Raw genomic sequence first — 115,343 nt, forward strand, 5'->3', positions numbered from 1 at the left:
CGATGAACTGCGCGATGCGCAGTTCATCGACCCCGGGTCCAGCGCTTGCGCTGGTCCGGGTCCAGGGGTGGACAACCCCTGGTCGGGTCCGGGGTGAAACCCCGGCGCTACGCCGTGGCCCAGAGGCCCCTCCCCGCGCGGGAGAGGGGCCCGGGATCGCGATCTAGAACCCGGCGCGCCGCGAGCGCAGGCGCCGCGCAAAGGCCGCAAGGCCAAGCGCAAGGCCGAGCACGCCTGCCGAGCCCGCGTCGCCACGCGTGCTGCTGCCTGCCGCACGGCAATCGCAGCCGCTGTCGTCCGGGGGAAGGCCGCCGCCCGCGCCGGCCGAGCCACCCGCGCCCGCGCCGCCCGCGCCGCCGGCACCACCCGCGCCGCCGTCACCACCGGCGCCACCGCCGCCGCCTGCGCCGCCCTCGCCCGTCTCGCAGACGCCCGCCTCGCACCTGCCGTCGGTGCAAGCCGTGCCGTCAGGCACCGTGCCGTCGTCTGGGCAATCGTTCGTCGCGCCGTCGCAGAGCTCCGAAAGGTCGCATTCCCCCGCCGCCGGCCGGCATTCCGTGCCCGCCACGGCGAGCGCGTCGGCCGGACAATCCACAGCCTGTCCGTCGCAGCTCTCCGCCACGTCGCAAAGGCCGATTGCCGCGCGGCACACGGTGCCGGCGCTCGACACCACGTCCGCCGGGCAATCGTTCGCCGCGCCGTCGCACGTCTCCACCGCGTCGCAACCGCCCGCCGCGGCTCGGCACTCGGTGCCCGCCGCGACCTTCGCATCCGCAGGGCAAGCGCCGTTCACGCCGTCGCAGCTCTCCGCCGCGTCGCAAGCGCCCGCCGCGGCACGGCACGCGGTGCCCGCCGGGACGAGGTTGTCGCCGGGGCAGAGCGGCGTGAACCCGTCGCAGATCTCGTCGACGTCGCACGCGCCCACGGCCGCGCGGCAAACGAAACCGCCCGCGGCGACCGCGTCCGCAGGGCAAGCGTTGCCTGCGCCGTCACAGGTCTCGGCCGGATCGCAGCCGCCGATCGAGGCGCGGCACTCGGCGCCCGCCGCGACCTTCGCGTCCGCGGGGCAAGCGGTGCTCGTCCCGTCGCACGCCTCGGCCACGTCGCACGCGCCGCCTGCCATGCGGCACTCGGTGCCGGCCGGGGTCGGCGTGCAGGTGCCCACCGCGCCCGCGAGGTTGCAGGCCTGGCAATCGCCCGCCGCGCTGCCGCCGCAGGCCGTGTTGCAGCAGACGCCGTCGGCGCAGAAACCGCTCGCGCAGTCCTTTCCGGCCTGGCATGCCTGCCCGTTGTCGAGCTTGTTCTGCGGCGTGAACAGGTACGCGGCGCCGCTGCTCGCGGCCGCGCCGGTGTGCGCCACGGCGCCGACGATCGCCCACGAGCCGCTCACGCCGACGGAGTGACCGAACTGATCGCCGAGCCCGGAGTCCGCGCCCGTGAGCTTCTTCTCCTGGGCCCACGTGCCCGCGTTCCGCAGGAACACGTACGCCGAGCCGGTCGATTGCGGTTCGTCGTAACGCGCGCCGATGACTGCCGTGTCCCCGACGATCGACACGGAATGGCCGAACTGATCCCCGCCGTCGCCATCCGCCGCGAGGATCTGCGCCTGCTGCGCCCAGACGCCTGCGTTCCGCGTGTACGCGTACACCTTGCCTTGCGAGGCGACGGCGAGCGGCGCGGCGATGAGCGCGGTGTCGCCCGAGACCGCGACGGAGTAGCCGAACCAATCGTTCGGCTTGCCGTCGGGCGGGGCGAGCTTCGCTTGTTGCGCCCACACGCCCGCGGTCCGGAAAAACACGAACGCCGAACCCGACACCGAGCCATTGTCGTCATCGCCGTACGCGCCGACGACGATGGTATCGCCCGAGACCGCGACGGCCGTGCCGAACTCGTCCTGCCCCGCGGCCGCCGCGCCTGCCGTGAGCTTGGCGCCTTGCAGCGCGAACGTGGTCGCGCCCTTCACGTAGACGTAGGCGGATCCGGCGTCGACGTTGGCGCCGTTGTCGTCGAACGGCGCGCCGACCACGAGCGTCGTGCCCGAGATGGCGACGGACGAGCCGAACCGATCGCTTGCGGCCGCGTCGTTCGCGGTGATCTTCTGGAGCTGCGTGAAATTCGAGCCGAAGGCCGTTCGCTGGAAGACGAAAACCGCGCCGCGGCTGGCGTTGTCGATCGGGGCGCCAACCGCGATGATGTTGCCGGAGATGGCCACCGTGCGGCCGAACCGATCGCCTGCCGTGAGCGTGGCGTCGCCCGAGAGGAGCCTTTGCGTCTGCGTCCAGGTGTTGTTCCCGGCGTTCCGGAGGAACACGTATGCCGAGCCCGCGTCCGCGCCCTTGGCGGCGTCGTCGTCGTCCGGCGCGCCCACGACGGCCGTGTCCCCGTCGATCGCCGCGGCATAACCGAACGCGTCGTCCGCCGCGCCGTCGTTCGCCAGGAGCTTCTGCGACTCGGCCCATACGATGGGATCGACCACGATCGGATAGACCGCGCCCGTGTCGTCGACGTGAATGGCGAGCCGGCCCTCTTCGGCCGAAAGGAACGACGGGAGCACGCGGCCGTTCGCGTCCGTGACGTAAAGGTCGGTGTAGCGGAGGATCACCTCGCCGGCCTCGTCACGCAGGAGCGCCGCGTCCGCCTCGGCCGTGAGCTCAGGCAGGAGCCCCTCGGCGCGCATCGAAAGCGTGACCGTTCCGCCGCCCGCCTCGCGGCACGCGGGCCGCTTCGCGAGATCGAAGCCCTGCTCCAGGCCGAGCGGGCCATTCAAATACCACTCCACGACGTCGCCGCGGCGATATTCGGCGCGATTGCCACGCGCCTCGGGCGAAGCCTCGGCAGCCGGCTCGAGGTCGCCGTCGCAGCCCACGGCGTCGAGCGAAAGCTCGAACGGGCGATCGGCGCGCACGTCGACGGCGACCCGCACGCCCGCCGGGGAGAGCTCCGCGGAGAGGCCCTGCGCCGGGTTCCTGGCGGAAATCGTGCCTTTGTCGCCGCGCTCCAGGCGATACGCGGGCGAGGCATCCTTTTGCACCGCCGCCACGTAGGCCGCGCGCAGCCCCGCGTGATCCACCGCTTCCCCTACCGGGGGCGTTTTCGCCTGCGCCGAAAGGGAAGCGTCCCCCGATTGCGGACCCCTGTCGTCCGCCCCGCACGCTGCCGCGAGCGAGACCGGAAGAGCAAACCACCATCGCTTCGCTGCCAACATTCTTCACCCCGTATCGTGAAGGGAAAAAGCTACACTCTGGACGAGCGGCCATGTTACCAAAGCCGTACGTGCAGAGCGACGCCTTACGGCGGAAGCACGTCCGCTTCGCCTCCGCGTGTGTGCCGGGACCGCGTTGGGAGGGTCACGAAAAAGCGACCATGCGAGCTGCCTGGCCCGTTGATGTAGCGGCGTGAGCGACTATGCTGCGCCGCCATGTCGGAATTTTTGGCGGACAAGAAGCGCACGCACTCTTGCAACGCGCTGCGTGCGAGCGACGTCGGCAAGGACGTCGTGCTGATGGGCTGGGTGGCGCATCGCCGGGACCACGGCGGCCGGGTGTTCATCGATCTGCGGGATCGCGAGGGCCTGACGCAGGTGGTCTTCGGGCCGGAGATCGGGAAGGAAGCGCACGAGCTCGCCAGCGAGCTGCGCTCGGAGTACTGCATCGGCATCGCCGGCAAGGTGGTGACGCGCGTCTCGTCGGGTGGGCAGCCCAATCCGAAGCTCGCGACCGGCGAGGTCGAGGTGAATGCCGAGACGCTCCACATCTTCTCGCGGTCGGAGACGCCGCCGTTCCTCATCGAGGACGAGATCGACACGCGCGAAGAAATCCGGCTGAAGCACCGCTACCTGGATCTGCGCAGGCCCGCGCTGCAGCGAAACTTCCTGGTGCGCTCGAAGCTCTACCGCGCCGCGCGTGATTACTTCCACGGCGAGGGCTTCACCGAGCTCGAGACGCCGTTCATGGTGAAGTACACCCCCGGCGGCGCGCGAAACTTCCTCGTCCCCTCGCGCCTCAATCCGGGGAACTTCTATGCGCTCGCCGAGTCGCCGCAGATCTTCAAGCAGCTCTTCATGGTCGCCGGCTTCGAGCGATATTTCCAGATCGTGCGTTGCTTCCGCGACGAGGACCTCCGGCTCGATCGCCAGCCCGAGTTCACGCAGGTCGACGTGGAGATGTCCTTCATCACCGAGGAGGACATTTACGCAACGATGGAGGGCCTCATCGCCCGCGCCTGGAAGGACGTGCTCGACGTGGACCTGCCGCGCCCGTTCCTGCGGATGAGCTACCGCGAGGCGATGCTCAAATATGGCTCCGACAAGCCCGACCTGCGCTTCGGGCTCGAGCTCGCCGATCTGACGGAGGTGCTCCGTCCGCTCGAAGGAGGCGGCGTGCCGCTCTTCAAGGGCGCGCTCGAGCAGAAGGGAATCATCAAGGGACTCCGGATCCCGGCAAAGGAAGCCGCGTCGCTGTCGCGCACGGAGGCCGACAAGCTGGAAGAGTTCGTGAAGGGATTCGGCGCGCGCGGCCTCGCGCGGGCGCGGGTCGGCGAAGGCGGCGAGTGGACGCAGTCGCCGCTCAGCAAGACCGTGACGCCCGAGGCGCGGGCCGCAGTGAACGCAGCGCTCGGCGCCGGCCCCGGCGATCTGCTGTTCTTCCAGTTCGGCTCGTTCAAGCTCGTGAACGCAGTGCTCGGCGGCCTGCGCCTGCACCTCGGGCACAAGCTCGGGCTCGTGCCCGAAGGCCAGTGGCGTTTCCTCTGGGTCACCGATTTCCCGATGTTCGAGCAGGCCGAAAGCGGGCAATGGGTCGCCGCACATCACCCGTTCACGTCGCCGAAGCCGGAGCACGTGCAATACCTCGGCACCGACAACGGTCGCGTGGAGGCGCGCGCCTACGACCTCGTGCTGAACGGCAACGAAATCGCAGGCGGCTCGATCCGTATCCACCAGCGCGAGGTGCAAGCCAAGGTCTTCGCCGCACTCGGCCTCTCCGAGGACGATTTCCGCGCAAAGTTCGGCTTCCTCCTCGACGCATTCCGCTACGGCCCGCCCCCGCACGGCGGCATCGCCTTCGGTCTCGACCGTCTGACGATGCTCCTCTGCAACGCAGGGAGCCTGCGCGACGTCATCGCCTTCCCGAAGACGCAAAAAGGGACGGATCTCATGACGGACGCCCCCACCGGCGTCGCCCCCGAGCAGCTCGACGAGCTCGGCGTGCAGCTCAAGAAGGTCTGAGGCAAGGGCGGAGGCGGGGCGTCGCCCCGCACCCCAGAAGGGGGCTCCCCGCCCCCTTCACCCCGGGCCAGGCACGGCCTGGACCGAAGGCGGATCAACCGCGCGATGCGCGGTTGATTCGACGGATCCGTCAGCGTCTCCGCTCAAGGCTCCACGGAGACGTCGAGCCTCGCTTCGAGCGATTGCATATCGAAGTAAGCTGGATTGTTCGGTTTCATCGTGACGGAAAGGATCGTCGCCGTGAACCGAAGCTGCCCCGCCTTCACCGAACGCTCGGCGCATCTATCCATTTCGCTCGCGTCGAGCTCGATCACGCTCTCCACGAGCGCCGAGTGAGGGTCGTGCACGTCCTCGAGCCCCGCGATCAAGATCTGCACGCCCGGCGCATACGAATGACCCTCCGCCCCATTGTATGCCTGCCCTGTCCAGCCGAAGAAGTAGGCATATCCAACAGGATGGCCGTCGATGGACTCGATCGTCGCCGTGACGCCCGTGCAACAAAATGGACCGATCGAATCATTGTTGTTGGGTGTCGCTTCATCGGGCAGCAGGAACGTCGACTGGACGAGCGACGGGTCCAGCCCGTCCGGACCAGGGCAAGCATCGAGCTCCTCGCTCTCGCAACCGAAGGTCAACACCGCCAAACCAACCCAAAGCCACTTTGCAAAGCGCATGGCCAGCGCGTATGCACGGCGGATGCCAGCCGATGTACTGCGCGATCCCAGGAGGGAGAACACGCGCAGAACCACGAACAGGTGACAACGTGGCATTTATCACCCCCAAATGCGCCAGGTTGTCTCGGCCGCAGGGGTAGAGCGCGGGCCGATTCAGCCACTTGGCGCGGCTCACCCCATGGAACAGTGGAATGCTCCAGGCCTTCGACGGCACAATCTCCCGGATCGCATCGAATACCCGCTCCCGCCACCGTCCCCGCTTCTGCTCCATTGTTTCCACGCCCGACAGCGCGTTGCCGACGTCCGTTTTTCTTGCTCGAATGAACACGTCGTGAACGACTCGACAATCGACCCAGCGGCTCGAAGGAGATGGGCACTGGGCGCTCTGCGGACGAGGCCGCGCATCGTGGCTCGGCCTCACAGGAGACGTCCAGCATGCGAAGAAAACCGGGAGGCTGCCGATATGAATACCATCTCGAAGCTCGGAACGCTGCTGCTCGCGCTGTCTGCCTTGATGGCCATGGGCACGGGCTGCGCTGCGGGGGCTTCCGAAGCCAACACCGACGACGATATCGAAAGCGCCGAGGACGCAACCGTCGCGGACGCAGACGAATTGTCCACGACGGAAGATGCCGCGGCCCTCTCGACCGGGTGGGGGCCCGGCAGATATTACGGCGGCGGCTCTTGTGGAGCACCGTGCGGCGCGTACGGGTACCGGGGCGCTTGCTCCCGCGGCTTCGCGGACGACTTCGACGTGTACCGCGGCCCTGGCGGCGGGTACGGCGTCGTCGGCCCCCGCGGAAACGTCGGCTTCGTCGGCCCCGGCGGCGGGTACGGCATCGCCGGCCCGGGCGGCGCGATCGGCGTCGGCCCCCGCGGAAACGTCGGCTTCGTCGGCCCCGGCGGGAACGCCGCCATCTACTAATCGTGCACGAGCGCCATCGCGCGTCGTGCCAAACCAGCGATGATGGCTGAGCACGTCATCGCTCCTCCGTGGCGGCCGCCACTTTTTCGCAATGGCGGCCGCCACCCCTGGCGGGAAAGGGCTGCGAACGTTCTTCGACGCGCCGCGTCCCGATTCGCGTTTTTGCCGACCAAACGGCTTGACCGCTGGAGCGCCGAAAGTAGCCTCTCGACAGGAAGGAGATCGCATGAGCGCACGACGGCCGAGCCGGCTGCACCACACGGCATACGTCTCGAAGGATCTCGAGAAGACGCGAGCATTCTACGAGGAGATCATCGGGCTACCTCTGGTCGCCACATGGTGCGAAGCCGACGAGCTCTTCGGCGAGGTGCGGACCTATTGCCACTGTTTCTTCGGCCTCGAGGACGGGAGCGCGCTCGCGTTCTTCCAGTTCGCCAGTGACCGCGATCAGAATCTCTTTGGTCCGCCGATGCCAGCGTCGCCGTTCCACCACATCGCGCTGACGGTCGACGCCGAGACGCAGCGCGCGATCGAGTCGCGCATCGAGAAGGCAGGCTATCGCGCGCCAGACACGTACGTGCTCGAGCACGGGTACTGCCGGTCGGTCTACGTGAAAGACCCGAATGACATGATCGTCGAGCTCACGTGCGACGCCCCGAAGGCGGTGACGCCGGACGTCGAGGAGGCGCGGCGCAAGGAAGCGCATCGCGAGCTTGCCCGCTGGCTTTCCGGCGACCACACCTCGAACAACAGCTACCGGTGATGTCGGGTTGAGGCGCGCGACGCTCACGTTCGACAACGGGCCCGACCGTGCAATCACACCGGCGGTGCTCGACATCTTGCGGCGAAGGAACGTCCCGGCGCACTTCTTCGTCCTCGGCAAGCATCTCGCGGAGCCCGAAGGCCGCGCGCTCGTCGCCCGCGCGGTCGCCGAAGCACATTGCGTCGGCAATCACTCGTTCACCCACGAGATTCCGCTCGGCGACGATCCGCGGCCCGACGCCGTCGCCGCGGAGATCGCCGCGACCGACGCGCGCCTCAAGTCGCTCGTCCCTGGCCCCAAGCGCTTTCGGCCGTTTGGCGGCGGGGGCATCCTCGGGCCGCATCTGCTCAGCCGCGCGGCCGTCACTCACCTCGTCGAGCAGGGATACTCCTGCGTCCTCTGGACCTCCGTCCCGCGCGACTGGGTCGACCCGAATGGCTGGGTGGCGCGCGCGCTCGCGGATTGCCTTGCCCAGCCGCACGCGGTCGTCGTCCTGCACGACATCCCGGATGCATGTCTCGCGGGGCTCGAAGGCTTCCTCGACGCTGCGGAGCGCGAGGGGATCGAGCTCGTCACCGACCTTCCGCTCTCCGTCACGCCGATCCTCGACGGCAAGATCGTCGGCGATCTCGACGCCATCGTCGCAAAATGAATTGACCGCAGCAGGCGATGGCTTAGAGCATCGAGCAGCGAACGGTTCGATGCTCCTGGAGGTAGACCTTGAAGCTGTCGTCGCTCTCCGCAAACGAAAAACCCTTCATCGGTGTACGCCGCGCGGACGGGATCGTAAACGTGAATGCTGCCATCCCGGGACTGCCGACCGACGTGGGCGCGCTCCTCCAGTCGCCCGCCTACGACGCGCAGCAGCTTGCGGACGTCGTCGAGCGAACGGCGGTGAGCTCGCTCCTCCGCGACGACGAGGTCCGGTTTCGTCCGGTCATCCCGGCGCCGGGCAAGCTGCTCTGCCTCGGGCTCAACTATGTCGATCACGCGGCGGAGAGCGCTCACCGTGCGCCGGAGTACCCGGTCGTCTTCGGGCGTTATCCGACGAGCCTCGTCGGTCATGGGGAGCCGCTCGTGCTGCCGTCGGTCTCGACGCACTTCGATTACGAGGCCGAGCTCGGCGTCGTGATCGGAAAGACCTGCCGCAAGGTTTCTCGCGAGCAGGCGCTCGAGCACGTCGCCGGGTATACCTTGCTGAACGACGGCTCGATTCGCGACTATCAAATGCGCACGCACCAGTGGACGATCGGAAAAAACGTCGATGCTACCGGCGCGCTCGGTCCCGAGCTCGTCACCGCCGACGAGCTGCCTGCGGGCGCAAAGGGCCTCGTGCTTCGCGGCATTCTCAACGGAACGATCATGCAGGAGGCGAACACCTCGGACATGATCTTCGGCGTCGCCGACGCAATCGCGATCCTGTCCGAAGTGATGACGCTCGAGGTCGGCGACATGATTGCGACTGGCACGCCCGGGGGCGTCGGCTTCGTGCGCAACCCTCCGGTTTTCATGAAGCCGGGAGACGTGTTCGAAGTCCAGGTCGAGCGAGTCGGTACGCTGCGCAATCACGTCGTCGCCGAAGGACCGGGGCCGTTGAAGGGATCGGCGCTCTAGGAACCGGAGCGCCACCCACCTCCGAGTGCTTGGTAGAGATTGACCACGGCCAGCCATTGCCGCTTCCTCGTCTCGATCAGCTCCATTTGCGCGTCCAGAGAATCCCGCCGGGTCAGCAGGACTTCCATATAGTCAGCTCGAGCAGATTGAAAAAGAACCGTGGAAACTTCACTCGACCGGGTGAGTGCCTCCACCTGCTGCGACTGGAGCTCATAAACTTTTTCAAGGTTTTCGATCCGCGCCAGTTGATTCACGACGTCGGTGAACGCTTGCAGGAGCGTCCTCTCGTAGTTGAACACCGCCTGAAGCTGCCGGGCGTTCGCCGAGCGATACTGGGCCTCGATCGCTTGTCGGTTCAGGAGCGGCGCCGCAAGATTCCCCGCCAGGTTGTAGATGATCGAGTCCGGCGTCACGACGAGGTGCTTGGCGTTGAAGGACCTGTAACCGACCGCGGCATCGATACTGAGCGAAGGGTAGAACTCCACCTTCGCCACCTTCACGTCCAGCTTCGTGGCCGAAAGCTCCAGCTCGGCTTGCCTGATGTCCGGGCGGTTCTTCAGCAGATCGGAAGGAAGTCCCGACGTCACCTTCGGCAGAGGATCCTTGAGCTTCTGAACGTTTCGGCTCACGGTCTGCGGGTAGCGACCGACCAGGAAGTTGATCCTGTTCTCGGTCTGAATTTTCTCCTGCTCGAGGCCGTAGAGGCGGCTCTTGTTCTTCAACACCTCTGCTTCGAACCTCTGAACCGCGAGCTCCGTTACCCGGGCAGCCTGCTTCTCGAGCTTGATGATCTCCAGCGCGTCCCCCAGGATTTCGACGTTCCGTTTCATGACGTCGAGTTGGCTGTCGATGGCGACCAGCTCGAAATAAGATCTGGCGATTTCGGCGACGATCTGCGTCACCATGAAATTCCGGCCTTCGATGGTCGCGAGGTAGCGGAGGTCGGCCGATTTCGTGGCGTTCCGCAGTTTCCCCCAGACGTCGACCTCCCACGAGCCCCATAGTCCGAACGTGAAGTCCCCCAGATTCTGCGGCAATCCGTGGCTTTCGTCGCTGACGCCCTGGCTCGTGTTTTTTCCCACTCTTTCGACGCCGACACCAGCCCCGACGCCGACCTTCGGGAGGTAATCGCCTTGCCTCGCCGACACTTCATTGCGGGCGATGATGATCTCTTGCAGCTGGATGTTCAGCTCCTGGTTTTTCTTGAGCGCCGTTTCGATGAGCGCCCGGAGCTCGGCGTCGTCGAAGAATTCACGCCACACCGTCTGCGTCGCTCTCGCGGGCGGAGGCGATGCGTTCGAGGTGTTGCTCGAACGCCCGAAGCTCTGCGGAATCGCCTTGCTCGGCTCCCTGGGCTCGTTTCCTTCCAGAGAAGGGATGCAGCCCGTCGCGAAGAAGCAGATGCACGCCAGCGTGGCGACCGACGGTGACAACCCTTTCCTAGACATAGTGGCTCACATTCTCGGTCAAGGGTTCGTCTTCTTCGGCCTGGATCAGACTCCTACGTTCCGCGAGTGTCCCGAAGATGAAGTAGAGACCCGGCACGATGACCACGCCGAATACGGTGCCGAAGAGCATTCCACCGAGCGCCGACGCGCCGATGGTGCGGTTGCCGATGGCGCCCGGCCCCGTCGCGATGACGAGGGGAATCAGGCCCGCGATGAAGGCAAAGGATGTCATCAAGATGGGGCGGAAGCGTGCCTTCGCTCCCTGAATGGCCGCCTCCATCACCGACGCTCCCTTGTGGTGTGCCTGGACGGCAAACTCGACGATGAGGACTGCGTTCTTGCCGAGGAGGCCCACCAGCATGACGAGCCCAACTTGAGCGTAAATATCGTTCGCCAGGCCGAGGAGCTTCAGCATCAGGAAGGAGCCAAACACGCCGACGGGTAACGAGCAGATGACCGCGAGCGGGAGGAGGAAGCTCTCGTATTGGGCAGCGAGCACCAGGTACAGGAATGCGAGAACGACCAGGAAGATGTAGACGGCCTCGTTCCCACGCTTCGCCTCGTCGTAGGAGAGGCCTTCCCACGCGATGTCGTAGCCGCGTGGCAACGTCTTCGCGGCGACCTCACGGACGGCCGCAATCGCATCTCCGCTCGTGTACCCCTTTGCCGGGCCGCCGCGGATCGCCGCGGAGTTGTACATGTTGAACCGCGTGATCTCGTTTGGTCCCTGCGTCTTCTTCAGCTTCATGAACGCCGAGTACGGCACCATCTCTCCCTTGTCGTTCTTGACGTACAAGCTCATGACGTCCGAGGGGAATCGCCGGTATTCCGGCGCCGCCTGGGTGTACACCTTGAAGAAGTTGCCGAAGCGGATGAAGCCCTGCTCGTAGGTGCTGCCGATGAGGATGTTGAGGTTATCCATGGCGTTCTTGATCGAGACGCCCTTTTGCATCGCCAGCTCGTTGTCGATCTCCAGCTCGTACTGCGGATAGTTCGCTGCGAAGAAGCTGAATAGCCCGGTCAGCTCCTTCCGCTTTCCGAGGTTATCCATGAATTCTTTCTGGACACGATCGAAATCCTGGTAATCCGTCTCGTTGTTCTTGTCCAAGAGGCGGAGCGAGAAGCCGCTCGCGGCGCCGTAGCCCGGGACGGCCGGCGGCTCGAAGAATTCGACGATCGCGCCGATGTCCTTCGCCTTCTGCTCCAGCTCTTCGATGATCTGGGTGACGGTGCGCGTGCGCTCGGACCACGGCTTGAGGTTGATGAGGCAGGTGCCCGCGTTCGAGCCGCGTCCCTCGGTCAGGATCTCGTAGCCGGCGAGGGAGGAGACCGAGGCGACGCCGTCCACGCTCTTTGCAATGACCTGCAGCTCTCGCGAGACGTCATTCGTTCGCTCGAGGGTCGTGCCCGGGGGCGTCTGGATGATCGCGTAGATCTGCCCCTGGTCCTCGTTGGGCACGAATCCGGCAGGAAGGACCCGGCTGAGCTGCAGGACACCAAAGCCGAAAGCGAACAGGATGCCAAAGGTGACGACCCTTCGATGGACCACCTTCCGGAGGAAGCGGACGTAGACGTTGGTCCCGGCATCGAAGGTGCGATTGAACGCATCGAGGAAGATGCCAATCGACGTCCGCTTCTTCGGATGACCGTGCGTATTTTTCAGGATCATCGCGCAGAGGACGGGCGTCAGGGTCAGCGCGACGATGCCGGAGAGCACGATGGATGAGGCCATCGTGATCGCGAATTGACGGTAGAAGATGCCCACCGGTCCGGTCATGAAGGCCACGGGCACGAAGACCGCGGTCATCATCAGGGTGATCGCGATGACGGCGCCACTGATCTCGCCGAGGACCTTCTTGACGGCGCTGTACGGCGACAAACCCTCCTCTGCCATCTTCACGTGGACCGCCTCGACAACGACGATCGCGTCGTCGACGACGACGCCGATCGCGAGGACGAGCGCGAAGAGCGTGATCAGGTTGATGCTGATCCCGAACATCTGCATGAAGACGAAGGCGCCGATGAGCGAGACGGGAACGGCCAAGGTCGGGATCAGCGTCGAGCGCCAATCACCGAGGAAGACGAACACGACGAGCGATACGAGGATGAAAGCCTCGGCGAGCGTGTGGAGGACCTTCTCCATCGACGCATCGAGGAAGCTCGAGACGTCATAGTTGATCTCGTAGTTCATCCCGGCAGGGAACGAGGTCTTCTTGAGCTCCGCAAGCTTCTCCTTGACGTTTTCGATGACCTCGCTCGCATTGCTCCCGTAGGTCTGCTTCAGCACGATCGCTGCGGAAGGGTGACCGTCGAGATTGGAATAGATATCGAAAAACTCGCTCCCGAGCTCGACCCTCGCAATGTCTTTGAGGCGGAGCTGTTCGCCGTTTTCATTCGCCCGGATGATGATCTTCTCGTATTGCTCGGGCTTGTTGAACCTGCCCTCGTAGACGAGAACGTATTCGAGCGACTGCGCCTTCACGCCGGTGGCCTGCCCGAGACGTCCTGGCGACCCGATCACGCTTTGCTCGCTGATCGCCTTCATCACGTCCTCGGTCGAGACGTTGTACGCCCGCATCTTGTCCGGATTGAGCCAGACGCGCATGGCATACTGCCGTGAGCCGAGGATTCGGGTCTGCGCGATCCCGTCGACCCGGCTCAGCTCGGGGAGGAGGTTCGCATTGGCAAAGTTGTAGAGAAACTTTTCATCGGCCGTCTTCTCCTCGCTATAGAGGTTCACGTACATGAGCATGCTGGGCTGCACGCGATTCATGACGACGCCTTCCAGCTGAACGAGCGTCGGAAGTCGGCTGATGACCTGATCGATCCGGTTTTTGACGTTGACGACGGCCTCGTTCGGGTCGGCGTCCAGCTTGAATACGACCTGGATCGTCGCCTCGCCGGCGCTCGTGGAGTCGGAGATCATGTACATCATGCCCGGAACGCCATTGATGGCGCGCTCCAGGGTGATGATCGAGGACTGGACCAGGACGTCCGCGCTCGCTCCCGGGAACGTGAGCGAGACCATGACACGAGGCGGCGAGATCTCGGGAAACTGCGAGACCGGGCGCGATCGCATGGCGAGTATGCCCAGGAACACGAGCACGATCGACAGGACCATCGCCATGACCGGGCGATGGATGAACTTGGAAGTCATGCTCATTCCGCAGGCACCTCCAAATGCGCGAACACGTCGGAAGGTTCCTTGTAATCGACCTCGATCTTGGCGCCGTCCCTGACCTTGCGCAGGCCTTCCACGAGGATCTTGTCGTGTTCTTCGAGGCCGCTCGCGACCGCGAAGACATGCGGCATCTCCGCGGCGATGGTGATGGGGCGCGAGTGGACGACGTTCTTTTCGTCGATGACGAAGACGAACTTCTTGTCCAGCACGTCGAAGGTCGCCTTCTGCGGAATGAGCAAGGCGTTCTTGAGCGGCACCTCCATCAAGATCTTCCCCGTCTCGCCGTGCCTCAGCAGCCCCTTGGGATTGGGAAACGTGGCCCTGAACGCGAGATTGCCGGTCTCGTTGTTGAAATCGGCCTCGATCGTTTCCACCGTGCCGGGTTGATCGAAGAGTTCGCCATCCGCCATCTGGAGTTTCACCGTGGTGGTCTTCTGATCTCCCGGCTGAGATTCGTATTTGAGGTACTCCACCTCGCTGACGTTGAAGTACACCCAGACCTTGCTGTTGTCGGAGAGCGTCGTGAGCAGGTCCCCCTCGTCGACCAGGCTGCCCATCCGCACCTGAAAGCGCCCCACGAGGCCGTCGAACGGCGCCCGTATCTCGGTCATCGATTTGTGCGTCGCCGCGAGTGCCACTTCGGCCTTCGCCTTGCTGAATTTCGCCTTGGCCAGGGCGAGTTCGTTGGGGGACACGACGTTCTTGTCGGCGAGGAGTTTCGTATTTTTGAGCTCGATCTCCGAGAGTTGCGCTTCCGCGTTGGCCTTCTGCACCTCGGCCTGGTAAATCATGGGCATGATTTGAAACATCTTCGCGCCCTTCGCGACCTGATGGCCTTCGTCAATGAAGGTCCCTTGCAGGTAGCCCTTTTCGAGGGCACGCAGCTCGATGTGCTGGATCGCGCGGATTTGTGCGACGTAGTCCCTGGTGAGCTCGGTGTCCTTCCGAAGAGGACTCGTCACGAGAAACTTACCTTGCTCCAGGGGTTCTTGATGTTCGTGGTGGCACCCCACCACCGAAAAGGCGGCTAGCAAGATGAAGAGGGTGGGGGATCGGTTCATCGCAGATGAGTCGGCATGACGGTCCCCGCGGTTCCATCCAAGCGTGAAAAAAGTTTCTTATGTATCCGTTTACAGCAAATTTGCTCTTCCGAAAAAATGTAACTTGAGCCACACAGAGAAGGGATCCTTTCGGCTCTCGTTTTGACACCGATGCTCGGTTCATGCCGGTCCAGGTCTCCTCCCTGCCTGGGACCGTTTGTCCTGGACGCCGGGGCGCGCGGTCGAGGCACGAATGAAGTGAGCGTGCAATAAAAGACGAGCGAATGCATTTCGCGCGGTATCCGGCGGCGCGGCCTCCCTGCCCCGCTTCCGCGCGCCCCCCACCTCCGCGCACACATCCACCTCCGCACACGCTCCGACACCACGCGTCAGGGGCGGTCGGTCGTTTTCGTGCCGCAGTTCGCCAAAAGATTGGCCTCCAAACGATCAACGGCGATGCTGGGGTGCTCGCTCTTTCCGCCCCGCCGTATCGGCGAGGCACATCGGAGGAACGTATGCAACCGTATCTTGCCGCATTCCCGACACGATCTGCCATCGATATGAAATCTGGCGTCGCCCGCATCCTCGGCGCCCTCGCGCTCGGTGGACTCCTCGGCGCGCTCCCGGCTTGTAGCTCGGGCCCGCCCGCCTCCGCGTCACCGCCCACCGCGCCCGCGCGCGCCTCCGCCCCCGTGGACCTCGACTCCATCGTCCGCGCCGTGCGCCTCGCTTATCGGGCCTCCGGCGACCACTTCGTGGGGGGCGGCCAGGCTTATGAGGTCGTGTATCACGCGGGCGCGTTCGACGTCACGCCCCGGCCCGACGATCGCAGCTCGGCGTCCGCAGCACGATTCCGCACGGTGGACATCACGCGTGGCGGGGCGCACCTCGATGGCGCGCCGAGCCCGCGCGTCGCCGCGGACGGCCACCTCTCCATCGCCCGGGGCGCGGTGGAGGAGCACCTGCGCAATGCGGAAGGCGGCGTCGAGCTCTCGTACTCCTTCGGCGAGCGGCCGACTGGCGCGGGGGATCTCGTCGTCCGGATCGAGGTCTCGGGCATGGCGCCCTCCGGCGAGACCTCCTCGGGCCACCATTTCGTGGATCCGGGGACGAACCTCGGCGTGAGGTTTGGCAAGGCCACCTGGATCGACGCGCGGGGAGTGAAGACCGACGTGCCCGCGCGGGTCGCGAGCGGATCCATCGAGCTCACCGTGCCTGCGGGCGCAATCGATGCGTCGGCGTATCCCGCGGTGCTCGACCCGATCATTTCGCCCGAGGTGGGAATGGATGCGCCGCTCGTCGTCCAGCCGGCCAGCCTGCAGGAGGAGCCGGCGATCGCGTATGGCGGCGGGCAATACCTCGTGGCCTGGCGGGATCGACGCTCGTACATCGACAACATCTATGCCACGCGCGTGCAGCCGGACGGCACGGCGCTCGACGCGTACGGCATCCATATCGCGGAGGGCATCACCCCGGCCGTGGCCTCCGACGGCCAGGACTTCCTGGTCACGTACAAATCCTCGAACAACATCTACGCCACGCGCGTGACCAGCGCCGGCCAGGTGGACGGGGGCGAAATCACGATCAGCGCGGGACTCCGATCGGAGTCGAACCCGGACGTCGCCTTCGACGGGACGAACTACGTGCTCGTCTGGGACGACACGCGCAACCACCCGAACAACGTCTTCACCGACGTATACCGCGCCCGCTTGACCCCGGCGGGCGTGCTGCTCGACCCGAACGGCGTGCTCACGGCCACCGAGGTCGTGAATTACTCGGCGGGCGGGCACAAGCCCGCCATCGCTTCGAATGGCCAGGGCTCGCTCATCGTCTGGCACGACGGCAGGGTCTTCGGCAAGCGCATCGATCCGCAGGGCAACCAGCTCGACACCACGCCCTTCCACGTGAGCCCAGAGCTCGTGGGCGATGACCGCGACGACGGCGCGGCGATCGCTTTCCTCGACGGGGCCTACATGGTGGTTTGGGGGCGCGGCGTCGGCTATCCCCAATCGGTGGTCGCAGCCCGCGTGGACCCGAATGGCACGGTGCTCGATCCCGCAGGGGTCGTCGTCACGCAGACGGCCGATCCGGATACGTATTTCACCGATGTCGACGTGGGCTCCGACGGGCAGGACGCGGTGGTGCTCTTCACGCGGGGCATTCACGAGCAGAGCTGGGGCACGTATCGCGTGCGCCTCGATTCGCAGGCCGCGGTGCTCGACGCGACGCCCGTGGCGCTCGCCCCGAACAGCCAGGGCCACGCGATCACCGTGGCCCCCGCGCCGTCGCTCGCGGTGTATTCGGACGACAGCACCTCGGACGAGGCCGCGCAGGATACGTTCCTGGCCGGCACGCGCCTCGCGCCGGGCGGCGCCGCCCTCGATACGCCGGGGATCTTGCTATCGAAAAGCGCCAATGCGCAATTCTCCCCCGCCGCCTCGTTCGACGGGACGAACTTCCTCGTGGTCTGGGCCGATCACCGCAGTTACGATGCGTCGAACGCCTTCCTGGACATCTGGGGCGCGCGCGTGAGCCCCGCCGGCGTCCTCCTCGACCCGAGCGGGATCCCGATCCGTGCCGGGGGGCGCTGGGATTTCGCCCCGCGGGTCGTCTTCGACGGGACGAACCACGTGATCGCCGCGTGGAGGACCGGCAGCCTGCCGCTCGAAGGCGATCCGGGCTATGACGCGGAGATCGTGCGGGTGAGCCCCGCGGGCACGGTGCTGGGCGTCACCGCCTTTCCGGGGGAGATCGGGACGTCAAGCAACGAGCCCATCGCGATCGCTTCGAACGGCGCGGAGACGCTCCTCGTGAACGACCATTTCGACGGCGTCCAGATCGCGCGCGTGAACACGGCGGGGACGCTCGCCGCGCCGCCGACGATGGCCGTCGAGATCTTCGATAACTGGTTCGGCCTCCAGACCGCGGTCTCGCACGGCGGCGCCGGCTACCTCCTGGCGTTCCGGGACAAGTCGAACGGCAATGACCTCATGGCATCGCGGCTCGACGCGATGGGTAATCTCCTCGATCCGAGCTTCCTGCAGATCTCGGATCCGAGCATCCTCGTCGGACGGCCGGCGATCGCGTCGAACGACACGATGCACCTCCTCGTCTGGCCCGAGCCGACCCTCCAGGGCCCCCCCGGCTCCACCCTGCGCGCGGCGCGCGTGGACGCGAATGGAATGGTACTGGATCCCGGCGGCTTCGAGCTCGCCGTCGTGCCGGGCCTGCCATACGACTCGCCCTGCGCGTCCTTCTTCGTGACCGATTATTACGGCCCCTGCCCTGCCGTCGCGTACGACGGCAAGAACTTCGTGGTCGTCTGGCGGTCACCGCCGTCGGACGCGTCGGCCGAGAACCCCGTGAATCTCGTCGGGGCGCGGGTGGCGACGGACGGCACCATCCTCGAGACGTTCCCGGTCTCGTCCGAGCCCACGGGGGAGGGCCCGCCCTCGCTCGTCTCGCGAGGGAATGGCAAGACGCTGGTCACGTACGCGCGGTTCGTCGGGGAAATGCCTTACGCGGCGAGCCGGGTGCAGGCGCGGCTCTTGCGGGTGCCGCAGGCACTGGGCGAGGCGTGCGACGTGAACGAGGACTGTGACTCGGGCGCATGCGACGCGGGCGTCTGCGTGACGCCGGGCTCCGGCGTCGGCGGGGCCGGCGGCGAAGGCGGCAGCGCGGGCGCAGGCGGGGTCGGCGGCAGCGGTGGAGCCGGCGGCGCGGGCGGCAATGGTGGCGCTGGCAGCAATGGTGGCGCGGGCGGCAATGGCGGCGCTGGCGGCAATGGTGGAGCCGGCGGCAATGGTGGCGCAGGCGGCGCGGGCGGCAGCGACGGTGGTGACCCCGGCTGCGGCTGCCACACGCCCGGCTCTTCCACCGAAAATGCCGGCTCCCTCGTGGTCCTCGCGATGGGCGCGCTGTTCGCCGCGGGCCGGCGCCGGAACCGCGCGAAGGGCTAATCCCGACTCCTTCACCTTTCCAGATGCGGCGAGCCCCACGCCTCGGGTAGGATCTCCCCCTCTACCCCGAGCCTGGAGCTTGCCGCATGCGTCGTCCCCTCACCCTCGCCGCCATCGCGATCCCCCTCGCCGCCGCCTTCTTCGCTGCCTGCGGCGGATCGGGCAATGAAACCACCCAGGGCGCCGGCGCCGCGAGCAGCAGCGGATCGGGCGGCACCGGCGGCGCGGGCAGCGGCGGCGAGGGCCTCGGCGGCGACATATTCGGCGACGGCGGCGTGGGCCAGCTCGTGTCGATCGACATCACGCCGAAGGACCTCGTGATCGAGGTCGTCAATGGGCAAATCCCGCCGCCCATCACCTACAAGGCGACCGGCATCACGAGCACGGGCAGCGTGGTCGACGTGATCGGTTCGTGGACGTACGATCGCGGCGACATCGGCAGCATCGTCCCGGCGAACGGCGCGTTCACCGCGAGCGGCCTGCTCGGCGGCACGGGCAACGTGACGTTCGAGGCCGACGGCGTGAAAGGCTCGACCACGGCCACCGTAAAACTCCGCTACCTCGACGATTCGCAGATGATCGATCCGAACGTCAAGGCCCAGTTCCCCACGGCCGTCGAGCCGGATCCGGCCCTCACGCTCCTGTATCCGTACGACAAGACGGTTTTCCCCCGCGGCCTGCTCGGGCCCACGATCCAGTGGAATGGCGGAAACGCGAGCGACATCTATCACATTCACGTCAAGAGCCCCGCCTTCGAATACGAGACCTGGCGCGCGGTGCCGCCGCCCTCGCGCTTCGATTTCCCCAAGCTGCCCGACGACATCTGGCGCAAGCTCACCGACTCCACGAGCGGCGACGTGCAGGTCGACATCGCGCGCTTCGACGGGACGAAGGCCTACCTCGCGAAGACGCAGAGCTGGAAGATCGCCCCGGCAAACCTCGCCGGCACCATTTATTACTGGGAGGTCAACACGGGCAGCGTCGTGCGCATCAAGCCGGGCGATCTCGGGCCCGAAGCGTTCCTCACGCCGCCTCCGGGCATCGGCTGCGTGGCCTGCCACAGCGTCTCGAAGGACGGCACGCGGCTCGTGGCCTCGTTCCACGGCGGCTACAGCCCCTGGGGCACGTTCGATACGGCCACGGGCACGTCGCTCTTCAACACGAATGCCTCGTCCGGCTTCCAGGCCATCTCGCCGAACGGCTCGCACGTGCTCTGGCGGCACTGGAACGACGCTGCCTTCAATTCGACGGGCTTCCTCTCGCTCAGCACGTACAACAGCGACGTCGAGCTCGCCCAGCTCAATCCGGGCGGCGGTTTCCCCTCGCACCCGGCCTGGTCGGGCGACGGGCAGAAGATCGCCTTCAGCATGCGCACGGATGGCAATGGGCTCGATTTCACCCAGTCGACACTCTGGGTGACGGACGTGAACCTCGCGGTCCCGTCCTTCTCGAATACGAAGCAGATCGTGACGAACGACGCCGGCAGGCCCACCGTCACGTTCCCGACCTTCAGCCCCGACTCGAAATGGATCGCGTTCGAGCGCTCGACGATGGCACGCTCGCGCGGCGCACTGGCCGAGATCTGGCTGACGAACACGGACGGCTCGGTGGTCATCCCGCTCGACAGCACGAACGGCGTGGGCCACATCGAGGCCGAGCAGACGACGGCGAACTACGAGCCGACGTTCAATCCGTTCTCGCTGGGGGGCTATTTCTGGCTCGTCATCGTGTCCGAGCGCAAGTACGGCAACACCCTCACCGACACGAACCCGAACACGCGGCGCAAGCAGCTCTGGGTGACGGCGATCGACGCGAACCCGGTGGCCGGCCAGGATCCGAGCCACCCGGCGTTCTGGCTGCCCGGCCAGGGCCTCGACAACCAGAACATGCGCGGCGAATGGGCGAAGTCGCCCTGCAAGCAGCTCGGCGAGGGCTGCAACGCCGGATTCGATTGCTGCGACGGCTTCTGCAAGCCCGACGCGCAGACCGGCGCGCTCGTTTGTTCCGACCAGGCGCAGGGCTGCTCGAAGCTCGGCGAGGCCTGCATGACGGTCGCGAATTGCTGCGACCCGGACGCGAAATGCATTGGCGGCTTCTGCGCGTCCGACGGGCCGAAGTGAAAGCGCGACCGAGCGAGCTCCCGGTTGCAGCCGGTCCCGCAAGGGAGTAATGTCGGGCAGGCGAGTGAAAACGGCCACCCTCCGACGTCGACGGTCCCCCCGAGGATCCCGCGCCTTGCGGATCCTGTTCGTGGTCGTCCGTCTGTTCGTGGCCCTCACCGCCTTCCAGATGACGGGGCTGCCACATTTCGCCGTGGACGCCGTGGCCGCCATCCAGGGCGTCGAGGCGAGCGACCACCGGGACGACGACTGCCCGAACGAGAAAGACGGGCGCGAGTGCCCGCCGGGCTGCCCCGACTGCCACTGCACGCACCCGATGGGCGCGCTTCCGCTGCTCCCGTCACCCTTCCTGCTCGAGCTCCCGAGCGGCGCGGAGATCGCACTCGCGCCGTACGAAGCGTTCGCGCCCCCAAGGCCCGACCCCGCGGCCGTCTACCGGCCTCCCAGACAGCCCCGCGCCTGATTCCGTGAACCCGTAAACGCGGAGGCGGAGGCGTGCGTTTGCCTTTCGAGGCGCGCCGCCTGCCCGCCCTCTCCCGGGAACCGTCGCGCGCGCCGTTTTGCGCGCGAGACGGAGGAGTTTGGCTCGTGAAACGGATACGCTTCATCGCGGTCGCCGCCGTGGCGGCCGCCCATTTGTGTCATGCCTTGGAAGCACACGCGGGGGCGCCTGTGTGTGCGACGACGATCAACCGCACCAACCTGATTCCGTGCGCGCTCGAAGGAAGCCTCACCGCGAAGGCGGAGCGCCAGGGCCTCGAAGCCGTGAAGGGCCGGCAAGAGGCCGCGAGTCCCGTCTTGCCCTCGAATCCCGTGCTGGCCTTGTCGGGCGCACGGCGGGAAGCCGCCGGCCAGGGGCCCGTCCTCAACTGGTACGCCACGATCTCGCAGGAGATCGAGATTGCAGGGCAACGCGGGGCGAGAAAACGCGCGGCCGATGCCGAGAGGGAAGCCCAGGAGAAGGCCGTCGCCGTGACGGATCGCGAGGTCGCCGCCGCGGCGTGGCGAGCTTATTTCGAGGCACTCGCGGCCCGCGAAGAGGTGCGCCTCTTTTCGCTCCTCGAATCCCTCACGACGAAGGTCGCGACGGCGACGCGCGCCGCGGCGGACAAGGGCCTCGTCTCCGGGATCGACGCGGACGTGGCCGAGATGGCGCATGCACGCGTCGTTCAGGATCGAATCGGCGCGGCGCGGCGCGTAGAGCAGGCCAAAGCGACGCTCCTCCACGCGATGGGCCACGATCCGCGCGGCGAGGTGGCCATCGAGGGCGAGCTCGTGCCTATCGCGGGGGTCGAGGCGTTCGCGGCGAAACAAGACGGGCACGCCATCGACGAGCGGCCCGAGGTCCAGGCCCTCGAAGCCTCGGGGCGCGCCCACGAGGCGCGGGCGTCGATGTACCGGCGCGCCCGGATCCCGAACCCGACGCTCTCGGTGTTCGCGCAGAACGACGGCTTCAACGAGCGCGTCTTCGGCGTGGGTTTGTCGATGCCGATCCCGCTGCCGCAGCCCGTGGGCCGCACCTACGCCGGCGAGATTGCCGAATCCGAGGCGCTGTCCCGGCGCGCTCAAACCGAAGCCGAGCGAACACGTCGCGCGCTCCGGCTCGACCTCGCGCATGCGCTCTCGGCGTACGCTGCCCTGCGCGCGCAAAACGAGCTCTACACCGCCGAGCGGCTGGGCCGCGCCGAGCAGAGCCTCCGCGCGATCGCGCAGGAGATCGAGGCCGGTCGCCTCGGGACCCGCGAGGCGATGACGTCGCAACAAGCCCTCCTGGAGATGCTGCGCGCGGGCTTCGAGACCCGGAAAAACCTCGCGCTCGGCTCCGTCGATCTCGCGCTGGCCTCCGGCTATCCGCTCGAACGAGGGACGCCATGAAAAAGGGACTTTTCTTCTTTCTTGGACTCTCGCTGCTGTTTGGCGCTTCGGGCTGCGAAAAACGCGCGGCGAACGAGGACCACGAAAAGCACGGGCACGCGAAGGAGGCGCCCACGGCGAAAGCAGGCGAGCACGACGAGCACGGCGAGCACGAGGAGCTCCCGCGACGCGTGACGTTGTCGCCCGCGGTGATCACGGACGCCCGCATTCGCACGGCGCCCGTCCGCACGGGAACGTTGGCGATCACGATCGCGCTGCCCGGCGCGATTGCCGCGGATCCGGATCGCTCGGCGCGCATTTCTTCGCCGGCGGAGGGAAAACTCGAGGAAGTGCATTTCAAGGAGGGCGCGACCGTCAAAAAAGGCGACGTCCTCGCGGTGGTGCGGGTCCCCGAGCTCGGCAAGGTGCGCGGCGCGCAAGCGGCGGCCCTGGCCAAGGCCAAAGCGGCGCGCGAGAACGCGGCGCGGTTGAAGGCGCTCCTGGACAAACGGCTCACCTCGGAGCAAGCGGTCCTCGACGCGGAAGCCGAGGCCCGCGCGCTCTCGGTCGAAGCCGCGGCGCTCGGCGAACAGCTTATGGCCATGGGCGCGGGAGCCCAACGAGGCGCACCGTTTTTGCTCACGCTTCGGGCGCCGATCGACGGCACGATCCTCACGCGCGACGCCGTCGTCGGCCAGCCGGTGACCGCCGAGCACGTCCTCGGGAGTATCGCGGATCTACGCGAAGTATGGTTTCTGGGCCGCGTCTTCGAAAAAGACCTCGGGCGGCTGCGCGTCGGGGCCGGGGCCGAGGTAGAGCTCAATGCCTACCCGACCACGCGTTTCTCGGGCTCACTCGAATACATCGGCCAGCAAATCGATCCCGTCGCGCGGACCGTGACGGCGCGAATCCATCTCCAGAACCGCGACGACATGCTGCGGATCGGACTCTTCGGCACGGCCTATGTCGCGACCGGGGGCGACCAGGCCCGCGAGCCGCGCCTGCTCGTGCCGCGATCGGCCGTCACCGAGATCGGCCAGAAAGCCGTGGTCTTCGTAAAACTCCCCGAGGAAGGGGCGTTCGAGATGCACGACGTCGTGCTCGGGGACTCCGCGCTCGGGACGGTCGAAGTGCTCTCCGGCCTCGGCGAAGGCGAAGAGGTCGTCGTCGAGGGCGTATTCACGCTGAAGAGCGCGGTCCTGAAGGGCACGATCGACGAGGAGGGGCACCATTGATGGCCTTCCTCTCTGCGATCGTCGCGTGGTCGCTCAAGAACCGCGCGGTCGTCGTCGCCGCCACGATCCTGTTTGCCTTGTTCGGCATTCGCTCCGCCACCCAATTGCCGATCGACGCCGTTCCCGACGTCACCAACGTGCAGGTGCAGGTGATCACGACGGCCCCCGCGCTCTCGCCGGTCGAGGTCGAGCAATACGTCTCGGTCCCGGTCGAGCGGGCCATGGCGGGCATCCCGAACACGACCGAGATCCGTTCGATCTCCAAGTATGGTTTGTCCGTGGTGACGGTCGTCTTCCGCGACGGCACGGACATCTACTTCGCGCGGCAGCTCGTGAACGAGCGCATGCGCGAGGCGCAGGAGGCCGTCCCCGCACAATACGGCATGCCCGAGATGGGGCCCATCAGCAGCGGCCTCGGCGAGATCTACCAGTTCGCCGTTCGTAACGACAAACTCACGTTGATGCAGCTCGAAGAGCTGCTCGACTGGCAGATCGCGCCCGCGCTCCGCACGGTGCCGGGGATCGTCGAGGTGAACAGCTTCGGCGGCGAGGACAAACAATACCAGATCGTCCTCGACCCGAAGCGGCTCCAGGCGGCCGGGATCTCGGTCGCGCAGGTGATCGAGGCGCTCGAAAAGTCGAACGCCAACGCGGGCGGCGGGTACATCGAGCACAACCGCGAGCAGTTCGTCATCGGCTCGGATGGGCTCGTGAAAAACCTCGATGATCTGCGCCGCGTCGTCATCGGCGCGACGTCGGACGGCGTGCCCGTCACGATGGACACCGTGGCCGACGTGCAATTCGGTCCGCGCCTGCGCAGGGGCGCGGCGTCAAAGAATGGCGAGGGCGAGGTGGTCGTCGGCGTCGCCATGATGCTGATGGGCGAGAACTCCCGCACGGTCACGCAGGCCGTCAAGCAGCGGCTCGCGGAGATCGGGCCGTCGCTCCCCGAGGGCACGCGGATCGAGCCATTCTACGACCGATCCGTGCTCGTGAATCGCACGATCCGGACCGTGGCGACGAACCTCGTCGAGGGCGCGCTCCTGGTCATCGGCATCCTGTTTTTCCTGCTCGGGGATCTCCGGGCGGGCCTCGTCGTGGCCCTGGTCATCCCCCTGTCGATGCTCTTCGCGATCACCGTCATGAACGCGGCGGGTTTGTCGGGGAATCTGATGAGCCTCGGCGCGATCGATCTCGGGCTCATCGTCGACGGAGCCGTGATCATCGTGGAGAACGCCGTCCGGCGTCTGGCGAATCGGCAATCGGAGCTCGGACGTGTGCTTTCCGTCGAGGAGCGGGTGGATACGGTCCGCGAGGCCACGCTCGAAGTGCGCTCGGCCAGCGTGTTCGGCGAGGCGATCATCGCCATCGTGTACCTGCCGATCCTGGCGCTCACGGGGATCGAGGGAAAGCTGTTCCATCCGATGGCGATCACCGTCCTCTGCGCCTTGCTCGGGGCATTTCTCCTCTCGCTCACGTTCGTGCCCGTGCTCGCGAGTTATTTCATTCGCCCTGCGAAGGTCGAGCACGAGACGTGGCTCTTGCGGAAAGCACACGCGCTCTACGTTCCGCTTTTGCGGCGCGCGATGCGGCGTCGATGGATCCCCTTGACGGCCGGCGTGCTCGCGCTTTCGGCGGCGGCCGCGGTGTTCACGCGGGTCGGCGCCGAGTTCGTGCCGCAGCTCGACGAGGGAGATCTCCTCGTGGAAGCGCGGCGTTTGCCCGGGATCGCGCTCAGCGAGTCGGTCTCGACGGATCTTCGGTTGCAGAAAGCCATCAAAGAGGTCCCGGAGGTCGAATATGTCGTGAGCCGAACCGGGGCGCCGGAACTCGCGACCGATCCGATGGGTGTCGAGCAATCCGACGTGTATGTGGGCCTCAAGCCACGCGGTACGTGGAGGCCTGGCATTGCCAAGGAGGACATCGCCAAGGAGATCGCGGAAGCCGTCGAGCACAAGGTGCCCGAGGTGGCGGGCGGCGTCTCGCAGCCCATTCAAATGCGCACGAACGAGCTCGTGGCGGGCGTGCGATCGGACGTGGCCGTCCTTTTGTACGGGCCGGACCTCGACAAACTCCGCGACCACGGAGACCGCGTCGCCGAGATCGTCCGCGCAATCCCGGGCGCGGAGGACGTGCGGGTGGAGCAGGTTGCAGGCCTCTCGTACCTGCGGGTCATTCCCGATCGCGGAAAACTCGCGCGGTATGGCCTGACGGTGGCCGACGTGAACCAGATCGTCGAGACGATGGCCGTCGGCCACTCGACGGGCGAAGTGATGGAGGGAGAGCGTCGCTTCGGAATCGTGGTGAAGACCGGTCACGGCTTCACGGGCGAGCTCGACGCGCTGCGCGCGCTGCCCCTGCGATCGGTCAGCGGGCAGATCGTGCCGCTCGGAGACGTCGCCGAGCTGAAATTCCTCACGGGGCCGGCGCAAGTGAGCCGCGAGAATCAATCGCGGCGCCTGACCGTGGAGTTCAACGTGCGAGGTCGAGACCTGCTCTCCGTCGTCGCGGAGGCGCAGGCAGCTGTGGAGCGAGGCGCGCGGCTGCCGACAGGTTATCGCGCCGTTTGGGGCGGACAGTTCGAGCATTACGAGGAGGCGAAGGCGCGGCTTTTGATCGTCGTGCCACTCGCGCTCGCGCTCATTCTGTTCCTGCTCTGGTTCGCGTTCCGCTCCACGCGGACCGCGTTGTTGATTTTCCTCGGCGTGCCGTTCGCCACCGTCGGCGGCATCTTCGCCCTGTGGCTCCGCGGGATCCCATTCTCGATCTCGGCCGGCGTGGGGTTCATCGCGCTGTTCGGCGTGGCCGTGCTGAACGGCCTCGTCCTCGTGTCATTCGCGCGGCACCTCGAGGAGAGAGGCGCGGGCCACGCGGAGGCCATCGAGAAAGCCGCGGAGATGCGCCTGCGTCCCGTGCTCATGACGGCCCTCGTCGCGTCACTCGGGTTCGTGCCGATGGCGATCTCGACGGCGCCCGGCAGCGAGGTGCAGCGGCCCCTCGCGACCGTGGTGATCGGCGGGCTCTTGACGGCGACGTTGCTCACGCTCCTCGTGCTGCCCGTCGTGTACGCGTGGCTCGGACGGGAGCGCGCGCGGCCCTGACCGACCCAGGCACGCTTCGCCCGCGCGGGAACCCGCGGAAAATCACCACGAACATGCTACGGTCGGGTCCCATGGCGCAACCCTTCGACGCGGAGCTCGAAGAGCTCGTCAGCAAGTTCTCCCGCGATTTGGCCGACCAGATCCGCGCGCTCATCCTCCGTCGACTGGGGATCGAGCGCGCGCCCCAGACGCGCCCCGCTCCCCGGGCAACGGCGGTGAGGTCCGCGCCGGCCTCGGCGCCCGCCGCGCCCGCCTCCTCCCGCACGAAGCGCGCGCCGAGCCGCGCCCCCGCCACGGTCCGCGCCCCCGTCTCCGAGCGCAGGCACGCATCCCGCCCGACGACCGAGGAGCGCGCCGCGGCCCTCGAGCGCATCGTCCGCATCGTGGGCAACGGCAACGGCCTCAGCGTCGGCGAGATCGAGCGGCAATCCGGCTTCACCCGCGGAGCCGTCGGCTCCGCGCTGAAGACGCTGAAGGATCAGGGACGCATCTTCATGGGCGGCACGAAGCGCTTCGCCCGCTACGCGACCACCCAGGCAGCCGCCGATCAGGCCAGCCTCGAAGCCCGACGCGGCGCCGCGGCTTGACCCCCGGATGACCTGGCTCGACGCCCTGCTCCTCGGCGCGCTCGAGGGCCTCACCGAGTTCCTGCCCGTCTCGTCGACCGGACACCTCATCCTGCTCGGCGCCCTCCTCGGCAAACACGACGAGGTCGCAAAGACACTGGACGTGGTGATCCAGCTCGGCGCCGTGGTCGCGGTCGTCGTGTATTACCGCGCCCGCCTCGCCGCGCTCGTCCGCGGCTGCCTGCGCAAAGACCCCGCGAGCCTGCGCCTGCTCGCGGCGCTCGCCGTGGCCTTCCTCCCGGCCGCGCTCGTGGGCTTTCTGCTGCACGGCTTCATCAAGGAGCGCCTCTTCGGCCCCGGGCCCGTGGGGCTCGCGCTCATCGTCGGCGGCATCGTGATGACCGGCGTCGACGCCTGGCGGCGCAGGAGAACCGCGGACGCGGGCGCGGACGACGACGCGGAGCTCGGCTCCATCACGCTCGGCCGCGCCGCGGTGATCGGCCTCTTTCAGTGCTTCGCGCTCTGGCCCGGGGCGTCGCGCTCCATGACCACGATTGTCGGCGGCCAGCTCGCCGGGCTCCGCACCAAGGCCGCGGCCGACTTCTCGTTCCTGCTCGCCATCCCCACGCTCGGCGCGGCGACCGTGTACGACCTCGCCAAGGGCGGCGCGGCGCTCCTCGCGTCCCCCTCCGGCCCGCTCTCGCTCGCCGTGGGCCTCGCCGCCTCGTTCGTCGTCGCGTGGCTCGTGATCGCTGCATTCCTGCGGTACCTCACGCGCTTCGGCCTCGCGCCGTTCGGCCTCTACCGCATCGTCCTCGGGGCGCTCGTCCTCTGGATCGCGCGGGCTTGAGCCGAACGAAAGAGCGCTTCATTTCAAGATCACGAGTCGATAGAGTGCGCGCCTCATGAAGAGGTCCCTGCTCCGCCGGACGAGCGCCGGTTCCTCGCTCGTCGCGCTCGCCGCGCTCGCGGCCGCCGCCTGCTCGTCCACGCCGCCGCCCCCGCCCAAGCCCATCGCCAAGCCGACGCCGCCCCTGATGGTGGCCGCGCCGGCGCCCCTGCCGCCGTCGCGCTGGGCGTCCGCGGGCGGCGCGACCGAGGTGGGTCCGAAGCTCGACGCGGGCATGCTCGTCCTCGTCGGCGGGCGCCGCGCGATCGTGGGCAAGGACGGCTCCGTGAAGGCCGAGACCGCGCCCTCGCCCGAGCCGCTCGAAGAGGTGGTCGAGGTCCCGATGCCGAACGGCGGCCGGCGCCTCGTGGCGCGGGGTCATCGCGGGATCTACCGGCTCGACGACCCGCTCGGCGCCCCGAAGCCCCTCGCCCAGTCGGAGCAGGACATCCGCGGGATCGGCGCGTACATGGGCCTCGTCGCGGTGTGGACCTTCGGCGCCGACATGCCTCGTTTCGTCGACGTGGAGACGGGGCGCCTCAAGCCCGTGACCACGCTGCCGCCCCTGCCGCTGCGCTCGGTCGCGTTCCGCGACGCCAAGGAAGGCGCGGGCCTCTTCGACGGCGTGGGGCTCGCGGTCACGGCCGACGGGGGCGCGACGTGGAAGCGCGTGACCGAGGACGTGAAGGGCGACGCGCTCCGCGTGTTCGAGCTCGCGGTGCGGGACGGCATGATCCGCGCGTTCGTGTACGACGAGGGTCGCGACGCGCCGATCGACGTGGCGCAGGCGCGTCTCGGGCGGCTCGCGGATCACACGCCCAAGGACGACGATCCGGCGCTCGTGAAGTGGATCCGCGCGACGCACCGCGATCCCCTGGCCGCCGCGGCCGCGTCGGGCGTGTTCTTGCCCGACGGCAGCGCGATCGTGGCGAGCCACGGCATGGTCGCGCGCGTCGACACGAAGACCGGCATGGTCACGGCCGCCGCGGAGTTCGCGCGTGGCGACGGGCTCGGCGCCTGTGGCATGAGCCGCGCCGGCAAGAACGCGTGGATGGCCTGCTCGCTCAGCGAGGACATGGGCGGCGATCGGTACGATCCGTTCGGCGTGATGCGCGTCTCGCTCGAAGGCAGCAGCTTGAAGCCGGAGCGCCCCGCGCTCATCCGCAGCGGCGAGGCCGAGCTCCGTACCTCGCCGAGCGGCGGCGTGCTTTTGCTCGGCCCCTGCAGCTCCGACGACGACGGCGAAGTCTGCGCGCGCCAGCCCGACGGCCGCTGGCTGACGATGCGCGGCGAGATCGACCTCTTCCCGCGCGGCGCCGGCCCGCTCTCCGACGGCCGCATCGCGTTCGTGCGCAACCTCTGGGAGGGCGACGTGCCCGAGTCCGAGCGCCGCGACGACGAGGAAGCGGCGCGCGAGGAGGAGGAGGAAGAGAGCGAGGGGTCGCGTGAGGGCGAGGGCGAGGGCGATCACGAAGACAAACCCGTCCCCGAGCACAAGCGCGTCTACGTCGCCGCGCTCGGCGAGGGCGGCAAGGAGGAGCGCATCGCCACGCTCGATTTCCGGCCGATCGGCGAGCTCCGCGTGATCAGCGCGATCGAGGAGGACGACGAGCACACGCTCTCCTTCGTGATGGCCGACGACGACGGCGTCTACGCGGTCTCGCAGCCGACGGGCTCGGGCAAGGAGGCGCGCAAGCCGCACCGGATCCAGGGCGCGTCGAGCGCGCGTATCCGCGGCGGGCGCGGCATCGCGGTCGGCGACGACGCGATCAGCGCGTCGAGCGACGGCGGCAGGACGTGGCAGAGCGTGCCGCTGCCCGAGAGCGTGCGCGCATCGCTCTCCGACGTGACGGGCCTGCTCGACGATCCCACCGTGTTCAGCACGTCCGAGGTCGGCATGATGCTCGACCGGCACGTGCGGATCGGCTGGGGCACCGAGGAGCCGCGCGAGGATCGCGCCGAGGCTCCGTTCGACGTGACGATCCCGCGCGCCGAGACGAGCTACGGCGCGGGCGCGGAGCGCGTGCTCGCGTGCAATACCGAGGGCCCGGTCCAGGCCACGGCGCCGCTCACGAGCTCGAGCTTCATCGTGCAGCTCCTCGGCAAGAAGGGCGCGCCGCCCAAGGGTACGCGCAGGGCGCAGAGGGCGGCCCCCACGGCGCGCAACGGGCTCATGGACGTGATCGCGCTCCTGGAGGAAGAGGGACCGGACAAACCCGGCTCGGAGCCGGCGAAGTGGACGCTCTCGTGGCACGACGCAGCCGAGCTCGGCGGCAAGGTGCGCTCATGGAGCGGCCCGCCGCCCAAGGGTACGGGCTGGGGCACGGAGCTCCGCGCGGCGGCGGGCTCGGGCGCGCGGGCGCTCTTCACGCTGCGCGTGGGCAGCTCGAAGAACGTGCTCGTCCGCACGAAGGCCGGCGGCGGCGTGGAGACGGCCGAGGTCGGCTTCGACCTTTTGCCGTCGAACGAGGTCGTGTTCGGCGCGGACAAGGGCGAGCCGATCGCGTGGATGCGCGACACGGCGCTCGTCGTGTGGATCTCGGGCGAGGCGCCGCGGATCATCGGTCACGTGGCGGCGCGGAGCTCGCGCACGCTCGGCGAGCCGACGAAGGACGGCGTCCCGGTCCTTTTGAGCTCGTACGACTGGAGCGCGATGCGGGTCTTCCCGATCCCGCCGCCCGAGAAGAAGGGCGCCCCCGCGCCGCTGCCGCTCGCGCCGACGCTCGAGGGCTGGGCGACCGTGCCGAACATCCGCAACCAGATCGGCAAGCTCGCGCCGTGCGCGGCGAAGCCCAAGGCAGGCGTGCGGTTCTTCGTGACGCGCGGGTATGCCCGGGCTCTGGTGGACGGGGCAAACGGCTCGCTCGCCTCGGCGCTCTACGACGTGCGCCTCGCGGGCAACGACGCCTGCATCGCGCAGGTGTCCACGCTCTACGCGCCGGATCGAGCCTCGGTGCGGCCTCCTCCGCCGCCGACGACCGGCAAGGGCGCGGTGCCCGCGAAGAAGGGCCCGATCACGTTCGTGCGGGCGGATTTCCTGGGCAAGAAGGCCGAAGGCGGCGATCGCGGTCTGCCCGCAAAGGACCAGGTCTTCAAGCTCTCCTGCACGCTCGAAGATCGGAAATGAGGAAAGGCCGGCCGGTTTTGGGTCTCCGTGGTACGGAAGGCCCGTCCTCCAACGAAGGTGTTCGTCATGTCTGATCGACATCCCCACCATCCCCACGAGCCGCCGCGCGCCGTCCGGGACCTGAGCGACGGCGTCGAGGACCAGCTCGTACCGATCACGGCGCTGGATCCGCTGCAGATCAAGAGCTTCGACGATCTCGTCACGGCCATGGGCCGCACAGCCTTCAGCGGCCGCTCGCTCGGCGAGGCATGTGACGTGCTGACGGAGATGACGCTCGATCCAGAGTGCCTGATCGTCGCGACGTTCTCCGGCGCAATGACGGTCGCGAAGATGGGTCTCGTCATCGTCCGCATGATCGAAGCCGGGATGATCCACGCGATCATCTCCACAGGCGCGCTCATGGCGCACGGGCTCAGCGAGGCCGTGGGGCTCACGCACTACAAGGCGAACCCGAACGTGCCAGACGAGGTGCTCTTCCAGAAGGGCTACAACCGCGTCTACGACACGCTCGAGATGGAGAAGAACCTCAACACGATCGACGAGTTCGTCCGGGCAGAGCTCGACAAGCTCGACCCGAACGTGCCGTGGTCGAGCGAGATGATCTGTCGCCAGCTCGGCAAGGCGCTCGCAGAGATGGGCGACTCACCGGGCATCCTGCGCAGCGCCTATCTGCACAACGTGCCCGTGTACGTTCCGGCCTTCACGGACAGCGAGATGGGCCTCGACGTGGCGGTATGGAAGCTCCGGCAGATCCACGCCCAGCACGGGAACGACCCGAACTTCGATCCGTTCAAGCACGCGGCCCCGCCAGCATACAACCCGTTCCTCGATCTGCTGAGCTACGCGAAGCTCATCGGAACGAAGAAGAAGCTCGGCATCTTCACGATCGGCGGCGGCGTGCCGCGCAACTGGGCGCAGCAGGTCGGGCCATTCTACGACATCGTAGGCCACCGGCTCGGCGTGGAAGTAGAGCACCCGCGCTTCCAGTACGGCGTGCGCATCTGCCCCGAGCCCGTGCACTGGGGCGGGCTGTCGGGCTGCACCTACTCGGAGGGCGTGAGCTGGGGCAAGTTCGTCCCGCCGAACGAGGGCGGCCGCTACGCCGAGGTATACGCGGACGCGACCGTCGCATGGCCGCTCATCGTACGCGCGGTGCTCGAGCGGCTGGAGAAGCGCCGGGCCCACGCCGAGGCGGCCAAGTAGGACCTCCTCATCATAAGCCGCTGCGCTGGGGCGTTGCCCCAGGCCCCACCAGGGGCTCTCCGCCCCTGGACCTGGACCAGCGCAAGCGCTGGACCCGGGGTCGATGAACTGCGCAATGCGCAGTTCATCGAACAGGCCGAGGCAAGACCACGAGCGACCCTGCCAACCAAGAACGCCGCGACCGGCAACGCTGTCGCTGGTCTTGCCACCGGCCCGTGGAAGAACAGCGCACCGCGCAGTTCTTCCAACACGAGTCCAGGGCTTGCCCGGGGTCGGGGCGAGGGGCGAACAGCCCCCGCGGGGGCCGGGGCCGCGCCCCGGCGCGGCGGCCCAAGCTAGGGTGTGAGTTTCCCGCGCGGATCTTTCCGCCGCGCCCACTCGCACATCACCATGCCCGCGGCGATCGCCACCGGGTAGGAGTGGTTGATCCCGTACATTGGAATCGCGAGGATTTGGCTGCACGCGCTGAGCAGCGTGTCCGAGAGCCCGTCGTTCTCGCTGCCGAACAGGAACACGAGACCGTCCGGCATCTCCGCTTCCCAGAGCGTCGTGCGCGCGTGATCCCGCTCGACGCCGATCAGCGGGCGACCACGCACGGCTTCGAGAAAGGCCTGCTCGTCGGGGCACTCGACGATCGTCTCGTACTTCGCCATCCCCATCGCGGCGCGCTCGTACCAGGGCTCCGTGCCCACGAGAAAGATCTCGCGGACCAGAAACGAGTGCGCTGTGCGGATGATCGCCCCGATGTTGAACGGGTTTTTCGCGCGGCAGACGGCGATCGAGAACGGGTGACGGATGGGCGCGAGCTCGTCGCGGATCTCCTCGGTCGACAGGTGGAACGCAGGGACCTTCACGGCTCAGTCGACTTGCCCGAACTCGGCGAATGTCGGGTAGATGGGCCCCTCGCGCAAGGTCACGCTCGCCGTCGCCCCGTCTGCGTGCCGCAGCACCACGGGCAGGCCGTCCGAGGGGATCGAGTTGAACGCGCTCCGCACCGCGTTGCTGCTCATCGTCTTCACGTCCTTGCCGTTGATCTGCACGACCTCGTCGCCTGGCTGCGCGCCCGCGCGCTCGGCTGGGCTGCCGCCGATCATGCGCGTGAGAAAGCACGTATCCGTGCGCAGCTCGAACCAGAGCCCGAGCCCGTACATCGCGTGCGCGCGCTCGTAGGCGAGGACGACCTCGCCGGCGCCCGGCACGTCGAGCCGGATGCGATCGCCGAGCACGAGGTCCTCGGTCGGGCGGAAATCCTTCACCCCGATCGGCTTGTCCGTGACGGTGTTCGCGTCCCAGATCTCCACGCGCATCTTGTCTGCGGACGAGACCTGGAAGTTGCCGCGCGGCGAATCGTCCCAGCTCGGCTCGAGTGTCTCGTTCTTCGGGTTCGTCCGCAGAACCTCTTGATCGTTGATGTAGAGCTTGGCGTAGGGATCCGGCAGCTTGCCGATGGCTTGCTTCCAGGTCCTGCCGTCGCGCATCGAGTCCTTGATCGTCCCGGAGACGAGGCGGATCCAGCGCAGATCGTCGGGCGGCGGCGGATCGAGCGCCTGCTCTGCGGTGATCTTGCGGATGTTGGTCCCGATCTCGGGATACAGCGCGACGCATCCGGCCTGGAGCGTCGCGGCGGCGAGGGCGCTCGCGAGCACGAGCGCGGAGGCGAGTCTTTTCGTGTTCATCGCGGAGGGGAAATTCGAGCCGGCGTCACGGAAGCGTCCCGGGCACCCTGGCCAAGGACGAAGCTCCTGTCTATCAGAGATCGAAGGGCGCTGCGGGAGCCGCCCGATGGCGGCGCCCTGCCTCTCCCCATGGCGTTCGGGCTTGCAGCCCGAATGCCGGCCGGCAAGCGAAGCTGTGACTTGCCCGGACGCCTCCGTTTCATCACAAAAAGGGAGCAGGCTCCGTCCATCCCCACGTTCTCACCGCGCCGCGGAGAGGGAAGGGAACACCATGGCTCGTCTCGTCGGCTTCGTCGGCAACCGTCCGGACCTCGGGGCACGAGTCCTCGAGCTCGAAGCGCGCCACCTCGTGGTGCACAAGCAGCCCGATCGCATCCCGGGCTGGGGTGTCGGCTTCTACCAGGGTGGCGAGATCCTCTTGAAACGCCGCCCCATCGACGATCGTCCCCAGATCAACGTCGCCGAGATGACCCATGGCCTGCGCGCCGACACGTTGATCGCGCACGTGCGGCTCGGGACCGTCGGCGGCTCGCGCACGGAGAACACGCATCCGTTCCGCTACCGGCAGTGGCTCTTCGCGCACACCGGCACGATCGAGGCGTTCTCCACGCTGCGCGGCCGCCTCTCGGACTCGCTCCCGCAGTTCCTCCAGCGCGACGTTCGGGGCGAGACGGACAGCGAGCTACTCTTTCACCTGTTCCTCTCCTTCCTCCACGACGCCGGCGTCCTCGAGCGTCAGGACGTACCGCCGGAGGCGGCGCGCAGCGCGCTTCGTTCGAGCATCGCGCTCGTCGACGGGCTCTCGGCCGAGGAGGGCAAGGGCCCGAGCCGCATGAACCTGCTCGTCGCGGCCCCCGATTACGTCATCGCCATGCACGGGGGCGGCCGCATGGTTCGCCGCGTTTTCCAGGGCGCCTCGGACCTCGAGCGGATCCTCGGCGACGGCGGCCTCGGACGCATGCGCCTGCCCGACTTCGCTTCGTGCCGCCTCTCGATCCTCGCCTCCGACTTCGACGACGACCGGACGCCGCCCGGATGGACGGCCGTCCAGGACCGTGCGATCGTCACGCTCACCCGCACGGATGAGCCTCTCGTCGAGCCGATCTGACTTGCCAAAAAGCACGCGCGCCACCGCGGCGGCATGCGCGCTCCTGTTCGTGGGCCTCCTCGGCTGTGGAGGCGCGGGGACGCCTCTGTTCGCCACGACCTCGGAGCTGCCCGAACAATCCCGCAGACCGGACGGCGTCGCGGTGGATCCGGCGAGCGCGCCGCCACGAGCCAGGGACGTCGCGAACGCGGGGGCGGGGCTCGTCACACTGCGCACGCCGCTCGGAACGGAGGCCGTTCTTACGACGGTGAACGGTTTTTTCCGGGCGATCGTGAACGAGGACATGGAGGCGCTCGAAGCGCTCTTCACGCGGGACGCTCTGTCGATCAGCACGACGTACGGCCCGAACAGCAGCGCGCCCTCGGCGCCGCTCTTCTGGACGCAGCGCATGCGCCGGCTCGACTACACGAAGCTCGCGGGCGAGGTCGTCTTCCGCGAGGCCGAGCTCGAGGTGTACCGCGCCGAGGATGCGCTCACGTCCTCGCCACACCCGGCGATCCGCGTCGAGGCGCTCTCGGCAGGGGACGTCGTGGTGCGCGTGCCGATCGCAGCATCCCGCGCGGGATCGGATCGGCTGCTCGGCGACGAGGTCGTGCTCTGGCTGCGCCGCGAGGGCGAGCGCTACCGGATCTACCGGATCGTCGAAGATTTCCAGATGCCTTGAGAACCTGGCGCCTGGTTTGCCCGACCTCGCTCGGGTGGCCACAATGCCTACCATGAGTCGCCTCAAGGTCGCGTTCGTGGCGTCGGGCGGGGCCGTACGAGGTCTCGCCCACCTCGGGGTCCTCAAGGCCTGCGAGGAGCTCGGGGTCTTGCCGGAGATCTTCGTCGGCACGAGCTCCGGCGCGCTCGTCTCCGCGACATATGGCCAGGACATCCCGCTCGATGTCCTGCTCGACGCGTACCGCCTCCCGTGGCGCCGCCGTCACCGGGGCCCTCGGCTCTTCCCGTCGACGTTCATCGGCCTACCGAGGCCGCGGGAGCTCCTCGATCCGGGCCACCTCGTCTCGGGGATCTTCTCGGCGGACCGGCTGGAAAACTACCTCTCGAGCTTTTTGCCCATCAACGATTTCCGCAAGCTCCCGAACGCCGTGTTCGTGACCGCCGTGGACATCGACTCGGGCGAACGCGTGGTGTTCGGACCGGGCTACGACGAGACGACGCCGATCAGCCGAGCGGTCGCGGCAAGCTGCTGCGTGCCCGGGATCTTCCGCCCGTTCCGCATCGGCAACCGGTACTTCGTGAACGGCGAGGTCGCACGCACGCTCTCGGCGGACATCGCGATCGCGGCGGGGGCGGACGTCGTGATCATCTCGAACGTGTACAAGCCGGAGCGCGTGCGCGAAGGGCGGCGCAGCCTGGCGCGGCGCGGCCCCTTCCCCGTCCTGCGCCAATCACTCAGCGTGCTGCTCACGGAGAAGGAGCGGCAGGGCGTGGAGCTTTACGGAAAACTCCACCCGCACGTCACATTTCTCGACATCGCACCAGAGCTCGGTCCATTCAGCTACCTGAACCGCTTCGCAGTGCGCTCACTCGTGCTGCGGGGATATCGGCAGGCACTCAGGGTGCTGGCCGATGCGAAGGAGAAGGGCCTGTTCGACCGGACGAACAAGCTCGCGCGTCCGTTGAACTGAGCCTTGAGGCCGCTGCGCCGGGGCGCTGCCCCGGGCCCCGCGGGGGCTGTTCGCCCCTCGACCCGAACCAGGGCAAGCCCTGGACCGGTGGTGGAAGAACTGCGCTCCGCGCAGTTCTTCCAACGGGCCGGTTGAACCGCGTCGCCAGTCGAAAGGGCAGCGCGGCTGTCTTGGTTGGCAAGGTGGTTGGCAGTCTTGCCTCGGCCTGTTCGATGAACTGCGCATCGCGCAGTTCATCGACCCCGGGTCCAGCGCTTGCGCTGGTCCGGGTCCAGGGGCGGATAGCCCCGGTGGGGTCTGGGGCAAAGCCCCAGCGAGGCGCCTTCTTAGGGGCACGATGGTCCCCGCGCGCGTTATTTCCTCGGCTCCCACGCCGCGACCGCCGCGCGCCACGCCTCCGCGTCGCGCAGCGGCGATTTGTTCGTGAGCTCCGCCTGCATCTGGATCTGCATGAGCTGCTCGTCCGTCGCGTACGCGAGGTGCACGACGCTCGTCTGCTCGGTGAGGTTCCGGCACCAGACACACGTCCCCTGCACCCACACGCGCTCGGACTCGATGAGCACCTGCACCTTGCCCATCGAGCCTTCGAGCTTCTGCGCGCCCTCCGGCAAGCCCGTGTGTCGACCCACGGTCACGATGCCGACGTGACCATCCTTCCCGCATCCAGCATACGGGGCCGCGTAGTCCGTCTTCTGGTCCGGCGGAGGGCAAGGCTTTCCGAGCTGCGCGAACTCCTGAGGCAGAGGCGCAAGGGCGTTCGGCGTCTCGGCGGGCGGCTCGGGGCGAATGGAGCCGTCGTCCGCCGACGCGCAGGAGAGGGAGAAACCAGCGAGGAAGAGGGTCGCAACAAGGAAGGCGCGCATGCACCTCCCTAGCACGCGAGGTGGGTCACGGACAGGGCATGTACACGGACGCGCTCGCGTTCGAGGTGACGTAGACGCGCATGTACGTGCCGTGCACGTGGACGCTGCTGACCTCGATCTTGTGGACCTGGGCCTTCATGCAGCCCTGGCCGCTCGCGAACGAGATGTCGTTCGAGAGCTTGTCGCGCACCGACTTGAGCCGCTCGCCGATGTCGAGCCGGAGCGCATCCCGCGCCTGATCGCGGATCTTGTCGGCATCCATGGAGGCCTTGAGCTTGAAGAGGAAGCTCTTCGTCTCGATCGTCGGCTCGAGGTCCGGGATGCGGAGCTCGTTGTCCACGACCGTCGGGTGGCCCGTCATGAAGAGGTCACCGTCGAGGTCCAAGCTGACGGGGTTGTCGACATGCCCCGCGATGTGGAGCTTCAAGACGAGCTGATCCTTCGCGGCGTAGATCTCGGGCTTCTCCATGTAGAGCTTCGGGTGCTCCTTCGAGAAGAAGAACTTGCCGTCGGTGAAGACGAGGCCCATCGCCTTCGCAAGCTCGTCATACTTGGCAACGATCGGCACGGTGACGGAGAACGGGCCCGGCTGGAGCGTGGCCACGTTGGCAAGCGGCGGGAGCTTGGCGTCAGGATTCGGTGGCTGGCAGGGGATCGTGACCGAAGGCGCAACGACGAGCGCAAGGTCCTTCTCGAACCCACCCGCAAGGACCGTCGGCCCCGCCTCGACGGAGACGACCTGGAGCGCCGCGCAGCCGTTCGCATTCCCAAGCGGGAGCTCGATGGGTCGCGCAAGGCGGCCATGAGCCTCGGCAAGCGTCGGATAAAGGTCGTACTCGAACGCCTCGAGCTTTTCCTTCACCGCCGACTTGACCTTGCCAAGGATGTCCGCCGCCGCATCCGCAGCCTTGATGACGCGGTCATCGCTCTTCACGTTGACCTCGAGCGATTGCAGCTTCGCCTTGTACTCACTCGTGACGACAGGCTCGGCAAGGATCGAGAACTCGAGCGGGACGTCGAGGCTGCCAATGGGCATGTCGGCGTTCGCATCGACATGCAGGTCGAGCGCGATGCGGCCCTGGTTGAAGCGGACCGCGATGGCCCCACGCGTCCAGGTGTACTTGCGCTCGTTGCCAAGCATCGGGAACGTGCCATCCCCCGTGCGCGGGACAGCCGTCTCGAGCTCACGCTGGAGCGCAGCCCCCGTGATCGTCGCATGCACGACGACACGCGAAGGAACCGGATCAGAGACAGGCTCGCCAGGCGTAGCCGGCGGCCGAGGCGGATACACCGGCGTGCCCGCACCGCACCCAGCAGAGACAACAACAGCGGCGAGGAGGACGGCGATCGAGGTTCGCGACATGCGTGCCAAAAAAGACGGACAGGCGGCGCGTGTCAACGGGTCTCATGTGGAAGGCGCCTCGCCGGGGCGCCGCCCCGGGCCCCGCGGGGGCTATCCGCCCCTCGACCCGGACCAGGGCAAGCCCTGGACCTCTGGGCATCGACTGCGCTTCGCGCAGTCGATGCGGGGGAAATTTTTGTAGCTGTCCGCCCCCCTTTGCAGGGCAAGCCCTGGACCGATCGGGGAAGAACTGCGCGATGCGCAGTTCTTCCCACAGGCCGGTGGCAAGACCGGGGACAGTGTTGCCAGTCACGGCGGTCTTGGCTGGCAGGGTCGTCGTTGGTCTTGACCTGACCTGTTCGATGAACTGCGCATCGCGCAGTTCATCGACCCTGGGTCCAGCGCTTGCGCTGGTCCGGGTGCAGGGGCGGATAGCCCCTGCTGGGGCCTGGGGCAACGCCCCAGCGCAACGCCCCCCGTCAAGATTGCCCCGCCAAACGATTAAGGCGGGTGTAATTTTCTTCGCGCGAAGGGCGTTGCGGAGGCGGGGCTTGGCTTGGTAGGGTCGAGACATGGCGGGCGCGGAGAAAGCCTTCACGTGGCTCTTCGGCGCGGGGGAGCGCCAGGGTGGGTACCCGGAGACGTTCGACGACGAGCTCGCTTTTCAGTCGTGGAAGATCTTGCGCGTCTCGGGGCTCATCTGCGCGCTTGCTTGGCTGCCGTATCTGCGGCTCGACGCGGCGCTCCATCCTGAGCTCCCGTCGCTCTTGCTCCTTCGCTTGAGCCTCACCTTTGCGGGTGCGTTGACGATCGCCTTCTCGTTCTTCCCTTCGGCGCCGCGCCACGCGAGTCGCGCTCTCTTCGCGCTCTGCGTGTGCCTCGAGTGCGCGACGGGGCTCATCACGGGGCTCACCAGCGGCAAAGGCCCTTATCTCGGCGGGTTCATGTTCGTGCTCATGCTCGCGCCGCTCGCGCCCGTCCGGCGGCGGTACGCGTGGGGCATGCTCGGCGCGGCGATCCTCGTCTTCTGGGTGACGGGCATGCTCGCGGGCATGGGCTTCGAGGGGCCCGAGCGCAACTATGCGCTCCAGGACCTCAGCGCTGCGGCGCTCGTCTCCGGCGTCTTCGTGCACCTGAGTGACCGGCTGCGGCAGCAGGGCTGGGCCAAGGGGAGCACGGTCCAGCGCCAGTCCGAGGAGATCGCGCGGGACAAGGCGAAGATTGACTCGCTCCTCTGCAACATCCTGCCTTCGCCGATCGCTTCCGAGCTCACGCGCGAGGGCTCGGTCAAGCCTGTGTTCCACGAGGAGGCGACCATCGTATTCGCTGATTTCGTGGGCTTCACGGCGAAGGCTGCGACCATGCCGCCCGAGGCGCTCGTCGCCATGCTCGATGCCTACTTTTGCCGCTTCGATGCGATCGCGGATCGCTCGGGGGTGGAGAAGTTGAAGACCATCGGCGATGCGTACATGGTGGCGGCGGGGCTGCCTTCGCCGACGCGGACGCATGCCGTGGATGCTTGCCTCTTTGCGCTTCGGATCCGGCGCGACGTGGAGGGGCATGAGGCGCACTTCCAGGGCGTGCGCATCGGCGTGCACTCGGGGCCGCTCATGGCGGGCATGGTCGGTGCGAAGAAGTTCGCCTATGACGTCTGGGGCGACACGGTGAACACGGCGAGCCGCATGGAGTCGTCGGGGGAGCTTTGGCGCATCAACGTCTCGCGCACGACGTACGAGCGGGTGAAGGACTTCTTCGAGCTCTCGGCGCGCGGGGCGGTGTCGGTGAAGGGCAAGGGCGAGCTCGACATGTATTTCCTGGAGCGCATCTTGCCGGCGCTCAGCCAGGACGAACGGGGCGTCGAGCCGAACGAGGTGTTCTGGGAGCGCTACCGCGCGCTGCAATCGAATGTGCTTGTCTCGGAGGGCGATCCCCGGAAGGATGAGCCCCGCGCACGATGACGACCGAAGTCGAGGATGGGCCCGCGATCCCCAAGGCTGCCCCTGCCCAGGCAGCCGCCAGGTACCCGAAGTCGATCCCGTCCATCATCGGGAATGAGGCGTGCGAGCGCTTCAGCTTCTACGGGATGCGGAACATCCTCACGGATTTCCTGATCGGGTATCTCCTGCTCGGCCTCGTCGAGAAGGACCGGGCCGGGGCCGCGAAGGAGGTCTTCCACGTCTTCGTGATGGGCGTTTATTTCTTCCCGCTGCTCGGCGGGTGGATCTCGGATCGCTTCCTCGGCAAGTATCGCACGATATTCTGGCTCTCCCTGCTCTACTGCGTGGGGCACGGCTGCCTCGCCGTCTTCGAGGCGAACAAGACCGGGTTTTACGCGGGCCTCTTCCTGATCGCGCTCGGCTCGGGCGGCATCAAGCCGTGCGTGTCGTCGTTCGTCGGCGACCAGTTCGACCAGACGAACAAGCACCTCGCGCGTGGGGTGTTCGAGGCGTTCTACTGGGTGATCAACTTCGGCTCGTTTTTCGCGTCGCAGCTCATGCCGCGGGCGCTCAAGCACTGGGGGCCGAGCATCGCGTTCGGGATCCCGGGCATCTTGATGTTCATCGCGACGCTCATCTTCTGGATGGGGCGCAAGACGTACGTGGTGGTCCCCCCCTCCCCCGCCGATCCCCATTCCTTCGGCAGCATCGCGTGGACGGCGCTGCAAAAGGGCCGCGGGGCGGGGCGCGTGCTCGCGGGCCTCGGCTTGCTCGGGTTCGTTGGTTCTTTTTTCCTGATCCCGACGCTCGGGTTCGTCGCGTCGTTTTGCCTCGCGATCGTGGCCTTCCTCGTGTTCGCGGGCCCGGGCGTGCTGCTCTCGCTCGAAGCGGCGCGCGGCGTGCACCCGGACGAGGACGTCGAGGGCGTGCGATCGGTGCTGAAGGTGCTCGTGGTGTTCGCCCTCGTCACGCCGTTCTGGTCGCTCTTCGATCAGAAAGCCTCGACGTGGATCATCCAGGGCAAGGCCATGGTGCTGCCCGGGTGGAGCATCCTGGAGACGGCCTCGCAGATGCAGGCGATCAATCCGCTGCTCGTGATGCTGCTCATTCCCTTCAACAATGCCGTCACGTATCCGCTGCTCCGGAAGATCGGCCTCGACCCGACGCCGCTCCGGCGCATGACGGCGGGCATCGCGATCGCGGGCGTGTCGTGGATCGTGATCGGCGTGATCCAGCGCTGGATCGACGCGGGCGAGCAGGTCTCGATCCTCTGGCAGCTCCTGCCGTACACGATTCTGACGCTCGGCGAGGTTCTGGTCTCGACGACGGGCCTCGAATTCGCCTACAGCCAGGCGCCGGCGAAGATGAAGGGCACGCTGATGAGCTTCTGGTCGCTGTCGGTCACGGTCGGCGGGCTCTGGGTGCTGATCGTGAACGCGGGTATGAAAAACGAGCGTCTGACGAGCGCCATCACGGCGCAGACGGGCCTATCGACGACCGCGTTCCAGATGTTCTTCTTCGCGGGCTTCGCGTTCCTCTTCGCGCTTGCGTTCGGCGCGTACGCGACGCGGTACAAGAGCGTGGAGCATTATCGGAAGGCGTGAGGCTTCACGGCGGCAGCATGTGATAGATGAATGCGGTGCTGTTCCCGTCTCTCCATCGCTTGAAGGACACGCCGCCGCTGTCGCTGGAGCTGAACTGCCACCCCTTGCTGGGCGCCCAGAACTTCAAATACTCGATCACCTCATGGGGGACGGCCGTGGCCCCCGTCGTGTCCCCGGGCGCGGGCGACCCCCACCAGGCCCCGCGGTTCTTCGAGGTACCGTCCCAGGTCGCGAACTGCGTGTTCATGTCGGCATAGACCTGCCGCGCCAGGCGCTCCGCCGGTGACACGTATCGCCTGGGCCTGACGCCCTGCGCCTGAAACTGCTGCCACGCATGAGCCGCGGCCTGATGGGTCACGGTGCCGTTGCGCATCCCATAGACCCTGTTCTCGAGCGTGAAGAACGCGTTCAACCAGTCCTGATCGAGCTTCCCGTGCGTGTTCTCGCGCCACGCCATCCGCGCGTCGTACGCGTCCAGGTACCCCTCCATGAGCTCGTCCTGGGTCGGCAGCGCCATCATGGGCTGCACGGGCCCGGCCTCGCGTGCCCGCGGCGCTCCGACCGTGGCCGGATGCGGGGGACGGGCCGAGGAGGGCCGGGCCGAGGAGGGCTGCACGGAACGGCTGGGAGAGACCGTCGCCGCGTGCGGAGGCCGCGACGGCGCCTTCGGCTGCACGGAACGGCTGGGAGAGACCGTCGCCGCGTGCGGAGGCCGCGACGGCGAGGCGATGCCTCGGGCCAACTTGGGGGGAGCCATGGCAATGAATGCTACCCACGCCGCAGGGCGCGCCGCCAATTTCCGACCGATGCGTCGCACCAGGGCACGGCACGGCGCCGGCCCCCCCCGCGCTACCCCGCTGCCACCACCGCCGGTTCCCCCTCGCCCTCCGTGCGCTCGACATCCGCAAGCAAAAAGATCCGGCGATCGATCGCGGGACGTAACACGGCGAGGCGCGGGTCCCCGTCGACGTGCGCGAGCAGCGCGCGAGCGGCGTCGCGGTATTCGTCGAGCGTGAGATCACCCCGACAGACGAGAAGTCGCAGCAGAATGGCGGCCTCGGAGGCGACGTCGGCGAGGTTGTAGCGGCGCACGGCGTCGCGGCCCTCGGGGCCCTTCGCCCAGAGGCCCTCGACGTCGGAGCCGTCGACGCCGACTTTGCCCGGCCAGCCGCAGAGGCACGCGAACGAGGCCATGCGCGCGGCGCGGCCGGCGCCACGAAAGCTCACGGCGTCTTGCAGGTCGACGTGCTTGTTCCCGCGGTAGCGATCCTCGAAATCGCGATCCCAGAGCCACGGAGCCACGATGCCGTGGCGCACCGAGCGCGCAATGACGAGCGGCAGATCGAAGCCGCGGCCATTCCACGAGACGAGCACCGGGCGGCGCTCACCCACCATGCCGACGAAATCACGCAGGATGGCCGCCTCGTCGCCGCCCTCGGGGCCGCCGAGGAGCCGCGGGGGCTGCACGCGGACGTGGCCGCTCTCCACGACGAGCGCGAGGAGCGCGCCCGAGACGATGGCGAGGTGCGGCACGGCCGGGACGCGGTCCGGATCCGCGCCCTCGGGGAGGGGGTTGTCCTTGTCGAGGATCGCCTCGAAATCGAACACGACATACGCGGTCATGCCTGGAAGCCCCCGCGCTCCTCGGTGATCATCCGGACGATCTGCTCGAGATCCCGCGTCTCCTCCTCCCAGTACGCCTCGGTGCCGAAATGAGGGAACGTGCGCGGGAAGATGGGATCGTGAAAGCGGCGCGCGATCCAGGCCGCATAATGGACGCGGCGCAGGCCACGCAGGGGCGTCGCGAGGCGAAGGCTCTTTCGATCGAAGGCGCGAAGGGCCTCGTACCCTTCGAGGAAGCTCTCCAGCGCGATCCGCGCCTCGACGCCCTCGCCCGGCAGGAGGAGCCATAGATCCTGCACGGCCGGGCCCACGACCATGTCGTCGAAATCGACGACCGAGAGCACGCCGTCCCGCAGGAGCAGGTTGCCGAGGTGCAGATCGCCGTGAATGCGGTGGACGGGCGTGCCTTCGAGGCCCTCGTCGACGAAGTCCGCAATCGCGCGCGCGGCGCGCTCGTAGCGCGGGAGGAGGCGCGCAGGAATGCTTCCCTTGTCGCGGAGGAACGCGACGTTTTGCCGAACGAACGCGTCCGCATCGAGGCGGACGCGGTGCGCGGCGGGGCGCCCGGCGCCGACGTTGTGGATACGCGCGGCGAGCATGCCGAGGCGCTCGAGGAGGTCTGCATCGGGCTCGTCCGGCGCGCGGCCGCCCACACGCGGGAAGAGGCAATACGAGATGCCGTCGATCGTGCCGAGGGTGCCGCCGCCGCGGAGCGTTCGAGGGAGACAAACCGGGACCTCGGCCTCGGCGAGGTCGGCGAGGAAGAGGTGCTCTTCGAGGATCTGCTCGGGGCTCCAGCGACCCGGGCGGTAGAACTTGGCGACGAGTCGGGAGCGATCTTCGAGCTCGACCTCGTAGACGCGGTTCTCGAACGAGTTCAGCGGGTAGCAGAGGGGATTGACGGGAAACCCCGCGTCCTCGACGGCTTCGAGGACCTTGTGCGGGGTGAGCGAGAGGAAGAGGTCGGTCGTGTTCATGCGCGTCTCTTCGGGCGGGCCCGGAGCGCATGGGTGATACCATCACGGAGGGTGCCGCGCGTGGTCAGGCTGCCGAGATCGGCACCGAGATCGACGAGCGTGCGGGCGATCGAGGGCTGGATTCCCGTGATGACGACCTCGGCGCCAAGGAGGCGGATGGCCTGCGCGACCCGGACGAGCGCCTCGACGACCGACGCGTCCGCCTCGGGAACGCCCGTGACGTCCACGATGGCGACGCGCGCGCCCTGGGCGACCACACCCGCGGCGATGGTCTCCACGATGCCCGCGGCGCGGTCACCCGTGATGCGGCCGATGAGCGGCGCGACGAGGATGCCCTCGCCGATGGGGATGAGAGGCGTGGAGAGCGCGCGGAGGGTCGCTTCCTGGGCCTCGATGAGGCGCGCCTGAGCCTCGTTCTGCCGCTGTACTTCGTCCGCGTGCCTGCGCGCCGTGACGTCGACGACCGCGATCTGCGTGGCGTTCTCCCCCTCGAAGACGACAGGCCGCGCGGCGACGTCCGTGTAGATGATGGTGCCGTCCGCGTGGAGGTACCGCTCTTCGATCGGCGGGAGCGAGACGCGGCCCTCGCGGCTCTGTTGCAGGCGCGCGCGGAGGAGCTCGTGATCCTCGGGGTGCACGATGCGCATGACGTTCATCCCGACGAGCTCGTCGCGCGGTACGCCGAGGAGCCGCGACAGGGCCTCGTTGACCCAGAGGAACACGCCGCCCTTGTGCACGGCGAGCGGGAGCGGGGCGAGCTCGGTGAGGCCGCGCCAGCGCTCCTCGCTCTCGCGCAAGGCGCGCGTCGCATCCATCTCGGCCGAGATGTCCTGCGCGACCGCGAGGAACTGCAGGTTCTCGCCGCGCTCGTCGCGCAGGGCCACGCTGGAGAGGCGGACGTCCAAGGGATCGCCGTTCTTTCGGATGAACTGGTAGCGGACGTTCTCGACGTGCCCCGCTGCGCGCAGCTTCGGGATGTTCACCTCGACGGCGGTCTTGCGCGACGCCTCGGTGAGGAAATCGATGGAGTGGCGGCCGAGTACCTCGTCGCGGGTGTAGCCGAGCACGTCGAGCCAGTGATCACTCACGGCCGTGATGCGGCCCTCGCGGTCGATGGAGTGCATGATCGCAGGGGTGCGCTGGTAGAGGCGCTGGTATCGCTCTTCGAGGGCCTCGAAGGCGCGGCGCTCGGTGTCGCGGCGCTTCTCGTAGACAGCGACGGCCGTGCGCACGAGCTCGTCGGCGACCTGTTCGGCACGCTCGATGACCTGCCCTGCGAGCTCAGCCGTGGACAGGATGCGCAGGGCGCCGCGGGCCATGGCGCGGCGGCCGATGGAGATCCCGTGGAGGACCTCGAGGAGCGACGCGCCTTGCTCTTGCCTGCGCGTGAAGATCTCGATCCCGAAGGTGCGCAGCGCCTCGGGGTTCACCTCGTCGAGGGCATCGAGGTAAAGGTCGATCAAGCGGGCGGACATGGCGACCTGCGCGCTTCGCGGGAACTCGCGGTAAAACGGGGCCACCTCGAGGATCTCGACGATCAAGGTCTCGATGAGGTTCTCCCGCTCGGGGAGAAGCGCCGCCTTGAGCGCACTCGTATCCATGACTTCGGCTTTAGCATGCTGCCGCCGCGCCGGGCGATCCGGCCTTGCAGCCGGCTGCCGAGGCAGGTAGCCCTTGCAACATGAGCGAAGCGAACCCGAGCGGCCGAGCGGCCGGACACAGCCACGGACAGGGCAGCGAGGAACTCCCGGTCATCGATGTGAGCGAGCGCGGAGCCCCGCGTGACGGGAAGCCGCAGACGCAGGATCGGCGGCTGTTCATGCAGCTCTTGGTATTCCAGGCCGAAGCCTCGAACGCAGAGGGCGTGACGCGCAAGGCGCGCTCGATCCGCTCGGCCATCGCGAGCAAGGGTGTCGGGGTCGTGGTCTACGAGGACGTGAACGATCCCTCGAGCATCGGTCTGCTCACGTGGGGCGAAGATCCCGCGGTCTTCGTGGAGGTGGTCCGCCCGGCGATCCTCGACGAGGGCTCCGCGCCGCGTCTGCACCTTCGGCCCGACATGACCATGCTCGGGCGTACCTATTCGACGGGCTACGAGCAAGATCTCGAATTCTGGCTGCTCCGGCGGCCAGCGGAGACGGTGGCAAACCCGGCATGGCCGTGGGCAGTGTGGTACCCGCTGCGCCGGAGCGGGGCATTCGCGAAGCTCGAGCCGCGAGAGCAGGGCTCGATCCTGCGCGAGCACGGGACGATCGGGAAGGCCTACGGAGCAAAGGACCTGGCGCACGACATCCGGCTCGCATGTCACGGGCTCGACGCGCGAGACAACGAATTCGTGATCGGTCTCGTGGGCAAGGAGCTGCACCCGCTGTCGCACATCGTGCAAGCGATGCGCAAGACGCGACAAACGAGCGAGTTCATCAGCCAGATGGGGCCGTTCTTCGTGGGACGGGTTCTCGGCTGAAGCGTTTTCGCTGGGGCGTTGCCCCAGGCCCCACCAGGGGCTGTCCGCCCCTGGACCCGGACCAGCGCAAGCGCTGGACTCGGGGTCGATGAACTGCGCGATGCGCAGTTCATCGAACAGGCCGAGGCAAGACCGGCGACGACCCTGCCAATCAAGACAGCCGCGCTGCCATTTCGACTGGCAACGCCCGTGCCTGTGGGAAGAACTGCGCATCGCGCAGTTCTTCCCCTGAAGGTCCAGGGCTTGCCCTGGTCCGGGTCGAGGGGCGGATAGCCCCCGCGGGGTCCGGGGCAGCGCCCCGGCGCGACGCCGCCTTCAGTACGACACGTCCATCTCGAGGATGACCGTCTGGATGCCCTCGATCACGCCGTCGCGGCGGGTCGGGTAGACGGTCACGGATGCGCGCTTGTTCGACACGAGGTCGACGAGCGTCGAGATGTAGCCTGATTGCAGCGGGGAGTACCAGGGAATGGCCCACGCTGGGATGCCTCGCTGCACGAACGTGATCGTGCCCGGCGAGAACGAGTTCGCCTCCCATTCGCCGAAATCGTAATATCGCTGGGCGATGAGCCGGAAGCGCGAGGGGAAATCGTCGATCGAACGGCCCTGGATGAACGAGCGATATGCGTGCTCGGCGTCGTACTTGGCCTGCGCCCGACCCTGGCCCTGCGCGAAGATGTCGAGCTGGACGTTCGCGAGCGACGCGCACCCGGCGCTCGCCGCGACGAGCGGGAAGAAATCGTAGAAGCTCGACGCGAGGAATGGCTGCCCGAGGTATTCGCGCAGCACCGGATCGCGGAACGTATTCGTGAGCGACTGCATCCCGCCGTCGAGACGCGTCGAGACATAATGGAGCATGCCCTTGTAGGCGATGCCCTTCACCCGGAACTGGCTCCGGCCTGCTGGGCGCGGCAGACGTTCGAACCAGCGGCGATCACTCGCCGGGGAGACACTCGCCGGCGGGAGATCGACCATGCGGCTCGATCGAGGCTCGGGCGGCGGCGACGAGGGGCGCTGGCTCGAGGATTCGGAGAGCTCGCGGAACGACGAGAGGCCCGGCATCGTGGCCGCCATGCCGAGCGTCGGATCCGACGAGGGTGGCGACGAGGGCGGGATCGAGGGGAAGATCTCGGCAAACGCGCGCGAGCGAATCGAGGGCGGCGGGGGCTCGACGCTCTTCATGCTGGAGACGGCGTCGAGCGCGGTGGCGACCGCGGCGCCGTCCGAGGGGCGCGCGCCTGGCTCCTTGGCGAGCATGCGGCCGACGAGCGCGTCGAGGGCCTCGGGGACGTCGTGGCGCATCGTGCGCAGACGCGGAGCCTCCTCCGCGAGCAGCTTCGTGATGATCGCCATCGGGTGCGGGCCGTGGAAAGGAGGTTGGCCTGCCAAACATTCGTAGAGCAGGCAGCCGAGCGAGAAGACGTCGGCGCGGGCGTCGACGTACCGTTTGTCGCCGCGCGCCTGCTCGGGCGCCATGTAGCCTGGGGTGCCGAGGACGTTGCCGGTGCGGGTGAGTCCGCTCGACGCGTCGTCGAGGCGGGCGATGCCGAAATCGAGGAGGCGGACCTTTTCGATTGTGCTGTCGACGAGGAAGACGTTGCTCGGCTTGACATCGCGGTGGACGATGCCGCGCGTGTGGGCGGCGCCGAGGGCCACGGCGATGCGTCGCGCGAGATCGATGCACTCTTCGAGGCGCAAAGGCTCGCGGGTGAGGCGCCGATCGAGGCTCTCGCCTTCGAGCCACTCCATCACGAGGTAAGGTTCGCCGTCGGGCGAGATGCCGTGCGTCACGTAGCGGACGACGTGCGGGTGCTCGAGCCCTGCGAGAGCCTTGGCCTCCTTGAGGAAGCGGGCCTGCGAGGTCATGTCGGGCGCGTGGAGAACCTTGATCGCGACGAGCTTCGTCGTCTGTCGATCGAGTGCTCGATACACGGACCCCATGCCGCCGACGCCGGCGCGCTCCAGAATGGCGAAGCGTCCGTCAACGACGTCTCCCGTGCGCATGGGACCGGATGATGCCCGAAGGACATCCGCGGCATCAAGGTGCTCGTGCGCTTGTTCAGGCGACCCGGATCACCTCGCCCGGCTTCTGGGTCGGCGCGGGCGGATCCCGGATGACGGGCGGCTCGGGCGGCGGCTCGCCGGGGACGGGGCTCGGAGGCGGCGGATCCTCGATCGGTCCCTTGCGGATGCGGGGATCCTCGACGGGGGGTGCTTCGGGCCGCTCCGGTTGCGTGGGAGGGGATTTTTCCTCCGTTCGGGTCGTCTCGATGGGTCGCGGGATGGTCATGCTCCGACGAACGCAAGCGTGGTGCCCGGGGCGCGTGTGCGTCCTCCGTTGGGCGCTTTACCGGGATGATAACGACGGGTATCCTGGCAGGCATGGACCTCGAACGGATGCTGGAGAACTGCCGGCGTGACCAGTGGCATGTCGGCGACCTCGACTGGAGTCGGAAGCCGCGGAGCATGTCGCGGGAGGACGAGATCGCGATCGTGCAGCTCTTCACGGACATGTCGGGGATCGAGCGGCTCGCGGGCGCGCTCTTCCGCGAGCAGGAGCGGCGCGTGGAGGATCCGACGCTGAAGGCGATCTTCCGGAGCTTCGTCGTCGACGAGGTCCGGCACGCGCACGCGGCGCAGATGCTCGCCGATTTTTATGACGTCCATCATTACAAGATGTATCGGCAGAGCCCGAGCCTGACGGCGTTCGCCCCGCATTTCGTGGACGCGATCCATTACCTGAGCGACGACGTGGCGAACGCGTACATCGTGTGCGGGGAGCTCATCCTGGACATCGCGCTGCTCCGGTCGATCAACGACTACGTGCACGACGAGATGAGCCAGGAGGCGATGACGCTCATCAACCGGGACGAGTCGCGCCACATCGCGATCGACTATCACATGGCCGAGTATTACGGCTCCGAGGCCTACGAGCGGCGGATGGCCGAGCGGCAGACGAAGCTCTCGGTCGCGGAGCGGGCGCGGGGCGCGAAGGCGTTCGTGTACATGCTGCATTACGGGCATCCGTTCATCCGCGACGTCTTCCTCGACCCGATGAACTTCGTCGATCCCGAGGGCAAACGGCTGCGGGACGCGTTCAAGCGGATGCAGCTCCTCGGGCGGAAGGAGGAGACGTCGCGGCGGCCGTTCACGCGGTTCTTGCGGCTCCTGCAGGACGGGGTCGATCACCCGATCACGGGCCGGCTGCTCGGCGATCTGCTCGGCCGCGTCGGAGGCGTGGGCAAGGAGTTCATGGCCCGGCAATACGACGACTCCGAGCTCACGCGGGCCCGGCGCATGTCGTACGAGGAGATGGCGAAGGAGGCTCTCTCCGCGAAGGAGAACTAGCGCTTTCCGCGGGTCGCGCCGCGGCCGAGCGCGAGGGCGATGCCGCCCCGGAGGGTGCTCCGGGTGCGCATGCGTCCGAGTTCGGCGCCGATCTCGACGAGGGTGCGGGCCATCGCCGGCTGAATGCCGGTCAAGACGACCTCGGCCCCGAGCAGCTCGACGGCGCGCGCGGCTTGCACGAGGGTGCTCGCGACCTGCTCGTCGACGACGGGCACGCCGGTGACGTCGAGGATGACGATCGACGCCTGATTCTGCACGATGCCGTGGAGCAACGTCTCGAGCACCTGCTCGGCGCGACGGGCGTCGATGTGGCCGATGAGCGGCATCACCACGACGCCCTCGGCGATCGGCAGGAGCGGCGTCGAGAGGGCGCGGAGCGTGGCCTCCTGCAGGCCGAGCATTTCCTCCTGGAGCTTTCGCGCGCGGGCCTCGGCCTCTTTTTGTGTCGTCACGTCGACCGAGATGCTGCACACGGCGACGGGTTTGCCCTCGGCGTCCCGGAGGGGGAATTTCGTGGTCACGTAGGCGACGATGCCGCCTTCGAGGGGCATCACATCCTCGCGCGTGAGGGGCTCCCCGGTCCGGAGCACGAGGGCGTCGGAGGCGCTGTAGCTCTCCGCGATCTCGGACGGGAAAAGCTCGGCGTCGGTCTTGCCGAGCAGGCCTTCACGGTTCATCTGGACGAACTGCTCGACCTGACTGTTGACGAGCATGTAGCGGCCCGCGAGATCCTTCACGTACACGAGCGACGGCGCGTTCTCGATGATGCCGAGCAGGAACTGCTGGCTCGCCTCCAGCGCGCGTTGCGCCCGGATCCGCTCGGTCACGTCGAGGTTCACGGACACCACGTACCGCTTGCCGGCGACGTCGACGGGCGCGTACGAGGTCTCCGACCAGAGCTCCCGATCCTCGGCGTTATCGAATCCCACCTCCGCCGTGTTGAACGAAGTGGGCGGCATGACCGAGGCCTCCCCGCGCGTGGCCCTTTCGAGGTGCGCGGCATATCCCCGGGCCACGGCATCGGGATCTTTGAGCAGGTTGTGTTTGCCGATGACGAGCTCGCGGTCGGGGATGGCGCAGAACTCTCGGTTTTTGCGATTGATATCGAAGACCAAGCCCTCGACGTCGTGCACGACGGCCGGGACGGGGATGCATTCGAACACGGCCTGATAAAGGTCCGCGCGGTGGTTCGCGGCCGCGAGGGCCTCTTCGAGCTCGGCCACGCGCGCGCGGAGCCGGTCGGACTCTGCCTGCAATCCCTGGAATTCTTGCACGTTCATGTCCACCCCCCAACGTGGCGCCCGTATCTCCAGGCACGAGGGGCCACCCAGGACGGGCAGGCCACGTCGCACCGAGGATACGAGTCGCCGCAGGACCTTCCCTTACTTATAACGCTGCGCGGTGTCCGTACAGAGAGCCGAATGGCAAAAGCGGCGTCAATTCAATGGCGCTTTGGTCGTTCGACGGCGAACCAATCGCGCCATGACGAACCCAAGGAGGGAGGCGAGGAGCGGCATCGAGCCCGATTTTCCAATCAGGCCGAATGCGACGCAAAGCAGGACGAGGCGGAGGACGAAGATGACCGTGGGGCGCGCGCGCTCCCCCGTCTCGCGGTGAATGCGCTCGCCCTCGGCGATGGCCTTCGCATGCGCCCAGCCGAGCGCGAATCCGAGGGCGAGGAAGAGGAGCACGCGAAGGACGAGGTTCGTCACGGGGCCTCCGTTTTCGACATCGCGGCGCCGAACGCGACCTTGCCGCCCACGATGACGCGGTCGATCTTCGCGGCGAGGAGCGATCGATCCGCGGCGAGGGCGCCGGAAAAGAGGGTCAGATCAGCGATGTAGCCGGGCGCGATGCGGCCGTGGCTGGCCTCGGTGAAGGAGGCATACGCCGGGCCCGTGGTGAAGGCGGCGAGCGCCTCGTCGAGGGTAATGCGCTGCTCGGGCATGAAGCCACCCGGCGGGGCGCCCGAGGGATCCTGGCGGCTCACGGCGGCCCAGAGGCCGAGGAGGGGCGAGGGCTCCTCGACGGGGAAATCCGAGCCGAAGACGAGGCGCGCGCCGGCGTCGAGGAGCGAACGCCAGGCATACGCGCCGCGCAGGCGCTCAGGGCCGAGGCGCGCGGGGGCCCAGGGCATGTCGCTCGTTGCGTGGGTCGGCTGCATGGAGGCGAGGACGCCGAGCGCGGCGAACCGGGGAATGTCCTCGGGCGCGAGGACCTGGGCATGCTCGACACGAAAACGAAGCGCGCGCGCCCGGCCTTCGCCGAGCGCGGCGAAGGCGTCGAGCACGTCGCGGTTGGCGCGGTCGCCGATGGCGTGCACGGCGAGCTGGAATCCCGCGTCGGCGATGAGGCGCGCCGCGTCGGTGAGTTTTTTTCGGTCTGCAATCGAGAGCCCCGTGCTCTTCGGCTCGTCGGCGTAGGGCGCGAGCAAAGCGGCGCCGCGGGAGCCGAGCGCGCCGTCGGCGAAGAGTTTTACCCCGCGCAGGACGAACATGGCGGTGCCCTGCGGGTCGACGTCGGGCTTTCGTTGCGACAATGCGGGGAGGTTCGAGCCGCCGGCGAGATAGGCGTACACGCGGATCGGGAGCCGGCCCTCGGCCGCGAGCTTGCGATACACGGCGACGGTCGCGTCATTGATGCCCATCTCGTGCACGCCCGTGAGCCCGAGCGAGAGAGCGCGCTCGGACGCGCGCAGGATGCGGCGCTCGATCACCTCGGGCGGCTCGCCGGGGATCTTCGCCGTGACGAGGTCCATTGCATTGTCGATGAAGACGCCGGTGGGCGCGCCCGTGGCATCCCGGAGGATACGGCCGCCCGCGGGATCGGCGGTCTTCGCGTCGACGCCGGCGAGACGGAGGGCGGCCGCGTTCGCCCAGAGCGCGTGCCCGTCGATGCGTTCGAGGGCGACCGGGTGATCGGGCGCGGCCACGTCGAGGGGCGCGTGTGTGGGGAACGTGGCGGGGGTGAAGAGGTTTTGATCCCAGCCGCGGCCGGTGATCCATTCGCCCGGCGCGCGCCCTTTCGCCTCGGCGGCGACGAGCTGCGCGACGTCCTCGGGGCTCTTCTTGCCGCGGACGTCGAGGCTCTCGAGGGCGACGCCGAGGCCGTGGAGATGGCAATGGCCGTCGACGAGGCCGGGGATCACGGCGCGCCCGGAGAGCCGCTCCACGCGGGTCTCCGGGCCGACGAACGCGCCGACCTCGGCGTCCGTGCCGACCGCGACGATGCGATCGCCGCGCACGGCGATGGCGGTCGCCTGGGGGCGGGCCGGATCCAGCGTGCGGACGGCGCCGCCCAGAAGGACGAAATCCGCGGGGTTTTGTGATTGCGGGGATGGCGTAGGAGCTGCGCCACAGCCGAGGGCCAGGGGCGCGAGGGTCGCCGCGAGGAGGGCGCTTCGGAACATCGCGCCCATTCTAGCAGCAGCGAGGGCGCGGGGGCGTCACGTGGGGACTTTGGTATTCAGCTTGTCGACGGCGTGCACGGGGGCGTCATTTCCCGCCATGAGGTGTGCGATCGCGCCGAGAACGAGGCGGTGCTTCTCCAGCGTGCCCTTGCCCGCGAAGACCTTGCTCGTGACGGAGATCTCGAAATGCCCTCCCCCACCCTGCACCTCCACCACGGCGTCGCTGATCTTTTCCTTGATGGCTTGCTCGATCGCCGCAGGGATCGAGCCCTGGAACGTGGTCATGTGGTACGACACGCGCGATTCCTCCCGAAATTCGTCAATACCGCGGAACCGAGGTGTCGACAACGACCGACCAGGCGTCGATGCCCCCCTCGAGATTGTACACCTTGGAAAAACCTCGCCCCACGAACGCCTCGGCCGCCGAGCGGCTGCGACCGCCGTGGTGGCAATGGAAGACGATCGGCGTGTCCTTGGGCAGCGCTTCGAGCCGCTCGAGCTCGGCCTGATCGAGGAGCTTCGCCTGCGCGATCCGCGCAATGGCGCGCTCCTTGTCGGTGCGCACGTCGATGAGCTCGAACGTCTCGCCCGCGTCGAGCATCTCCTTCAGCTTCTTCACGGAGAGCTGCCGGACGCGCGGGGGCTCGTTCGGGTTCTCGATCTTGAAGCCGGCGCCCTCGGGGCCGTCCACGAAATCGATGGAGACACCGTCCGCCCGGCGCGCGCTCCCCTTGTCGACGAGCACCGTGATGCCGCCCGCGTCGACCTCGATGTCGCCCTCGGCGCGCGGCCCGAAATAAAGCCCATACTCGAAGCGCGGGCTCACCTCGAAGCGGAGGAGCTCGCCCGGCGCCTCCTTCGCCGCCTCGTCGAATGCGCGCTTGGCCGACGCGCTGAGCGTGATCTTCAGCGCCTTCGCCTCGCCACCCGCCCCGGCGGCGCCGAGCTTCTGCGCGAGCTCGCCGCTCTCGCGCATCTCCCGCACGATGTCGGCCCCGCCGACGAACTCGCCGTCGATGTAGAGCTGCGGGATCGTGGGCCAACTCGCGTAGGCCTTGATGCCCTCGCGAATCTCGGGATCTTCGAGGACGTTCACCGTCGTGTAGCTGGGAAGCACCTCGTCCAGGATCTGCACGACGGAGCTGGAGAACCCACATTGGGGAAACCGGCGTGAGCCCTTCATGAAGAGCACGACCCGGTCGGACCGAACGAGCGCCTCGATACGCTGCTTGAGCGGTTCACTGAGATTCATCTGTTTCCCTCGATCGGTCGGGACTCTCGCACGTCTCGAAACGTGACGCTACGTCATTTAGACCGAACGGCCCGCTCGTCCGTAGACGTGCGCCGCGGATGTTCGTCGCCCCGGGCGCTCCCCTTCGCGAGCGCTCGAGGGGCGATGTTTCCACGCGCGCCGGGCGTTCGGCGCGTGCCCGGAGGAGTGTGTCATGACGAACCGATGGCTCCGTGTCCCCCGCACCCGCCGCGCGCTCGCGGCGAGCCTCATCGCGCTGTGCGCGGGAGGGCTCATCCTGCACAGGGCGCCGCTCAGCGCGCGGACAAACGTGGCGTTCGCGAGCCCGAGCGAGGGTGGCGCGGGCGCGACGTTCTCGGGGCGGGGCGCGCATGGGTCGATCACGCTGACGCAGTCGCGCGTGTTCGGCGGGAGCGAGGCGCGGATCTCGGCGGTGCTGCGGATCAAGGCCGATCAAGCGGACGCGCGGGAGCGGGCGCCGCTCGCGCTCGCGATCGTGCTCGACACGTCGGGCTCGATGATGACCGAGAGCAAGATGAAGCAGGCCAAGGACGCGGTGGTGGAGCTGATCCGCGAGCTGCGTGACGACGATCAGATCACGCTGGTGCGGTACGCGTCGGACAGCGACGTTCTGCAGCCTCTCGCGCGCGTGGGGGACGTGCGGGAGCGGCTCGCCGCGCGGGTGCACGAGCTCTCGGCGAGCGGCGGGACGAACATCCCGCCGGCGCTGTCGCTGGGGATGGAGTCGCTCGCGAACGCCTCGTCGGGGCGCGTGAAGCGGGTGGTGCTGGTGAGCGACGGGCTCGACAACGGGCGTTTCGATGCAGAGCGGATCGCGCGGAACGCGACGGAGGATCGGGTGACGGTGTCGTCGCTCGGAATCGGACTCGATTTTGATCCGAGGTACATGGGCGGGGTCGCGGAGGCGGGGCGCGGGAACTTTGCGTTCGTGAAGGATGGAGCGGCGCTCCGGACGTTCCTACGCCGCGAGCTCGAAGAGACGGCCGCGACGACGGTCGAAGCGACGGAGGCGCGGTTCGTGCTCCCCGAGGGGGTGAGGTTCGTCCGGGCGATCGGCGCGGAGGCACGGACGGAAGGCGACGGGCGCGAGGTGACGTTGCGCATCGGGTCGCTCTTCGCGGGCGACGAGCGGCGTGTGGTCGTGGAGCTCGCGGCGAACGCGGAGGCAGGGGAAAAACTCGCGATCGGGGGCGAGGTCGGGTGGTCGCTCGTGGGCGGAGAGCGGACGCGCGTGGCGCTGTCGCCGCTCGATCTGCAAGGCACGGCGGACGCGCGGGAGGCGGAGCTCAGCGTGGATCGAGCGGCGTTCGCGGAGGCGACGAGCGCGCTCGCGTCGAGCCGGCAGCTCGAGGCGGCCACAGCGCTCGAGCAAGGCGACATCCACGCGGCGCAGCGGATCGTCGACGAGAACATCGGCGCGCTCAAGGCCGCGGCGGCGGCAGCACCGGCGCCGGCTGCGACGGCGATCCAGGCGCAGGTCGACGCCTACGAGCAGGCGAAGAAGGAGATCCACGCGGCGCCGCCGAAGAGCGCGGGCGCGAAGGCGGCGGCCCGGAGCATGGCCGACAAAGAGTTCTCGAACCTCGGTCGGGCGGCGGCGTACTGAACGACGAACCCGTTGGAGATCAAAGGAATCATGCGGAAGCTTGCCCTCCTCGTGGCCGCGGCGGCGGCGTTTGGTTTGTGGCCCTTCGCGGGCCGGTTCGGGCTCGTGACGGGATCGATCGCGCTGCTCGGGCTCGGGGTCTTGCTCGCGCTCGCGGCGAGCGCGACGATCGATGGCCTCGCCGCGGCGGGCGGGGCGCTCGGCGCGCTGTCGGCGGCGATCGTGGGAAATACGTCGCCGGCCGCGGCGGGCGCGGCGCTCGTGGCGCTCGCGTACGCGGAGCGGACGACGCGGGTGAAGGCCGGGACGGCGCGGCTCGTGCACGTGGGCGGCGCGCTCGTGGCAGGTGCGCTCGCGGGGACGATCACGGCGGCGTACGGGAGCGGATCGCCTTCGATCCGCGTGGTCGCAGCGCTGGTCGCGGCCGTGCTCGCGGCGCTACCGCTCTTCGTGGAGGCGGACGATCCAGTAGCGTACGCGCTCGACGGGCTCGCGGAGGACGCCGGCGAGGAGGCGGGCGCGGCCTTGCGCGAGGGAGCCGCGTTGCGGAGGCACGTGGACGAACGGCTGCTCGACGCGGCCGCGGCGCGCGAGGTGCGCGCGAGCTGGAAGGCGCTCGTGCGGCTCGGCGAGGCGCGGGCGCGGCTCGAACGAGCGCGGGTCGGAGGAAAGGGCGCCCGCGCGGACGCGCCCACGGCCGTCGCGCGGCGCGTGGATCAACGCATCGGCGCGCATGTGGAGGCGCTCCGGCGCGCGTACCTCCTCGCGGACACGGCGCACGCGGCAGAGGCGAGCGAGGACGTGCGGGCGCTCGAGGTCGTGGAGGCGACGGGGGAGAAGCTCGAAGCAACGAGCGAAGCGCTGATCTCGTCGTGATGGATGCGCGCGGAGGCCGCTGGAAACGCGGCCCTCGGCGCGTCTATGCTGCGGCGCGATGGCCCCTCGGGCACCGAGCCTCCCCCGCCGCGTCGCCGCGCTACTCGACAAACGTCCGGTCAAGATCGGGCTCGCGATCTGCATCCTCGTTTCGCTCCTGCCGATGCCCCGGCTGGAGAGCGCGCTCCGGCCCGTCTTCCTCGCGATCTTCACGATCGAGCTCGCGCTGCGCTTCCTCGCGCTCCGGCGGCCCCGCGAGGAGATCCGGCGCTTCGAATGGTTTTTCCTGGTCGTCGATCTGCTCGCGCTCCTGAGCTTCTTGCCCTTCGAGCAGATCGGCGATCCCAGGTACGTGGCGCCGCTGCTCTCGCTCCGTCTCGCCCGGCTTTTGCTCTTGCTCCGGTTCGCCCGCGAGCTCGCGGCGGACCTCTACTCGATCGTGACGCGGCGCGAGCAGCTCCAGCAGTTCGGGCTCGTGACGGTGGCGGTCTGGTCGCTCGCGTTCGGCGCGGCCGTGGTGCTGGATCACCTGGCGATCCGCTACGATTACACCGGCAGCGGGCTCGCGGCCGACGCCGATTTCATCGATCGGGTGTGGTGGGCGTTCCGGCAGCTCGAGAGCGCGGACAACCTGGTCGGGACGATCAAGGTGCCGGCGCCGATCGCGGTGCTGTCGCTGGGCCTCACGATCGTGGGCGTGTTCGTGGTGTCGTTCATCATCGGCATCGGCTCGAACGTGGTCGATCAGGTGGTGCGGGCCGAGCGTCGGCGCACGGTCGACTACGACGAGCACTCGCTGGTGATTGGTCCCGTGCACGAGGCGGAGATGCTCGTGCGGGAGTTCGCGCGGCTCTACGAGCGGAACCGGATCCTGCGGAGCTTCTTCCGGCCAGCGGAGATCCTGCAATGGCTGCGGGGGCGCGGAGCGATGCCGCGCCGGCATGCCCTGCCGCGGATGGCGCTGCTCGGGACGACCGAGGCTCCGCCCGGATATCTGTACGAGCCGATGATGCGGTGGGTGATGTACCGCGAGGGCGACGGATGGGATCCGGACGCGCTCGCGCGGGTGTCGGCGGCGACGGCGAAACGCGCGATCTTGCTCTCCCGCGCGGACGCGGGGCCCGACGCGGACGCGGTGACGACGATGACGCTCGCGTCGTTCCGCGCGCAGAACCAAGACGCGCAGGTGTTCGTCGAGGTGGTGGAGAGCGAGAACCGCGCGCTCGTGATGGCGATCGGTGGACCTCATACGTTCCCGCTCGATATGCCGCGTTTTCTAGGGCTTTTCCTCTGTCAGCACTTGGTCACGCCGGGGGTCGAGGCGCTGTACACGGACCTCATGACGGCCGACGGATCCGAGTTCTACACGCACATGTTCGTGGAGCCCGGCGAGGCGGAGGCGATCGAGGCGCTCGGCGGCGAGGACGGGTTCGTGTCGTTCGAGAGGCTCGCGCGTGCGGCGTACGAAGAGCGCGGCGTGCTGCTCACGGGGGTGTTCCTGGGGAAGGCGACGCCGCGGCGGACGCGCGGGCTCGTGCCCGTGGCGGACCTCGAGCAATGGCTGAATCCGCTGCGTGATCCGGAGGAGGGATCGGGCGCGTGGAAGCTCGGCGCGCGCGCAGGGAAGATCCCGACGAAGCTTCTGCGCGGGATCATCGGCGTGACCGCGACGTACGCGCCGCTGCGCAGGTACGGGCGGGATCTCGTGATGGGGCGTGGGATCACGCCCGTCAGTCAGCAAACCACGCCGCCGCGGGCCGAGATCTGCACGTGGGCCGAGGACACGCACATGGCGCGAGGGCTACTCTCGCGTGTGCTCGTCGTGGGGTACAGCCCGGCGCTGCCGTCGATGGTGCGTGAGCTCGCGCGGTTCATGCCGGGCGTGGACGCGACGCTCGTGCTCGGCGAGCGTGGCGACGAGCGGATGCCACTCGCGATGCGTCTCGCGTCGCTCGGAATCGGCATCGAGCGGGATGTGCCGCCGCCAGGGCGCGAGGGCGTGACGATGTCGCTCGAGCACGGGGGGCGGGTGACGGTGTACACGCAACGCGGGCATGATCTCGCGTCCTTCGCGGTGGAGTGCGCGAAGAAGGGCGGGCCGATCGGCGCGGTGATCTTCCTGAGCGAGCCCGACGCGGTGGATCGGGACGCGCGCACGACGATGCGGCTACTCCGGTTCGTGGGCGCGCTCGAGCGCGGCGAGCTCGCGCGGGGCGAACGGCTGCACGTGCTCGCGGAGTTCGCGTCGGTGCAGAAGGGCGAGCACGCGCGGAGGCTCGTGGACGCGGAGCGATGCGGGTTCGCCTCGGGCAGGCTCCGGCTTTCGCTCGTGAGCACCGACCGGATCAAGAACTACTTCATGGTGCACAGCGCGTTCGTGCCGGGCGTGACCGCGCTCTACGACGAGATTCTCGGCGAGTACGGGCAGGAGATCGTGCGGCTCGAGCCGGGGGAGCACGCCGCGGGCGCGAAGGGCACAGTGCGGTTCGACGAGCTCAGGGAGGCGCTCGCGTCGCGGCAGGTGATTCCGATCGCGATCGAGCGGCGGGCGGTGGACGAACACGCGCGGGAGCGGCTCGAGGTGCTGCTCAATCCGCCGCGGGATCGGGTGTTCGCTCTGTCGGAGATCGTGGCGCTTTATGCACTCGCGGAGAGCCGCGATCTCGAGGAGCCGGCGGCGCGGGTGGCGCGGGAGCGGGCGCCCGCGTCGCGGACGGTCGGGCCTTTTGGGGTCGACATGGGCGCCTGAGGATCAGGGCGCGGCGCGCGGGGTCTCGTCGAGGACGCAATAGAGCAGCGTGGGATCACATTTCACGCGGTAATCGGGGTTGATGCCGGAGGGCGTGCGGCCCTCGGCAGCATTGCCCGTCGGATCGCAGAGCGCGTCGTCCGGCTCGTTCGTGGGGTTGCCGTCGGCGTCCGATTTCGCGCACTGGACCGCCGGGAAGAGCGCGACGAACGTGTACGTCGCCGAGCAGCCCTCCATGAGGTCCTCGTACTTCATCGTGCCGACCACCTGCGTGCCCGGCGCGGCGGCGGTGACGTAAATGGAGAGGTTTTCCCACGATTGTCGGAGCCTCTTCGCCGGGAGCGTGACGGGGTTTCCCATGGCGTCCATCGTCTCGGCCTCGGGGAGGTCGAGCTCGGCGGGCGCGAGCGCGGCGGTGCCGGATGCGCCGCCAGCATAACAGAGATCACGCTCGTCGGGGTTCGTCGTGTACGCGCCGAACGCATAGGGCACGTCCTCCTCCCCTGCCCCGAGCCCCTCGCGCTCGCGGATGAGGCCGCCGAACGTGTCGGACTGAACGGCAATGCTGCGTTTGTCGTAATCGGCGAGGGTCCGATCGTCGTTCGGCGCGAGGAACGTGGCGAGGCCGATCTCCTCGCCGACGAGGTCGGCGCAGGAGCCGGTGCCCTCCACGAGCGAATATTTCGCGATGAACGACCCGTGCCCGACGACGCACTGGATCGGGGGCTGCGAGCACGACGCGCCGCCGAACGAGGCCAGGCCGAGGCCGAGGGCCGCGGCAACGAGGAAGGAATGACGTTTCTTCATGGTTTGTCTCCTCGTCCGCACGTTCAGAAGGTCACCCGCGCATTGAAGCGGAACTGCCGCGGAAGCTGGAATCCGTTGGGGTTCCCGAAATTGGGGTTCTTGTCGACGTCGCTGAAGGGCTGGCCGTCCCAGTACACGAGCTTGCCCTTCGCGGCCGGGAGGTCGTCCATGGAGCCCCCCTCGATGGGGCGGACGTCGGCGAACGTGTAATTGGAATCGACGCCGGTCACGGCCTGGAAGTTGAAGATGTTGAAGATGTCGACGCCGAAGGTGATGGTCTGGTCCTTGCCGAGCTGGAAGCCGGCCGTGACGTTCGTGTCGATCGAATGGACCCAGGGCGTTCTGCCGCCCTCGCCGCGCGGCAAGATGAAGACCTCGCCCGTGAGGTATTGCGGGTGCGCGCCGAGGACGTTGATGGGCGTGCCCGAGCGGGCGGTGTAGCTGCCGCCGACGCTGATCGAGATGTTGCCGGGCAAAATGAACTCCTTGGCGCCGAAGACCTTGATGGAATGGGTGCGGTCGCCGGGGAGCGGGCCCTCGCGGTTCGGCAGGAGCGAGATGAGGTCGAAGTCCGAGTTGATGTTCGGATCGAGCTGCTGGGTCTCGGGCCGGAAGAGGCCGGCGAGGTTGCCGCGAAGGTAGGACGCGGTGTAGCTCGCCTGCGCGAGCCAGCGGTTCGCGAACGCCTTCTCGAAGAAGATCATGAACGAGTCGTAATCGCGGACGGCCTCGGGGAAGTCCTTGGCGATGCCGTGGCCGGGATTGCCGATGAAGTACGTGTTCGCCTCGTCCCGGCTCATGTCCTCGACGGCATAGTTGAGCGATTGGTGCGTGTACGCGCCGCCGATCTTCGCGTTATCGAAGAGCTCATATTCGCCGCCGACGACGAGCTGGTCGGAGGATTGAGGCTTGATGTCCGGATCCACCGGGACACGGTCGGAGCCGGTGGCGCCGAATTTCCGGGTCGGATCGCTGTTTCCGGTGATCGTGATGAGATTGTTCGGGTCGTCGCAAGCCCCGTGGACCTGCGCGGGATCCCGCGGATTGCAGGCGTTGGAGCCGCGGAGGGAGTAGATGTTGAGCTCGCCCGGGAAGGAGCGGTCGACGAGGTTCAGGGTGATGGCCTGGTAAAACCGCGCGAAGTTGCCAAAGATCTTGGCGCGGCCCTGCTTGGTCGGATCCCAGATGACGCCGACGCGGGGCGACCACTGGTTCGGGAGCGTCATGCCAATGCGACCGTCATTGCCCGTGACGACCTGCGCGTCATAACGGACGCCGAGGTTCAGGGTGACGCGCTCGAGGATGCTCCAGCTATCCTGGACGAACCCGCCGATGGTATAGGAGCGCGAGGTGGTGGAGAACGAGTTCAGGAAGACGGCGCGGTCGGGGCCCTCGAGGAAGCCGAAGCGACGCGCGTCGAGGAACGTTGCGCCGTCCGAGCTCTCGCGGAACGCATTGCCGCCGCTGACGCCGCGGGCGCTCGTGTAATCGAGGGCCTCGAAATCGATGCCGGCCTTGACGATGTGCTGGCCGAGGAGGCTGCCGATGGCCGTGAAGATGGCGCGGCCCTGGATGCGGTTCTGCGTGGCCTGACGCATGATGCCGGGGCCGCCGGTGAAGTAGTTGACGACGGGGCAATAAAGCGCCGCGATCTCCTGGCTGCCGCCCGGCGCGCATGCTTCGCGCGCGGCCGCCGGGAGGGTTTCGAATTCGGTGATCGGATACCGCCCACCCGTGGACCTGCGCCACGCGACGTTCGGGATCCCGGCCATCGTACCCGGCGAGCCGATGTCGGAGACACCGCTGCCGTCGGCGGCGGCCTGGGTGAGCGAGCCGTAGACCCAGCCAATCGTGGTGTCGAGCAGATACTTCTTCTCGGCGAAGGACGAGGAGGTCTTCAGGACGACGTTGTTCGAGAAAGACTCGTTGATCCCGCCGAACGCCGCGTAAGGCCCCTGCAGGTTCGGCGCAGATCCGCCGGTCTGGAGGTTGAACGGATAATCGCCGTTGCCGCCCGAGGTCTGCGGGGCGCCGAAGACCGAGAGCGAGACGTTGTGGTCCTGATGGGCCTTCCACGTGAGCTTTCCGATGTACTGGTACGTCCGGCTCGTGGCATAGTAGGTTTTCTCCGTCCCGGGCAGGACCGAGGTCTGCTGGAACCCGGTTTCGGGATCACGGATCGGAATGGGGTTTCCCATGGAATCCTCGGCCGGCGTGCCGTCGGGATTCTCGACGTAGAGGAGCTTGTTCAGCGTGCGATCGAGGCGCGTCTTCTGGATCGCGAGGCTCGCGCCCGTGAAGAACCAGAGTTTGTCGCGCAGAATGGGGCCGCCGAACTCGAAGCCGATGTCCTGGATGGTCGCGAGGCTCGGGCTCGTCTGGATGGTGCTGCCCTCGCGAGGAATGCGGGTGCGCCGGCCCTCGAGGGCGCCGGGCGTGATGGCGCTGAAGAAGGAGCCGTGGAATTCGTTCGAGCCGCTCTTCGTGACGACATCCATGACGCCGCCGATCGAACGGCCATATTCGGGCAAATAGCCGGCCGTGATGACGTTGACCTCGCGGACGAACTCGCTGGAGAGAGGGGTGCCGAGGATGCCGAAGGCGGCGTCGTTGGCGGAGACGCCGTCGATCACGAAGGCGTTTTCCGGGGAGGTCGTGCCATTGACGGAGACGCCGTAGGTGTCGGTGAAGGTGCCGGGGGCGATGGTGGCGAGGCCCTCGAAGGAGCGGGTCGCGCCGCCCTTGCCGGTCGGAGGGTTCGTCGGGACGCGCCGGGTGAACTCGGGGCCGACGCTGGTCTTGACGCCGGTCGTGTAATCGATGACGGGCACGGTGGCTTCCACGCGGATGTCGATGCCTGTTTCGAGGACCTCGGGGAGGATCTGGATCTGGACGAGGGCCGTGCCGCCCGCGCGGAGCGTGAAGGGCTTGGAGGCATAAGGCCGGAAGTTCGTCCCGCCATCGGCGCGAATGACGTATCCGTCGCCGGGCGGCAGGCTCGGGAGGCGGTAATTGCCCGCCTTGTCGGTCACGGCGACCTCGTCGCCCTGGAGCGCGGGCGAGGTGGCCGTGACGAGGACGTCCGGCACCGGCTTGTTCGTCTCGGCGTTGATGACCTTGCCCTGAATGGTGGCACCGCCCTGCGCGAGCGCCTCGCTGCCGAAGCAGACGATCGCCGTGGCGAGGGCCGGCGCGCAGAGGAGATAAACTCGATTCGGCCGTCTCACGTGGACCTCCCTCGAGCCCGCCCCGCGGGCTCGAGGGTCCGAAGAGCAGCGACCGTGCCACGAGGGCGCGGGGGCGATCCTCGCGAGGTATATAAGGAGGTCCGGAGCGGGGCCGGTTTCACGGCGCGCGATCTGCGCAAGGGGCGCTTGCACAAATCGCGCAAGCCAATTCGATCAGGTTGCGCAAGCAGCCCCGCAGGGCTTGCCGTCGTCAGGGGCAGGACGACTCGTGCGGGATGGCCTTGCAGGCGTCGGTCGTGGCGTCGCAGATGTCCTCGGTGCAGTCGATGCCGTCGTTGCAGATGACCGGCGAGCCTGCCGTGCAGCCCTGGAATGGGTCGCAGATCTCGGCGCCGTTGCAAAACACGTCGTCGTCGCAGACGTAGTCCTGCGCGTAATGGACGCAGACGCCGCCCGGGTCGTAGCAGAGGTCGTAGGTGCAGGCGATGCCGTCGTCGCAATCGGCATTCGCGGCGCAAGGCAGGGCCGCGGTGCAGCCGCCGACCGCGGCGATGCAGAGCTCACCGGAGGCACACGCGGCATCGATGGGGGTGAAGATGCAGGCATCGAACGACTCGGAACAGGCGTCGTTCGTGCAGGAGATCCCGTCGTTGCAGTCGATCGGGGCGGAGGACAGGCAGCCGAGGATGGCGTTGCAAGTCTCCACGCCGTCGCAGTGGATCTTGTTGTCGCAGAGGGAGTCGACGGGCGTGTGGCCGCAAGCGTCGGTCGCTTCGTCGCAGGTATCCAGGGTGCAATCGACACCGTCGTCGCAGGGTTTGGAGTTGCCGACGCAGCCAGCCGAGGGGTTGCAGACCTCGGCGCCGTCGCAATATTTGCCGTTGTCGCACTTCCCGCTGTCCGGCGTATGCTTGCATTGGCCGACGTCGCATTCGTCGGTCGTGCAGTCGATGTCGTCGTCGCAGTCGAGATCGATCATGCAGCCGGCTGCGGCGCTGCCGAAGCCGCCGCCCCCCGTGGGATCGATTCCGCCGGCGCCGCCGCTTCCGCCTCCGCCGCTGCTTCCGCTGCCGCCTCCGCCGGCGTTTACGCTGCCGCCTTCGCCGCCGCTTCCGCTTCCACCTTCCCCGCCGGTGCTGTCTGCGCCGCTCCCGATCGTCGCGCCTCCGGCGCCGCCCATTCCACCTGGGCCGCCGGCCCCCACGGTCGCGGCGCCGATGCTCCCTTGGGGACTCGTGGCGCCCTCCGAGCCGATCCGTTGCTCGATCGTATCCGAGCTACTACACGCGGCGAGCGCTCCCCATGCCACGAGCACGGCACCCGCCACGAATGCTCGATTCGTGTTCATTTAAGGCCCCCCCCGGAAAACAAGCCAGGTGTTCCGGGGATGAGTCTGACCCGTAAAAAATGGAAACTCCACGCAGGATCCGGGCGATTTCTCGGATTTTCCGGCGTTTTGTACGTCCCCGAAAAACGTATCTTCGTCCGGACCACGTCTCCGTGCGTCGCGGCCGGAGGCGGGATCAGCCGGGAACGGAAACAGGGGCGCGGGGGCGCCGGACCCAGTGCACGACGAGGGGCAAGGTCGCGAGAAGAAGGCCGACGAAAATGTCCTGGAGCCAGGGCGAACGGAGGCCGAGCGCCTTCGGGCCAAGCTTGCCGGCGAGGGCGCCGAGGAGGCCAAACGTGAGGGAGACGAGGGCGACACGCGGAGGAATGGGCGCGTCGACGAAGAGGCCCACGCAAAGGATCGGCAAGAGCGAGGCGCCAAGGAGGGCGCCCGCGAGGGTCGAGAGCGAGACGATGTCGCCGAGAGGGCGGAAGGAGAGCGCGAAGACGAGGGTCGCAACGAGAAAGAGAATCACGCGGGTGCGGCGCTCGCTCGGCTCCCGTCGGGCGAGCGGGGCGACGACGTGCTTTTCGAGGCACGAGGCGACGATGAGCAAGGCGGAGTCGAGCGACGACATCGAGGCCGCGAGGAGCGCGACGAGAAAGACGGGGCCAAAGGCGGCGCCGAGGAGGCCACGCTCGAAGACGAGCCGCGGGACGACCTCGTCGACGTCACGGACAAGAGGCACGAGCGAGCGCGCGAGGTAACCGACGGGGAAAAGGCAGGCGAGTACGAGGGCGAGCAGGAGCGGCGCGAAATGCCGGAAGCGGCGGGCCTGCGCGGCGTCGCCGAAGGCATAAAAGACCATGACCTGCTTGGGGTCGGCGACGAGTTTGACCGCGCCCGACAAACCCACCGCGACGAGCTGCGCGATCGAAAGGGGGCGGAGCGGCGGAGGCGCGGGCGCGGCAGGATCGGGCGTGGCGGAGACGACCGCGACGAAGAGCAGGACCGCGCCGGCGAGGAGGACGACCGATTGCACGACGTCCGTGAGCACGTCCGCCCAGAGGCCGCCGAGCAGGCAATAGACGATCGTGACGAGATACACGACGAGCAGCGCCGCGGAATACGAGAGGCCAAGGCCCGATGCGACGACGAGGGCCGTGCCTCGCAAGACGGCGAGGACGTAGAGGAGCGTCGTGACGACGACGATCCACTGGACGAAGACCGCGAGGGGGCGAGATCCGAAGCGGCGTTCGAAGAAATCGGGCAGGGTGAGGGCGCCGTTCGTCCGGGCAAACTCGGCGAAACGAGGGGCGAAGAGGTGGAAGGAGAGCGCGCAGGCGACGACGAGGAAGCCGGCGACGACACACCAGCCGAGCCCGACCTCGTGGCTCTTGCCCGCATGCCCGACGAAGGAGTTCGAGCTGACGAAGTTCGCCATGAAGGAGAGGGCGAGCATCCACGCGGGGATCTTGCCGCCGCCCGTGACGTAGTCGGAAAAGCCCTTGGATCGCCGGGTGACGTAGGCGCCGGCGAGGATGAGCGCGAGGAGGTAGCCAGCGACGACAAAGAGGGTGACGAGGCGATCGGGGCTCAACGAAGAAGATCCTAGTGGCGGCCGGAGAGCGGATCCTTGCGGGGAAAGGTGCCGCGAGGAAGGACGCTGGGCGCAGCCGAAGCCGAGGGGGCCGGCGCGACCGAGGAGGCCGGAAGGAGGGACGATCCAGATGGCGAAGGCCGCGGGGGGAGGCTCGCGCGGGCAGAGGACGGGAGGGCGGACGCCGCAGGAGAGGCGCTCGTCGTGGCGAGAGGCGCGTCGGGGCCGCTCGACTGGATGAAGACGACGCCGAGCGCGAGGCCCACCGCGAGCGCAGCAGCGACGGCGAGGCCGACGTACACGGAGCCACGCGAGGCGCGAGGTGCAGGCGGGATGTCGAGTGCAGGCCGAACCACGGCGTCGGCCGAGCTCGTGACCGTGCTCGACGGAGGCGGAGGCGGAGGCGTGTGCACGTGCGCGGGGAGATGCGGATCCGAGAGCGTGGCCGGGAGCCGAGGGACGGGCGGAGGCTTGATCGCGGGGAACGCCGGGGCGCTCGGAGGGAGCGCCGGGGTGCTCGCGGGCAAGGCCGACGCAGGCGGCGGAGCCTTCGATTCGAGGGCGTCGAGGAGGATGTCGATGGAGTCACGCCCCGACGAGGGCGGCGCGCGCATCGTCTCGCTGTAGGCCATGCCGCCGAGCGCGCGCCGCGAGGAGATGACGGCGTCGATGAGCGCGTCACCCTCCTCGATCCCGAGCGCCGCCGCGAGCGCGGTGACGGCCTCGCCCGCAGAGCGGAAGCGCTTGCCGATCTCGCGATGGCAGCAGCGGAGGAACCAGGCGTCGTAGGCAGGACCGAGCGAGGTGCCGAGCGCGCTCGGCGGGCGGATCGGGTCGTACGCGATCTTGCCGATGAGCTCGGCAACCGTGTCGGACTCGAAGTGATCACGGCCCGTGAGGAGGCGGTTCGTGACGAGGCCGAGGGCCCACACGTCCGTCGCGGCCCCGACGAGCGAGACGCGTCCCGTGGCCTGCTCGGGCGACATGAAGAGCGGCGTGCCGAAGATGCGGCCCGTCTGCGTGCGCGAGACGATCTGCGCGATCGTGGCCGCGTCGCCCGTGAGCTTGGCGATGCCGAAGTCGACGAGCTTGATGCAAGGGACGCCGTCCTCGCGCTCGATCAGGAAGAGGTTTTCCGGCTTGAGGTCGCGATGGACGATGCCGAGGGCGTGCGCCTTGTCGAGCGCGCGAGCGGCCTGTCGCATGTAGAGCACGACCTCGGGGGCGGGCAGCGCGCCGCGCAGGTCGAGCTCGGCGCCGAGGTCGCGGCCGCGGAGGTACTCCATCACGAAGAAGGGCGCGCCGTTGAGCTCGGGCGCGACGTCGGCGTCCGTGATGCGCACGACGTGATCGCTGTCGATCCGCGCCGGCGCGCGCGCCTCCACACGGAAGCGGGCGATCTTCTCGGGGCTCGCCGCGGCCGGATCGTGCAGCAGTTTGAGCGCAAACTGTTCGTCCGTGTGGACGTGCTGCACGAGGTGCACGGAGCCGACCGCGCCGCGCCCGAGTTCCCGGATCACGCGATACCGACCGGCGATGACCAGGCCGGGGGTGATCTTCTTCGTCTCCGGCATGCGCTAGGCGTCCTCGGGTGACTCACCATCCTAGTCAATTCCGAGGCCAAACGAAAGCGGGGCGCGGCCGCTTGGCGGTCGCCTTCGGCCGAGGTAGGTTCGACCCATGAGCACCGAGGGGATCTCGGAACGGGACTTCGAACGCGCCGCGGACGACACGCTGCGCAAGCTCGAGCGGGCGCTCGGCGACCTGGACGGGATCGAGGTGGATCTGCAGATGGGGGTCCTCACGGTCGAGTTCCAGGACGGAACCCGGTACGTCATCAACAGCCACCGCGCGGCGCGGCAAATCTGGATGGCCGCCGAACGCAACGCCTGGCACTTCGACCCGCGCACGGGCGGCGCGAGCTGGAACGCCTCGAAGGACGGCGCAGAGCTCTGGGCGACCGTACAAGCCGTGCTCTCGCGCAAGCTCGGCAGGACGATCGAGCTCACCCCCTGAGCGCGGAGGCCCTGGCATGCGCTCGACGCCTCGCCTCGCCCTCGCACTCGGGCTCGCGCTCGTGACGAGCGCGGCGTCCGAGGCCCACGCCTACTGTCGCGCCTCGACGTGCGCCGAGGGCCAGCTCTGCGGGCCCCCGCCCTGGGACGATCCGGCCTGCAAGCCGCTGCTCTGGAAGCGGCCTTGCGTGGGCGTGAGCGTGCAGGTGGAAGGCTCGGAGGAGGTGCCGTACCCGCTGGCCCTGGCGGTCGTCGAGGAGTCGTTCCGGGCGTGGGAGGAGCCGGTCTGCGAGACGGCGCTGCCGGGGCCGCCGAACATCCACGTGCAGAACCTCGGGGCCGTCGCGTGTGATCGGGTCGAGTACAACTCGAAGGCGGGGAACGCGAACGTGGTCGTGTTCCGCGACGCGACGTGGACGCACCCGGATGGGCCGCACAACATCGCGCTGACGACGGTGACGTTCGACACGAAGACGGGCGAGATCTACGACGCGGACATGGAAGTCAACACGCACGGCTTCCCCTTCACGACGTCGGACAACCCCGAAGAGGTGCAGACCGATCTGCTCTCCGTGATGACGCACGAAGCCGGGCACTTCCTCGGGCTCGCGCACGCGGAGGACGCGAACGCGACGATGTGGCCGAACTACACGTCGGGGAGCCTGTTGCCGCGCACGCTCGCGGCGGACGACATCGCGGCGATCTGCGAGGCGTATCCGCCCACGGGGGAGCCCGTCGACACGGCGCGCTGCAATCCCCTTCCCCGCCACGGCTTCTCGCCGGAATGCGCGGCGAAGCAGACGGAGGGCGATTGCAGCGTGCGCGGTGGAACCGGCGGCGGCGAGGCGGGGCACGCCGCATCGGCGCTCGCGCTCGTGGCACTCGGGTTCGTTGGAGCTCGAAGGATCAGAGCCCGAAGCGCACGCCGAGGCCGGTGAGGATGCCCGAGAGGGTCGGCGCGACGTCGAGATCGATCGCGACGCGTGGCGTGGGCCGGAACGAGACGCCGAGCCTCGGCAGGACGACCCACGGGTAGACGAGCGGCCGCACGCCCCCGGAGAACCAGCTCGGCTCTTCGTAGGCCCCGTAATGGTCGACGTCCTTGTCGAGCTGGTTGCAGTAGCGGAAGCTGCCCGGTGGATCGTTCGGCGCGGTGCAAGGCCGGTACGTGTACGGATCCGCAGGCGCAAAGCCGGGCGGATAAGCCTGCGTGCGATAGAGGCCGCCGAGGAAGGTGTAGCCGACACCGAGGCCGCCGCCGATGCGGAAGCGGAAGCGCTGCGCGCGATCGAGCGGGATGTTCCATACGAGCTCGAACGATGCCTGCAGGGAGGAGAGATCGGCCCAGACGATCTCGTACTCCGTGTCGGGCGTGCCGCGCGGCTTGAAGGGCGTGGGCTGGAGGAAGAAGGCCGCGTATCCGAGCGTGAACGTGATGTCGAGGTTGCCCGAGGGGCGCACGAGCGAGAGCGCTCCGCCCGGCGCGATCACGGTCCGCCCGCCGTCGCCGAAGATGTTCATGGCGAACTGCGGGATGACGTAGCCGCGGTACGCAGCGCCGAGCCAGAGGCGCGGCTCCTTCGATGGGACCGCGGGCGCGGGCGCGGCCGAAGATCCGAGCGACGCGAGATCGAGCTTGACGACACGGCGCTCGCGCTCGTCGAGGGTGATCGTTTCCTTGCGCTCCTTGCGGCCCTTGGCCTTCATCACGACGGCGAGCTCGTCGCCGGGATCGACCTTCTGCGGCTCGTTCGGCTGCTCGACGGGCTCGCCGTCGATCGTGATGACGACGTCCTCGTAGCCCTTCGGGATCACGAAGGAGAGCGTGGGAATGCGGGCCTCGACGTCGCGCAGCTTGCGTTTGGCGGTCTGGATGGCCGCGCGATCGCCGCGGGTGTGGCTCCGATCCGGCGGCTCCTCGGCGACAACACCGTAGAGGGCGCTCGCCTGGAGGAGCTCGGCCGCCATCTCGTAACAGCCCGCGAGCGCGACCGCGGTCTCGGGCCGATGCCGGATGCCCTCGGCCTCTTCGAGCAGCGGGACGGCGTCGCCGCATTCGCCCTTCCGGGCAAGCGCGATCCCCTTCTGGGCCTGCGCATCCCCGGGCGCGGCGCGCGCGGATGCGGAGGAAAACCCGGCAGCGGCGGCGAGACCGACACCGAGCAGGCGGCGGATCCACGTCGGCCCGGGACGATCCGGGCCTGTTCGTCGGTCGCGACCTGCGGCGCTGGGACGCCTCTTCGGCATGGCTCGGTCGATCGCGCGGGCTGCCATCGCCCTCGCCGGTCCGCATCCTACGCGGCCCCGAGCAGCCGTGCCGACAAAGTTACCACCGGCCTCATCCGGCGGCCTCCGAGGGTGACCCCGGGTCCGGCCCCGACCGTCCGGTGGTGAGATTCCCCGCCCGAGTAAGAAAACGATGGGCCGCGAGTTTTCCTGCTTCGACGTCCCCGAGTGACGCTTGTAATCTACCGCTGATGGACCCAGGCGCAGGGAAAAACGGGCCGAACGGTCCCGATAACACCCCCGGGGCCGCAGGTACCGGGCGGGGTATTCTTTCGAATCCCACGCGTCGGACCCTGCGAGCCGGCGAAATCCCGTCGACGATGATCGAGTGCGTGCACGCCGAGCAATGCGGCGGCTGCCCGCTCATCGGGATGGACTACGCCCAGCAGCTCACGACGAAGCGCGCACGTGTGGTGAGCGCGATCGTGCACTACCCGGCGCTCGAGCTTCTGTATACGCGCCAGGTCGTGCCCGGCGATCAGATCGTGGGCTACCGCGGCCGCGCGAAGCTCATCGTGTCGTCGACGGGCGGGATCGGCCTCTACGGCCGCTCCGGCAACCACGACGTGATCGACATCCCGAACTGTCGCGTGCTCGCGCCCGCGCTCGCGGAGGTGACGACGATGCTGCGTGGGCTCATCGCGTCGCCGCCGCCGGAGGCCCGCGGGCTGCTCTTGCCGTACGATCCGCACGGCGGCGGCGTGCTCCGCGCGATCGATCTGCGCGAGGTGCACATGCCGAGCACGACGGCGCTGCCGGAGACGACGACGACCGCACAAGGCAACCGCGTCGGTGTGCTGCTCACGTTCGTGCTGCAGCGAGATCGTGTGCCCTCGCGCGACGAGCTCAAGGAGGCGGGGCGCGCGCTCCGGTCGCTCTTGCCGCGCGTCGTGGGCATCGCGGCGAACCTGCACGAGGCGGACGCGCCGCAGATCCTCGGGCCGGAGACGATGGTGCTCGACGGCGTGCCGCACGCCGAGGATCGCATCGGGCCGACGTACCACGTGGCCTCGTTCGGCTCGTTCGTGCAGGTGCACCGCGGCCAGGCGTCGCGCGTGCACGCGCTCATCACGCGCGAGATCGCCTCGCTCGACATGCAGCTCCTGATCGACGAGACGGGCACGAACCGCAGGCAGCCGCGCGTCCTCGATCTCTACGGCGGCTCGGGCGCGATCTCGATCGCGCTGTCGCACGCGAAGAACATCGTGACGATGGTGGAGTCGTTCGCGCCCGCGGTGCAAAACGCGCGCGCGGCGGCCGAAGCGCAGGGGCTCGGCAAGCTCGACGCGCGCGTCGGCGACGCGGCCGACGTGGTGAACTCGCTGCTCGCGAACAACGAGAAGTTCGACGCCGTGGTGATGAACCCGCCGCGTCGCGGGGTCTCACCCGCGGCGCGCGAGGCCATCGCCCGCCTCGGCGCGCCGCTCTGCATCTACGTCTCGTGCGACCCCGACACGCTCGCACGCGACCTCGATCACTTCAGCCGCCTCGGCTACACGTCGAGCGAACTCATTCCGATCGACATGATCCCTCTGACGGAAGAGGTCGAGACGGTCGCCGTGCTCAAGCGCGCCCCGCCCGCGCAGCCGCGCGTGATCTACGAGGACGACGACGTCATCGTCGTCGAGAAGGGCCCGCATGAGCCGGTCGAGAACCAACCGGAGTACCTTGGCTCGCTCATGCAGCGCTGTCTGCGGCTGCCCGGCGTGTCGAACCTCAAGGTGGTGAACAAGCTCGACACGGGCACGAGCGGCCTCTGCATCTTCGCGCGCAACGAGGTGGCGCGGCAGCTCTGGACGACGGCGCTCGCCACGAGCGGCCGGCTCATCTACCTCGTCGCCGCGAAGGGCGTCACGCCGACGAAGGGCGCCATCGCGCGTGATCTTCGCGAGGGCGGCCGCAGCTACATGGCGAGGACGCGGTACCGCCGCCTCGCCGTCGCTTCGGGCCACTCGATCCTGCGCGTGATCCCCGACGGGCACAGGCCGCATCAGATCCGCCGCCACCTCGCGGCGATCGGGCATCCCGTGCTCGGCGACGAGCGCTACGGCCACGTGCCCACGAACCGCTACTTCGAGGAGAAGCACGGCCTCGATCGCTCGTTCGTGCACCTCATCCGCATCGAGATCGTGCATCCGCGCACGGGCGCGAAGCTACTCATCGAGTCGACGCTGCCGGGCGATCTGCGCGCGTCGCTCGAGCGCGCGACGGGTTCGTCCGTGATCAAGTTCCTCGAGCAGAAGCACGCGCTCGGCGAGAACCGGGCTTCGTCGATGCTGCCCGGAGAGCCGTCGACCGCGCCCATGCCGCCGCCGCGTCCGCTCGATCGGAACTCGCAGCCCGCGATCGGTCCGATGCCGAACGATCTCGCCCCGCCGCCGCCCTCGTACCCGCCGGACTCGCTCGCCGAGCCGATGTCGTACGCGTCGCCCGACTCATTCGCGGCGCCGCCGTCGTACGCCACGCAGACCGCCTACGCGCAGCCGCCGTCGTACGCCCCGCCGGGCGGCCTCCCCTCGCCGACCATCACGGAGGCGCCGACCGAGCACGTACCCGAGCTCGACGAGTCTCCCCGCACGATCCGTCACGCCATCGTCTCCGACGACGACTGAGCGGACCTGACCAAACTACATACCGCCCGCAAAAGTCCACGATCTGGTAGGCTCGCGCCGTGCCGTCCCAACTCACGGAAGAGCGCCCGCGTATCCTCGTCGTCGACGACGAGAAGGTCATCCGCGACATGCTGGCGGATTTCCTGGGCATGGAGGGCTACATCGTCCGCACCGCCGAGGACGGCTCCGCCGCGCTCGGGGAGCTCACGAAGTCGCACTACGACCTCATCATCAGCGACCTCAAGATGCCGAAGATGGGCGGCATCGCGCTGCTCGACGAGATCGGCAAGACCGCGCCCGACGCGCTGACCGTGATCATGACGGGGTTCGGCACGGTCGAGACCGCGATCGACGCGATGAAGCGCGGCGCATACGACTACGTGCTCAAGCCCTTCAAGCTCGACGAGGTGATCCACGTCGTGCAGCGCGGCCTCGAGAAGCAACGCATGGCCGCGGAGAACCTGCGGCTGCGCGAGGCGCTCGGGCTGTACAAGGTCAGCGAGGCCATCCAGGCGAGCCTCTCGCTCGATCAGGTGCTCGAGACCGTGGCCGACAGTTGCCTCTCGGAGGTGCGCAGCGATCTCGTCTCGACGTGGCTCGACAACGGCGAGGGCGGGCTCTTCGAAAGGCAGCACATCCGCGGACCTCTGCTGCCCGAGGACGCGGCGATCGGCGTGCTCGATCACGACAAGATCGCCGAGCACCTGCGCACCGAGGCGACGCTCCTCGAGCAAGGGCCGCGCGGGCTCAAGTTCTTCTCGGCGCCGCCCGAGGTGCCGCTCTACTCGATCGTCGCGGTGCCGCTGCGCATCGGCCAGCGGTTCATGGGGTTCATCGCGCTCGGCTCGTTCTCGAAGGGACGGCGCTTCGACGAGGGGCAACGCAAGCTCCTCAGCATCATCGCCTCGCGCGCTGCCGCTGCGATCGAGAACGCGCGCCTCTACCAGGATCTGCAGGCGACGTTCCAGCAGACGATCCAGGGCCTCGCGAAGGCCATCGACAAGATGGATCGGTACACCTCGGGCCACTCGGATCGCGTCGCGCTCTACGCCGTCTTCCTCGCCAGGCAGCTCGGCCTCTCCGCCTACGAGGTGGAGATCGTCCGGCAGAGCGCGCTCATGCACGACATCGGCAAGATCGGCTGCGTGCTCAACCTCAACAAGCCCGGCAAGCTCACGCAGGACGAGTACGAGGTCTTCAAGAAGCACCCGGTCTTCGGCCGCGACATCCTCGATCCCATCAAGTTCTTGCACCCGCTCATCCCGGGCGTACACCTGCATCACGAGCGCTGGGACGGGCGCGGATATCCGCTCAAGTTGAAGGGCAACGAGATCCCCATCATCGCGCGCATCATCGCCGTGGCCGACACGTACGACGCCATGACGAGTGACAGATCCTATCGCCGCGCGCTGCCGCACGAGGTCGCCGTGGCCGAGATCGAGCGCTGCTCCGGCTCGCAGTTCGATCCCGAGGTCGCCGCGAACTTCACCGAGAACATCGAGGGCTACCGCGACGAGCGGCGGAGCGCCGGAGACAAGGTGCCGGAGTAGTGAGCGAGAGACAGGCGAAGGCGTATTTCCTCGGTCGACGGCGCTACGAGCCCATCCACGCGCTGCAGCAGCACCTCGTCTCGCTCCGCGCGGACGGGCACATCGAAGACCTCATCCTGCTCGTCGAGCACGAGCCCGTCGTGACGCTCGGCCGCTCCGCCGACGGGGGCAACGTGCTGCTCGGCGAGGAGCGACTCACCGAGCGTGGCGTCGATCTCGTGCAGACCGGCCGCGGCGGCGACGTGACGTATCACGGGCCCGGACAGCTCGTGTGTTATCCGATCCTCGATCTCAAGCCGGATCGATGCGACGTCCGCCGCTACGTCCGATCCCTCGCGGAGGTGATGATCCTCCTCGCGCGCGAGCTCGGCGTGGAGTCGGGCGTCGTCGATGGGCTCATCGGCGTGTGGGTCGATCGCGAAAAGCCCGGCGAGTGGGCCGGCGCGCCCTGGGCCAGCGAGATCGCGAAGCTCGGCGCGATCGGCGTGCGCCTCTCGCGATGGGTCACGATGCACGGCTTCGCGCTCAACCTGTCCGTGGATCTCAACGGCTTCGGCATGATCGTCCCGTGCGGAATCCGCGACCACGGCGTCACGTCGATCGAGGAGCTCGTCGGCCGCGCGCCTGCCGTGCGTGACGTCGCGCTCGGGTGCCACGCGCTCCTTTCGCGCGGGCTCGAACTTTCCGTCGCGCGGGTAGAGGACATCTCGGACGTATCCGATCTCGAGGCCGCGCTCTCGGGGCAGGCCCGAGCATCTTTTGGCCCCGCAGAGCAAGAAAAACCCGCCGCCGGCTGATTCCGCACGAGGTCGCTTCGTGCGATCCTCGTAGCCCGTGGGGTCTGCTTCTTCGCCTCCGCCTCCCCAGGTCTCCGTCTCTCCGACGTCGGCCGATCCCTCATCGGATCGCTGCCCGCGGTGCGGCGGCCGGGCGACGCCGCTGCGGCGACGGAAAAACCCCTTCCTCGACGGGCTCGACATCGCCGTCGTCTGCGAGGACTGCGGCCTCTCGTTCCCGGCCAAGCCACCCCCGCCCCCGCCCTCGGGTCGGCCTCCCTGGTGAAGCGCCCCAAAATCGGGTCTACGCTTGGGGCTTCGGGTCGCCTCACGGCGCCCTTCGCCCCAAATCGGGTCTACGCTTGGGGCTTCGGGTCGCCTCACGGCGCCCTTCGCCCCAAATCGGGTCTACGCTTGGGGCTTCGGGTCGCCTCACGGCGCCCTTCGCCCCAAAATCGGGTCTACGCTTGGGGCTTCGGGTCGCCTCACGGCGCCCTTCGCCCCAAATCGGGTCTACGCTTGGGGCTTCGGGTCGCCTCACGGCGCCCTTCGCCCCAAATCGGGTCTACGCTTGGGGCTTCGGGTCGCCTCACGGCGCCCTTCGCCCCAAACCCCACGTAACACAGATGGATCACGCTGTGCTACGGTGCGCGCCATGTCCGTCGTGGCAGCGAGCGTCCTCGGCCTTGGTCTCGGGCTCAAGCATGCGTTCGAGGCAGATCATGTCGCAGCCGTGTGCACCTTCGTGGCGCGCGGCGGGACGGTCGCGCGTGCGGCCTGGTCCGGGGCGCTCTGGGGGCTCGGGCACGGGGCCGTGATGGTCCTCGTCGGCGGCGCGCTCGTGGCCTCGGGCGCGACCGTGCCCCCCTCGATCGCCCTCGCCCTCGACATCGCCGTGGCCGTGATGCTGGTCGGGCTCGGGATCGGCGCACTCGTGTCGCGCCGGCAAAAGGTCGCGGAGGACAGCGCGCCTCCGAAGACGGTCAAGCGGCCGCTTCTGGTCGGGCTCGTGCACGGCGCCTCCGGGACGGCGGCGCTCACGCTGCTCGTCGCGAGCACGATGCAGGCGCGCACGGCGGCGCTGGTCTTCGTGGGTGTCTTCGGGCTCGCGTCGGTGATCGGCATGGCGCTCATCGCGGCGCTCGTGGCCTGGCCGATGCGCTCGCTCACCCGCGTCGCCCCGTCGCTCGGCCCGCGTCTGCAGGCCCTCGCCGGCCTCGGCTCGATCGCGGCCGGGATCGCCGTGGCGTCGACGGTGATTTGACGGGCGAACGGCGCAAAAGAAGCCTCGGATCGATCGCTCGCCCGTGCAGCGCCGACCGAAAATCAGCTAAGAAGGGCGCCACATGGGCGCGACGCGGCAAAAGCAGCTGAGCAAGGCGCAGACGATCGCGCTCGCCAGCGTCGCCGTCCTCGGCACGGGCGCAGCTGCGTTCGTGACCGTGCCGGAGATCATGCTCGCGCACGGGACGCGCGAGGCGAAGGCGTGCCTCGCGTCGTACGAGGCGCCGCGCGGGCCCGAGCTGCCGGCGTGCCGGAAGTCGATCGAATGGATGCTGCTCCCGGCGCGGTTGCCGCTGACGGCAAACCGCGCGCGTTACCGGGCCGAGGAGCTCAACGCGCGGATCGCGCTGGCCAATTACGTGGACGCGGCCGTCGGGTCGCCGTCGGCCGAGGGCCTCGCGAAGGCCGCGGAGGCGCTCGATCTCGAAGCGGCGGTCGTGAAGGACGGCTCGCAGCGCGTCGCGTTCGACGAGCTCGGCCGCTCGGCCGGCGCGCCGGATGTCGGGCGGGAAGCGGACGCCGTGGGCGATCGCCGCACGCTGCTCGGGCGCGGCGAGATGTGGCTCGACTTCCGCGTGCGGATCGCGGCGATGCGCGCGGCGCTGCTCGAAGCCGATCCGAAGCGCGCCGAGGCGCTCGCGAGGAGATACGCCGACTACGATCCGCGCGATCACGATCACCGCACGGCGATCGCCACGGTGCTCTGCATGGGCCTCGGCGACGATCCGAAGCGCGGGTTCGAGATGCTGCCGTTCGTGCAGGATGATCGTGCATCGCGACGGTACGAGGGAATGACGCGGGATTTCGGCGAGGTCCGCGCGCTCCTCGTCGCGTGCGCCGCGCGCGCCGGAGCGTCGCCGCCGCCGATGCCGGACAAGCCGCAGGCGGGCGGCGCGGACGCGGTGGAGCAACGCGCGCTCCTGCGGCTCCGCCTCGCGACGTCGCACGCGAACGGCGAGGCGACCGAGCCCGTGCAATCGGCCATCGCGGCCGCGAGGTCGCTCCTTTCAAGTGGTCCACGCGGGCCGGGCGCGCGGATCGCGCTGCTCGCGGCGGTGATCGCGGCGGGCGCGGATCTCAACGCGGACGAGATCGCTCGGCTCTCGCGGGCGCGTGACGACGAGGATCCGCTCGCAGCGCCGATCGCGTGGACCGCGACCGAGTGGCTCGCCGAGCGGCGTCCCGAGTTCGGCGACGCGGAGCCGCCGCCGGTGGTCCCGGGGGCGGCGTTTGTCGCGGCGGCGCGCGGCGTGCTCGGCCTCGAAGCGAAGCTCCGCGCGCCCAAGGAAGGCTCGCGCGGCGCGACCGCGGAGGCGCTCGTCGCGACGCGGGGCGCGCTCTGGCTCGAAGCGGCGATGGCCCTCGCGCGGGAAGGTGACGCCGTGGGTGGAGCGAACGCCGCCGACGAGGCCGCGACCGCGCTCGGCCTCGGGTCGCACGGGCGCGCGCTCGTGCGGTCGAACGTGTTCCGGCTGGCCGGTGATCGCGAGAAGGCATTCGCGGAGCTCGCCGTGGACGACGCACCGGCGAAGGACGAGCTCAAGGGGAAAATCGCCTCGGATCCGAGGATCCCCGCCGCGGTCGCGCTCCAGCGGGCCGAGCTTGCGATGGCGCTCGGCAAGCGCGAGGAGGCACGGACGTCGGCCGAACGCGCGGAGGCGCGGGCCGAGGCTTGCCGCGACGTGCTCCTCGCGGCGCGGGCGCGCTGGCAGCTCGCGGCGCTCGGCGCGAGGACCGCGCCGCCGCCATCGTGGGCGGACGTCGAGGCGGGTGCGGCGCTCACGTGGATCGGCTTCGGCAACCCGCTCGAACCGTATCGGGCCGGCAACGCGGTCGCGCAATCGGCGCGGGTCGCGCGCGCGCTCGACGGCTGGGTCGGCCTCGCGGCCGCGGATCCCCTGCTCCGCCGCGCGGGACGCTGGGCGGCGCTCCGGGATCGCGGCGACGCCCCGCCCTGGCTCGGCGTGCACCTCGCGCTCGCAGGACGCTTGCTCCAGCCTTCCGAGGGGGACATCGAGGTCTGGCTCGACGCGGTCTCCGCCTTCGACACGCGCCGCTTCTCGCTCCGCTCTTATGCCTTCGCCCGGGCCGACGCCGCGCGCATGCGTGGCGACGCCGAGGCCGCGGCGCGCTGGGAGGCGCGTTATCGATTCCTGCGCGGCGTCGCCTCGGATCCGACACGGATCGAGCTCGCGCGGCACCTCGACCTGTAAAAGGTGCTATCGCTCTGTCCGATGCGACGGACCCGCGCGCCCTTGCTCCTTGCTTCGATCCTCTCGATTGTGGCCTTCGCGCCCGCGGCCGAGGCCTACGAGCGGCAGTGGCACGTCGGCGGCGGGCTCGGGTATTCCCTCGTCCTGCCCGGCGGGAGCATTCCCACCACGGCGACCTCGCTCCACGGCGTCGGCGTCGCCCTGCACGGCACGTACGGCCTCACGGACGCCTTCAACCTCATGGTCCAGGTCGACGGCAGCTTCGCCCCCGGCTCTCCGCCCGTCCTCCTCGCCGGCGGCGGCGTTGGCGTTGGATACGTCGTCGATGTCCTGCGCTGGGTCCCGTGGGTGGGCGTCATGGTCGGCGGGTATGCCGTCTCGGCCTTCGACCCTTGCGGCGCGGCCGGCGAGACGGGCTGCACGAGCGGCCGCCTCGGCCTCTCCCTTCCGTTTGGCCTCGACTACCAGGTCAACCGCAGTTTTACGATTGGCGCGTCGGGCCGTTACGGTGTGCTCCTCCTCGGCCCGAAGGGCGGCGTCGACCAGATGATCGGCGCCTTCCTCCGCGCCGAATACGTCTGGGGTTATTGAGGCGATTCTTTCGACCGGCGCGATCGCGGCGCCTTTCGTGGCGCTTCGGGCACCCGCGCGGTCGGCACCACGGTCCCGCCCGGCGTCGTGCTCGCGCGCGCGACCTTCGGCGGCAGCTTCTGCGTCGTGATCTGCGACGAGTCGCGTGGTCTCGGCGACGAAACGATGGTCACGCGCGGCGTCGTCCTCGACCCGTGCGACGTCACCGCCGCCGGGACCTTCGGCGTCTGCGCCGCCTGCGTTCCGGAAGGCGTCCGCGGCACCCGTTGCGTGGGCGCGCACACGTCCGTATCCGCGGCGACCATGAGCGCGTTTCCGACCGGGAGCGGCGCGCGGACGGGCCTCCGGGACGTCCTTTGCTCGACGGCCTTGGGGGCAGACGTCCAGCCGTCGCGGGCCGTGGAGGGGTTGTCCGGGGGCGACGAAGGCATCAAGGGTTTCCGTCGCGAGGGCGGCGGCGGGTGGTCCCGCGTCACCGAGACGCCCGCCGGCGCGGCCGGCAGCACGACCTTGACGAGCGCGCCGCCGAGATCCGACCGATCGAGCTCCACCGTCCCGCCGTGCGCTACTGCGACCTGCCGCGCCAGCGTCAGCCCGAGCCCGATCGACTCCTTTTTCGTCGAGAAGAGTGGATCAAAAATCTGGGCCCGCACATCGGGCGGGATGCCCGGCCCCGAGTCCTCGACGCGCATCACGACCAGCTCCTTGTCGCGCGTGATGGTCACGCACACGAGCGGCTTTTGCCGCTCCTCGCCGGCCTTCGTGTTCGCATCGGCGGCGACCGCGCAGGCCTCCACGCCGTTCGTCAGGAGCGCGAGCAGGAGCTGACCGAGATCACTCCGCTTCCCCACCACGACCGGCGACGACCCGTGCACGGCCGTCACCAGCAAATCCACGTGGCGCCCGCGCGCCGTGGGCTCGACGAGCGCCGCCGCTTCGTGCGCCAGATCCTCGAGGTCCACGGGCTCCGCGTTCGACTCCTCCAGCGCCGAGAGCAGCCGTGTCCCCGCCGTCCGCGCGAACTTGAGCGCCGTCGTCGCTTCGTCTTGAATCCGCGCCAGATCGTCGAGCGCCGAGGCCACGCCGGGGAACCTCACGCGCAGGTGGCCGATGAGCTTTTCTTGCTCCTCGAGCTGCGTGCCCAGCGACGACAGCGGCCAGCGCATCTCGTCGGCGAACCCTGCCGCGAGCGAGCCCAGGATCGCCAGCCGCGCGAGCTTCGCGTCCGCGCCGCGCCGCTCGTGCGTGCCCGCGCGGGGCTTCGCCTCCTCGGCGAGGATCGCCGCGCGATCGCGCGCCTTCTCGTGCGCCAAAGACAACGCGAGCATGTTGGCCGCCGTCTCCAGCACGAACGTCGCCTCGGGCGAGAGCATCTCCGGCGACGGCGCGGCGACGACCAGCGCGCCGAGCACGTCCCGGCCAATCATGATCGGCGCGGCGAGGATCGTCCCCCAGCCGGAGACGTTCACGAGCTCGGGATCGATCCGCCCGGCGAGCGCCGGGGCGGCGTCCGTCTCCGTGGCCACGCGCCTTTTCTTGACGGCCGTCTGTGCTGGAAACCAGGCCACCTCGGAGCTCGGGAATGTGCTGATGTAGGCGCGCAGCGTCGCGGGCAGCCCGACGTCGGCCACGAGCTCGAGACCGTCCTCGGTGGCCTCGTACGCGGCGCCGCGCTGGGCGCCCACGCCTTCGAGGACGAGCGCGAGCGCCTCGGAGAGCAGCCCGCCGGCCTTCCCGCGCGCGAGCAGTCCGGACAGGCCGAGGAGCGCCTGGAGCGAGGGGCTCGGCCTTGTCGCGGCGATCGTACGGCGGGCGGCCATGATGCCCCGAGCGTACTCGGAATCGGGTCACAGGCGGAAGAGATCCGCGCCGCTCCTCGGCGGCGATGCGCGCGCCGAGGGCGGCTCGGACCACGTCGGGCTACTGGCAGGTCAAGCTACCGCAGTCCTCGCTCTTCGGATCGAAATCGGTGCATTTGGCGTTCGGCTGCAGGCCCCAGGTGCAATAGCTGAGGTAGCTGAAGCCATCGATCGCATTGAACGTCATATTGACGTCCGCGAACACCGGCGCCGCGTAGCAATCGTTTTGCTCGTAGCCGCGGTAATAGATCTTGTCGCCGACCTCGACGTTCGAGTCCTGCAGCTTGATCACGCCGAAGTCGCCGACCACGACCTCGCCCATCCCCATCGGCGCCGGGTTTGGCTGGGGTACCGGTTTCACGTTCGAAACCCGCACCTTCACGCCACCCCACCTGACGTGGAAGTCCGCGTCCGTCGGCGAGCCAAGCTTCGCCACCTCCGCCGCATCCGTGAACGCATGCGGCGCCGGCACGGGCGCCGTCCCCGTCCGCTCCACCGCGCACGTGAAGGCGATCTGCGTCTGCGGCACCTTGCTCCCGTTCATCTCGTTCGCGCAGGCCGCCAGGAGGAACGAATCGGCCACGCCTGTGATGTCGAGCACGTCGCCCGGCTTCACGTCGTCCGGGATCGCGTCACCCGGCAGCGGCTCTCCTTCGAAATAGTTCGAGAGCTTCGGGCAGTACGCCTTGTTTCCGCCGGGCGGGATCGACGCGGGCACGCCGTAGCTCAGCACCATCACCCCGGAGTACTCCTTCGTCTCCGCGAGGCCCGGCGCCGACACGAACACGCCCCAGAGGCAGTTTCCGGCGTTGCTCTGCGAGACGAGGAACTTGTGGCTCATGGCGACGGCGCCCTTCACCTTCACGGGCGTCCCCTTCCCGACCGCGCCGCTCGCCTTGGAGTTCGTGATCTGCTCGATCGTGACCTCCTTGCCGTCGCAGGTCGCGCCGCCGCCGGAGCCACCCGCGCCGCCTGCGCCGCCCGCGCCGCCGGTGCCGCCCGCGCCGCCGGGCCCCGGCCCCGCCGGGCCCTGCGCGCCGCTGCCGCCGTCGCCGCCCGAGGGGTTGTTGTTCTCCTCCGCGCGACACGCCGCGGAGAGGACGACACAAAGCCCGAGCGCGCACGCCGCGCTCGTACCCAGAAAAGACCACTGCTTTCGAAGGGACATGAAGGAACCTCCTGCTCGCCGCTCCCTGCGCCGAAGAAAGATGTCCCGACCCTACCACCGCCCCCTTCCCCTCGCCCGTGCGTCCCGCCGTCCCGGCTCCCTCCGCCCTCCTCGCCGCTTCCGCGCCGCCCGCGTCTTCCAGCCCCGCCGCCCCTTTCCCTCACCTCGTCCCTTCCGCGTCCGCTGCCCGGATCAAGTATGCAGAACTACATACATCTGGACATGCGACCGGGAATAAAGCCGTTCGATGGGGGTTTGGGCCGCGCGATCGACGTCACCATGGCGTTGACACGGATCCGCCCACCGCTAGGATGCGCGCCGTTCGCTCGGGCTAGATCGAAAGATCGCGTGTTCCCGAGCCGAGGGGCGCCGCCGTGCGGCTCTGGCGGACCCTCACCTGGTTTTACCGTGCAGCGACAAAGGGCGCTTAGGTGCGCGCTCTACCGAAGGAGGTCGGATTGTCTACCGACGTGATGATCGAGGCCAATGGGCTCACCAAGCGATACGGGGCGTTTCGCGCGCTCGACAAGGTGAGCTTCGAGGTCCACCGCGGGGAGGTGGTGGGCTTTCTCGGCCCGAACGGCGCCGGCAAGTCCACGACGATGCGCATCCTCACCTGCTTCATTTCCGCCACCGGCGGGACGGCGCGGGTGCATGGCTACGACGTATTCGACGATCCCCTCGAGGTCCGGAAGAAGATCGGCTACCTGCCCCAGCGCGCGCCCCTCTACGGGGAAATGAACGTCTGGGAGTACCTGAGCTTCGTCGCGGACATGCGTGGGCTCGAGACGTCCACGTTCAAGAAGCGCATGAAGAACATCGTCGAGGTCTGCGGCCTCGCGACGAGCCTCGGCAAGGACATCCGCGACCTGTCGCACGGCTATCGGCAGCGCGTCGGCCTCGCCCAGGCGCTCGTGCACGACCCGCCGATTCTCATCCTCGACGAGCCGACGAGCGACCTCGACCCGAACGAGAAGGCCGAGGTCATCAAGTACATCCAGGAGATCGGTAAGGAGCGCACGATCCTCCTGTCGACCCACAACCTCTCCGAGGTCGAGCAGGCCTGTGCCCGCGCGATCATCGTCTCGAAGGGGCGCATCGTCGCCGACGGCCCGCTCGAGGAGATCCGCGCGAAGAGCGGCCGCGTTCGTTACGTGGTCCAGGTGCACGAGAAGCGCATCTTCGAGGGAAGCCCCGCGAAGAAGGCGCCGAGCGCCGAGGAAGTGCAGGCGGCTCTCGAGAAGCTGCCCGGCGTGACGAGCGTGGTGGAGCTGCCGACGGACGATCGCGCGCACAGCTTCCAGCTCGCGGGCGCGCAGGACGGCGACATCCGCGCGGAGATCTTCCAGCTCATGGTCTCGAAGGGCTGGCTGCTCCTCGAGATGCGTCGTGAGGCGCAGAAGCTCGAGGACGTGTTCAAGGCGCTCACGAAGAACGACGAGCGTCGCGATCGCGGCCGTCCCATCGTCGAGGACGACGAGGACGAGGCCGAAGCGGCTGGCGCCGAAGAGGACGAGGACGAGGACGAGGACGAGTCCGCCGAAGACGAGTCCGACGAGGACGCGTCCGACGAGGACGAGGACGAAGACGAGTCCGACGAGGACGACAAGAAGAAGAAGGGCTGAACGCCGATGGGCACCACATTCATCATCGCGAAGCGCGAGTTCCGCTCGAACTTCGACTCGACGCTGGCCTACGTCGTGATCTGCCTCGGGCTGATCCTTCTGGGCTTCGTGTTCTTCGAGTTCGGGGGCGGCTTCTGGCAGCAGGACCGGGCCTCGCTCGTGCAGATCTTCGCGCAGGCGCCGCGGGGTTTGTCGTTCCTGATCATCCCCGTCGTGACGATGCGCCTCCTCGCGGAGGAGAAGCGCTCGGGTACGCTCGAGATGCTGATCACCCTGCCCGTGAAGGATCACGAGGTGATCCTGGGCAAGTTCCTCGGGGCGTGGGGGCTCGTGCTCCTGCTCGTCGCCTCGACGCTGCTCTACCCGCTGCTCATGTTCTGGAAGCCCTGGGATCTCGGCCCGCTCGACATGGGCCCGGTCTACTCGGGTTACCTCGGCCTTCTGCTCTACAGCGCGGCGGCCGTCTCGATCGGCCTTCTGATCTCGGCGCTCGCGGAGAGCCAGACGGTCGCGTTCTTCATCACCTTCGTGGTGCTCTTCGCGCTTCACATGGTCGGCAGCGTGGCGGACAAGATGCCGACGCCCTGGCTGCGCGAAGCCATCTCGTTCATCAGCTTCGACACCCGCCTCGTGCCCTTCGCGAAGGGCATGATCAACACCCGTGACATCGTCTATTTCGCCTCGATCGCGGTCGGCTGCCTGATGGCGGCGTTCCGCGCGCTCGAGCGCCGGAAGTGGGCATAGGAGGAAGGCCATGGAACGCAAGACCAAGGCCAGAGCGGCTACCGGCGTTTATCTCGTCCTCGTCGCGGCGATCCTCGTCGTCGTGAACGTCATCGCGTTCATCCAGAACAAGCGCGTCGACGTGACGAAGAACGAGCGGTTCACCCTGTCGAAGGGCTCGGCGCGCCTCGTCTCCGAGGGCCTCAAGCAAGACCTGCAGGTCGACGTCTACGTGACGCGCGGCGGCCCCAAGCAGGAGGCCTTCATCCAGGATCTCGTCGACCTGATGAACGAGTACGAGCGCGGCTCGAACGGCAAGTTCAAGTACACGCTCATCGAGCCGAAGACCGAGGAGCAGCGCACGGCCGCGAAGGAAGCGGGCCTGCAGGAAGCGGCCTTCGGTGAGGGCAGCGAGACGGGCCAGGATCAGGCCACGATCACGCGCGGCTTCATGGGCATCGCCTTCAAGTACGGCAGCGAAAAAGAGGCGATCCCGATACTGTCCGCGGATCAGTCGCAGGGCCTCGAATTCTGGATCACCAACAAGATCCGGGAGCTCCGCGACCGCGCCGACAACGTCTACCAGAAGTACGGCGTCATCACGGGCAAGGACGAGATCAAGCTGACCGACACGAACCTCGTGGCGGCGCAGCCCGGCCGCGGCGGCGGCCCCTCGATGAAGGGGATCCTCGACCAGGCGCTGCCCTTCTACAAGATCGAGGAAGTCGACCTGCAGAACGGCGACGCCGAGATCAACAAGGAGCTCGCGGGCATCATCATCACGCAGCCCGCCAAGGACTACACGGAGAAGGAGCTCCGCCGCATCGATCAGTTCCTCATGGAGGGGAACAAGTCGGTCGTGGTGATCGCGGGCGCCGTGAACCTCAAGGCTTCCGACGCGGCGATGAAGGCCGAGCTGAACCTCCATGGCCTGGACAAACTGCTCGACGGCTACGGCGTCGAGATGAAGAAGGAAGCGATCATGGACTGGGGTCGTCCCGTCCGTATCGCGGTCCCGACGCAGACCGGCCAGGTCATCGGCATCATTGGCTACGGCATGGCGCACGCGCAGCACGTCGACGGCCTCAGCGAGGCCGAGCAGACGCTCGACTCGTCGTTCGCCGGCTTCTTCCGCATCGAGGAGCTCGCGTTCCCCTTCCCCTCGACGCTCGTCCCGCACCCGGAGAAGCAGCCGGGCGCGCAGATGAAGGTGGTCGCTCGCTCCACGCCGCGCACCACGATCGACACCTCCGACGCGATCGACCTCAAGTTCTCCGCGCAGGCCAAGCCCAAGGGCGAGTACGGCCAGCGCGCGATGGCCGTCGCGCTCGAGGGCAAGATCAAGAGCGCGTTCGGCGGCGCGGGTGAGGGCATCGAGACGCCGGCCGAGTCGAAAGACAAGAGCCGCCTGCTCGTGATCAGCGCCTCGCAGTTCCTCGCGAACCCCTACGCGCGCTCGGGCAACGCGCCCCCGATGCCTCCGCAGATGATGATGATGGGCGGCATGGGCGGCGACGAGGATCTGCAGATGCTCTCGATGCCGTACGCCCAGAACTACCTGACGGCGACGATCCTCGCGTTCAAGAACGTCCTCGACTGGATGAGCGGCGACTCCGATCTCATCGCGACGAGCGCGAAGCTCCTCCAGGAGCCGAAGCTCACGTACGCGAACATCGAGGCGCCGAAGATCGACGCGACGGACGACGAGGCGACGGCGACGAAGAAGGCCGAGGACTATCGCCTCGAGCGCAAGAAGACGCAGACGCGGGTGCAGTGGTCGCTCACGCTCTTCGGACCCTTGCTCTTCGCGGCGTTCGGCCTCTTCCGCTGGTGGCGGCGTGAGAACGCGCGGGGTTCCATCCGACTCGACTGACGACGAAGACGAAGGAGACCCATGAAGACCGAGCACAAGATCTACGTGGCGATCGGCGTCCTCGCGGCCCTCGGCGGCGGCCTCTACGCCACGAGGCAGACGAAGCAGAAGGAGATGTCGGCCCACTCCGCGACCGCGGCGACGGCCGACTTCCCGACGCTTGCCCCCTCGAAGGACGACGTCGAAGCGATCACCAAGATCGAGATCAAGAACGCCGACAAATCCAGCGTCACGCTGGAGAAGAAGGGCGACGCATGGGAGCTCGTGGCCCCCGTGTCCGCCAAGGCGAACGCATCGAACGTGCGGTCGCTCCTCGACAACTTGAAGGAGATCAAGGTCAAGGAGAGCATCGACCGCGGCACGGGCACCTACAAGCAGTACGAGCTCGACGACGAGAAGGGCGTCCACGTCCTCGCCTACAAGGGCGACGGCAAGATCTTCGACGCCTACTTCGGCAAGAGCGGCTCTCGCGGCCAGCTCGCGCGCGTCGGCGGCAAGGACGGCGTGTGGGTGGTCGGCGGCTACTCGAACTTCCTCTACACGCGTGAGGTCAAGAACTGGCGCGAGACGTCGATCCTCAAGTTCGAGGACGCGAACGTGATCCAGGTGTCCGTGACCAACGCGAACGGCCAGTTCAGCTTCTCGAAGAACGACGAGAAGTGGTCCGGGTCCTTCGCGCCACGCGACAAAGACAAGAAGCTCGAGAAGCCCATCAAGAAATGGGAAAAATTCGACGAGGCCAAGGTCAAGGACATGCTGCGCGCATACAAGTCCCTGACGGCCGAGGATTTCGGTGACGAGAAATCGGACGCCGGCCTCGACGCGGCCGAGACGAACGGCGGCGTGGTCCAGATCAAGCTCAAGGACAACGCCGGCGACATCACGGTCAAGGTCGGCAAGACGAGCAAGGGATCGAGCCGCTTCGCCCAGAAAGAGGGCGGGGACGGCACGGTCTATGTGATCTCGTCGTGGTCCGGTGACTGGGCCGCGGCGGATCGCGCCAAGTTCGAGAAGTCCGACAAGAAGGACGAAAAGAAGGACGAGCACGCGGGGGACGACGGCCACGGCCACGACGCGCCCCCCGAGCTCGAGTGACCCGGCGCCTGTAGGCCCAGGACACACGAAACGCACGAAGGCCCCCTCCCCCAAGGGGGCCTTCGGCTTTTGTCGACCGAGAACGCTTGAATCTTGGGGGCATGCGTTTTAGGCCGCAGGGGTCATGAAAGCCTCTTACCGCTGGATTCGCGAGCTCATCCCCGGTCTCGATGCTTCGCCCGAGGAGATCGGGCGGCGTCTGACGCACGCCGGGATCGAGGTCGAGGCGATCACCGAGTTCGGCGAGGGCACGAAGACGCTCGTCGTGGCCGAGGTGCTCGCCGCCGAGCCGCACCCGTCGCGGGCGAAGCTCAAGCTCGTCACGATCAACCGCGGCGGCGCCGAGCAGCGCATCGTCTGCGGCGCGCCGAACGTGCCCGAGCCGGGCGGCCTCGTGGCCTTCGCGCCCCTCGGCGCGCACCTGCCGGCCGTGAACATGACGCTCACGCCGCGCGAGATCGGCGGCATCGTGAGCGAGGGCATGCTCTGCTCCGAGCGCGAGCTCGGGCTCTCGGCGGTCGCGAGCAAGGAAGAGGACGCGGGGATCCTGATCCTGCCGAAAGGCCTCGCCGCACCCGGCACGCCGCTGCGCGAGGCGATGCCCGAGGTGCACGATTACATCCTCCACCTTGGTTTGACCCCCAACCGTCCGGACGCGCTCGGCCACATCGGCATCGCCCGCGAGGTCGCGGCGCTGTTCAACCTGCCGTGGAAGCGGCCGACACCGAAGGCGCCCGCGCGGTTCGCCGAAGGCGAGACGGTGTCGCGCCACGTGTCCGTGCGGATCGACGACACCGAGCGTTGCCCGCGGTACGGCGCGGGCCTCGTGCTCGGCGTGACGATCGGTCCCTCGCCCACGTGGCTGCGCTACCGGCTGGAGAGCCTGGGCGTTCGTTCGATCTCGAACGTCGTCGACGTGACGAACCTCGTGCTGCTCGAGTACGGGCAGCCGATGCACGCGTTCGATCTGAACGACGTGCGCGGCGGCCAGATCATCGTGCGCCGAGCCACGCCGGGCGAGCCGCTCAAGACGCTCGATGGTGAGGCGCGCAAGCTCGACGTGGACGACCTCGTCATCGCGGACGCCGAGGGGCCGACCGCGCTCGCGGGCATCATGGGCGGCGCGAACAGCGAGATCCACGCGAACACCACGCGTGTGCTCCTCGAATGCGCCTACTTCGCGCCACGCGGCGTGCGGCGCACCGCGCGCCGACACGGCATGCACACCGAGTCGAGCCATCGCTTCGAGCGCGGCGTCGATCACGGATCGCTCGAAGACGCCCTCGCCTACGCGACGACGCTGCTCACAGAGCTCGCGGGCGGCGCGGCGGCACGCGAGCCGATCCTCGCAGGCGCGAAGATCCCGGCGCGCGAGCCCGTGCGCCTGCGCGCCGCGCGCATGAACGCGCTGCTCGGCACGGACGTCCCGCTCCCCGAGGCGACGGACATCCTCACGCGTCTCGGCTTCGAGGTCCGCGGCACGCACGGCGAAGGCGAACAAGCGTACGCCGACGTCATCCCGCCCTCGCACCGGCCCGACATCGCCGGCGAGGCGGATCTCGTCGAGGAGGTCGTGCGCGTGCGTGGCCTCGGCACCGTGCCGACGGTGCTCCCGGCCCTGCGCCCGCAGCCTCCGCGCCACGCCTTCGACCTCTCGCTCCGCGTGCGCGGCGCGGCCGTCTCCGTCGGTTTGTCGGAGGCGATCACGTACGGCTTCGTTTCTCCCGAGGAGATCGAGGCGCTCGGCCTGCCGCCCGCGCCGTTCCGCCTCTTGAACCCGCTCACGCAGGACCGCGCCGTGATGCGCACGTCGCTGCTCCCGGGCCTGCTCGAAGCGGTGCGACGCGCCCGCAGGCACGGCGTGCCCGACGCCCGGCTCTTCACGGTCGGCGCGCGGTTCCTCGCCGATCCCGCGCGCGCGCCGCTCGCCGACGAGGCTCCCTCGTTCGCCGCAGTGCTCGCCGGGTACCGTCGCTCGCCGCTGCAAAAGCCGGTCGAGGTCGACGTGTACGACGCAAAGGGCGTGGCCCTCGAGATCGTCGAGCGCGTCACCCACGAGAAGGCCGAGGTCGCGCACCAGCCCGAGGCGACCCGCGCGCCGTACCTGCACCCGCGCGCCGCGGGGCACGTCCTCGTGAAGGGCCGCGTCGTGGGCGCGTTCGGTGTCCTGCACCCCGACGTCGTCGACAAGCTCGACCTCGGCGGCTCCGCGGTCGTCGTCGAGCTCGATCTCCGCGCCCTCGCCGAGGTCGGCGCTGCGCGCCCGCAGTACCGCCCGATCCCGACCCTGCCCGCGGCGACGCGCGACATCGCGCTCGTCGTCTCCGACGAGGTCGAGGCCGGCGCGGTCGGCGCGGCCATCCGCGAGGCCGGCGGCGACCTTTGCGAGTCGGTGGAGGTCTTCGACCTCTTCCGCGGCGGCAGCATCCCCGCGGGCCATCGCTCCCTCGCCTTCCACGTCATCTACCGCGACCCGCGCGCCGCCACCGACCCCGAGAAGGCCCGCACGCTCACCGACGAGGAAGTCGACCGGCGGCACAAGTCCGTCGTCGAGACCGTCCACGCCCGCTTCGGCGCCACGCTCCGCGCCTGAGCTCCGTCCCTTCGCCGTGCAGAATGTCCACAAAATTCCTCCCCCGCTGCGGAGACGGACACCCGTTCGCGTGCGGTCGTAGCGTGCGCGCCCTCTCCACGAGGGTTCGCGGCGCGAACGATTGACGGGCTCGGTCCAGCCGGAAAAGACTGAAATTTCCTATCGGGGCCCGCGAGCGCTCGCGTCGAACCCGGCCCTTCCATCCTCGCGAGCGCTCTCCGGTCCCTGTTCGACCCCTCTAGGACGGCACGGAGCGGACCATGGCTGAGACCCGCATCACCGGTAAACACCTTCGGGCAGGGCTCGTATGGCTCGGCGTCGCGAGCGCCTTCGCGCCGGCGGTGGCGCACGCGCAGCCTTACGTGTTCGACACAAACGAGACCACGTTCGACACGACGTACGAGCAGACCCTCATCAGCCTGAGCGGCACGATCAAAAACCGCTCGGGCCAGGCCATCTCGGGCGCCACCGTAACCGTCCTCGCCTGGGGCGACGGCGTGGCGAACGCGAACAAGACGGCGACCACGAACGCGTCCGGCGGCTTCACGATCACGGGCCTCAAGCGCCGGAACGTTCTGCTCAAGATCACCGCCTCCGGCCATTACAGCGAGATCGTCCCCGTCGACCTGCACCGGCCGACGAGCGAGACGATCACGAGCACCGGCACGATCTCCATGAACCCGACGAAGACGGGCCGTGTGCGCCTGATCTTCGGCGGCGACACCATGATGGGCCGCCGCTTCACGGACCTCGACGCCGACGGCGTCGAAGGCGAGGCAGGTGACCTCATCCGGCCCGCGAGCCGCGCCGCCGACGCGCAGGCCCTCTACACGTACGTGCGCGACGCCCTCGCCTCCGCGGACTACACGGTCGTCAACCTCGAGTCCCCGGTCACCTCGGACACCACCACCCCGCATCCGTACAAGGACTACACGTTCTTCTCGTACCCCGAGACGCTCGCGGGCCTCACGTACGCGGGCATCGACGGCGTCAGCCTCGCGAACAACCACATCTTCGACTACCTCACGACCGGCGTGACCGACTCAATGCTCCACGTCTCGAACGCGGGGCTCGACTGGTGCGGCGTGGGCTCGAACGAGACGAACGCCGAGGGCACCACGATCTTCCGCACGTTCAACAGCGTGCCGCTCTCGCTGCTCGGCTTCAGCGAGCTCGTCTCCGACGGATCGGCGGAGCTCGACTACCTGCTCGTCGCGCGCGATCCGGAAAAGGCCGGCGCGCTCGAAGCGTCGTCCACGAACATGAACACGTTCATCGACGACGAGACGCCGGAGCGCTTCGCGATCCCCATGATCCACGGCGGCGTGGAGTACAGCGAGTTCCCGTCGAACTCGATGCGCTCGAAGTTCATCTCGCTCGCGAACCGGGGCGCAGGGATCGTCGTCGCCCACCACACGCACACGGCGCAGGGCATCGGCCTCGTGAACGTGGGCGGGACGCCGAAGTTCGTGCTGATGTCCCTCGGCAACTTCGTCTTCGATCAGGACGTCCACGAGACGTTCCAGTCCTTGCTCGCAGTCGCGGACGTCGACGTGCTCGCGGGCGGCGGCTTCGACGTCGCGCGGCTGGATCTCATCCCGATCAGCATCGAGGGCTACGTGCCGAAGCTCGTCGCGGGCGATGGGCTCGCGCGGATGGGTCGGCATTTCGGGCACCTGTCGACGTACCTGCCGAAGAGTCCGGCCGGCCAGAACATCGCGGACGGGCTCTCGGGCGCGGTCGTGTTCCCCGCAGGGCACCGCATCGTCGCGCTTCGATCGGCCTCGCAGTACACGACGACGACGACGAACCAGGCGCTGAACGCGGCCGTGACGAGCCAGGCGACCGGGCCCATCGCGTTCACGCGAAGTGCGCCTTCAGACTCGCTCTCGTACGTGAAGTCGAGTGCAAGCGCGACGGTCGAATGGGGCCGCGAGCTGCTCATCAACGGGGATTTCGAGGACCTCGACGTGGACGGCGATTTCAGCGAGGGGCAAGCGTGGGACCAGAGCACGGTCCGCTACGTGGAAAACAGCGTCGTGCGCAGCGGGATGGGCGCGCTCGTGATGCTCCGGAACTCATCGAACTCGTCGGAGATCACGGTCTACAACAACAACCGCGTCTCCTTTCCCGGCGGCTCGAAGCTGACGATCACGGGCTTCATCCGCGGCGATAACGCAGGCCCCTTCACGCTCACGACGCGCATGTACAGCGACAGCGGCGCGATCGTGAGCACGACCGATTCGTACACGAAGGCCGCAAGCACATACGGCTGGACGCAGTTCGTCGTGAACGTCACGGCCGCCTCGAACGCGACGAGCGCGCGCTTCTACTTCCGGACGTCGCCGCCGGCGATGGGCGAGGCGCGCATCTTCATCGACGACTTCAGCCTCATCCGCTGGGAGAAGAGCTCGATCTACGCCTTGAACGGCTTCGAGATCCCCGCGCCGAACAACTGGAGCCACGTGCGCTTCACGAACGTCGCCTCAGGCGTCTCCTCGCTCGGCATCACGCTCGGGCACCGCACCTTCAGCGCGCTCTAATCGAAAGCCGCCGCGCCGGGGCGCTGCCCCGGACCCCGGCAGGGGGCTGTCCGCCCCCTGCACCCCGGACCAGGCACGGCCTGGACCGAAGGCCGAGAAACCGCGCGATGCGCGGTTTCTCGGACGGGCCCGTGGCAAGACCACGAACCACGTTGCCAACCAAGACGGCAGCGCTGTCCCCCTCGTCGAGCAGACACGTCAATGCTGCGGTTTTGACTGGCAGGCCCGTCGCCGGTCTTGCCTCGGCCTGTTCGATGAACTGCGCGTTGCGCAGTTCATCGACCCCGGGTCCAGCCCCTGGCTGGTCCGGGTCCAGGGGCGGACAGCCCCTGGTGGGGCCTGGGGCAACGCCCCAGCGCAGCGGCTCCCCGATGAGCCGGACCTCAGTGGCCAGCCGCGTCGTCTTCCGCGAGCAGCCTCGACCAGAAAGCTTTCACCTCGTCGATGCGCTCGGTGCGCGCGGCTGGCGGCAGCCCGTCGAGCAGGAGCGCGCCATAGCCGCGCGTCCGCACCCGTCGATCGAGGATCGCCACGATCCCGCGATCCTGCCGCGTCCGGATCAGCCGGCCGAACCCTTGCTTCAGCGTGATCGCCGCTTGCGGCACGGTGTACGTCGCGAACGGCGAGTGCCCCGCCTGTTCGATCGCCTGTGATCGCGCGACCACCACGGGATCCGTCGGCACGGCGAACGGGATCTTGTCGATCACCACGAGCCGGAGCGCGTCGCCCGGCACGTCCACGCCTTCCCAGAAGCTCATCGTGGCCACGAGCACCGCGTGATGCGCGGCGCGGAACTTCGAGAGCAACATCCGCTTCGGCGCCTGCCCCTGCACCATGAGCGGCCCTGGCACCCTTCCCGCGAGCGTGCGACCGAGCGCGACCATGGAACGGTTTGAGGTGCAAAGAACGAAGGCGCCGCCCCCCACGATGTTCACGAGCTCCACGATCCGATCCGCCGACGCCGTGAGGAACGCCGGATCCGAGACCTCCGGCAGATCCCGCGGCGTGTAGAGCAGTGCGCGCGACGCGTAGTCGAACGGCGAAGGCACGACGAGCTCGTCGACCGGCACCGTGACGCGCTCGTCGAGGCCGAGGCGCGTGCGCAGGAAGCGAAAATCTCCCGCTTTTGCGGTCATCGTCGCGCTCGTCAGCACCACGCCGCCGATGCGCTCGAAAACGCCTTCGCGGAAGAGCCAGCCGACGTCCACGGCCGACACGCCCACGGACACGGATCGCGCGCGCACCTCGACCCACGTCACCTGGCCCGATTTGCCGTCCACGATCTTCGCTGCGTCCGCGCGGAGCGTCTCCGCGCGCGTGCCCACGAGCCCGACCGCCTCCGTGATCGCGTGCGCCGACGCGTAGCCTCCGAGCGCTTCGAGCGCCTCGTCGAAGTGGTGATACGCATCGACGAGCTCGCCTGCCCACACCTCGCGCTTGAGCTCCACGCGCCCCTCGCGCGCGGCTTCGCCCCCGACCTTCGCGACCGCCGCGAAGAACCGATCCGCCGCCTCGCGCACGAGCGCCACGATCGCGGTCCCCTCCCCTCGCCCGAGGATTCGATCGGCGAGCCCGCTCGCGATGAAGGCGCGATCGGCGTCGCGCAGCATCGAGTCGACGCGCGACCCGGAAATGCGGGTGCCGAAAAACTCGGTCGCGATGTCCTCGAGCTCGTGCGCTTCGTCGAAGATCACCGCGTCGTAAGGCGGCAGCGCGCCCGCACCGGGGACATTGCCGCGGCCGAGCTTGAGCGAGAGATCCGCGAAGAAGAGGTGGTGATTCACCACGAGCACGCGCGCCTCCTCGGCCTCGCGTTTCATGCGCGTGACGAAGCATTTTTCGAAGAACGGACACGCCGAGCCGATGCGCGTCTCGCTCGACGAGCACACCTCGCGCCGGATCGGATCCGACTCCGCGAGCGTGACGAGCTCCGCGAGATCGCCGACCTCGGTCTCCCGCGCCCACGCCTCCACGACGGGCAGCGAGCGCGAGACGCCCGCGTCGTGGTGCGACTCGGGGCTCGTTCGCAGCTCGTCGAAGCGCCGCAAGCAGAGGTAATTGCCGAGCCCCTTCACGAGCGCCGCCGACACGCGAAGCCCGAGGTACTCGGCAACGAGTGGCAGATCCTTGGCAAAAATCTGCTCTTCGAGCGCCTTCGTCGCCGTGGAGATCACGACCTTGCGGCCGCTCAGGATCGCCGGGACCAGGTACGCGAGCGTCTTGCCCGTGCCCGTGCCCGCCTCGCAGAGCAGCACGCGATCTTCTTCGAGCGATCGCTCGACCGCGTCGGCCATCGCGAGCTGCCCTTCGCGATCCTCGTAGCCCTCGAACGCCCGCGCGAGCGGCCCGTCCGGTCCGAGCAGTTTCCGCGCGCGCCCACGCCTCCCTGAGCGCTCGGGCTGGGCCTCGAGCTCGACGTCGTCGTCCTCGTCGTCGCTCACGCCGTCGTCGTAGCGCACTACGACCGCGACGCCGCCTTCTCGAGCGAGAGCGCGAAGCCGACCTCGGCCATCGCCTCGTCGAGCCCCGCGACGCGCTTCTCGAAGGAGACCTCGAACCAGCTATCGAGCGTGCGCTCCTCGTCGCTCGGATCCGGCAGGCGCGTGATCTGCGTCCCGACCTCGCTGAATCCGCGCTCCCGCGCAGCGACGCCGAGCCCACGCGCGCGCTCGAACATCGCGTCGTCCGGGTCGTGTGGGAAATCGCTGCGTTGCGCGCGCAGCACGAGGCCCACCGCGACCTCGCTGGAATGCACGCGTACGCCCGAGTCCATGATGAGGTTCTCCCGCGCGCGCTCGGCGACGTGCACGACGTCACCGCGCGTGCGGTACACCTCGAACCCTGCGGCAATCAAAGCTTTTTTGACTTCGGCCGGCGTCGGCATCGTCCGATCGTTCCGGGCCCCCCAGATTATTTGGACCGGGCCCAAGGCTCGCAACTTCGTGAAGAAACGTCAAGAGGCGCCTCGGCCTCGCGCGTCGCCGCCTTCGCGTCGAGGAACGCGAGGCCGACGATCGCGCCGCCGAGCTCCTCCTGGATCCAGACGACCCGGCCGGATCGCGACCCCTCGTCGCCGAGGCCCACCTCGAAGCACTCGCCGAGCCCCACGGATTCGTCGAGGATCGCGCGCAACCCGCCCAGGCTGATGTTGAGCGCGAAGCCGTGCACCTCCCTCTCCCCGCGGCGGAACACCACCCGCTCAGAGAACGGCCTCCGCGCCGAGGCACGCCGGTAAAACCCGGCCATGGAGGGAGGAGCGCACGAGGTCGGCGTCAAAGAGCGGCGTTTCACGAGGCTCGGAAGCGTAGCAGCGAGCCTCGTGTTGTCAGCCTACGTACGGTACTTACGTTTCGGTTCGCCCAGGGCTCAATGCGTGGCGTTCGGGGCGTGGCCGCTCGAGCCGTCGTCGGGCTCCTGGTAGACCGGGGCGGGCTCGAGGACGTTGAGCTGATCGCGCTTCAGCTTGAGGCCCTTGTCCGAGAAGAAGAGGTCGTTCTCGTCGAGGCGGGAGCGGACGCGGCCGATGAACAGGATCGGGTCGCCCTCGCGGGTGTAGCCGAGCTGGACGATCGCGCCCTTCGGCCAGGATCCGCCGTCGAAGGTGAGCTCGCGGCGCAGCGTGTAAAAGCCTTCGGGCGTGAGCTTCTTCAACGTGCCCGCCCAGTTGAGGCCGCGGAACTCGATGCCGGGGCCGTGGAAATGCCAGCGGTTGTGGATGTTGTGGTCGGGCGTGATGATCTGAGGAAGGCCGCTGTCCGAGTGATTGTGGAAATACACGATCGTGTTGGCAGGGACCTTCTGCTCGTTGCCCGGAAGCGGCTGCGACGTCAGGTAGAGCCCGCAATCCGGCAGCATGTTTTTCGGTGTGGCCATGGGACCGGGAGCTTACTCATCACGCGCCGGGCGGTCGAGCCGTTCGACGTGGCCAAAGGAGCCCTTTCCCGCAGCGCCTCTCTCGTGAAGTCGTGCTATGCCGGGGCCTCGGTTGATCCCTGCGAGGCTTCTGACCTCGCCACGCCGGATGCGGAGCTCGAGCACGTGAACAAGTTGACAAGCATCCTGGGCGGCTTCGCCGTCATCGCCATCGCCCTCGTCTTCATCGTCCAGTTCCGGCCGAATGCAGGGCAACAGATGGTCGAGTCTGCGAGGTGCGCCGTGGAGATCCGCGGGGCCTGCGTCTCGTCGGGCCATTACTGGGCCTCGTACCGCATGCTCGCCCCGCGTGCCGACGCCGAGGTGTTGCGCCAGTTGAACTTCCGCAAGATCACGGCCGAGGGCCTGGTCGAGCGGCAGCTCTTGAACGAGGACGCGAAGCGGCTCGGGATCACCGTCTCGGACGACGAGCTCAACGAGGCGCTCACCTCGGGTCGGATGCACGTCTCGATGCCGCTCGCGCCCATCACCATGCCCGACGGCCGCGTCATCGATCCCCGCGGCCCCTCGTACAGGGGCCTCGGCATGACGCGCTACCTGAACGTCAAAAATAGGCAGACCGGAAAGTTCGACCTCAAAGCATACGAGCGTGAGGTCCGCATGGTCGCCAAGATGAGCCCGCAGGACTTCCGCGAGTACCAGAAGGAAGAGATCATCGCGGCGCGCATGCGCGATCTCGTCCGTTCGCGCGCGGTCGTGGGCGAGGCCGAGGCGTTCGCGCGGTACAACCAGGACAAGTCGACGGCCACCGTCTCCTACGTCCGCCTCGACAAACGCTTCTTCGCGGATCTCGTGGCCGACAAGTCGCAGAAGGCGATCGACGCGTGGGTCGCGCTGAACAAGGAGGAGGAGGAGCGCCAGTGGAACTCGCGCAAGTCCTCGTACCTGCCCGAGTGTCGCGTGACGCGCCACATCCTCGCCAAGATCGATCAGGACAACGCCGATCCCGCTGACGCGAAGGCGAAGGCCAAGACGAAGATCGACGAGGCGAAGGCGCGGCTCGACAAGGGCGAGAGTTTTGCCGATGTGGCGCGCGCGATGAGCGAGGATGGCAGCGCGGAGCGCGGCGGCCTGCTCGGCTGTGTGACGAAGGGCAAAATGGTGAAACCCTTCGAGGACGCGATGCTCAAGGCCGAGCCGGGCAAGGTGACGGACGTCGTCGAGAGCGAGTTCGGGTATCACCTCGTGCTCGTCGACAAGGTTGCGAAGGACCTCGAAGCCGAGGCCGTGGGCCGCGCCGAGGTCGATGAGGACCTCTATCTCAAGTTCGAGACCGAGCGCCTGACGGCCGAGGCCGCGAAGGCGATCCTCGCCGCGGTGAAGGGCGGCAAGACGCTCGACCAGGCCGTCGATACCTACGTCTCTGAGCTCGAAGCGAAGCTCGCCAAGAAGGACGACAAGGCCAAGAAGGACGACAAGAAGAAGGACGACAAGAAGGACGAGGCGAAGAAGGATGAGGCCGCGGACGATTCGCCCGTGCGCAAGCATCCGCAGCGCCCCGTCGTCGAGTCGAGCCTCCCGTTCAACTCTTCGGGTAGCCCCATCCCGGGCATGATGCCGGGCTCCACCGCCGCGACGACGGCCTTCAAGCTGGAGAAGCCGGGCGACGCCGCGGACGAGATCGTCCAGCTCTTCAACGGCTACGCCGTGATGGTCCTGAAGGAGAAGAAGCCCGCCGCGAAGGAAGACTGGGAGAAGGATCGCCCGATGTTCATGGCCCGGCTCCTCGAGGAGAAGCAGGAGGACGCGCTCGTCGCTTACATCTCGCGCCTTCGCAACACGCTCGGGACGGAGATCAAGTTCGGCGGCGCGGAGTTCACGACGGAAGCGAAGCCCTCCAAGGAAGCCACTGAGGACCTCGGAGAGTAGCGGAACCGGTCCGGATGCATCATTCGTGAGGGCGGATGCTGATCCACCAAGACCTCGTCCTCCCGAACGGGCTGCCTCTCGTCATCGTGCCGCAACCGAGCGTGCACCGGGCGGTCGCAGCTCTCTTCCTGCGCACGGGATCCCGCTTCGAGACTTCCAAGACGAACGGGATCTCGCACTTCCTAGAGCACATGGTTTTCCGGGGGACGAAGGACCTTCCTTCGGCCCACGCGCAGGCCCTCGCGTTCGAGCGGCTCGGCGGCACGCTCTACGCCGCGACCTACGTGGATCACGGCGTGATGAGCATCTCCGTGCCGCCGCGGAACTTCGAGCAGGTGATCTCGCTGCTCGGTGAGGTGACGACGGATCCGCGCTTCTCGGACCTCGAGATCGAGCGTGGGATCGTGCGGGAGGAGATCCTCGAGGATCTCGACGACGACGGCCGGATCATCGACGCGGACAACCTCGCGCGGGCCCTGATGTACCAGGATCACCCGCTCGGCTACACGATCACGGGCGGGCTCGACACGCTCGCGCTCTTCGACGCGTCGATGCTGCGCGCCCACCACGTGCGGCATTACACGGCGTCGAACGCGGTCCTCTGCCTCGCGGGCAACCTCGATCCGGATCGCGTGCTCAAGGCCGCGGAGCGCGCCTTCACGGCGATGCCCAAGGGCAGCCGCATCCAAGCGGCGCCTCCGCCGAACGGCCAGAAGAAGCCGCGCTTTTCGTTCATCGAGAACCAGTCGAGCCAGACGGAGCTGCGCGTCGCGTTCCGCGCGGTGAGCGAGAAGGACAAACTCGAGCCGAGCGTGGAGATGCTCCTGCGCGTGCTCGACGACGGCATGTCGACGCGCCTCTACGAGCGCATCTGCGATCGGCTCGGCCTCTGTTACGACGTCTCGGGCATGTTCGAGGCGTACGAGGACGACGGCGTCGTCGACATCGCCGCGGGCGCGGCGCACGAGCGCGCGACCGTGGTGCTGAAGGAGATTTTTGCCCTCGTCCACGAGCTCGCGTCGCACGGGCCCACGCCCGAGGAGCTCGACAAAGCGAAGAACCGTCACCTCTGGTCCGTCGAGGCGATGCTCGACGACGCCGAGGCCGTGGCGAGCTTCTACGGCCTCGCCGCGTTCGCGGGCATCGCGCGGACGCCGATGGCGAGGCACGAGGAGCTCGCGAGCGTCACGGTCACCGATGTACGAGATGCCGCCCAGCGGATATTCCGTCCCGAGCGAATGAGCACGGTCGCGGTGGGCCTGCTCAGCCGCGCGGAAGAGGGGCGGATGGAGCGGGCGGTCAAGGGATTCGGGGGATAACGCACCAAAACGGAGGCGTGACAGGGTCGGAAGCGGGCGTCGTTATTGAAGTGATTATTGAAGCGGGAGGTCGGGACGGATCATTCTTGCATGCATGCGCATGAACGCATATAGCAAGAAACGTGATGCACGACCCGACGGGCCCGAGCGGGCGTCTGCCCTCGGACGCCGCGAGTCGGTGGGAGCTCTACCGGCTCCTCGCCGATCCGGTGCGCCCGCGGTTGCTCGCGCTGGCCGCAGCCGAGGAGCTCGGCGTCGGGGAGCTGTCGGAGCTGCTCCGGGAAGGTCAGCCGAAGATTTCGCGGCACGCGGCGGCGCTCAGGGACGCGGGCCTGCTCCTCGCGCGCAAGCAAGGCACGTGGACGCTGCTTCGGCTCTCGCCGGGAGCCGCGACGGATCCGGTCGTGGCCGACGCGGTGCGGGCCGGGACCGCGGCCTGCGAGGCCGACGGGACGTTGGAACGGATCGGCGAGGTGATCGCCGGCCGCGACGCCGCGACCCGCGAGTTTTTCGCGCGCGGCGGTAGACCCGTGCGATCCGGGCCGCCGCTCGAATTGGGCGCGTATCTCGCCGCGATCGCGCCGCTCCTCCCGCATCGAGCCCTCGCGGTTGACGTGGGCACAGGCGACGGCGCGCTGCTCGAAGTGCTCTCGCCGCTCTTCGAACGTGTCATCGCGGTGGACCGCGCCGAGGCGCAGCTCGCGCTCGCAGAGGAGCGCATCCGGCGGCGCGAGCTCGCGAACGTGGATCTCGTACAGGGCGAATACGACGCGCCCGAGCTGCGCAACCGCGTCATGTCGAAGGCCGGCGACACCGGCGGCGCGGACGTGGTCTTCGCAGCGCGCGTCTTGCATCACGCGCCGAAGCCCGCGCGCGCGATGGCCGCGCTCAAGAACCTCGCGCGCCCGAGCGGCGGCGCGGTGTGCGTCCTCGACTACGAGGCGCACGACGATCAGGCCCTCTGCGAGCAGGAGGCCGATCTCTGGCAAGGCTTCGATCCCGAGACCCTACGGCGGATGGCCGTGGACGCGGGTCTCGCGGACGTGACGATTCGCCGTCTCCCGCGCGCTTGGCAGGGAGACGGCCCGGACAGGCACCTCGTCTGGCAGCTACTGGTCGGTCGGCACAGCGAGGAAATGCAAGGGACCGCCGAGAACAGCAAGAGGACACGATGAGCGAAAAACCCCGCTTCAAGGTCGCCGATCTCAGCCTCGCCGACTGGGGCCGCAAGGAGATCCGCATCGCCGAGAAGGAGATGCCCGGCCTCATGGCGCTGCGCGCCGAGTACGGCAAGCAGAAGCCCCTCGCCGGCGCCCGCATCGCAGGCTGCCTGCACATGACCATCCAGACCGCGGTCCTGATCGAGACGCTGCGCGAGCTCGGCGCCGAGGTGACCTGGACGAGCTGCAACATCTACTCGACGCAGGATCACGCGGCCGCCGCGATCGCGGCGACGGGCGTGCCCGTCTTCGCCTGGAAGGGCGAGACGCTCGAAGAGTACGACTGGTGCATCGAGCAGCAGCTCTACGCGTTCGAGGGCGGCAAAGGCCCGAACATGATCCTCGACGACGGCGGGGACCTGACCACGATGGTCCACGAGAAGTACCCGCAGCTCTTCGAAGGCCCCGATCCGGTCCGCGGCATCAGCGAGGAGACCACGACGGGCGTGAACCGGCTCTACGACATGCACCGCAAGGGCCTGCTCCGCGTGCCGTCGTTCAACGTGAACAACTCGGTCACGAAGTCGAAGTTCGACAACCTCTACGGCTGCCGCGAGTCGCTCGGCGACGGCATCAAGCGCGCGACGGACGTGATGTTCGCGGGCAAGGTCGCGGTCGTCTGCGGCTACGGCGACGTCGGCAAGGGCTGCGCGCAGTCGCTGCGTGGGCTCGGCGCGCGCGTCATCGTGACGGAGATCGACCCGATCTGCGCGCTCCAGGCCGCGATGGAGGGCTACGAGGTGCGCACGCTCGAGGCGGTCGCGCACGTCGGTGACATCTTCGTCACGGCGACGGGCTGCAAGGACGTCGTCCGCGGCGAGCACATGCTGCGGATGAAGGACGAGGCGATCCTCTGCAACATCGGCCACTTCGACTCCGAGATCCAGATCGCGTGGCTCGAGTCGAACCCCGAGATCAAAGAGGAGAACATCAAGCCGCAGGTCGACCACTTCATCTTCCCCGACGGCAAGCGGCTCATCGTGCTCGCGCGCGGCCGGCTGGTGAACCTCGGCTGCGCCACGGGCCACCCGTCGTTCGTGATGTCGACCTCGTTCTCGAACCAGGTCCTCGCCCAGATCGCGCTCTGGACCGAGAAGTATCCGCTCGGCGTGCACCTGCTCCCGAAGAAGCTCGACGAGAAGGTCGCCGCGCTGCACCTCGCCAAGCTCGGCGTCGAGCTCACGCGGCTCACGAAGGATCAAGCCGACTACATCGGCGTGCCCGTCGAGGGCCCCTTCAAGCCCGAGAACTACCGGTACTGACGGCAGACGGCCGCGGCGTTTCCTCCACGGCGCGCCGCGGTTTGTCCTTTCGATCGGGCCCGGCGCCGCCTGCCTCCCGTGGTATGAACGCGGCGTGGAATCACGGTACCGCGCCGCAGAAGCCGCCCAGTTCGTCGAGACGTACGGCCCTCGCTGGGGCGAGGATCTGGCCCTGCGCGTCTACACGTCGCGCCTGCTCGGCCAGGACCCCGATCTCGTCCTGCACGGCGGCGGCAACACCTCCGTCAAGACGCGGGTGACCGAGCTCGTCGGCGACACGACCGAGGTGCTCTACGTGAAAGGCAGCGGCTGGGATCTCGGCGCGATCGAGCCCGACGGCTTCCCCGCCTGCCGGCTCGCGCAGCTCCGGCGGCTCTGCGAGCTGCCGAGCATGACCGACGAGCAGATGGTCTCGCTCCTCCGCTCGCACATGCTCGAGCCGAGCGCGCCGACGCCCTCCGTCGAGGCCCTCCTCCACGCCTACCTGCCCTTCAAGTACATCGATCACACGCACGCCGACGCCGTGCTCGACATCGTCGATCAGCCGGGATCGAACCAGCTCGTGCGCGAGGTCTTCGGCGATCGCGTGCTCTTCATCCCGTACGTGATGCCCGGCTTCGCGCTCGCGAAGAAGGTCGCGGATCTGTGGCGCGCGCTCACCCGCGCGGGCCGCGAGCCGAACGTGATGATCCTCGACAAGCACGGGATCTTCACCTGGGGCGAGACCGCGATGGAGAGCTACGAGCGCATGATCGCGAACGTGACGCGCGCCGAGCACTGGATCGAAGAGGCTACGGCCCTCTCGCGGCGCACGATCTCGAGCCCCTCGCCCGACGCCTGCGCGCGCCTCGCGCCGATGATTCGCGGCGCCCTCGCTCGCGCCTCCGGTGAGCGCTGGATCTGCTCGTTCCGCATGACGCCGCAGATGGTCTCGTTCTGCGACCGCAACGACCTCGACGAGATCACGCAGCTCGGCCCAGCCACGCCCGATCACGTGCTGCGCACGAAGCCGAAGCCGCTGCTCTTGCCGCCGCTCTCGCCCGACGATCGGCACAAGACGAAGGCCACACTCGACGCGGCGATCTCCGAGTACGCCGAGCAGTACAGGGCCTACTTCCGCCGCTGCTCGGCTGCGCGCCCCGGCGAGAGGCGCGAGCTCGACCCATGGCCACGCGTGCTGCTCATCGAGGGCCTCGGCGCGTTCACCGCGGGCAAGACGCGCAAGGACGCCGAGATCACGGCCGACATCTACGAGCACACGACGGGCGTGATCGAGCAGGCCACGGCGAACGCCGGCTACGAGCCCGCGAGCGAGCTCGACATCTTCGACGTGGAGTACTGGAGCCTCGAACAGGCGAAGCTGAAGAAGAGCGCGGGCGCGGGCAAACCCCTCGATCGGCACGTCGCGTTCGTGACAGGCGCGGCCTCGGGCATCGGCTTCGCCACAGCACGCGCGCTGCTCGCCGCGGGCGCGCACGTGGCGCTCACGGATCGAGACGAGGAGGCCCTCGAGCGCGCCGCGCAGTCACTCGTCGAAGCGCACAGCGATCGGGTGTTCCTGCTCCCCTGCGACGTGACCTCGAAGGACGACGTGCGCGTGGCGATCCGCAAGGCGACGCTGCGCTTCGGCGGGCTCGACGTGGTCGTGTCGAACGCAGGCGCAGCGTTCGAGGGGCCGATCCACGGGGAACAGGGCGACAGCGCGCTACGCGCCTCGCTGGAGGTGAACTTACTCGGGCACCAGAACGTCGCGCGGTTCGCCTCTGACGTCCTGATCCAGCAAGGCTCGGGCGGCGTGCTCCTCTTCAACGCATCGAAGAGCGCATTCAACCAGGGCCCCGATTTCGGCCCATACGCGATCCCCAAGGCCGCACTCGTCGCGCTCACGCGGCAGTACGCCGTGGATCTCGCGCCCTACGGGATCCGCTCGAACGCGGTGAACGCCGATCGCATCCGCACAGGCATCTTTGGCGGCGGCATGCTCGAAGCCCGCGCCCGCGCCCGCGGTGTCGGCGTGGATGAATATTTCCGGGCAAACCTGCTCCGCCGCGAAACCACCGCAGCCGACGTGGCGCAGGCCTTCGTTTATCTCGCCACGGCCGAGGCAACGACAGGCTGCGTCATCACGGTCGACGGAGGAAACGCAGCGGCGTTCCCGCGGTAGGTCGATTGAATTGCGTCGGGAACACGACGTACCATCCGCGTCGTGCGTCCCCTCCAAACCCTCTCCGTCCTCGCGCTCTCCGCCCTCTCGCTCACCAGCACGGGGTGCATCAAGAAGATGTTCCTCGAAGGCCAGATCGAAGCCACAGCCACAGCCTCGGCCGCGATCGATACGTTGACCGACTACGAGGTCGCAAAGGTCGTCGCGTTCAACGGCATCGGCCAGTTCGAGGGCATGCACTATCTCGCCCCCGACAACGAGGACGCACTCTTCGCACTCGTCAAGACCTATACGAGCGCCACATTCGCCTTCATCGAGGACGAGCTCGAGCAAGCCGAGGACGAGGAGGGGCTCGAAGGTCCGCGCTATCTGCACCTGAGAAACCGCGCGTCTGCGGCCTACGATCGCGGCCTACGGTACGGCCTCGAGCTCCTCGAGATGTATCACCCGGGCTTCGAGGGTGCGCGCAAGAACGACGACACGATGCGCGCCTACACCGCGCAGTTCACGGATCCCGAGCGCGACGCCCCTGCCCTCTTCTGGGCCGGCTACGCGTGGATCAGCAAGACGAACATCCTGAAGGACGACCCCGCGGCCGTCGGAGATCTGTTCATCGGCGTCGCACTCATGGAGCGATCCGTGGCGCTGGATCCGAAGTACATGGCCGGCAGCGGTCACACGATCCTCGGCGCCTATCACGCCCGCACCGCGATGGCCGAGCTCGACGAGGCAAAGAAGCACTTCGATCAGTCACTCGCGATCCACGGCGGCAAGATGCTCCTGACGCAGGTGCAGTACGCCGCGAAATACCATTGCTTCAAAGGCGACAAGGAGAGCTACGTGAAAGCCCTGACCGAGGTCGTCGAAGCCGGCGACGTCTTCCCCGAGCAGCGCCTGGCAAACGTGGTCGCGAAGCGCCGCGCCGTGCGTTACCTCGGCAAGGTGCGCATGCGCGAGTGCGGGTTCTAAGAGGGCGCTCGGCAGCGTAGCGCCGGGGTTTCACCCCGGACCCGACCAGGGGTTGTCCACCCCGGACCCGGACCAGCGCAAGCGCTGGACCCGGGGTCGATGAACTGCGCGATGCGCAGTTCATCGAACAGGCCAGGTCAAGACCAACGACGACCCTGCTGGCCGCACCGGGCCCGTTGGAAGAACTGCGCGATGCGCAGTTCTTCCACCCTCGGTCCAGGCCGTGCCTGGTCCGGGTCGAGGGGCGGACAGCCCCCGCGGGGTCCGGGGCAGCGCCCCGGCGCAACGGCTTGCGATGAGACGCTAGCCTCCGTCCTTCCCCGCTTCGAGCATCTCCTTCAGCAGATCGTCCATCTCGTCCGCGGCTTTCGGCGCCTCCGCGTCGGGCGCTCCTGCGTCTGCGCCGCCGCCGAGCATCTCCTTCAGCAGCGCATCCATCTCGTCCGCGCCTGCGTCTGCGCCTGCGTCCGCGCCGCTGTCCACTGCGGGAATGACGTCGCCCTTGGGCTTCGGCGTCTCGGGTTGCTTCGCTGCTGCGATCCCCTGCCCGTCCGCGCCCCACTTCGCGATGTCTTCCTTGCTGCACGGCTTGAGGTTGTTCGTGTCCTCCTGCACGCATTCGAGCAGCCATGCCTCGCGCGGCGCGACTCCGTCTTTCGCGGCCTGCGCCCGCGCATGCGCGACGTCGCCCGCGATCGTGAAGCTCGACATGGATGGCATGACGATCACGACGCCGAGGCCGATCGTCAGCACTGCGACGAAGGGTAGGACGACGCGGTAGACATCGACGATCGGACGCGAGAAGCGGAAGCTCGCGATGAAGAGGTTCAACCCCATCGGCGGCGTCACGTACGCGATCTCGAGGTTGAGCAGGAACATGACCGCGAGGTGGAATGGGTTGATGTGGAACGTCGCGGCGAGCGGGATGAGCAGCGGTATCGCCACGAGCAGCGCGCCAAACGGCTCCATCAGCATGGCGAGCACGAAGACGAAGAGGTTCAAGACCAGGATGAACTGCCAGGCCTCGGTCATGCCGCGCGCGGTGAACCATTCGAGGATCGCCTGCGGGATGCGCTCCTGGATGATGTAGTTCGTCATGGCCGTGGCCATCGCGAGGATGAGGATGATCGCGCCGGAGAGCGTCATCGCGTCGCGCGCGACCTTCACGACCTTGCGCAGGGTCAGATCCTTGTAGACGAAGACCTCGACGATCAGCGTGTAGATCACGGCCGCGCCGGCGCTCTCGTCGAGCTCCATGAGCCCCGTCGCCAGGCCGAGGCCGACGAGCAGCGGGGTCGCGAGCTCCCACTTCACGGCCCATACCGCGGAGCCGGCTTCTTTGAGGTCAAACTTCGATCGCGGGATGCCCGACCGCTTGCCCTCGTAGAACGCGTAGCCGCAGAGCAGCACCATCAAGAGGAGGCCCGGAGGCAGCGTCGCCTTGTAGGCGCGCGTGACGTCCACGCCCGCGACGAAGGCGTAGATCATGACGAGCGGGCTCGGGAAGAACAGCAGGCCCATCGCCCCTGCCGTCGTGACGAGGCCGAGCGTGAACTTCTCCGAATAACCCTGCCGGCGAAGCGCCGGATAGAGCAGGCCGCCGATCGCGACGATGGTGACGCCGCTGCCGCCCGTGAGCGTCGCGAAGAACGCGCTCGCCACGGTGCACACGATCGCGAGCCCCCCAGGCATCCAACCGAGCACCGCCGAGGCGGCGCGGACGATGCGATCGGGCGTCTTCGACTCGGCCATCAAGTAGCCGACGAACGTGAAGAGCGGGATCGTGGCGAGGATGGGCGTGTTCGAGAACCTGTCTTCGAGCACGTTCGCCGCGATGAACCGGACGAAGCGTTGATCGGGCAGATCCGAGCCGAGCCACGACAGGATGGAGATGCCGCCCATCACGGCGAAGAGCGGCATCCCCACGAGCGTGAGGAGGAAGATGACGATCGCCCAGAGTTTCATCGCGCCCCCTCCCCTGCCGCCGCGGATGCATCTGGCGCGTCGTCCTCGTCCCGCTCGTCGGCGTCGGACTCGACGGAGGCGTGGCCGGACGCGACGAACAGCGCGCGGAGCAGCACGCGCAGGCCGATCATCCAGAGCCCCACGACCCACATGAGGTTCATGTCGTGCACGAGCACGCCACGCGCGCTCTCGCCGGGCAGGTTCACGATGGCCACACGCGGCTCTTCTTCGGCGCCCGGCGGAGCCTTCATGCTCGCGAGCTCCTCCGCGGTGAAGCGATCGGCGAAGCCCGCCTCGTCGAGCCAGGTGTTCCACGCGCGACCGTTCATGCGCGAAGGATCGTCCCAGCGGGCGCCCTTGAAGACGACGGCGGGCATGGCCCGCAGATCGAGCGCGAGCTGCTTGCGCAGGACGAAGACGTGCAGCGACGAGGTGCGCGCGATGCCCGAGACCTTCTCCGCGATCGGCGCGTCCTTGGGCTGGCCGAAGCCCTCGATCGAGATGTAGTCGAGAAAGCCGAAGCCCGCGGTGAAGCAGACGGCGGCCGTCGCGAGAGCGCCCGCGATGTGCACGAAGGGGCGGAGCTTCGGCTGCATGAAGCGCAGCACGACGTCGATGTTGATGTGCTTCGAGCGCGCCGCCGCGAGCGACCCGCCGATGAGCGCGACGAGCAGCGTGAGGCGCGTGGCCACGCCGCGCAGGCCGCCGACGAGCGTGAGCGCCGAGCCCTCCTGGAGCCAGTTCAGGATCGCGTCGAAGTGATCCACGCCGATCTTGCGCCACGCCGGCGCGATGCCCGCGCCGATCGCCATCGCCGCGATCGTCACGATCGCGCGCTTCCTCTCGCTATCGACCTTCGCGCGCGCCGTCCCGAACCGCGCCAGCGCGCCGAGGATCGCTGCGCCGAGCAGCCCGCGAAACACGGTCCCGGCGGCGTTGTCCGCTTGCACCGGCGCGGCCAGGCCGCGCAGCGAGATCCACGCGACCAGCGAGAACACGAGCGCGAGCAGCACCACGAAGAGCAGGCGCGATTCGAACCACGTGAGCGCTCGCTCGATTCGCACGAACGGCAGGCCCCACGCGGCGCCTGCAGGTTTCGGCTCCGCGTGCGTTTGCGCGTCCTCCTCACGCGAAGGCACGTCCTCCGCTTCGCCCTTCTCCGTGCTCGTGGAAGCGTCGGATTCGCTGGGCGCTTCGGCCTCGGCCGGGTCTTTCGTTTCGTCGTCGCCCTGGCCTTCGTCGTCGCGTTCGCCTGCCATGGCGCGACATTAACGGTTTCAGGAAGCCCCGGTAAACGGCGGCGAACGCTTCGACGCTGTGCGTAACGGGGGTTTGGGGGCGTAGCTCGGCTTGTCCGAGCGTGGCCCCATCGTCAGAAAGGTTTTCCCTGGCTGGATCCAGGGCTCCGCGCCCCGTGATGCGTGGACAAACGGGAGCACGCGGGCTAACGAAACCCGCATGGAACAGCGCGCCGACGTCGTGATCGTGGGGGCCGGGCACAACGGACTCGCGGCGGCCATCCTGCTCGCTCGGAAGAAGCTCCGGGTTCTGGTCCTGGAAGAAAAACCCACCCTCGGCGGCGCCACGAAAACCGAATTCCCGTTTTCCCGCGCTCCGAAGCTCGGCGTTTCGACCGGCGCGTATCTGCTCGGCCTGATCCCGCCGGAGCTGCTCGCGAAGCTCGGCGTTGATCTGCCCATGAAGCGGCGCGATCCGCATTACTTCCTTCCCACGCGGGGCAACCGATACCTGCTCTTCGGATCCGACACGGCGTCGATGCGCCGGCAAATCTCGGAGTTTTTCTCGGAGGCGGACTGGAACGCGAACGTCGCGCTGAACGAGGAGCTCGCGGCGATCCGTGACGACATCGCAAAGACGTGGCTCGAAGAGCCGCTCTCGCTGGAGGAGACGGCCGAGCGGTACGTGCGGCCCGCGCTGCGCAAGGCGTTCGTCGATCTCTGTCGCGGGCCCGTGAGCGACTACCTCGATCGGTTCGGGTTCCAGAGCGATCTCATCAAGGCGATGTACGCCGTGACCGACGGCTTTTCCGGGCTCTCGGGCGGCTACGACTCGCCCGGTACGGGCATGAACTTCCTCGTCCACAACATGTGCCGCCTGCCCGGCGCCGATGGGACGTGGATGGTCGTCGAAGGGGGCATGGGCACGGTGTCGCAGACACTCGCGGCGAAGGCGCGCGACGAGGGCGCGGTGATTCGCGAAGGCGCGAAGGTCGCGTCGATCGAGGTGACGGACGGCGCGGTGAGCGGCGTGATCCTGGAGGACGGTTCGCGGATCGCGACGAAGGTCGTGGTGTCGAACGCGGATCCCTACCGGACGCGCGGGCTCGTGGGGAAAGAGCATCTGTCGGCGGCGCTGTCGCAGCGCCTCGACGAAGTGCAGCGGCCGGGCACGACCATGAAGGTGAACATGGCGCTGCGAGAGCTGCCGACGTTCACGTGTTTGCCCGAGGATCGTGGGCAGTACGGCTCGACGATCCATCTCCTGCCCGACGAGGACGAGGTGCTCGCGTCGCTCCGAAAAACCCACGCCGACGCGATGGCCGGGCGTCTGCCGGAGTTCCCGTCGATGGAGTGGTACATCCACACGGCCGTCGACGGCTCGCTGCGCGACGCGGAGGGACGACACAACGCCGCGCTCTTCGTGCAATGGGTGCCTTACGAGCTCGAAGGCGGCCGCGCCTGGGACGACGCGCTGCCGGGCTACGTGAAGCATCTGCTCTCGATCTGCGATCGCTTCGCGCCCGGCACGAGTGATCTCGTGGAGGACACGTTCGCGCTGTCGCCGAAGGGAATCGAGCGACATTTCGGCATCACGTACGGACACATCCACCACGTGGACAACAGCTACGGTTTTTCCGAGCGCATGCCGTATCGCTTCGGCGTCCCCGGCCTCTACCTCGCGAGCGCCGGCGCGCACCCGGCCGGCGCGGTGATCGGCGCCGCGGGCCACAACGCAGCAGAGGCCGTGATCAAGGACCTCGGGTAAGCTCTCGCCCGTGTTCTCGCCCGTCGGCATCTCCCTCGCAGCAGGGATCTCGGCGCTCGCGGGTCTCGTCGAGATCGTGCGCGCCGCTCGGCTCGTGCGCGTGGGCAAGATCGCGACGGCGCGCGTCGTCGTAAACACATCCGCCGAGCCAGACGACGACGATCCACCGCCGCGGCTTCGTTTCCGAACGGAGGACGGGCTCGACGTCGAGGTGATCGAGCGGACGCGCAAGGCCGGTGACGAGGCGCGGATCGGCGCGGAGGTGCCCGTGCTCTACGATCCGCGGGATCCCGAACGCGCGCGGCGAAACGCGTCGGCGCAGATCTGGGGCCCGGGGCTCGTGTGGATCGCGTTCGCCGCGCTGCTCGGTGTCGCCGCGGCCGTCCAGGCGCTCGTGACCTAGCCGTCCGTGTCACAAAACGAGCACGGACTCTCCCCACCCGCTCGGGCCAGAACGAAGTAGTATCGCCGGAGACCGTGACTTCGGCCCACAACCCCATCGGCCCGTCGGATCCTCCGGCCGCTCCCCAGGGCTACAAACCCACGCTGCTCGACGGAACGCCGTACCGCTTCATCGCGCCGCTCGGCCGCGGAGGCATGGGCGACGTGGTGGAGGCCGAGCACGTGGCGCTCGGCAAACGCGTGGTCGTGAAGCTCCTGCAAGAGCGGCACGCGAACCGTCCCGACTACGTCGACCGGATGCGGATCGAGGCGCAAGCGCTGGCGAAGCTCACGCACCCGAACCTGGTGCAGGTGACCGACTTCGGGCAGACGGCCGAAGGACGGACGTTCCTCGTGATGGAGCGTCTCCACGGGCGGAACCTGCGCGAGGAGCTCGAGCAGCGGACGTTCTTCCCGGTGGCCGAGGCGATCGACGTCGTGCGTCAGGCGCTCGCAGGCCTCGCCGCCGCGCACGACGCGGGCGTCGTGCATCGCGACGTGAAGCTCGACAACCTGTTCCTGTGCGACGCGCCGAACGGTGAACGCCGCCTGGTGAAGGTGCTCGATTTCGGCGTCGCCAAGGTGATCGGCGTGGCGGGGGACAGCACGCCCCTGCCACTCGCGTTCCCCACGGCCGAAGGCGTGGCGATGGGCACGCCGCGCTTCTTCTCGCCGGAACAAGCGCGCGGTCGTCCCGTCGACGGTCGCGCGGATCTCTACGCCGTGGGCATGGTGCTCTACACGCTGCTCGCAGGGCGCGGGCCGTTCGATCACATCACGACGCTGCTGGAGCTGACGCGCGCGCACGCGTTCCAGGTGCCGGAGTCACCCTCGCGGTACGCGACGCAAGCGCTGCCGGCCGGGCTCGATGCGATCGTGCTGAAGGCACTCGCGAAGGAGCCCGCGGATCGCTTCGCCACGGCGCGAACGTTCGCCGCGGAACTCGAGCGTGTCGCGGACGGTCTCTCCTCGAGCAACATCCGCCCGCGCTGGGACACGACGGACGTGATGCCGACGGTGCCGGTCGTGAAGAAGGAGCCGGAGCCGGTCGTGGACGACGAGCCGGCGACGATGCGCGTGGACACGCTGCCGAAAGACGCGCTGCCCAAGGCGATGCCGGACGACGATGACGACGCGCCCGACACGCCGACACGTCGCCTGGTGCGGCCGATGCCGTTCATGCGCGGGCAGCGGAAGAGCGCGGTGCCGCCGCTGCCGCTGCCCGAGGCTGCACCTGCGCCCGCGTGGGAAGCCAAGCCGTCTGCGACCATCAGCGAGCCGCCGAAGACGCTGGAGAACATCCCGCATCGGTCCTCCGAACCGCCGACGCTCGCACGGCCGGAGGCGGTCACCTCGCAGCCCGCGACGTCCCAAGAGGTTTCCTCGTTCCCGCCGGATCCCGTCCTCGACGCGACGCTCACCTCGGCGATGCGCGCGCCGAAGCCGCCGAGCGACACGTCCGCGCTGCCGCCGGATCCCATCCTCGACGCGACGTTCCCCTCGGGCCCGCGCGCCGAGGAGCCCACGCAAGCCCGCAGCCCGTCCGAGCACCCCGCCGCGAACCGCGTCCCCTCGGAGCACCCCGCAGCCCCCACGCGCACGGGCTCCGAGCGGCCCACCTCGTCCGGCGGAACGGGCCGCGCGGATCGGATCTCCGCCCTGCCCGGCCGGAACCCCGATCGACCTTCGATCGTCCCGGGCCGCGAGGGTCGCGTCTCCGTCCTGCCCGGTCGCACGGATCGCACCTCGGCCCTGCCTACGCGCCCCGATCGCATCTCCGCCCTGCCCGCTCGCCCGGAGCGCACGTCGAACATCCCGCCGCGCGCGGCCGAGCCCGCCGCCGTGCCCGAGCGACGCGGTAACCTCCCCGCCGCCGCGCCGCTGCACCCGCCCGCGCCGCTGCCCGAGGAGCGCATCTCGGTTCCTCCGCCGGGCCCCGGCGCCGTCCCTGGCGGCGTCCCCGGCGGCGTGCGCCCGCTGCGCGCGCCCGTGCCCTGGCGAAGGCGCCCCGCGGCAGCATCGACGAGCGGCGCGATGCGTGGCGCAGCTGCC

82 protein-coding genes (1 of these 82 running past the window's edge) are annotated in these 115,343 nt (G+C 68.4%); 48 read left to right on the plus strand and 34 right to left on the minus strand.

Features of this window, described 5'->3' with window-relative positions; genetic code table 11:
* Positions 1–163 precede the first annotated feature (163 nt).
* Positions 164–3,070: a hypothetical protein gene (locus tag KEG57_RS24155; RefSeq protein ID WP_272428192.1), complete on the minus strand. Its 2,907-nt coding sequence runs from the start codon at positions 3,068–3,070 to the stop codon at positions 164–166.
* A 348-nt stretch (positions 3,071–3,418) separates the two neighbouring features.
* Between KEG57_RS24155 and aspS the strand changes: the two genes are divergently transcribed.
* Positions 3,419–5,224, plus strand: a complete 1,806-nt coding sequence (gene aspS, locus KEG57_RS24160) for an aspartate--tRNA ligase (protein ID WP_272428191.1) — start codon at positions 3,419–3,421, stop codon at positions 5,222–5,224.
* A 143-nt stretch (positions 5,225–5,367) separates the two neighbouring features.
* Here aspS and KEG57_RS24165 read toward each other — a convergent pair whose 3' ends face one another.
* The gene (locus KEG57_RS24165; RefSeq protein WP_272428190.1) at positions 5,368–5,898 is read right to left on the minus strand and encodes a hypothetical protein; all 531 of its coding nucleotides are present in this window, start codon (positions 5,896–5,898) and stop codon (positions 5,368–5,370) included.
* A 463-nt stretch (positions 5,899–6,361) separates the two neighbouring features.
* Here KEG57_RS24165 and KEG57_RS24170 point away from each other — a divergent pair, with 463 nt between their 5' ends.
* The 4 genes from KEG57_RS24170 to KEG57_RS24185 all read left to right on the plus strand — a co-directional run bounded on the left by KEG57_RS24170 (position 6,362) and on the right by KEG57_RS24185 (position 9,200).
* On the plus strand, positions 6,362–6,823 hold the full coding sequence (locus tag KEG57_RS24170; RefSeq protein ID WP_272428189.1) for a hypothetical protein: 462 nt from the start codon (positions 6,362–6,364) through the stop codon (positions 6,821–6,823).
* A 226-nt stretch (positions 6,824–7,049) separates the two neighbouring features.
* Positions 7,050–7,586 (plus strand): VOC family protein, encoded by a 537-nt coding sequence (locus tag KEG57_RS24175; protein WP_272428188.1) that lies wholly within the window; start codon positions 7,050–7,052, stop codon positions 7,584–7,586.
* A gap of 7 nt (positions 7,587–7,593) precedes the next feature.
* Entirely contained in the window at positions 7,594–8,238 is a 645-nt protein-coding gene (locus KEG57_RS24180) for a polysaccharide deacetylase family protein (protein ID WP_272428187.1), read from the plus strand.
* A 68-nt stretch (positions 8,239–8,306) separates the two neighbouring features.
* A complete protein-coding gene (locus KEG57_RS24185) occupies positions 8,307–9,200 on the plus strand; it encodes a fumarylacetoacetate hydrolase family protein (RefSeq protein WP_272428186.1) in 894 nt (297 codons plus the stop codon).
* Here KEG57_RS24185 and KEG57_RS24190 read toward each other — a convergent pair.
* Genes KEG57_RS24190 through KEG57_RS24200 form a run of 3 tightly spaced genes read right to left on the minus strand, consistent with a single transcriptional unit; the run spans position 9,197 to position 14,791 of the window.
* Positions 9,197–10,633, minus strand: a complete 1,437-nt coding sequence (locus KEG57_RS24190) for a TolC family protein (RefSeq protein ID WP_272428185.1) — start codon at positions 10,631–10,633, stop codon at positions 9,197–9,199. The two genes, KEG57_RS24185 and KEG57_RS24190, sit on opposite strands and share 4 nt — an antisense overlap.
* A 7-nt stretch (positions 10,634–10,640) precedes the next feature.
* Complete coding sequence (locus KEG57_RS24195; RefSeq protein ID WP_272428184.1) at positions 10,641–13,811, minus strand: efflux RND transporter permease subunit; 3,171 nt, start codon at positions 13,809–13,811, stop codon at positions 10,641–10,643.
* Entirely contained in the window at positions 13,808–14,791 is a 984-nt protein-coding gene (locus KEG57_RS24200) for an efflux RND transporter periplasmic adaptor subunit (protein ID WP_272428183.1), read from the minus strand. Before KEG57_RS24200 ends, KEG57_RS24195 begins: the two co-directional genes overlap by 4 nt.
* A 638-nt stretch (positions 14,792–15,429) precedes the next feature.
* Between KEG57_RS24200 and KEG57_RS24205 the strand changes: the two genes are divergently transcribed.
* The 10 genes from KEG57_RS24205 to KEG57_RS24250 all read left to right on the plus strand — a co-directional run bounded on the left by KEG57_RS24205 (position 15,430) and on the right by KEG57_RS24250 (position 32,923).
* Complete coding sequence (locus KEG57_RS24205) at positions 15,430–18,828, plus strand: MYXO-CTERM sorting domain-containing protein (RefSeq protein WP_272458826.1); 3,399 nt, start codon at positions 15,430–15,432, stop codon at positions 18,826–18,828.
* 86 nt (positions 18,829–18,914) lie between these two features.
* Complete coding sequence (locus KEG57_RS24210) at positions 18,915–20,948, plus strand: TolB-like translocation protein (RefSeq protein WP_272428181.1); 2,034 nt, start codon at positions 18,915–18,917, stop codon at positions 20,946–20,948.
* A gap of 115 nt (positions 20,949–21,063) precedes the next feature.
* The gene (locus tag KEG57_RS24215) at positions 21,064–21,411 is read left to right on the plus strand and encodes a hypothetical protein (RefSeq protein WP_272428180.1); all 348 of its coding nucleotides are present in this window, start codon (positions 21,064–21,066) and stop codon (positions 21,409–21,411) included.
* A 125-nt stretch (positions 21,412–21,536) separates the two neighbouring features.
* On the plus strand, positions 21,537–22,823 hold the full coding sequence (locus KEG57_RS24220; protein WP_272428179.1) for a TolC family protein: 1,287 nt from the start codon (positions 21,537–21,539) through the stop codon (positions 22,821–22,823).
* Entirely contained in the window at positions 22,820–24,037 is a 1,218-nt protein-coding gene (locus tag KEG57_RS24225; protein WP_272428178.1) for an efflux RND transporter periplasmic adaptor subunit, read from the plus strand. The genes KEG57_RS24220 and KEG57_RS24225 overlap by 4 nt, the downstream gene beginning before the upstream one ends.
* Complete coding sequence (locus KEG57_RS24230) at positions 24,037–27,138, plus strand: efflux RND transporter permease subunit (RefSeq protein WP_272428177.1); 3,102 nt, start codon at positions 24,037–24,039, stop codon at positions 27,136–27,138. Before KEG57_RS24225 ends, KEG57_RS24230 begins: the two co-directional genes overlap by 1 nt.
* A gap of 71 nt (positions 27,139–27,209) precedes the next feature.
* Positions 27,210–27,725, plus strand: a complete 516-nt coding sequence (locus KEG57_RS24235; RefSeq protein ID WP_272428176.1) for a hypothetical protein — start codon at positions 27,210–27,212, stop codon at positions 27,723–27,725.
* 7 nt (positions 27,726–27,732) lie between these two features.
* A complete protein-coding gene (locus KEG57_RS24240; protein WP_272428175.1) occupies positions 27,733–28,554 on the plus strand; it encodes an undecaprenyl-diphosphate phosphatase in 822 nt (273 codons plus the stop codon).
* Between the two features lie 55 nt (positions 28,555–28,609).
* A complete protein-coding gene (locus tag KEG57_RS24245; RefSeq protein ID WP_272428174.1) occupies positions 28,610–31,720 on the plus strand; it encodes a hypothetical protein in 3,111 nt (1,036 codons plus the stop codon).
* Positions 31,721–31,786: 66 nt separating this feature from the next.
* Positions 31,787–32,923, plus strand: coding sequence for a deoxyhypusine synthase family protein (locus tag KEG57_RS24250; protein WP_272428173.1), 1,137 nt, complete (start codon positions 31,787–31,789; stop codon positions 32,921–32,923).
* Positions 32,924–33,258: 335 nt separating this feature from the next.
* On the opposite strand, the gene KEG57_RS24255 is transcribed toward KEG57_RS24250, so the two are convergent.
* Complete coding sequence (locus KEG57_RS24255) at positions 33,259–33,777, minus strand: TrmH family RNA methyltransferase (protein WP_272458827.1); 519 nt, start codon at positions 33,775–33,777, stop codon at positions 33,259–33,261.
* 3 nt (positions 33,778–33,780) lie between these two features.
* On the minus strand, positions 33,781–34,599 hold the full coding sequence (locus KEG57_RS24260) for a PDZ domain-containing protein (protein WP_272458828.1): 819 nt from the start codon (positions 34,597–34,599) through the stop codon (positions 33,781–33,783).
* 271 nt (positions 34,600–34,870) lie between these two features.
* On the opposite strand from KEG57_RS24260, the gene KEG57_RS24265 reads away from it, so the two are divergent.
* The 3 genes from KEG57_RS24265 to KEG57_RS24275 are packed head-to-tail and all read left to right on the plus strand — an operon-like array spanning position 34,871 to position 37,341.
* A complete protein-coding gene (locus KEG57_RS24265; RefSeq protein WP_272458829.1) occupies positions 34,871–35,707 on the plus strand; it encodes a class II glutamine amidotransferase in 837 nt (278 codons plus the stop codon).
* 1 nt (position 35,708) lies between these two features.
* Positions 35,709–36,371: a hypothetical protein gene (locus KEG57_RS24270; RefSeq protein WP_272458830.1), complete on the plus strand. Its 663-nt coding sequence runs from the start codon at positions 35,709–35,711 to the stop codon at positions 36,369–36,371.
* Positions 36,372–36,423: 52 nt separating this feature from the next.
* Entirely contained in the window at positions 36,424–37,341 is a 918-nt protein-coding gene (locus KEG57_RS24275; RefSeq protein ID WP_272458831.1) for a patatin-like phospholipase family protein, read from the plus strand.
* 353 nt (positions 37,342–37,694) lie between these two features.
* On the opposite strand, the gene KEG57_RS24280 is transcribed toward KEG57_RS24275, so the two are convergent.
* Positions 37,695–38,204 (minus strand): hypothetical protein, encoded by a 510-nt coding sequence (locus KEG57_RS24280; RefSeq protein ID WP_272423391.1) that lies wholly within the window; start codon positions 38,202–38,204, stop codon positions 37,695–37,697.
* Between the two features lie 25 nt (positions 38,205–38,229).
* Positions 38,230–39,567 (minus strand): DUF4403 family protein, encoded by a 1,338-nt coding sequence (locus KEG57_RS24285; protein WP_272423390.1) that lies wholly within the window; start codon positions 39,565–39,567, stop codon positions 38,230–38,232.
* Positions 39,568–40,118: 551 nt separating this feature from the next.
* On the opposite strand from KEG57_RS24285, the gene KEG57_RS24290 reads away from it, so the two are divergent.
* Together KEG57_RS24290 and KEG57_RS24295 are read left to right on the plus strand one after the other, a co-directional pair.
* The gene (locus KEG57_RS24290; RefSeq protein ID WP_272423389.1) at positions 40,119–41,504 is read left to right on the plus strand and encodes an adenylate/guanylate cyclase domain-containing protein; all 1,386 of its coding nucleotides are present in this window, start codon (positions 40,119–40,121) and stop codon (positions 41,502–41,504) included.
* Positions 41,501–43,087 carry a POT-type proton-dependent oligopeptide transporter gene (locus tag KEG57_RS24295; protein WP_272423388.1) on the plus strand — a complete coding sequence of 529 codons (1,587 nt, stop codon included), beginning with the start codon at positions 41,501–41,503 and terminating at the stop codon, positions 43,085–43,087. The genes KEG57_RS24290 and KEG57_RS24295 overlap by 4 nt, the downstream gene beginning before the upstream one ends.
* Positions 43,088–43,091: 4 nt before the next feature.
* Here KEG57_RS24295 and KEG57_RS24300 read toward each other — a convergent pair whose 3' ends face one another.
* The 4 genes from KEG57_RS24300 to KEG57_RS24315 all read right to left on the minus strand — a co-directional run bounded on the left by KEG57_RS24300 (position 43,092) and on the right by KEG57_RS24315 (position 47,288).
* On the minus strand, positions 43,092–43,616 hold the full coding sequence (locus tag KEG57_RS24300) for a hypothetical protein (protein ID WP_272423387.1): 525 nt from the start codon (positions 43,614–43,616) through the stop codon (positions 43,092–43,094).
* A 320-nt stretch (positions 43,617–43,936) separates the two neighbouring features.
* Positions 43,937–44,710, minus strand: a complete 774-nt coding sequence (locus KEG57_RS24305) for a ribonuclease H-like domain-containing protein (RefSeq protein ID WP_272423386.1) — start codon at positions 44,708–44,710, stop codon at positions 43,937–43,939.
* Positions 44,707–45,687 (minus strand): serine/threonine protein kinase, encoded by a 981-nt coding sequence (locus tag KEG57_RS24310; RefSeq protein ID WP_272423385.1) that lies wholly within the window; start codon positions 45,685–45,687, stop codon positions 44,707–44,709. The genes KEG57_RS24305 and KEG57_RS24310 overlap by 4 nt, the downstream gene beginning before the upstream one ends.
* Positions 45,684–47,288, minus strand: a complete 1,605-nt coding sequence (locus tag KEG57_RS24315) for a PAS domain S-box protein (RefSeq protein ID WP_272423384.1) — start codon at positions 47,286–47,288, stop codon at positions 45,684–45,686. The genes KEG57_RS24310 and KEG57_RS24315 overlap by 4 nt, the downstream gene beginning before the upstream one ends.
* An 80-nt stretch (positions 47,289–47,368) precedes the next feature.
* On the opposite strand from KEG57_RS24315, the gene KEG57_RS24320 reads away from it, so the two are divergent.
* On the plus strand, positions 47,369–48,151 hold the full coding sequence (locus tag KEG57_RS24320; RefSeq protein WP_272423383.1) for a chlorite dismutase family protein: 783 nt from the start codon (positions 47,369–47,371) through the stop codon (positions 48,149–48,151).
* Positions 48,152–48,466: 315 nt separating this feature from the next.
* On the opposite strand, the gene KEG57_RS24325 is transcribed toward KEG57_RS24320, so the two are convergent.
* Positions 48,467–50,155, minus strand: coding sequence for a serine/threonine-protein kinase (locus KEG57_RS24325; RefSeq protein WP_272423382.1), 1,689 nt, complete (start codon positions 50,153–50,155; stop codon positions 48,467–48,469).
* Positions 50,156–50,210: 55 nt separating this feature from the next.
* Positions 50,211–50,441 carry a hypothetical protein gene (locus KEG57_RS24330; RefSeq protein WP_272423381.1) on the minus strand — a complete coding sequence of 77 codons (231 nt, stop codon included), beginning with the start codon at positions 50,439–50,441 and terminating at the stop codon, positions 50,211–50,213.
* A gap of 92 nt (positions 50,442–50,533) precedes the next feature.
* On the opposite strand from KEG57_RS24330, the gene KEG57_RS24335 reads away from it, so the two are divergent.
* The gene (locus KEG57_RS24335) at positions 50,534–51,499 is read left to right on the plus strand and encodes a hypothetical protein (protein WP_272423380.1); all 966 of its coding nucleotides are present in this window, start codon (positions 50,534–50,536) and stop codon (positions 51,497–51,499) included.
* Here the strand turns inward: KEG57_RS24335 and KEG57_RS24340 are convergent.
* From KEG57_RS24340 to grxD, 5 genes are all read right to left on the minus strand, one after another.
* Complete coding sequence (locus KEG57_RS24340; protein ID WP_272423379.1) at positions 51,496–52,779, minus strand: PAS domain-containing protein; 1,284 nt, start codon at positions 52,777–52,779, stop codon at positions 51,496–51,498. The genes KEG57_RS24335 and KEG57_RS24340 overlap by 4 nt on opposite strands.
* Positions 52,780–52,935: 156 nt before the next feature.
* Entirely contained in the window at positions 52,936–53,211 is a 276-nt protein-coding gene (locus KEG57_RS24345; RefSeq protein ID WP_272423378.1) for an N-ATPase subunit AtpR, read from the minus strand.
* Positions 53,208–54,908 carry an amidohydrolase gene (locus KEG57_RS24350; RefSeq protein WP_272423377.1) on the minus strand — a complete coding sequence of 567 codons (1,701 nt, stop codon included), beginning with the start codon at positions 54,906–54,908 and terminating at the stop codon, positions 53,208–53,210. The genes KEG57_RS24345 and KEG57_RS24350 overlap by 4 nt, the downstream gene beginning before the upstream one ends.
* Before the next feature lie 36 nt (positions 54,909–54,944).
* Complete coding sequence (locus KEG57_RS24355) at positions 54,945–55,205, minus strand: BolA/IbaG family iron-sulfur metabolism protein (protein WP_272423376.1); 261 nt, start codon at positions 55,203–55,205, stop codon at positions 54,945–54,947.
* Positions 55,206–55,227: 22 nt separating this feature from the next.
* Positions 55,228–56,160, minus strand: coding sequence for a Grx4 family monothiol glutaredoxin (gene grxD, locus KEG57_RS54995; RefSeq protein WP_276073725.1), 933 nt, complete (start codon positions 56,158–56,160; stop codon positions 55,228–55,230).
* Positions 56,161–56,353: 193 nt separating this feature from the next.
* Here grxD and KEG57_RS24370 point away from each other — a divergent pair, with 193 nt between their 5' ends.
* From KEG57_RS24370 to KEG57_RS24380, 3 genes are read left to right on the plus strand one after another with little or no spacing between them, the layout of a single operon-like run.
* Positions 56,354–57,787, plus strand: a complete 1,434-nt coding sequence (locus KEG57_RS24370) for a vWA domain-containing protein (RefSeq protein WP_272423375.1) — start codon at positions 56,354–56,356, stop codon at positions 57,785–57,787.
* A gap of 30 nt (positions 57,788–57,817) precedes the next feature.
* Positions 57,818–58,663: a hypothetical protein gene (locus tag KEG57_RS24375; RefSeq protein WP_272423374.1), complete on the plus strand. Its 846-nt coding sequence runs from the start codon at positions 57,818–57,820 to the stop codon at positions 58,661–58,663.
* Positions 58,664–58,721: 58 nt separating this feature from the next.
* Entirely contained in the window at positions 58,722–61,412 is a 2,691-nt protein-coding gene (locus KEG57_RS24380) for an ion transporter (RefSeq protein ID WP_272423373.1), read from the plus strand.
* Positions 61,413–61,415: 3 nt separating this feature from the next.
* Here KEG57_RS24380 and KEG57_RS24385 read toward each other — a convergent pair whose 3' ends face one another.
* From KEG57_RS24385 to KEG57_RS24405, 5 genes are all read right to left on the minus strand, one after another.
* Positions 61,416–62,219: a hypothetical protein gene (locus KEG57_RS24385; RefSeq protein WP_272423372.1), complete on the minus strand. Its 804-nt coding sequence runs from the start codon at positions 62,217–62,219 to the stop codon at positions 61,416–61,418.
* Between the two features lie 23 nt (positions 62,220–62,242).
* Positions 62,243–65,446: a carboxypeptidase-like regulatory domain-containing protein gene (locus KEG57_RS55700; protein ID WP_272423371.1), complete on the minus strand. Its 3,204-nt coding sequence runs from the start codon at positions 65,444–65,446 to the stop codon at positions 62,243–62,245.
* A 211-nt stretch (positions 65,447–65,657) separates the two neighbouring features.
* Entirely contained in the window at positions 65,658–66,755 is a 1,098-nt protein-coding gene (locus KEG57_RS24395) for a hypothetical protein (protein ID WP_272423370.1), read from the minus strand.
* A 175-nt stretch (positions 66,756–66,930) separates the two neighbouring features.
* Positions 66,931–68,337 carry a sodium:solute symporter family protein gene (locus KEG57_RS24400; RefSeq protein WP_272423369.1) on the minus strand — a complete coding sequence of 469 codons (1,407 nt, stop codon included), beginning with the start codon at positions 68,335–68,337 and terminating at the stop codon, positions 66,931–66,933.
* Positions 68,338–68,348: 11 nt separating this feature from the next.
* The gene (locus KEG57_RS24405; RefSeq protein ID WP_272423368.1) at positions 68,349–69,911 is read right to left on the minus strand and encodes a serine/threonine protein kinase; all 1,563 of its coding nucleotides are present in this window, start codon (positions 69,909–69,911) and stop codon (positions 68,349–68,351) included.
* Between the two features lie 106 nt (positions 69,912–70,017).
* Between KEG57_RS24405 and cyaY the strand changes: the two genes are divergently transcribed.
* Together cyaY and KEG57_RS24415 are read left to right on the plus strand one after the other, a co-directional pair.
* The gene (gene cyaY / locus KEG57_RS24410; protein ID WP_272423367.1) at positions 70,018–70,353 is read left to right on the plus strand and encodes an iron donor protein CyaY; all 336 of its coding nucleotides are present in this window, start codon (positions 70,018–70,020) and stop codon (positions 70,351–70,353) included.
* Positions 70,354–70,369: 16 nt separating this feature from the next.
* A complete protein-coding gene (locus KEG57_RS24415; protein ID WP_272423366.1) occupies positions 70,370–71,290 on the plus strand; it encodes a matrixin family metalloprotease in 921 nt (306 codons plus the stop codon).
* Here the strand turns inward: KEG57_RS24415 and KEG57_RS24420 are convergent.
* Positions 71,259–72,599: a hypothetical protein gene (locus KEG57_RS24420; RefSeq protein WP_272423365.1), complete on the minus strand. Its 1,341-nt coding sequence runs from the start codon at positions 72,597–72,599 to the stop codon at positions 71,259–71,261. The genes KEG57_RS24415 and KEG57_RS24420 overlap by 32 nt on opposite strands.
* A 359-nt stretch (positions 72,600–72,958) precedes the next feature.
* On the opposite strand from KEG57_RS24420, the gene KEG57_RS24425 reads away from it, so the two are divergent.
* The 6 genes from KEG57_RS24425 (at position 72,959) to KEG57_RS24450 (ending at position 81,664) form a co-directional block, all read left to right on the plus strand.
* Complete coding sequence (locus KEG57_RS24425; RefSeq protein WP_272423364.1) at positions 72,959–75,250, plus strand: pseudouridine synthase; 2,292 nt, start codon at positions 72,959–72,961, stop codon at positions 75,248–75,250.
* Positions 75,251–75,309: 59 nt separating this feature from the next.
* A complete protein-coding gene (locus KEG57_RS55705) occupies positions 75,310–76,800 on the plus strand; it encodes an HD domain-containing phosphohydrolase (protein ID WP_272423363.1) in 1,491 nt (496 codons plus the stop codon).
* Positions 76,800–77,597: a lipoyl(octanoyl) transferase LipB gene (gene lipB, locus KEG57_RS24435; protein WP_272423362.1), complete on the plus strand. Its 798-nt coding sequence runs from the start codon at positions 76,800–76,802 to the stop codon at positions 77,595–77,597. Before KEG57_RS55705 ends, lipB begins: the two co-directional genes overlap by 1 nt.
* Positions 77,598–78,231: 634 nt before the next feature.
* The gene (locus KEG57_RS24440; RefSeq protein WP_272423360.1) at positions 78,232–78,840 is read left to right on the plus strand and encodes a hypothetical protein; all 609 of its coding nucleotides are present in this window, start codon (positions 78,232–78,234) and stop codon (positions 78,838–78,840) included.
* Between the two features lie 82 nt (positions 78,841–78,922).
* Positions 78,923–81,073 carry an amino acid adenylation domain-containing protein gene (locus tag KEG57_RS24445; protein ID WP_272423359.1) on the plus strand — a complete coding sequence of 717 codons (2,151 nt, stop codon included), beginning with the start codon at positions 78,923–78,925 and terminating at the stop codon, positions 81,071–81,073.
* Between the two features lie 21 nt (positions 81,074–81,094).
* The gene (locus KEG57_RS24450; RefSeq protein ID WP_272423358.1) at positions 81,095–81,664 is read left to right on the plus strand and encodes a hypothetical protein; all 570 of its coding nucleotides are present in this window, start codon (positions 81,095–81,097) and stop codon (positions 81,662–81,664) included.
* Here the strand turns inward: KEG57_RS24450 and KEG57_RS24455 are convergent.
* Together KEG57_RS24455 and KEG57_RS24460 are read right to left on the minus strand one after the other, a co-directional pair.
* Positions 81,658–83,484, minus strand: coding sequence for a GAF domain-containing sensor histidine kinase (locus KEG57_RS24455; RefSeq protein ID WP_272423357.1), 1,827 nt, complete (start codon positions 83,482–83,484; stop codon positions 81,658–81,660). The genes KEG57_RS24450 and KEG57_RS24455 overlap by 7 nt on opposite strands.
* A 100-nt stretch (positions 83,485–83,584) precedes the next feature.
* The gene (locus tag KEG57_RS24460) at positions 83,585–84,691 is read right to left on the minus strand and encodes a hypothetical protein (protein WP_272423356.1); all 1,107 of its coding nucleotides are present in this window, start codon (positions 84,689–84,691) and stop codon (positions 83,585–83,587) included.
* A gap of 458 nt (positions 84,692–85,149) precedes the next feature.
* On the opposite strand from KEG57_RS24460, the gene KEG57_RS24465 reads away from it, so the two are divergent.
* The 6 genes from KEG57_RS24465 (at position 85,150) to KEG57_RS24490 (ending at position 95,143) form a co-directional block, all read left to right on the plus strand.
* A complete protein-coding gene (locus KEG57_RS24465) occupies positions 85,150–86,316 on the plus strand; it encodes an ATP-binding cassette domain-containing protein (protein ID WP_272423355.1) in 1,167 nt (388 codons plus the stop codon).
* A gap of 6 nt (positions 86,317–86,322) precedes the next feature.
* Positions 86,323–87,060 carry an ABC transporter permease gene (locus tag KEG57_RS24470; protein WP_272423354.1) on the plus strand — a complete coding sequence of 246 codons (738 nt, stop codon included), beginning with the start codon at positions 86,323–86,325 and terminating at the stop codon, positions 87,058–87,060.
* A gap of 10 nt (positions 87,061–87,070) precedes the next feature.
* Positions 87,071–88,912 (plus strand): GldG family protein, encoded by a 1,842-nt coding sequence (locus KEG57_RS24475; RefSeq protein WP_272423353.1) that lies wholly within the window; start codon positions 87,071–87,073, stop codon positions 88,910–88,912.
* 21 nt (positions 88,913–88,933) lie between these two features.
* Positions 88,934–90,007 (plus strand): DUF4340 domain-containing protein, encoded by a 1,074-nt coding sequence (locus KEG57_RS24480; RefSeq protein WP_272423352.1) that lies wholly within the window; start codon positions 88,934–88,936, stop codon positions 90,005–90,007.
* 124 nt (positions 90,008–90,131) lie between these two features.
* Positions 90,132–92,600, plus strand: a complete 2,469-nt coding sequence (pheT, locus tag KEG57_RS24485; protein ID WP_272423351.1) for a phenylalanine--tRNA ligase subunit beta — start codon at positions 90,132–90,134, stop codon at positions 92,598–92,600.
* Positions 92,601–92,860: 260 nt separating this feature from the next.
* Positions 92,861–95,143 (plus strand): CapA family protein, encoded by a 2,283-nt coding sequence (locus KEG57_RS24490; protein WP_272423350.1) that lies wholly within the window; start codon positions 92,861–92,863, stop codon positions 95,141–95,143.
* A gap of 383 nt (positions 95,144–95,526) precedes the next feature.
* Here the strand turns inward: KEG57_RS24490 and KEG57_RS24495 are convergent, their stop codons facing one another.
* The 4 genes from KEG57_RS24495 to KEG57_RS24510 all read right to left on the minus strand — a co-directional run bounded on the left by KEG57_RS24495 (position 95,527) and on the right by KEG57_RS24510 (position 99,016).
* On the minus strand, positions 95,527–97,584 hold the full coding sequence (locus tag KEG57_RS24495; protein WP_272423349.1) for an ATP-dependent DNA helicase: 2,058 nt from the start codon (positions 97,582–97,584) through the stop codon (positions 95,527–95,529).
* 17 nt (positions 97,585–97,601) lie between these two features.
* Positions 97,602–98,027 (minus strand): hypothetical protein, encoded by a 426-nt coding sequence (locus KEG57_RS24500; protein ID WP_272423348.1) that lies wholly within the window; start codon positions 98,025–98,027, stop codon positions 97,602–97,604.
* A gap of 26 nt (positions 98,028–98,053) precedes the next feature.
* Positions 98,054–98,434 carry a PilZ domain-containing protein gene (locus KEG57_RS24505; protein WP_272423347.1) on the minus strand — a complete coding sequence of 127 codons (381 nt, stop codon included), beginning with the start codon at positions 98,432–98,434 and terminating at the stop codon, positions 98,054–98,056.
* A 75-nt stretch (positions 98,435–98,509) separates the two neighbouring features.
* Positions 98,510–99,016 (minus strand): hypothetical protein, encoded by a 507-nt coding sequence (locus KEG57_RS24510; RefSeq protein ID WP_272423346.1) that lies wholly within the window; start codon positions 99,014–99,016, stop codon positions 98,510–98,512.
* A 165-nt stretch (positions 99,017–99,181) separates the two neighbouring features.
* Here KEG57_RS24510 and KEG57_RS24515 point away from each other — a divergent pair, with 165 nt between their 5' ends.
* The 6 genes from KEG57_RS24515 to KEG57_RS24540 all read left to right on the plus strand — a co-directional run bounded on the left by KEG57_RS24515 (position 99,182) and on the right by KEG57_RS24540 (position 107,879).
* Complete coding sequence (locus KEG57_RS24515; RefSeq protein WP_272423345.1) at positions 99,182–100,945, plus strand: peptidylprolyl isomerase; 1,764 nt, start codon at positions 99,182–99,184, stop codon at positions 100,943–100,945.
* A 35-nt stretch (positions 100,946–100,980) separates the two neighbouring features.
* A complete protein-coding gene (locus KEG57_RS24520; RefSeq protein WP_272423344.1) occupies positions 100,981–102,264 on the plus strand; it encodes a M16 family metallopeptidase in 1,284 nt (427 codons plus the stop codon).
* A gap of 125 nt (positions 102,265–102,389) precedes the next feature.
* Positions 102,390–103,439 carry a methyltransferase gene (locus KEG57_RS24525; protein WP_272423343.1) on the plus strand — a complete coding sequence of 350 codons (1,050 nt, stop codon included), beginning with the start codon at positions 102,390–102,392 and terminating at the stop codon, positions 103,437–103,439.
* Positions 103,436–104,746: an adenosylhomocysteinase gene (gene ahcY / locus KEG57_RS24530; RefSeq protein ID WP_272423342.1), complete on the plus strand. Its 1,311-nt coding sequence runs from the start codon at positions 103,436–103,438 to the stop codon at positions 104,744–104,746. The genes KEG57_RS24525 and ahcY overlap by 4 nt, the downstream gene beginning before the upstream one ends.
* Positions 104,747–104,840: 94 nt before the next feature.
* Positions 104,841–106,910, plus strand: a complete 2,070-nt coding sequence (locus KEG57_RS24535) for a bifunctional aldolase/short-chain dehydrogenase (protein ID WP_272423341.1) — start codon at positions 104,841–104,843, stop codon at positions 106,908–106,910.
* Positions 106,911–106,952: 42 nt separating this feature from the next.
* Positions 106,953–107,879, plus strand: a complete 927-nt coding sequence (locus KEG57_RS24540; RefSeq protein ID WP_272423340.1) for a TRAP transporter TatT component family protein — start codon at positions 106,953–106,955, stop codon at positions 107,877–107,879.
* Positions 107,880–108,182: 303 nt separating this feature from the next.
* On the opposite strand, the gene KEG57_RS24545 is transcribed toward KEG57_RS24540, so the two are convergent.
* Positions 108,183–109,844, minus strand: a complete 1,662-nt coding sequence (locus KEG57_RS24545; protein ID WP_272423339.1) for a TRAP transporter large permease — start codon at positions 109,842–109,844, stop codon at positions 108,183–108,185.
* Positions 109,841–111,103 (minus strand): TRAP transporter small permease subunit, encoded by a 1,263-nt coding sequence (locus tag KEG57_RS24550; protein ID WP_272423338.1) that lies wholly within the window; start codon positions 111,101–111,103, stop codon positions 109,841–109,843. The genes KEG57_RS24545 and KEG57_RS24550 overlap by 4 nt, the downstream gene beginning before the upstream one ends.
* Before the next feature lie 199 nt (positions 111,104–111,302).
* Here KEG57_RS24550 and KEG57_RS24555 point away from each other — a divergent pair, with 199 nt between their 5' ends.
* The 3 genes from KEG57_RS24555 to KEG57_RS24565 form a co-directional block, all read left to right on the plus strand.
* On the plus strand, positions 111,303–112,850 hold the full coding sequence (locus KEG57_RS24555; protein WP_272423337.1) for a phytoene desaturase family protein: 1,548 nt from the start codon (positions 111,303–111,305) through the stop codon (positions 112,848–112,850).
* Between the two features lie 10 nt (positions 112,851–112,860).
* Positions 112,861–113,253 carry a DUF3592 domain-containing protein gene (locus KEG57_RS24560; protein ID WP_272423336.1) on the plus strand — a complete coding sequence of 131 codons (393 nt, stop codon included), beginning with the start codon at positions 112,861–112,863 and terminating at the stop codon, positions 113,251–113,253.
* 74 nt (positions 113,254–113,327) lie between these two features.
* Positions 113,328–115,343, plus strand: partial view of a serine/threonine-protein kinase gene (locus tag KEG57_RS24565; RefSeq protein WP_272423335.1) — the 5' portion only. Its footprint extends 123 nt past the window's final position; only the first 2,016 of its 2,139 coding nucleotides appear in the window; its start codon is at positions 113,328–113,330; the stop codon falls past the right edge of the window.

The sequence above is a fragment of the Polyangium jinanense genome, from assembly GCF_028435365.1.

Coding starts and splice junctions, on each gene's coding strand:
- KEG57_RS24335 (WP_272423380.1), top strand. CDS start 50,534: ATGGACCTCGAACGGATGCTGGAGAACTGCCGGCGTGACCAGTGGCAT.
- KEG57_RS24475 (WP_272423353.1), top strand. CDS start 87,071: ATGGAACGCAAGACCAAGGCCAGAGCGGCTACCGGCGTTTATCTCGTC.
- KEG57_RS24325 (WP_272423382.1), bottom strand. CDS start 50,155: ATGCGCACGGGAGACGTCGTTGACGGACGCTTCGCCATTCTGGAGCGC.
- KEG57_RS24330 (WP_272423381.1), bottom strand. CDS start 50,441: ATGACCATCCCGCGACCCATCGAGACGACCCGAACGGAGGAAAAATCC.
- KEG57_RS24245 (WP_272428174.1), top strand. CDS start 28,610: ATGAAGAGGTCCCTGCTCCGCCGGACGAGCGCCGGTTCCTCGCTCGTC.
- KEG57_RS24275 (WP_272458831.1), top strand. CDS start 36,424: ATGAGTCGCCTCAAGGTCGCGTTCGTGGCGTCGGGCGGGGCCGTACGA.
- KEG57_RS24230 (WP_272428177.1), top strand. CDS start 24,037: ATGGCCTTCCTCTCTGCGATCGTCGCGTGGTCGCTCAAGAACCGCGCG.
- KEG57_RS24420 (WP_272423365.1), bottom strand. CDS start 72,599: ATGCCGAAGAGGCGTCCCAGCGCCGCAGGTCGCGACCGACGAACAGGC.
- cyaY (WP_272423367.1), top strand. CDS start 70,018: ATGAGCACCGAGGGGATCTCGGAACGGGACTTCGAACGCGCCGCGGAC.
- KEG57_RS24455 (WP_272423357.1), bottom strand. CDS start 83,484: ATGGCCGCCCGCCGTACGATCGCCGCGACAAGGCCGAGCCCCTCGCTC.
- KEG57_RS24450 (WP_272423358.1), top strand. CDS start 81,095: ATGCGACGGACCCGCGCGCCCTTGCTCCTTGCTTCGATCCTCTCGATT.
- KEG57_RS24380 (WP_272423373.1), top strand. CDS start 58,722: ATGGCCCCTCGGGCACCGAGCCTCCCCCGCCGCGTCGCCGCGCTACTC.
- KEG57_RS24165 (WP_272428190.1), bottom strand. CDS start 5,898: ATGCGCTTTGCAAAGTGGCTTTGGGTTGGTTTGGCGGTGTTGACCTTC.
- KEG57_RS24395 (WP_272423370.1), bottom strand. CDS start 66,755: ATGAACACGAATCGAGCATTCGTGGCGGGTGCCGTGCTCGTGGCATGG.
- KEG57_RS24285 (WP_272423390.1), bottom strand. CDS start 39,567: ATGTCGCGAACCTCGATCGCCGTCCTCCTCGCCGCTGTTGTTGTCTCT.
- KEG57_RS24525 (WP_272423343.1), top strand. CDS start 102,390: ATGCACGACCCGACGGGCCCGAGCGGGCGTCTGCCCTCGGACGCCGCG.
- KEG57_RS24440 (WP_272423360.1), top strand. CDS start 78,232: ATGTCCGTCGTGGCAGCGAGCGTCCTCGGCCTTGGTCTCGGGCTCAAG.
- KEG57_RS24415 (WP_272423366.1), top strand. CDS start 70,370: ATGCGCTCGACGCCTCGCCTCGCCCTCGCACTCGGGCTCGCGCTCGTG.
- KEG57_RS24195 (WP_272428184.1), bottom strand. CDS start 13,811: ATGAGCATGACTTCCAAGTTCATCCATCGCCCGGTCATGGCGATGGTC.
- KEG57_RS24460 (WP_272423356.1), bottom strand. CDS start 84,691: ATGTCCCTTCGAAAGCAGTGGTCTTTTCTGGGTACGAGCGCGGCGTGC.
- KEG57_RS24175 (WP_272428188.1), top strand. CDS start 7,050: ATGAGCGCACGACGGCCGAGCCGGCTGCACCACACGGCATACGTCTCG.
- KEG57_RS24500 (WP_272423348.1), bottom strand. CDS start 98,027: ATGCCGACGCCGGCCGAAGTCAAAAAAGCTTTGATTGCCGCAGGGTTC.
- KEG57_RS24405 (WP_272423368.1), bottom strand. CDS start 69,911: ATGCCGGAGACGAAGAAGATCACCCCCGGCCTGGTCATCGCCGGTCGG.
- KEG57_RS24210 (WP_272428181.1), top strand. CDS start 18,915: ATGCGTCGTCCCCTCACCCTCGCCGCCATCGCGATCCCCCTCGCCGCC.
- KEG57_RS24445 (WP_272423359.1), top strand. CDS start 78,923: ATGGGCGCGACGCGGCAAAAGCAGCTGAGCAAGGCGCAGACGATCGCG.
- KEG57_RS24545 (WP_272423339.1), bottom strand. CDS start 109,844: ATGAAACTCTGGGCGATCGTCATCTTCCTCCTCACGCTCGTGGGGATG.
- KEG57_RS24510 (WP_272423346.1), bottom strand. CDS start 99,016: ATGGCCACACCGAAAAACATGCTGCCGGATTGCGGGCTCTACCTGACG.
- KEG57_RS24350 (WP_272423377.1), bottom strand. CDS start 54,908: ATGTTCCGAAGCGCCCTCCTCGCGGCGACCCTCGCGCCCCTGGCCCTC.
- pheT (WP_272423351.1), top strand. CDS start 90,132: ATGAAAGCCTCTTACCGCTGGATTCGCGAGCTCATCCCCGGTCTCGAT.
- KEG57_RS24205 (WP_272458826.1), top strand. CDS start 15,430: ATGAAATCTGGCGTCGCCCGCATCCTCGGCGCCCTCGCGCTCGGTGGA.
- KEG57_RS24235 (WP_272428176.1), top strand. CDS start 27,210: ATGGCGCAACCCTTCGACGCGGAGCTCGAAGAGCTCGTCAGCAAGTTC.
- ahcY (WP_272423342.1), top strand. CDS start 103,436: ATGAGCGAAAAACCCCGCTTCAAGGTCGCCGATCTCAGCCTCGCCGAC.
- KEG57_RS24310 (WP_272423385.1), bottom strand. CDS start 45,687: ATGAACACGACCGACCTCTTCCTCTCGCTCACCCCGCACAAGGTCCTC.
- KEG57_RS24375 (WP_272423374.1), top strand. CDS start 57,818: ATGCGGAAGCTTGCCCTCCTCGTGGCCGCGGCGGCGGCGTTTGGTTTG.
- KEG57_RS24250 (WP_272428173.1), top strand. CDS start 31,787: ATGTCTGATCGACATCCCCACCATCCCCACGAGCCGCCGCGCGCCGTC.
- KEG57_RS24305 (WP_272423386.1), bottom strand. CDS start 44,710: ATGACCGCGTATGTCGTGTTCGATTTCGAGGCGATCCTCGACAAGGAC.
- KEG57_RS24260 (WP_272458828.1), bottom strand. CDS start 34,599: ATGAACACGAAAAGACTCGCCTCCGCGCTCGTGCTCGCGAGCGCCCTC.
- KEG57_RS24550 (WP_272423338.1), bottom strand. CDS start 111,103: ATGGCAGGCGAACGCGACGACGAAGGCCAGGGCGACGACGAAACGAAA.
- aspS (WP_272428191.1), top strand. CDS start 3,419: ATGTCGGAATTTTTGGCGGACAAGAAGCGCACGCACTCTTGCAACGCG.
- KEG57_RS24240 (WP_272428175.1), top strand. CDS start 27,733: ATGACCTGGCTCGACGCCCTGCTCCTCGGCGCGCTCGAGGGCCTCACC.
- KEG57_RS24340 (WP_272423379.1), bottom strand. CDS start 52,779: ATGAACGTGCAAGAATTCCAGGGATTGCAGGCAGAGTCCGACCGGCTC.
- KEG57_RS24480 (WP_272423352.1), top strand. CDS start 88,934: ATGAAGACCGAGCACAAGATCTACGTGGCGATCGGCGTCCTCGCGGCC.
- KEG57_RS24520 (WP_272423344.1), top strand. CDS start 100,981: ATGCTGATCCACCAAGACCTCGTCCTCCCGAACGGGCTGCCTCTCGTC.
- KEG57_RS24385 (WP_272423372.1), bottom strand. CDS start 62,219: ATGAAGAAACGTCATTCCTTCCTCGTTGCCGCGGCCCTCGGCCTCGGC.
- KEG57_RS24265 (WP_272458829.1), top strand. CDS start 34,871: ATGGCTCGTCTCGTCGGCTTCGTCGGCAACCGTCCGGACCTCGGGGCA.
- KEG57_RS24490 (WP_272423350.1), top strand. CDS start 92,861: ATGGCTGAGACCCGCATCACCGGTAAACACCTTCGGGCAGGGCTCGTA.
- KEG57_RS24280 (WP_272423391.1), bottom strand. CDS start 38,204: ATGCGCGCCTTCCTTGTTGCGACCCTCTTCCTCGCTGGTTTCTCCCTC.
- grxD (WP_276073725.1), bottom strand. CDS start 56,160: ATGAATCTCAGTGAACCGCTCAAGCAGCGTATCGAGGCGCTCGTTCGG.
- KEG57_RS24470 (WP_272423354.1), top strand. CDS start 86,323: ATGGGCACCACATTCATCATCGCGAAGCGCGAGTTCCGCTCGAACTTC.
- KEG57_RS24555 (WP_272423337.1), top strand. CDS start 111,303: ATGGAACAGCGCGCCGACGTCGTGATCGTGGGGGCCGGGCACAACGGA.
- KEG57_RS24290 (WP_272423389.1), top strand. CDS start 40,119: ATGGCGGGCGCGGAGAAAGCCTTCACGTGGCTCTTCGGCGCGGGGGAG.
- KEG57_RS24295 (WP_272423388.1), top strand. CDS start 41,501: ATGACGACCGAAGTCGAGGATGGGCCCGCGATCCCCAAGGCTGCCCCT.
- KEG57_RS24225 (WP_272428178.1), top strand. CDS start 22,820: ATGAAAAAGGGACTTTTCTTCTTTCTTGGACTCTCGCTGCTGTTTGGC.
- KEG57_RS24425 (WP_272423364.1), top strand. CDS start 72,959: ATGATCGAGTGCGTGCACGCCGAGCAATGCGGCGGCTGCCCGCTCATC.
- KEG57_RS24370 (WP_272423375.1), top strand. CDS start 56,354: ATGACGAACCGATGGCTCCGTGTCCCCCGCACCCGCCGCGCGCTCGCG.
- KEG57_RS24170 (WP_272428189.1), top strand. CDS start 6,362: ATGAATACCATCTCGAAGCTCGGAACGCTGCTGCTCGCGCTGTCTGCC.
- KEG57_RS24320 (WP_272423383.1), top strand. CDS start 47,369: ATGAGCGAAGCGAACCCGAGCGGCCGAGCGGCCGGACACAGCCACGGA.
- KEG57_RS24315 (WP_272423384.1), bottom strand. CDS start 47,288: ATGGATACGAGTGCGCTCAAGGCGGCGCTTCTCCCCGAGCGGGAGAAC.